The following is a 115,343-nucleotide window of genomic DNA, read 5'->3' on the forward strand; positions in this document are numbered from 1 at the left end:
CCGGGAAGAAATCCGCTGATCAAGGGTTGATCAGGATCACCTTCGATAAAGCTCACCAGCACTTGCGTGCCCTCACTCAAGGGCATGACACCCGCGCTTTCCAGCTCGCCGGATAACGGCAACCAACAGTGGCTGGGGGCTGCGCCTTCGCCCTGATAAAGCCAGTCAAACTGCACGGCAACTGATCTGCCGGGATCGGGGCGAGATTCACCGACGTCGACTACCCATCCCCTTTGCAGGCTGTGCATCCTGGGTTTCACAACGGGATGAGCCGCAATGAAAGGCACCTCCTGCGCAACGACGCGCAGCTGGTTGCGATACAAAAAATCTGGCTGTTGTCCTCCCTGATGCTCGACATGGGTCACTAGCCAGAGACGATTCCAGTCCGCATACGGATGACCAGACAACGGCATCAGTTGACCGCTGCACAGCGTTGCCAGGTTCGTCTTCCCTTCGGCAATCTGCCCGCAGCCATGAAGCTTGAACTGATGTACTCCCGGTCGTTCGCTCTCATCCTCGAAGACCCTCTCTTCGCCACGGCGAAACTGCCCCGGACCGTCGCCCAAGACCAGACAATGCCCGCGCGCACGGTGCTCGAAGTAGTAATGAAGCCGTTCCTGGGCGCATAGACGCTGGAAAAACTGCAGGTCCGACTCCCGGTACTGCGTGCAGAAATCACGGGGCGGGTAATCGCCGCTGAGGTCGAAACGACGATCCTTGCCGGCAATCCCATGCTCCTTGAGCACCTGAGCGAGAATGTCCGGCACCGAGCGATCGCTGAAAATTCGCTGAATGAAGCGCTGGGCCAGGCAAGCAAGCCTGGGGCCCAGACGCACACGACAAAGCCTGGGCTCATTGCCATGGCCGAGTTGAACGAGGCCAAGCAACTGCCCGTGAATACCCTCCCCTTGCGGCCCGAAGTGCAAAAAGGCCGAGCGGTACAGCAGGCTTGCAAGGTCCAGCGTCGGGTCATCGTTCAGCAGATCCACGTCGAACGCAAAAGGCTCGCTGATCGCTTCACTACCGGTAAAGGCCAAGACCTCAAAGGGGTCGGGAAGACCCGCTATATCCAGACGAAATGACGGCTCGTTGACTGAATCGAACATCGGCAATTCTCTACAGGAGGGGCGGCCGGGGATTCTCGCTGAGAGACATGGCCGAGTAGAGTGCCGAAGTACAACTTAGGAAATGACCTACGTGAAAAGAAGACCACATCGCTTGGATTGCTCGGTATGTGGGCTATTTCGCGTGACAAAAGAGAAGCCCCGCACCAGGTCATCTGAAATTTCCGCAACCTACGGAGAAATTTCAGACAACCTGATGGGCGCGGTGCCTTACCTCAAGAAGACAGGTAAGACGAACGGGTCAGGCCCAGACGCAAGGCATCGAGGAACTGGGTGCGCTCGCTGGCGCTGATGCGGGCACTGGCGCACTTGTCGCGGTAGTGGGTCATCAGCTCTTCCGGCGACAAGTGCACATAACGCAGCATGTCTTCGATGGTGTCGTGGGTTTCGATACCGGCGTGGTAAACGCTGCCGTCAGCATTCTGATAGATGTTCACCGAGTCGGTGTCACCGAACAGGTTGTGCATATCGCCAAGAATTTCCTGGTAGGCACCGACCAGGAAAATCCCCAACAGGTAGTCTTCACCCTCGTTCAGACCGTGCACCGGCAGGCTGGTCTCGATGCTCTGCTCGTCGACGTACTGCTTGATCTTGCCGTCGGAGTCGCAGGTCAGGTCTTGCAGCACCGCACGGCGCAACGGCTCTTCGTCGAGACGGTGCAGCGGCAGGATCGGCAGGACCTGGCCGATGGCCCAGGTGTCCGGCAGGCTCTGGAAGACCGAGAAGTTGCAGATGTACTTGTCGGCCAGCTTGTCGTTGAGTTCGTCGAGCACCTGACGGTGGGAACGCTGACGGGCCTTCAACGAGTTGTGCAGGCGGCGGCAAACGGCGAAGTAGCATTGCTCGGCCAGGGCTTTTTGCGCCAGGGTCAGCTTGCCATCGGCGTATTGGGTGGCGACGTCACTCATGTAGTGCGTGGCGCGCCAGTAGGTCTCGGTGACCATTTCGATGTCGGTCGGGCCGAGCAGGTCAACCAGCCACTGCACGGTTTCCGGCAGTTCTTCCTTGTTGTCGATCTTCGGCACGTCGTCGTTGTGTTTCTCGACGTCGGTCACCTGCACCACCAGCATCGCGTGGTGGGCGGTCAGGGAGCGGCCGCTTTCAGAGAAGATGTTCGGGTGCGGCAGGCTCTGCGCGTCGCAGAATTCCTTGAGCATCCCGACCACGACACCGGCGTAATCGTCCATGTCGTAGTTGATCGAACTGGCGTTACGCGAGTGAGTACCGTCGTAGTCCACGCCCAAACCGCCGCCGACGTCGATGTGATCGACCGGCAGGCCAAGGTTGCGCAGTTCGCCGTAGTAACGAATCGCTTCCTTGAAGCCGTGCTGGTAGTCCGCCAGGTTGGCGATCTGCGAACCCATGTGGAAGTGCAGCAGGCGAATGCCCTGGTCCAGGCCAGCGGCACGGAAACGCTCGACCACCGACAGCAGTTGCGCCGCCGACAGGCCGAACTTGGATTTTTCGCCACCGGTGTCTGCCCACTTGCTCGACGCCAGGGACGACAGACGCACACGCAGGCCGACCTGAGGCTTGACCTTGAGCGACGCCGCTTCTTCGATCACCAGACCGACTTCGGATTCTTTCTCGATCACGATGAACACGTTGTGGCCCAGCTTCTGGCCCATCAGCGCCAGACGGATGAACTCGCGGTCCTTGTAACCGTTGCAGACAATGGTGCCGCCCTTCGGCGCCAGTGCCAGTACCGCCAGCAGCTCAGGCTTGGAGCCAGCTTCCAGACCGATCGATACGTTCTGGGTGGCGATGATGTTTTCGATCACCGCTTCCTGCTGGTTAACCTTGATCGGGTACAGCGCGGTGTACTTGCTCTGGTATTCCAGGCGCTCGATGTTGGCATCGAACGCGCCGGTCAGCTGACGCACGCGGTCTTGCAGGATGTCTGGGAAACGCACCAGCAGCGGCAAGGACAAACCGCTTTTGCGCAGTTGGTCGACTTGCTCGAACAGATCGATAGGCGAACTGGTCGGGCCGTTCGGACGAACTTCGACGCGACCGGCGTCATTGATCGCGAAATACCCGGCCCCCCAATGGCGAATCCCGTAAACACTGCGGCTGTCCGCAACTGTCCATTGGCTGCCATCGTCTTTGCGTGTGCGTCTTACGGACATCGAAGTCCCCTATAAAGAAGTCATAGAGCGTCGCCTTGAGTTCAGGCCGGCGCAGTCTAAAGAATGAAAATGACGTTTCGTCAACGAGGGGGTAGACCTCGCTGACCGCAGTGAGTTTAGAAACCGGTCTTGAACAGGCTCTGTGAAAACCATGGAGACGACGCCAGACCAGAATGAAATCAGGACTGGATCAAGCCGCGGGTGGTTTTCACAGAGGCTGCTAGCCGCCGGACTTCTTCGCTTTGAAACCGTGTTTGATCAGCTCAGCCAAGAGTAGCTCGACATGATCGCCCTGGATTTCGATGATCCCGTCTTTCAACGCCCCACCGGTCCCGCAACGTTTCTTCAACGTGGTGGCCAGTTCCTTGAGCGCGTCTTCGGCCAACGGCACGCCGGTGATGGTCGTCACCGTCTTGCCGCCACGGCCCTTGCTTTCGCGACGCACGCGAGCGATGCCGTCGCCGGCCGGGATAACGGTTTGTTTGCAGATGCAGGCATCCACCGGTTTACTGCATTCCGGGCAATGACGACCTGCGTCGGTGGAAAATACCAGGCCACCAAGGGCGGCGAAGGATGCGGCTTTTTTGGCCACCGGCAATCCTCTTGGGAGGACAAAGACTGATCGCAACCTTGGGCAAGGTTATCGACCGCGAAGCCCCACTCAGGCAGGGGCAGCGCTACTGAGCCGGGCACTGCCGGTTCAGTTTGAAAAGGTCGCGCAGTGTAACGGCAAAAAGCCGACTTGCTAAGAGCCAATCGGCGCCAATTTACAGCTCTTTTGCGACGTCATCCCCTTGGGCGCGAAGATAGCGCTTCAGGGCTGCCAAAGAGTCCGGGCAGTACGGCTTTTGCTGGATTTCCAGCAGGACCTGATCAATCGGGATAAAGCGCGCTTCCAGCACCTCTTCCGGCTGCAGGATCAATGGGCCGTCCCACACCGCCGAAAACGCCGAACACCAGAGCCGGTTGCCGGTGTCCTCGAAGAAAAAGTGATCGTGGGCGGTCAGTTCCACACCGCTCACCCCCAGCTCTTCTTCCAGCTCACGGGCCGCCGATTCGGCGTAGGTCTCGGTGGCCAGCACCATGCCGCCGGCCGCCACGTCCCAATAACCGGGATAAATCGCTTTGCTCAGGGTGCGCCGGTGAACGCACAGCTCGCCGGCAGAATTGAACAGCATGATGTAGGTGCCGCGCCCGATCAGCCCACGCTCACGCAGGTCGGAGCGCACCAGGGCGCCGAGCAGGTTGTCCTGCTCGTCGACCCAGGCGATCTGTTCGGCATCGGAGGCCGCGCGGTGGGCGGCCTCTTTAGCGCTATCTACCATGACTCAGCCCTGATTGAGCAGTTGACGCAAGTCGATCACCGCGGCGTTGGCCCGGGAGATGTAATTGGCCATGACCAGCGAGTGGTTGGCCAGCACACCGAAGCCGCTGCCGTTGAGGATCATCGGGCTCCAGACCGGCTCTTGCGAAGCCTCCAGCTCACGGATGATCTGGCGCACGCTGACCGTAGCGTTTTTCTTCGCCAGCACATCGGCGAAGTCGACTTCGATGGCGCGCAGCAGATGGGACAATGCCCAGGCCTGACCACGGGCTTCGTAGAACACGTTATCGATCTGCATCCACGGGGTTTCAACAACTTCTTCGTCAACCTGCGGCACCTGGCCGAGCGCCGGGACTTCGGTTTTCAGCGCAGTGTTGAGCTTGACCCGGCCAACGCTGGCCGACAGCCGTTGCGACAGCGAGCCCAGACGAGTCCCTACATCACCCAGCCAGTTGTTCAGGTTGTCGGCGCGGGCGTAGAACAGCGCGCTCTTCTGGTCCGGCCCCGACAGACGTGCCTGATAGCGGCTCAGAGAGTTGATGCCCTCCTGATACTCGGACTCACTGGATGGCAGCACCCAGCTCTTGTTGTCGAAGTTGAAGCGCGGCTCGGCCTTGGCCAGGTCGGCGTCTTCGGCGGACTGCGACTGGGAACGGGCGAAGTCTTTACGCAGCGCACGGCTCAGGTCGCGGACCTGGACCAGCACGCCATATTCCCAGCTCGGCATGTTGTCCATCCACAGGCCCGGCGGGAAACGGTCGTTGGAAATATAGCCACCCGGTTTGGTCAGCAAGGTACCGGCGACAGTCTTGAGGGTTTCCACCGTGGTGTACCCGACCACCATCTGCTTGCCTTCTTTCTCGGCTGCCACCTGGGCATTTTGCTGAACCGGAAAGAGCGCGGGCTCCTGGCTCCAGTACCAGCCCAGCGCGATAGCCACCAACAGGTAAAGGCAAATCAGAGTGGCCAGCGCCCGACTGAACAACAGGCCACCAAAATAACTGCGGGTGGCCGATTTCGGTTCAGCGGCACGCTCAGGCGCGCTGCCCGTGCGGTTCTTCCAGTCCAGCATGGCGATATCCTTTCAATCACTTGAGTTCATCGGTTCGACTACAACCCTACGCCATCGTGCCTTATTTGCCGCGCATTAAATCCTGCGGGACACAGCGAGCCATACAATGACTGCAATCGAAGCCGTCACTATAAATGAAGCACAGCGTTGAGCCTATGCGACCAGTCGGTCGGGAACTGAATGATGTCGCTTTGCAGATTATTGACGCAGGACACTCATGCAATTGAAAAGAGGTGCTAGCATAGAGCCACCAGTCGATCTCAGCATGCACCCTAACTAGTAGTCAGGATATGACCGAGCCAGAAGACCCCAGCCGTGAGCGCCTCAAGCACCACTTTGCCCAGCGGGTAATTCATCAGGCACGTCAGATTCTTGAGATATGGCAACGCCTGCAACGCAACGAATGGTCCATCACCGACCTGTCGGAGCTGAGCGAGGCCAATCTGCGCCTACTGCGCTTTGCCGAACGTTTCGAACAACCGGAACACACCCTGCTGGCCCGTCATATCGGCCAGTCGCTGGAGGCCGTCGACGCCAATCGCGGACGCCTGAGCAGCGGATTGATCACTGACCTCAACCGCCTGATGCAGCGCTTGTCCCGTACCGGCCTGCGCCATGGCGATCAGCTCGAACACACCTTTCTGCCACCGCTGCGCAAGCCGATCTACGTGATGCTGCAGGATCACGACCGGGCCGAACGGCTGGCCAAGCAACTTGAATTCTTCGGGCTCAGCGCCCAATCCCTGGGCAGTGTCGCCGCGTTCCGCGCCTCGATGGTCGAGCGGTTGCCGGCGGCGATTGTCATGGACGTCGACTTCAGTGGCGCCGGCATCGGCCTGAAACTGGCGGCCGAAGCCCAGCAAGGCCTTGAGCAGCCCTTGCCGCTGTTGTTTTTCAGCCTGCACGAAACCGATACCCCGACCCGCCTCGCCGCCGTGCGCGCCGGTGGCCAGGAGTTTCTCACCGGCACCCTCGAAGCCTCGAGCCTGCTGGAAAAGATCGAAGTGCTGACCTGCGTCGCCCAGTACGAACCTTATAAAGTGCTGATCATCGACGACTCCCGCGCACAGGCCTTGCACACCGAACGCCTGCTCAACAGCGCCGGGATCGTCACACGGACCTTGATCGAACCGATCCAGGCCATGGCCGAACTGGCGGATTTCCAGCCTGACCTGATCATCCTCGACATGTACATGCCGGCCTGCACCGGTACGGAACTGGCCAAGGTGATCCGCCATAACGACCGCTATGTCAGCGTGCCGATCATTTATCTGTCGGCCGAAGACGATCTGGACAAGCAGCTCGACGCCATGAGTGAGGGCGGCGACGACTTCCTGACCAAACCGATCAAGCCGCGACACCTGATCACCACCGTGCGCAACCGCGCGGCGCGGGCGCGCAATCTGAAAGCGCGGATGGTGCGCGACAGCCTGACCGGTTTGTACAACCACACCCATATTCTGCAGCTGCTCGAAGACTGTTCATTCCGTGCCCGTCGCGAAAACAAGCCGCTGAGCTTTGCGATGCTCGACATCGACCACTTCAAACGGGTCAACGACAGCCATGGCCACCCCATGGGCGACCGGGTGATCAAGAGTCTGGCGCTGTTCCTAAAGCAACGGTTGCGCAAGACCGACTTCATCGGCCGTTACGGCGGTGAAGAGTTCGCCATCGTCATGCCGGACACCGATATTGAATCGGCCTACAAGGTGCTCGATGAAATCCGTCAGCGCTTTGCCGAAATTCACTACCCCGCGCAACCCCAGGACCTCTGGTGCACCTTCAGTGCCGGTGTCGTCGAACTGCACGAAGGCTCCGACAGCCTGATGATGGCCACACAGGCAGACGAGGCGCTGTACCGCGCCAAGGACGCCGGACGCAACCGCGTGCAAGCCGCGCGGGAGTCAAAGCAAAGTGCCACTTTTTCATCGGAATCGACCGATTCGGTCATAACGCTGTAACAGAAACGCAATAACTTCAGGCACTTACCATTCTGCCGTTGGTAGTCCGCAATGCGCCTGAAGCTGTTGACCAATCTCAATACCCTCCTTCTGGTCGCCGTGTGCGTGGCCCTCGGCGCGACCCTCTGGTGGTCGCAAAAAGCCCTGGAGCGCCCCTATCTGTTGATGGAGCGTTACCTGGGCCTGTCCCAGCAGTTTCAAAATGAAGTGGCGCGCAACGTCGAGGATTACCTGGCCAGCGGCGATGCCCTGCGCCTGAGCAGCGCCAGCCAGGCCATCGACAGCCTGCAAAAAGAGCTCGGCGAATTACCTCAGACCCTGGCCGACACCTTGCGCCCCAGCCTGTCGAACCTGGAAGAGTTCAGCAAGACGGACTTGCTGGCTGCCGGCAAACTCGCCGGCGATCCACAAGCCCTGCTGCTGCAAGCCGAGCGCGAGCTCGGTGCCAGCCTCGATCAGCTCAGCCAGTACGCCAACGGCAACGCGGCGTACCTGACGCCTTTGCTCGCAGCTTCCCAGCATCTGGGCAAGTTGTCTTTGGCCCGGGACAAACTGGTCAGCAGCGGGCGCAGCGAACTGGCCGCCGATGTCGAGCGCGAAGTCGCCAGCATCCGCGTTCAGGCTGAACAATTGAACAGCTTGCCGCTGCTGGGGGTGACTGCCAGCAGTGAATCGAACACCGATGACTTCTCCGCCATGATGGGCCTGGAGAACACCGAGAAAGCCGTCGCCGAAGACGCCGGTGTCAGCCTCAAGCGTGAACTCAATAGCCTGCTCACCCGCTACCCGGCTGAACTGGCACGCACGCGCGAACAGATCCAGAAACGCGCCGACCTCAGCGCCGCGACTCACTTGAAAATCACCGCCGTGCAGCAGGCCATCGCCGGGCTGGAACCGGTAGTGCGCGCCCAGCACGGGCAAATCCAGGGCGAAGTGCGGCTGATGCAGGGCGTGATGATCGGGCTGATTCTGCTGATCGCCTTGCTCATTGATACCTTGCAGCGACGCCTGGCCCGAACCCTGACCAATCTGGCACCAGCCCTTTCGATCTGGGCCGAGGGCGACTTCAGTCGCGACATTCAACTGGGTGCGACGAACCGCGAACTGCATGACATTCAAGCCTCGCTCAATCGCTTGCGTGCCTATCTGGTTGATCTGGTGGGGACCATTCGCCTCAATGCCGAGCAAGTCGCCGGCAGCAGCCGGACGCTGGCCGAATTGAGCAATGACCTGCACAGCGGCGCCGAGCATCAGGCCGGCGACACTGCGTTGATCCGCGACTCTCTCGGTGAACTCGAGGCGACGATTCAACAAGTCGCCGGTGATGCCAGCCAGGCCGCGGACGCCAGTCGTCATGCAGGGTTGGCGGTGGAACATGGTCAGAAGGTCATCGGCCTGAGCCTCACCGGGCTGCATGCGCTGGTGGGTGAAGTGCAAGGCAACGCGCAGATGATCGAACATCTGGCCGAAGAGTCGGCGACCATCGGCGGCGTGCTGACGGTAATTCGTTCGATTGCCGACCAGACCAACCTGCTGGCGCTGAATGCCGCCATCGAGGCGGCCCGCGCCGGGGAGATGGGCCGGGGATTTGCGGTGGTGGCCGAAGAGGTTCGTTCACTGGCGCAGCGCACCGCCGGTGCCACCGCCGAGATTCAGACACTGATCGCCGGCCTGCAAACCGCCGCGCGGCAATCGGTCGAAGGCATGCGCGCCCAGGTCGAACACGCCGAAGCCACGGCCAACCAGGCCCAGGCCGCCGACGGTGCATTGGATAAAATCGTCGGAGCGATCCAGACCATTTCCGACACCGCCGTGCGCATCGCCGATGTCACTGCCCAGCAGAGCGGCGCCGTCAGCGAAATCCGCGATCACAGTGAGCGGATTCATCAATTGGGTGGGGATAACTTGCTGAGGATTGGTGAAGGGCGCAGCCAAGGCGAACATTTACTGACATTGGGTGGGCAGTTGCATACAGCGGTGCAGGCATTTCGGGTTTAAGGGCTCGGGCCTGAACGCTACCAACGAGAAAGATTATCGACACCTGAGTTTTTGTATGAAAACTCCTGTTTATCTATACGGTGCTTTTAGTCATCGTTTTGATGCTAGAGTTTAGCGCTTCAATCAATCGAGCGTGCACAGGAGTGCCCCGTGATAGTTCCAACGTCGCCCCCTGGTGTATCAACGCCCGATACAGGAACTACTCAAAAAACTGCATACACAATCGTCGCCTCCTCCCTGCTAGTTGTATGCTTGGCTTACATCGGCTGGACATGGCTCATGTCTTCCGGCAACCCGGTGCTGACCGATGTAGTACTTAAACTACCCCTTGGCGAAAACGGCTTCATCTACGGCGTCAAAGATGATCGAGGCGGAGCAACAGTACCGTTCAGCTATCGATACTATGTCTATCGCGAACTGACATCCAACGAGCAAATAGCGTCTGAACTCAAGACCGCTGGTCCGTTTTTAGTCACCCGAGATCCAGCCATAAAGGTCGATATCCAAGGTTCAACTATCAATGTATCGACCAACCAGGAAGTCTATGAGTATCACAGCAGCACGCTGTTTCGACATACCAACAGTAACCACTACACCCCTGTAACAATCAACTTGTGTAAACACTCCAGCGATCAACCAACAAAGTAAGCCCGAAGCCTGACTGAAACACCTCCCTGCAGGAGCTGCCGAAGGCTGCGATCATGTGATGTTGATCCTGGCGGCGGATCGAGCGTTGAAGATCAAAGTCAAAATATCGCAGCCTTTGGCAGCGCCTACGGAAGATCGGCGTAGTCGCATACATTGCACACTCAGCTATCATGCCCGCACCTCCAATACGCGAGATTGTCATGCGCCGTTTGCTCTGCCTGCTGTTTTTAGTGCTCGCCCTCCCGGCCTCCGCCGCCGGGTTGCTGGACAGTCGCCCCAGTTCCACCCTGGGTTCGATCAACAACAGCGCCGACTTTCTGCCGGTGCGCGAAGCCTTTCAGTTGAGCCTGGTAGAAAGTACGCCGCAATCGATCAAGCTGCGTTTCGTCGCCACCGAGGGTTACTACCTCTACCGCCATCGCTTCCAGTTTCGCGCCGATCCGGCCGACGTTGGCCTCGGCGCGGCTCAACTGCCCAAGGGCGAACAAAAGCACGATGAATACTTCGGCGATGTCGAGGTTTACCACGGCATTCTCGATGTAGAGCTGCCACGCACCGATTCCCGCGCCTTTACGCTGGCCGTGACCTATCAAGGCTGTGCCGACAAAGGCCTGTGCTACCCGCCCGAGACCGAGCGCCTGAGTATTGATGGCAGCGGTGCCACGACCACAGCCTGGGGCTGGCGCGAACTGGCGCTGTTCTTCCTCGCAGGCCTCGGCCTGACTTTCACCCCCTGTGTGCTGCCGATGCTGCCGATCCTCTCCGGGGTAGTCCTGCGCGGGCAGATCGGCGGTTTACGTGGCTTCAACCTGTCGCTGGCTTATGTGCTGCCGATGGCCATCTGCTTCGCCCTGCTGGGTGCCTTGATGGGCATGTTCGGCGCACAGCTTAATCTTCAGGCGCGCTTGCAATCGGCCTGGGTGCTGGTGCCGTTCGCGCTGTTTTTCGCAGTGTTTGCCTTGGCGATGTTCGGGGTGTTCGAACTGAAACTGCCCTACGCCATCAGCAGCCGCCTGGACCGGATCGCCGGGCGCACCGAAGGTGGCTCACTGTGGGGCGCGGCGGTGCTGGGCGTGGTGTCGAGCCTGCTGGTTTCGCCCTGCGTCTCGGCTCCCCTGGCCGGTGCACTGCTATACATCAGCGCCAGCGGCGATGCCTTGGGCGGCGGATTGAAACTGTTCATGCTTGGCCTGGGCATGGGCGCGCCGCTATTGCTGGTAGCGACTGGCGGCGCGGCCTGGTTGCCGAAAAGCGGGCCGTGGCTGATCTACGTGAAAAACGCGATTGGTGTGCTCTTGCTGGGGCTCGCGATCGGTTTGCTCAGCCGAGTATTGCCGGGCCAGATCACCTTACTGTTGATCGGCTTGCTCGCCGGTGGCGTCGGTTTGTTCATGGGCGCGCTGGAGTTTGTCTATAAGCCGCCGAGAAAACGCCTGGGGCAATTGCTGGGGATGTTTCTGCTATTTTATGCACTGGCCTGTTGGTACGGCGCGTTCAGCGGTCAGTCCGATCCGTTCAACCCCATTGGCCAGCCGCGCATCGTCGCCAGCAACGAGCAGCAACCGCAAATCGCCAGCACCTGGCAAACCATCACCACTCCAGCCGAACTGGATCGCGCCCTCGCCGACGCCAAATCCTCCGGCACGCCGCTGCTGCTCGACTGGTACGCCGACTGGTGTATCAGTTGCAAAGTCATCGAACACCAAGTGCTCAACGATGCCAACGTCGTCGAACGTCTCAAAGGCTATCGACTAATCCGCTTCGACATCACCGCCAGTAACACCGAACAGCGCGCCCTGCTCGACCGCTACAAGCTGTTCGGCCCTCCGGCGCTGATGTTTTTCGGCAGGGACGGCGTCGAACGCACCGATGTGCGAGTGATCGGCGAGATAAACGCCACGGACTTCGCCGAACGTGTTGCGAAAGCAAATGACCGGATTTAATCACCCGGTCACATATTTCGCGCAAACATCGGCCATCGTGCTGCCTATTGCATAGAACTGGACAGTCACAAAGGCTTTGCGGCATAGTCGCCGGGTTCTGACAATTGCACACAGATAACAAAGGAGCAGCAGATGGCGACCCTATTGGTTTTGCACGGCCCTAACCTGAACCTGCTCGGTACCCGGGAACCGGGCGTCTACGGTGCAACCACCCTGGCACAAATCAACCAGGACCTGGAACAGCGGGCGCGCAATGCCGGCCACCATTTGCTTTACCTGCAAAGCAACGCCGAGTACGAATTGATTGACCGCATCCACGCTGCTCGCGGCGAAGGTGTGGACTTCATTCTGATCAATCCAGCAGCTTTTACGCATACAAGTGTCGCGTTACGTGACGCGCTGCTGGCGGTGAGCATCCCATTCATCGAAGTGCATTTGTCTAACGTGCATAAACGCGAACCTTTCCGCCATCACTCTTACTTCTCCGATGTAGCGGTGGGAGTGATCTGCGGCCTTGGCGCCAGCGGTTATCGACTGGCCCTGGAGGCCGCACTAGAGCAGCTTGAAAGACAGGCAACGGCTTGAACAACAAGCGTTAAACGCCCCTGACCGACCCTTGGGAGTTGATGATTCATGGATATCCGTAAAGTTAAGAAACTGATCGAATTGCTGGAAGAGTCCGGCATCGACGAGCTTGAGATCAAGGAAGGCGAAGAGTCCGTACGCATCAGCCGTCACAGCAAGACGCCGGCTCAGCAGTACTACGCACCGGCTCCGATGCATGCACCGGCTCCGGCACCAGTTGCTGCCGCCGCTCCGGTTGCTGCCGCTGCGCCTGCGGCTCCAGCTGCACCTACGCTGAACGGCTCCGTTGCCCGTTCGCCGATGGTCGGTACTTTCTATCGCAAATCTTCGCCGTCCTCGCCGTCCTTCGTTGAAGTTGGCCAGACCGTGAAGAAAGGCGACACCCTGTGCATCGTCGAAGCCATGAAGATGATGAACCACATCGAAGCTGAAGCCAGCGGTGTGATCGAATCCATCCTCGTCGAAGACGGCCAGCCGGTTGAGTACGACCAACCGCTGTTCACCATCGTTTGAATCGCGGAGAGCCTTTGATGACTGCGAAGTTGGAAAAAGTTCTGATCGCCAACCGCGGTGAGATCGCCCTGCGGATTCTGCGTGCCTGCAAGGAAATGGGCATCAAGACCGTCGCCGTTTACTCCAAGGCCGACAAAGAGCTGATGCACCTGGGCCTGGCAGACGAATCCGTCTGCATCGGTCCGGCCTCCGCCGCTCACTCCTACCTGCACATTCCGGCCATCATCGCCGCCGCTGAAGTGACCGGTGCAACCGCCATTCACCCAGGCTACGGTTTCCTTGCGGAAAACGCCGACTTTGCCGAACAGGTCGAGAACTCCGGTTTCGCGTTCATTGGCCCGAAAGCCGATACCATCCGCCTGATGGGCGACAAGGTATCGGCCAAGCACGCCATGATCGCCGCTGGCGTTCCAACCGTCCCGGGCTCCGACGGCCCACTGCCTGAAGACGAAGAAACCGCTCTGCGCATTGGTCGCGAAGTCGGTTATCCGGTGATCATCAAAGCCGCTGGCGGCGGTGGTGGTCGTGGCATGCGCGTGGTGCACAAAGAAGAAGACCTGATCTCCTCGGCGAAACTGACCCGCTCCGAAGCGGGCGCAGCGTTCGGCAACCCGATGGTCTATCTGGAAAAATTCCTGACCAACCCACGTCACGTGGAAGTTCAGGTGCTTTCCGACGGTCAGGGCCACGCCATCCATCTGGGCGACCGCGACTGCTCGCTGCAACGTCGTCACCAGAAGGTTCTCGAAGAAGCGCCGGCACCGGGCATCGACGAGAACGCGCGCGAGGAAGTCCTCGCCCGCTGCGTCAAGGCTTGCATCGACATCGGCTACCGTGGCGCCGGCACTTTCGAGTTCCTGTACGAGAATGGCCGCTTCTACTTCATCGAGATGAACACTCGTGTCCAGGTAGAGCACCCGGTATCGGAAATGGTCACCGGCATCGACATCGTCAAGGAGATGCTCAGCATCGCCGCCGGCAACAAGCTGTCGTTCACCCAGGATGACGTGGTCATCCGCGGTCACGCGCTGGAATGCCGGATCAACGCCGAAGACCCGAAAACGTTCATGCCGAGCCCGGGCACGGTCAAGCATTTCCACGCACCAGGCGGCAACGGCGTTCGCGTCGACTCGCACCTGTACAGTGGCTATGCCGTTCCGCCGAACTACGACTCGTTGATCGGCAAGCTGATCACCTACGGCGCAACCCGTGACGAAGCCATGGCGCGCATGCGTAATGCGCTGGACGAAATCGTTGTCGACGGGATCAAGACCAACATCCCGCTGCACCGTGATCTGACCCGTGACGAAGGCTTCTGCAAAGGGGGGGTGAACATTCACTACCTCGAGCACAAGCTGGCCGGCGACAAGCACTAAGCTTCAGCCGGAACATGACAAGGCCGCCTTCGGGCGGCTTTGTTGTTTCTGGGGATTGTTGATTGATCGATAAATACAAAATCCTGTGGTGAGGGGGCTTGCCCCCGTTGGGCTGCGAAGCAGTCCCTATCAATGCGCCACAGGTTTTCCTGACGAAACGCATTCAACAGATTTGCGGCTGCTGCGCAACCGAACGGGGGCAAGCCCCCTCGCCACAGTAATCCGCTCACTCCAGAGCATCGCAACCCGGTCGTCTTCTGCCGCGCGCTCGCGTAAACTTGCGCGCTTCTCGCAGCCCGCTAGGCTGCAATCTATATTTTTCAAAGGTGCCCGCCATGCCTTGGCTGCAAGTCCGTCTCGCCATCAGCCCAGAACAAGCCGAAACCTACGAAGACGCTTTCCTTGAAGTGGGCGCCGTGTCGGTGACCTTCATGGACGCCGAAGATCAGCCGATCTTCGAGCCGGAACTCAACACCACCCCGCTGTGGTCGCACACACACCTGCTGGCCTTGTTCGAAGGCGGCACTGACGCCGCCAGCGTGCTGGCACACCTGGAGTTGCTGACCGGTAGCCCGCTGCCCGAGCATCACAGCGAAGTGATCGAAGACCAGGACTGGGAACGCAGCTGGATGGATGGCTTCCAGCCGATGCGTTTCGGCCAGCGCCTGTGGATTGTCCCGAGCTGGCACGCCGCCCCTGAGCCTGACGCGGTGAACCTGCTGCTGGACCCAGGCCTGGCGTTCGGCACCGGCACTCACCCGACCACCGCGCTGTGCCTGGAATGGCTCGATGGCCAGGACCTGAAAGACTGCAACGTGCTGGATTTCGGCTGCGGCTCGGGGATTCTGGCGATTGCTGCCCTGTTGCTGGGCGCCAAACAAGCCGTCGGCACCGATATCGATGTGCAGGCCCTGGAGGCCTCCCGCGACAATGCCGGACGCAACAACATTGCCGACGAGCTGTTCCCGCTCTATCTGCCGGAAGATTTGCCGCAGGTTCAAGCCGACGTACTGGTCGCCAATATCCTCGCCGGCCCGCTGGTTTCCCTGGCGCCGCAACTGTCCAGCCTGGTCAAGCCCGGCGGTCGCCTGGCGCTGTCGGGCATCCTCGCCGAACAGGGCGAAGAAGTCGCCGCCGCCTACGCTCGCGACTTCGATCTGGACCCAATCGCCAATCGCGACGGCTGGGTACGCATCACTGGCCGTCGGCGCTAGAATGAGCGCCTGCATAAACCGGATTGCCGCATGACCGATAGCTTCGTCACCCAATGCCCGCATTGCCAAACCAGCTTCCGCGTCAGCCATGCTCAGTTGAGCGTGGCCCGCGGGGTGGTTCGTTGCGGCTCATGCTTGCAGGTATTCAACGCCGCCAAGCAGTTGCTTGAGCAACGGGCCGGCAAGGAAGCGGTAAAACCGGCTGCATCGGCGCCCGTAGAACCGCCCGTGCAGCGGGCCATCAGCCAAAAGCAATGGACCGCGGCCGAAATGGACCTGGACAGCCTGGACCTGGACGAAGAACTCGCCCGGCTCGAACAGCGGGAAATCCAGCCGACGACGGAGTTCGGTCGCCCTCGCGAAGACAGCCTCAGCGCTCGTCGCGACAGCACCGAACACGACGAAGCCCCTTGGCCCGACAGTCTCTTCAGTGAGTCGGCCGCCGATCGTGCGCAAGCCGCCGACACGCAGACGCCAGCACCAATGGTCGAACCGACGATCGAGCCAAGCAAACACTCGCGCACCGAGCCCTCGCTGTCCATGGAGCCCGTGCCGCTGGACGATGAGCCCGAGATACAGCAACTGCGCCTGCACGACCCGCTCGACGCCCCGATCCCTTTTGGCACCCTGTCGGCGAAAGCCGATGACGATGAGATCGACGATGACCTGCCCACCGTCGAGCCTCTGCGCAAGCGACGCGAACGCAGCGAACCGGCCATGCGCGCTGAAGCGCTACAGGACCTGACCGACGACCCGTTGCAACTGGATTGGCAAAAACGCCGCTCCCCCTGGGGTCGGCGCTTTTTCTGGCTGCTGCTGATCCTGCTCGGCGCTGCCGGCCTCGTCGGCCAATACGTCGCCTACCACTTCGACGAACTGGCGCGCCAGGACCAATATCGTCCGTGGTTCCAGCAACTGTGCCCGCACATCGGCTGCACAGTGCCGTCCAAGGTCGACATCGCGAAAGTCAAAAGCAGCAATCTGGTGGTCCGCAGCCACCCGGACTTCAATGGGGCGCTGGTGGTCGATGCCATCATTTATAACCGTGCGCCCTTCTCCCAGCCGTTCCCGCTGCTGGAGCTGCGTTTTGCCGACCTCAACGGCCACCTGATCGCCAGCCGCCGCTTCAAGCCCGGCGAGTACCTCAACGGCGATCTCGAAGGCCTGGCCGAAATGCCGCCGCAAACGCCGATCCACATCGCGCTGGACATTCTCGACCCAGGCCCCAAAGCGGTGAACTACAGCCTGAGCTTCCATTCGCCCGAGTGAAACACTCAAGCGTTGCAGGCTTGACGGCGGTTTCCTGACTTTGACCGTTCAAACCAAACCGCTGGCGATAACGAATTAGTTGTTCAGATTTTGTTCAATTCAGCCTTTATCCAGTCATCGAGAGCGGGTATCATGCCAACCCTTTTTCGAACTCTCATGATCCGGCCCCACAACAGGGAAGTCCTATGTCGGCGGTACGCATCGGTCCATATACATTGCACAACGGCTTGATCCTCGCCCCCATGGCGGGCGTCACCGACCAGCCCTTTCGTCAGCTGTGCAAACGATTGGGCGCAGGACTTGTAGTCTCGGAAATGGTCACCAGCGACATGAGCTTGTGGAACACCCGCAAATCGCGGATGCGCATGATCCACGAAGGCGATCCCGAGCCCCGCTCGGTACAGATCGCCGGCGGAGATGCGCAGATGCTGGCGGATGCGGCCCGGGCCAACGTCGAACTGGGTGCACAGATTATTGACATCAACATGGGCTGTCCGGCGAAGAAGGTCTGCAACAAGGCTGCCGGCTCCGCACTGTTGAAAGATGAAGCATTGGTGACCGAGATCCTGCAGGCCGTGGTGGCTGCGGTCGATGTGCCGGTCACCCTGAAGATCCGCACCGGCTGGGACCGGGCGAACAAGAACGGTCTGACGGTGGCGAAGATCGCCGAACAGGCAGGCATCACGGCGTTGGCCGTACATGGCCGCACGCGTGCCGACCTGTACACCGGGGAAGCCGAGTACGACACCATCGCCGCGATCAAGCAGGCGGTGTCGATTCCGGTCTTCGCCAATGGCGATATCGATTCGCCCGAGAAAGCCCGGTACGTGCTCGACGCGACCGGTGCCGATGGCCTGTTGGTGGGCCGGGCTGCCCAGGGGCAGCCATGGATTTTTCGTGAAATCGACCATTATCTGCGTACCGGTGAAAAACTCCCGGCACCGGAACTGATCGAGGTGGAATGTATTCTGCTTGAGCATCTGGCCGCGCTGCATGCCTTCTATGGCGACGTCATGGGCGTGCGCATAGCTCGCAAGCATGTGGGCTGGTATCTCGCAACCTTGCCGGGCGCCAGGGAGTTTCGCGCCCACTTCAATCGTTTGGAAGATACGGAAGCACAATGCGCCTACGTTCGAGGCTTCTTCGCCGAACGTTACAAGAGCCTGACAGGGGACGGAGAAGGGGTGGCCGCATGACGATGATGACCGAGACTTTAGTGAGTGGAACAACACCCGTGAGCGACAACGTGAATTTGAAACAGCACCTCAATACCCCGAGCGAAGAAGGTCAGACCCTTCGCGGGAGTGTCGAGAAGGCGCTGCACAATTATTTCGCCCACCTTGAGGGCGCTGCCGTCACGGATGTGTACAACCTGGTGCTCTCCGAAGTCGAGGCTCCCCTGCTCGAATGCGTGATGAACTACGTCAAGGGTAACCAGACCAAGGCCAGTGAGCTGCTCGGGCTGAACCGGGGCACCCTGCGCAAGAAACTCAAGCAGTACGATTTGCTGTAAGCATTCAATCAAACCAGAAAGGCGCCCGCGTAAAACCGGTCGCCTTTTTTGCTGACTCCTTTGCTTTTGATGGAAATTGAGATGACCGACCAGACTACCCGCCTGCCGATCCGCCGCGCCTTGATCAGCGTTTCCGACAAGACCGGGATCCTTGAATTCGCCAAAGAGCTCGAAGCCCTGGGCGTCGAGATCCTCTCCACCGGCGGGACGTTCAAGCTGCTGCGCGACAACGGCGTTGCCGCAGTAGAAGTCGCGGATTACACCGGTTTCGCAGAAATGATGGACGGTCGGGTGAAAACCCTGCACCCGAAAATCCACGGCGGGATCCTCGGTCGTCGCGGTATCGACGACGCCATCATGAGCGAGCACGGCATCAAGCCGATCGATCTGGTAGCGGTCAACCTGTACCCGTTCGAAGCCACCATCAACAAGCCAGGCTGCGACCTGCCGACCGCTATCGAGAACATCGACATCGGCGGCCCGACCATGGTCCGTTCGGCAGCAAAAAACCACAAAGACGTGGCCATCGTGGTGAATGCCAGCGATTACGCCAACGTTCTGGAAAGCCTCAAGGCCGGCGGCCTGACCTACGCTCAGCGTTTCGACCTGATGCTCAAGGCCTTCGAACACACCGCCGCCTACGACGGCATGATCGCCAACTACATGGGCACCGTGAACCAGGCGGCTGAAACCCTCAGCACCGAAGGCCGCAGCGAATTCCCGCGCACCTTCAACAGCCAGTTCATCAAGGCTCAGGAAATGCGCTACGGCGAGAACCCGCACCAGAGCGCGGCGTTCTACGTTGAAGCCAAGCCAGCCGAAGTCGGCATCGCCACCGCGACCCAACTGCAAGGCAAAGAGCTGTCGTACAACAACGTGGCCGACACCGACGCCGCGCTGGAATGCGTGAAGAGCTTCGTCAAACCGGCCTGCGTGATCGTCAAGCACGCCAACCCGTGCGGCGTGGCCGTGAGCCCGGACGCCGAAGGCGGCATCCGTCAAGCCTACGAACTGGCCTACGCCACCGACACCGAGTCGGCGTTCGGCGGCATCATCGCGTTCAACCGCGAGCTGGATGCTGAAACCGCCAAGGCCATCGTCGAGCGTCAGTTCGTCGAAGTGATCATCGCCCCATCCGTCAGCGCAGAAGCCCGCGCCATCGTGGCAGCCAAAGCCAACGTACGCCTGCTGGCCTGCGGCGAGTGGTCGGCTGACCGCGTTCCGGCCTGGGACTACAAACGCGTCAACGGCGGTTTGCTGGTACAGAGCCGCGACATCGGCATGATCGGCAGCGAAGACCTGAAAGTGGTGACCAAGCGCGCGCCAACCGAGCAGGAAATCAACGACCTGATCTTCGCCTGGAAGGTCGCCAAGTACGTCAAGTCCAACGCCATCGTCTACGCCAAGAACCGTCAGACCATCGGTGTCGGCGCCGGCCAGATGAGCCGCGTGAACTCCGCGCGTATCGCCGCGATCAAGGCTGAACATGCCGGCTTGCAAGTGCAGGGCGCGGTCATGGCGTCGGATGCGTTCTTCCCGTTCCGCGACGGCATCGACAACGCGGCCAAGGTCGGTATCACTGCGGTGATCCAGCCAGGTGGCTCGATGCGTGATAACGAAGTGATTGCCGCAGCTGATGAAGCCGGCATCGCCATGGTCTTCACCGGCATGCGCCACTTCCGTCACTAATAAGACAACGGCCGCACTGAACCCGGTATCTGCTGCGTTGGAGCCGACCTCGATGATGCTCATTGCCAAAAGGCAGCTCCGCTCATCAAGGTCGACTCCGCCTTGTATCTACCGGCTTCATTGCGACCTCCTACGGCGTGAAGCGCTTTAGGTTCCAAAACAGAATTAGCGTCATCCGAGGTTTTTGAAATGAATGTTTTGATCATTGGCAGCGGTGGCCGTGAACACGCCCTGGCCTGGAAAGTGGCTCAGGATCCGCGCGTGCAGAAAGTGTTCGTTGCCCCGGGCAACGCTGGCACCGCCATTGAAGCCAAGTGCGAGAACGTCGCCATCGACGTGCTCGCCCTCGAGCAGCTTGCAGATTTCGCGGAGAAAAACGTTTCCCTGACCATCGTCGGCCCGGAAGTGCCGCTGGTTGCAGGCGTTGTCGATCTGTTCCGCTCCCGTGGCCTGGATTGCTTCGGCCCGACCGCGGGTGCCGCGCAACTGGAAGGTTCGAAAGCCTTTACCAAGGATTTCCTGGCGCGTCACAAGATCCCGACCGCCGACTACCAGAACTTCACCGAGATCGAGCCGGCCCTGGCTTATCTGCGTGAAAAAGGCGCACCGATCGTGATCAAGGCCGACGGCCTGGCTGCCGGCAAAGGCGTGATCGTGGCCATGACATTGGCTGAAGCTGAAGACGCGGTGCGCGACATGCTCGCTGGCAACGCGTTTGGCGATGCCGGCTCCCGGGTGGTCATCGAAGAGTTCCTGGACGGCGAAGAAGCCAGCTTCATCGTCATGGTCGACGGCAAGAACGTGCTGCCGATGGCCACCAGCCAGGACCACAAACGCGTCGGCGACGGCGACACCGGTCCGAACACCGGCGGCATGGGCGCTTACTCCCCGGCTCCGGTCGTCACGGCCGAAGTCCATCAACGGGTCATGGACCTGGTGATCTGGCCAACCGTGCGCGGCATGGCCGAGGAAGGCAACGTCTACACCGGTTTCCTCTATGCCGGCTTGATGATCGACAAGGCTGGTAACCCAAAAGTTATCGAGTTCAACTGCCGTTTCGGCGATCCTGAGACCCAACCGGTGATGCTGCGTTTGCAGTCGAGCCTGGTGTTGCTGGTCGAAGCGGCCCTGGCGCAAGCGCTGGACAAGGTCGAAGCACAGTGGGATCCACGTCCGAGCGTCGGCGTCGTATTGGCCGCTGGCGGTTACCCGGGTGACTACGCCAAAGGCGTTGCCATCAACGGTCTGGATGCAGCCGCGGCACTGGAAGGCAAAGTCTTCCACGCCGGCACTGCACTCAAGGACGGTCAGGTGGTGACGGCCGGTGGTCGGGTACTGTGCGCAACCGCCATGGGCACCAGCGTCGACGCAGCCCAGCAGCAGGCTTACAAACTGGCGGCTAAAATCGACTGGGAAGGCTGCTTCTATCGTAAGGACATTGGCTACCGCGCCATTGCCCGCGAGCGTGGCGAAAATCAGGAATAAGCCATCCACTCGGCCAGGCAAGGGCTTGCAGCCCTTGCCGGACTATTCCGGCGCCGCGCATAGTTATATTCTGGCATCAACCTACGAAGGGATTTCGCCGTGCGCTGGCTCAGGATTGCCATAGGCTTCACCGTCACTCTGCTGACCTTGCTCTGCATGCTCCCGGCCCAGGCCACGCAAGGCAGTGGCTGGGCGGTATTGCTCGACGAACAGGGCGATCTACAGCTGAGCGACATCCGCTCCGGCCGCTACACCAATCAATTCAGCCCCGTCGAACTCGACCGCCTCACCGCAGCCGGGCCCGAGGGTGCGCTGTGGCTGCGTTTCAGGCTGGCACCCGGCAAACACGAACAGTTGCTGAGGGTGTTCGCCCCCGACCTGTCGCACCTCAATCTGTATGTGCTCGACGGCGACCAACTGATCGATCAATTGAATACCGGCACCGGGCAGCCTCAGGCTGAGCGCCCCCTGCCCAGCAACGACTTCATGTTGCCGCTGCCACAAAGCGACAAAACCCTCGACATCTATATGCGACTGGTCTCCGAACACCAGTTTCGGCCTTACATCACCCTGCAATCGGCGGTCATGAGCGCAGCCACTCAGAACCAGACGTTGATCTACGGTCTGCTCTTTGGCTGTCTCGGAATGCTGATCCTGCATAACCTGACCCGCTACACCTACACCCGCTCGCGTAGCAGCCTCTGGCTGGCAGCGTGCGAAGGGTTGCTGCTGCTCAGCCTGGTGCTGCTGCTGAACCTGGCCCGACCATGGTTACCGAACTGGTCCGTCGTACAAACACCCGGTGCCTATCTTGCCTTGCTGCTGACCGCACCTTGCGGCCTGATGTTCGCCTACCGCTTCTTCGCCCCGCTCGGCCCACACCCGCTGAACAAGCTGCTGCTGGGGGACATCCTGTTCATCGTGGCCTGCGGCCTGCTGCTGTTGTTCGTCAACACCCTGCCGCTGAACCTGATCACGTACGCACTGGTTGCCCTGGCCGGCCTGAGCATGTTGTTCGTCAGTGCCCATCACTGGCAAAAAGGTTATCGCCCGGCTCGCCTGTTCGTGGCGGCCATGGTGGTGTTCAACCTTGGCACGTTGATTATCCTGCCGGCGCTGCAGGGGCTGACCCTTGTCGCCCCGCAAGGCCTGATCATCACCCTGCTGGTGTTTATCTGTATCAGTGGCCTGTTGATGAGTGTGGCCCTGGGCGAGCGACAGCGTAGCATCACCGAAGACCGTTTCAGCGTCAGCCGCGACCTGGCTGCCAGCAATGCCGAAATAAACGCCAAAGCTGAATTCCTGGCGAAAATCAGCCACGAAATCCGCACCCCGATGAATGGTGTGCTGGGCATGACCGAACTGCTGCTGGGCACACCGCTGTCGGTCAAGCAGCGCGACTATGTGCAAACCATCCATAGCGCCGGCAACGAACTGCTGACGCTGATCAACGAAATTCTCGACATCTCCAAGCTCGAGTCCGGACAGATCGAGCTGGACGATGTGCAGTTCGACCTCAATGCCCTGATCGAAGACTGCCTGAGCATCTTCCGCGCCAAGGCCGAACAACAAAACATCGAGCTGATCAGTTTTATCCAGCCACAGGTACCGCGCGTCATCAGCGGTGATCCGACGCGCCTGCGCCAGACCCTGCTGAGCCTGCTGGAAAACGCCCTGAAGAAAACCGATGAAGGCGAGATTCTGATCGTTGTCGCCCTGGATGAACGCAGCGCCAAGCCGCGGCTGCGCATCGCCGTGCAGGACAGCGGCCAGCCGATGGAGGCTGAAGAGCGCGACGCACTGATGCACGCCGAGCTGCACAGCAAGCATTTCCTCTCGGCCACCAGCCTGGGGGGCAATCTGGGGCTGGTGATTGCCCGTCAGCTGATCCGTTTGATGCAGGGCGAATTCGGCATCAAGAGCGGCGCCAACCAGGGCAGCACATTGTGGCTGACCCTGCCACTGGACCCGGACCGTCTCGAGCATCCGACCTCGGACCTGGACAGCCCGTTGCAAGGCGCACGCGTACTGGTCGTGGACGACAACGACACCTGTCGCAAGGTGCTGGTGCAGCAGTGCAGCGCCTGGGGCCTGAACGTCAGTGCCGTGCCGTCCGGCAAGGAGGCCCTGGCACTGCTGCGCACCAAGGCCCACCTGCGCGATTATTTCGACGTGGTCCTGCTGGACCAGAACATGCCCGGCATGACCGGCATGCAACTGGCCGCCAAGATCAAGGAAGACCCGAGCCTGAACCACGACATTCTGCTGATCATGCTCACCGGCATCAGCAACGCGCCGAGCAAGATCATCGCGCGCAACTCCGGGATCAAGCGCATCCTCGCCAAGCCAGTGGCCGGCTACACCCTCAAGACCACCCTGGCGGAAGAACTGAACCAGCGCAACAACGGCCCGACTACCTCGCAGCACCTGCCCACCGGCCCTACCCTTCCGGTCAAGGTGCCCAGCGACTTCCGCATCCTGGTGGCCGAAGACAACAGCATCTCGACCAAGGTCATCCGCGGCATGCTGGGCAAGCTCAACCTGCAACCGGATACCGCCAGCAACGGCGAAGAAGCCTTGGTGGCAATGAAGGCCCAGCGTTACGACCTGGTGCTGATGGACTGCGAAATGCCAATCCTTGACGGCTTCTCTGCCACCCAGCAATTGCGTGCCTGGGAAGTCGGCAACCAGCGGATTCGCACCCCCGTGGTGGCGTTGACCGCGCACATCCTCGCCGAACACAAAGAGCGCGCGCGTCAGGCCGGCATGGATGGGCACATGGCCAAACCGGTCGAGCTGTCGCAGTTGCGCGATTTGATCGAGCATTGGGTTGCTCAGCGTGATCAGCAGAACCGCACAGTGTCGACCCTCTGAGAGCCCTCGGGCTGAAGCTCGATCAGATGTCCAGAGCGCTCAAGTATTTTAGGGACTGAGACACCACAGACTTCTTCACTTTCTCCCGAAACGTGCCGTAATGAAGCGTGTTGAACGTGATCGTGGTTATCTGTTCGGTGCTTTTTTGCTCAAGCGAATCATTGTTGCTGAACAGGAACCGAGAGATATCTCGCACTATCGAAAACTTGCGGTGATAGACCGCCATATCCACCTTGTGCGTGCCGTTCATCACACAAGGAATCATCTGAAAGTAAGCGATATCTCCCTTCAGGGTCGTGGATTCAAACATTTCGAGCGCCAGCGAATTGCGCTCCAACGCTGTCAGGGCGCGGCTGATGGATATTGAGAATCTATCACCGATGGACTCCCGGATACGTTGTATCGCCTTGCTGCCCATCGGAGCAGCTGGCGCGGGCGAAAACGTTTGAGGTGCGGGCACATCCCATCCCAGAAAACGAAGTTGCCCGCAGTAGTAGTCGAACCAGTCGCCCGATAATCCATCATTAATTGCATCGCGTGTGGCTCTTTGCGCAAAAGCCGTGCTCATGTAGACGTCTTCGCGGTGGGACGCCGGCAGATCGCTGGCGAACGACACGATACTGCCGCCAACCACCGCTGCCGGTGGTGCAATCAGATCCGTCATGACCGAACCTCCTCTGGCTGCGTGGTGCTGCAGGCATCGTCGTGCACGGTCAACATTGCAACATTGGTCTCAATCCGGTCCTTGACCTTCAGAGCAATTTGATCCCGTACAGGTGCATATACCGTTTCCGATAGATTCGCCCGGACGTAACGGCAGCTAATGATGCCTTGTACGTCTTCGCCCCAATAGAGGTGCGCCAAAGGGCTGGAACTCAGCAATTGACGGGTTTTGAGCTCGATACATACACTACTGAACGAAGTCGGTGTTGGCGCCACGATCACCAGCAAACGAATATCCATCGCAGGTACCGACACCTCGGTGGACTGCTCTTCGGACACTTTTTGCATATGGCTGCGCAACAAGTTGGCTGCCGGGTTGATGTCCGATTCGTTGACAATTTGTGACAGCACTTCTGCAGTCACATGCCCTTCATCTGCCCCTACTTTGGACATCGCTGCGGCCACCCACTGAACCGCCGATTCAACACTCTCTGGAGGGAGACTCAAGTCTTCGCGCGCTTTACCGCGCCACATCCAGATGCCATCCAAAACTTTCATGTAGGTGTCATACCAACTCACACCCGGCTCTAGTTCTGTTTTTTTATTGGCTGCCAACTGTGCATACAACACCGTATTGACCACATCATCATAAGCGGTCAAATCCTCTGATTCGGGCACTATCAAAACCGCAGCCCCGACAATCAATACTGAATAATCACATCTCATTTAAATACCTTCATACAGAGAAGGACAGTCGTTTTTTTCGACCGTCCTTCCAAGCATTCATCAAATGTCGTAATCGAGCTTATCAGCCGAGTACTTCACCAGTTTCGTTGCAATCAGCTCACGAGTAGCCGCAGCCAAAAGATCATTTTTTTCGAAAGCTGTCTCACCGCGATACAGACCTACGTCACGAACATCCGTATCGACGAACATTACTTTTACCGATGAATTCCGGCGTGTAAAACGTACTGCGCCAATGGCAAAAACAGTGGTCCCGTTCACATCGATACACGAGCCGGTCGTTACTCCACCCACACCTTGTGCCAGCAAGTTGCGCTCATAAAGCGTCAATGCGGTATCGCGTTTTTGCAGGGCGGCAATCGCATCACCCGCGGTTTTCAGCATCAGTGCAGTAGCCGGACCCGGTACGGCAAGGCCTGTGACTACCGAAGCAAGAATCTCCAGCACCATCTTGTCCATGCGGACACTGGTTCCCGACACGTTCAGATCGTTGTAGTACTTGCTGATGGTCATCCAACCCGTTTCACCCATGACTTTACAGAACTGCGCATACCATTCTTTGCCCTGGTGCTCCAGTGGAAACTGTTTGTTTGCCACAAGCGACGCATAGTGAAACGCATTCTGCGCGTCACTGCGGTTAATACCGGTGAGGTTACCGCTGAAACTAATGAGGCCTTCGCCTACAACCGATCCTTTCGACGGCGCTTCAATTTCGTCACCCGGCGCCAACAAACCACGAGATCTAATAAGCGGCGTCTCACCCAAATCATAACCCTGAAGATTTTCCAAGCAGGCAGCAATATAACTTTCACTAAACATATTATTCATAACTTCTTCCTTATTGACATTAAAGCAAACTCATCATGAACTTGCCGAAAGAAACAATAAACAAATTAACCCACCACGACAAACCCAAACATGTAACATCATCCACAACAGCAATCACACAACTAACCATTCAGACTCAGCCCAACAGCCTACACATGAATAAAAATAACTTTCAGACTTTATAAACTCGACCCCCACAGGCACTTGACCAACTGATAGACTCCGATTCACCCGTCTCTGGATGCGAGCCAAAACCATGCTCCATGTGTTATTCAGCGTTTACCTGAAGATGCTGGTGCTCTACAGCCCATTCTTCGTATTGTCCTGCTTCATCAGCCTGACCCGCGGTTATTCGCGCAAGGAACAACGTCGCCTGGCCTGGAAGGTGGCGATCGCCACACTGGTTTCCAGTGTCTTGCTGTACCTGTTCGGGAGGGTGATATTTGACGTGTTCGGCATTACCGTGGATGCATTTCGCATCGGCGCCGGCAGCGTGCTATTCATTTCGGCGCTGGGCATGGCTCAGGGCAAGTCGGTGGTGCAGACCGACAATGTGCAGCAGGACGTGACCATCGTCCCGCTGACCATCCCCCTGACCGTCGGCCCGGGCACCATCGGTGCACTGTTGGTAATGGGCGTGAGCCAGCCGCATTGGGACGACAAACTCACGGCCATTCTCAGTATTGCCCTCGCCAGCTTCACTGTTGGCGTGGTGCTGTATTTATCGAACCGAATCGAACGGATTCTGGGTGACCAGGGGTTGCAGATTGTCAGCCGGTTGATGGGATTGTTCGTGTGCGCTCTGGCGGCACAGATAATCTTCACCGGGGTGAAAGGTTATCTGGTGCCTTAATCGGCAAAGGAGCTCTAAAAAGCCGGTTCTGCAAGCGCCTCGATCTGATGATTCAACATCAGTTCCGTTAGCATTGCGCTGCCCGAAATGCCCTTTTGCCTCAGCAACTCGGTCACTATTTCCGAAACCGCACGCGATCGATAACCACTGAGCGCAAGGAACACGTCCCCCCGCAACGTCACATCCGATGAGTAAGCACCGCGAAAGATCAGACTGTGCCCGCTGTCCAGGCCGTTCATTACCAGGTGCTCATCGACCAGGCTGACCCATAACTGATCCATGATTGAAGCGTCCAGAATCAGCTTTCCCGGAATCAAGGGTGGGAGCTCAAGCGGGTAACGACAATCGACGATAACCGATTCAAGTTTCAACCACGCCGCTCGGGTCAGCCGGCTAGTCGTTGTCCCTTGACCCATTTTGAGCACCAGGATGCTGACATCATCGGCAATCAACGGGAGAAGGTCATCGGCCGTCTTCAGCCCCTCGACCACCAGTACTTCGGCATTTCGCTGAATATACTCAAGCGGCCCAACCGTAGTTTTTTGCGGATAGGTGTGCAACAAACCATCCCCGATTTGGTGCAGCATCACATTGGTTTGATGCCGGGTACCCACCAGCGTGTATTGCGCAGGAAAGGTGGCTTTCGGAATCCGGATCAATCGTCCGGTCCGGACCACATACCATTGAAGGTAGTCAGGATTTTTGACGGACAGAAAATCGGCGCATCGATGTTGGCTCGCCAGCGCTGCCAGGCGCTCACTCAATGGAGCGTCCAGTGCAGCGACCCAGAGGCTGTCCACGCCCGTAACCCGTACCGGTTCGTTGTGCTGTAAATCCATCTCCACGCCTTCGAGAGTCGTCGCCCTCAGACCCGCGCCCTCTGCCGTCACGTCGGTAAAGGTCCAGGGTGCCCACACCTGCATCGGGGCCGGCAATGCCTCAACTTGCAAAAGCCTGGTGCCTTGGGCAAATGCCGTACTCAAATGTTTCATATCAATAAAGCGCTGGCTGAAAACCTTCCCCGTTGAAAGATCGAACAACCAGGCGGCCTGATTATCTGGAGCAATACTCAGTAACCGTACTTCTTTTCCATGGCCAGGATCCGAGAGCAACAGCCGATCGTCCAGATACCAGGCACATAAGTCGGCATCCCCCGTAAAGTTGGTCAACCCAAGGAGGGCGAAACTCGACACCGGATAGCGCGTCGACACTTCCGGCAGTGCGGACCACCATAGGGCTCGATCCTTGAACCAGGTGTCGGTGAGGCCGCCCAATCGAAGCGTGCCATCAGGCATCACATTGAAGAACAGACCGGATTCGGTCAGAGCCAGGTAGCCCTGCTCAACGGCAACAACATTATTCAGGTCCAAGGGCGCAATTTCTGTGGAAGACCATTGCACGCGGCCATCCTCTATCGACCTTTGCTGCCGCACTAGGCGTCGGTCAGGCTGGTCGTAGGTCACAAATACTTCGCCCTCTGCACCGGCAGGAACAATCAGTCGAAGATCATTCAGAATCGAATCTTTCCATCCTCGCGCATGACGACGTCGGGTCGGCGCACGGATGATCAACCCGTCAACCTCTCGGACCCAGACCAGATCGTGCCACTTGTCTTCGAACTGCCAACAAATCGAAACCAGCGCACCGGGGCGCCAATTCACGGTATCGATGGACTCTGCCGGCAACACATAGTTGTCCAGCACCTGCTTCCAGTCCGTGAGCGTGTTGACCTGCAAAACGCCTAGCAATGCAGGATCCAGACCTCGGTTGATTGAGCCGAGCAGTACTGCCCCGTCATGGATCATGTAGGTCAGCTCATCGTGCTGACCGCTCTTATGAGTGAATCGCTGAACGATCTGAATGCCGCCCTTGGCCACCGCCTCACAACGGACAATCGCCTGATCATCGCCTATCAACAAACGGTATCGCTGAACCAGCGTTCCCGTCGTTGCATCTACCTGCCAGATATAAAAGCTCTCGGGATGATAGAAGTATGCCGAGCCCTCGATCACTGCCCCCAACACGACGGCATCGGACAGCAACACTTTCGGGTCGCGTACATACAGGAAACGATCCTCAGCCGAATCGTAGTACGCGGCCACTTTTCTGGGTTCATCCTGTTTTTCGTAGGGAACGATAAAATCATGAACGGGAAGATAAGGGATCGCCAGGCGATGCTCATGAGCCAGTGACTTGAAGTGATCCAGCAACGCTTGCTCTCCGAGCGCCGGATCGGCCGCTTCTTCGACCACCTCCAATTGCAGGGCAACAAGATCAACGCGCACGATCTTGTTACCCGCCAGTTTGAGCAACACATCGTGAACGCCGCTTCCTGTGAACTTCACAGCCAGAGCGCCCAACATCAGGCTACCCGCGGGTTCTATCCGGATATCTGTCTCCGCCAGCCAGGTAGCCAGCAACACCCAGTGCATGGCCGTGTGACCCGGCGCGTCGAGTTCAAGGCTCACCCCCTGATTGAGCAGCACGGAACATTGAGCGCCGGCACCGGCTATCCGATAGGAGACCAGGCCGTGCCATGCCTTGGGTAGCACAGGCACCACCAGCGAGCGCTCAACGTTATCGAGACGAACGTTGAAAACTGTTGGTTGGCAGACAGGGTTCAGTCGGTGGACGACGTACTCACCCGGAAACGAATAAAAGGAAAACAGGAACTGCCATTTCCCCTGTTCGTTCTTTTTCTCCAGCCGACGTGCCGTATCAAATCCATCAGCATGACGAAACGTGACAAACGGCAGCAACTTGTACTCATAGCCATACCAGGTTTTGGGTGTGCACGGCAAAACGATCGTCTGCCCAGGCTTTGGCGAGAAAAGCGCCGAGCCCGGCAACGCAAGTTCCAGGCGTATATCAATGGCGCGGTGGTAATCCTCATCGTAATCCGGGACCCCGAAATGATCCCGAAGCGGGAACAATTTAGGGCTGTCGAAATGGACCGTTGATCCGCGTAAATCCAGTTCGGTGAACACCAGCAACGGATGTGCAATCCATGCATTCGACGCCTTGTCCAAGTGAAAGCCGCCCTGAAGATGCGCCTTCTCCAGTCGTTCAAAAAAGAGGCCGACCCCTTTGGCCTCCTCGGCAATGGTGGCGAACCCTTCGGCTAGCGCAGCGACACCTACCGCCAACCCGCCCAGAATCACCCCGACACCGCCCAGCACCGCAGATACGGCACCTGCGCCGGCCAATCCCGCACCCAGCCCGGCCGCCCCCAACACGGCGCTCGCGGAGTCGAACGCCAATTGCGTCCCGAACTGCGCCTTTTCAATGTCATTGCCGGCATGGCTCAACTGGTAAATATCAAACCCGACATTCACCATTCCCAACACCGTGCCAACGCCTTCATTCGCCACATGCCCCAACGCCTTTTGTACCAATGGCGCACTGGTGCGAGCGATCAGCTTTTCATCCTCCAGGGCCTGTCGCACCAGTGTCACAACACCAATCACATCCACCACATTGCCATGGACCAATTGGGCGTAGTTGACGTAGGCATGCAGGCGAATGGCGGTGGTCAGTGACTTGTCGCTACCGCTGGCCGCGCCTTCGTGATGACGCAGCGAGTTCATCAAGGCCTGTACGGTGAAACCGGCATTGAGCGTATGAACGCTACCGGCGTCCACAGGATCAGGCGAGTTGGCCGGCGCACGCGGTTGAGCCGCCAAGGAGTGGAAGGTTTGCGAGAGGAAATTTTTAATCCTGAGGAGTCGATGATCATCGGTGGTGACACGCACAATGGTCTGCGCAGGATCGTTACTGACCAGACTGATTTTGTAAGCGCCTGTCGGGGTTATCTCCAATGTCTCAAACAACGCAATGGCACCCGACGATAGCCCGTGTTTCTCCTGTAGCTGCCATGTCGCCTGCGCGATTTGCCCGCCCCACCAGTGAGCGTCCAGTTCCAGCAACGAACTGCCCAATACCCCATTGTTGACCAACGACCGTCCTCTTGCGCTGGCCAGCCGCTGCCTTGCCCGGGGCGTCTGTTCAGGCAGACTGCCTGACTCGGAAAGACTGGACACCCGGACACCCGACGGCAGTATCCGTTCATTGAGTCGGCCAGCGTCGAGCTCAATCAAATCGAACGTCGGACGCGTTGGCTCTCCATAAGCTGCGTAAGGTTTGGCCATCTCTTGCCGAACGAAAAAATGTGTCAACGCGCTGCTGAGTGCTTCAGCGGTATCAAACTCGAAAACACTAAAATTCGGATCGTAGAAATGGTAAGTGCTGCGGCCTCCACTGAATGTTTTGGCTACCAGCATCGAGTGGTTGTCAGAGTTGAGCATCAAGGTGCTGTTGCCGGTTTCACCTTCGAGCGTCGCAATGACGCGTGCCAGATCGGAGCGCACCACCGCTCCACCCAAGTCATGGACGTCAACATCGCGCAGCTCCTCGATGATGCTCACAAACGCTTTCGAAGCGACGGTGTCAGGCTCAATGACCGCCAGGTAAAACCGCTCACGCAAGGTGTTGGCAGCTTCGTCACCCTTGCTGATCGCCGCCGCCATGGCCAATGCCAGTGGGTAGCAACGCCCCGCGATCCGGTCACCGGCCCCTTGAAGCAACAAATCCTGCGGCACCAGTTTGAAGCTGCCGTGATCGAAACTTTCCAGCACATCGGCCATGCGCTCGGCAATCCGGTCACGGAACTCGAGTTTTGCTACCTGCTGAATACGGGAGACCTGACGCCCCCATTGCAGCAAGGTCAGTGACCGCTCCAGCGCCTGCTTCTTCAGCTCAATGCTGGTCTCGGACAATGCTAAGGAAGGTATCGAAGCGCTGGCCAAACCGGCAACGAATGCAGGGTGATTTTCTTTGAACAGCTCCCGTTCAATCGCCCCATAACGGTGTGACACGCCCAACTCAGACACGTTGTTGGCGAGGTTTTCCAGCCGTGCGTTGACGTGTCCAAAGTTGCGTTGATCCATGGCCCGTGCGCCCAGTAACGAACCGATCAACAACCGCTGCAAGGGGTTAAGCTGTTCAACCTGCAAAGTGCCCCGGCCAATTCGATGAAGCAATTCATCAAGCGGCAGATCCAAGGTTGCCGGCTCCCCGACCAACGATGGCGGTAGCGTGATCTCCTGTGTGAGGATGGACTGGCGCTCGTCAAAACTCAGCTGCACTTGCTTGTCGAAAGTCACTTCACCAGAGACCCGTTGGCTCATCGCTCGCAAAAAGGGTTCACCAAGGTGCTGCGCCAAGGACTGCAACAATTCGGTCGACATCACATGTCGACCTTCGATTATTGGCCAGCCATGGTCGAAATGGATTGTCTGACTCTTTAGTAATTGATCCACCTTGCCGACGTAACGCGCCTTGAATTGCCCGGCCTCCCAACGTTGTTTTTCCTTGTGCAGCCACTCGACGGTGTCGTTTTCGTTTTCTTTCCAGGAATGGTCCAGCTCCTCCTCGGTAGCCCGATTCACCATGGCGGCGGCGACAATAGCCACATCCTCTCGCCACGCGCCCGCTGCACGAGGTGTGAAGTGGATTTTTGCGTAATCCGCGAGTGCATCGCGCATCGCAGCGGGCCCGGTCAGATAGATGGTCACTTCGCTCTGCGGGCGAATGCCGTCGCTGTAGTAAATCGCCGCGGCTTCCATCAAAAAAGTGAGGGCGAGTTCTTCTTCGGGCGGGAGCGCATCCATCGGACCAAATTTTTTCTCGACCACCTCCCGCGCAAAACCGCTCATGGCCTCGCTATCAATCAAGGCGACCTGGTTCTCCATAGCCAAGCGGATCGTGGCATCAACAATCTCATAGTTGAGTTTGAAACGATCGATGACAGCGCTCAACATTGCCGACCCGGCATGAGCCATGAGAAACGCATTACTAAGGCTGGCCTGCTCGGCCACCGCCCGCATTCCGTTCGGACGTACGAGAAGTTCGACGGGGGCGCGGAAAACGCTGTTCAAATCCGGGCGATTTTTCGCGAAACGTTCCAGTGCCGGACGATGCTCTGCAGGGATGACGTCGAAATAGTTTGTATATTTACCTCTTAACGCCTCTCGACCGGGCATCCATCCAGGATTTTGATCGAGCAACAACTGCAACACCCCCAGGCGCGCATCGTTGCTGAATTGATTGATTTCCACATCGCCCAACTTTTCCACAAGAGGTGGCAAGTTATCGACATCTGCGTAACACCCGCCTTCTGCCATCAAGGCTTCAATGCGCACCACATCGGAGGCGGCGGCAAAATTGCCTCGCAAACTTATTTCCCGCTCATAAATGGTCTGCAAGTGCAGCGGTGTTGCACTCTCCGCCAAGTCGCGAAGCTCTACTCCCGCCTCGACCAATGCCAACAGGCTCTGACTATTCTTTTCCCGCAAAATTTCCAGGGCTTTTTTATCCTGGCCATACCCACGAACCAGAAGATCAATTCGGGCGTCATCCGCTTTAACACCACGCTCTACCGCTGAGTTGATATGTGCGAACATTTGCTGCTTAAGAACGATGGCTCGCTCTTCATACTTGTCACCCAGCTCAAGAAACGTTCCCGTGCTATGTCCACCATTAATCATCGCATCGGCCTTCGCGGCCTCGACAATGATCCGGTTGGTTTCATAGGCCAATAACGCGTCGCTGTCATACCAGAGTTTCACGGCATAATCGTGCTCGGCCAACACCTTGCACCAAACATTAATGTAATCGCGCTGAATATTTCCAAGCCCCCCTCCAAGCCAAACGAAGTGTAGATTTTTCGGCACTTCGGTTGCTGCGGCAGACAGCTCTGCAATGCTGTTGGACAGGCGCGTGTGGAAGCCTTCGACCCTGTCGTGGATTTCGGTCAAACCCAGAGCAGCAGCGCCCTCCGGCGCAGCTTTCGGCTCCATCTCCACAGCACGTCGATGCCGGCTCTTGGACTCAACAAAAGCCCCCAGGGCTTCGCGCAGCAAACCCAGCGGTGGAAGCATTCTCGGAAAATCGAGCAGGCCGATACAAGAAAAGTAATATCGAAATACCGCGTCGTATTTTTCTGTACCGCTATATTCCTGTAACGCCTCTTCAAGATCAGACAGTTTAAATAAATCAATAAAATTGACGTAGCCGCTCACATGACGAGCCGTTTGCTCACCCATAAATATACTTCCCTGTAAAAATAAAAATTCCTCACCCGTCAAAATGGATGAGTGCACCCGACGCTCAATCAACACTAACTGAACAACACTTCAGCCCGAAAGCAAAAAACAAACAACTGATGACCAACCGAACACCCAGAAACATTAAATCCATCAAACACAACAAAAAACAGACAAGCCAAAAGGCAACCATCAACAAACGCGACAGTTTCTTTTGCACTAGAGAAAGACAAACTTACATCAAGACATCTAACCGCCTGCCGCTAAAACTTCCTGTTTATCAACGCCAGGCCATTTTGAAACGCGGCCTCCAGCGAGGCCGCCGACACTCATGATGTTGGCTTGTCGCCATACCAACGAGGCGTATACACCCACTTGCCCCCCTCGGCACGAGGGAACACGCAGGTGGTGGAGGAGCCGATCAGCACCATGGTGCGCATGTCGACCTGATCGGGGGTCAGTGCGCCGAGCGTCGTGACCCGGAGCGTCTGGCCAGGGCGACCGATGTCGCGGCCCAGCACCACCACCGTTTCCGGCGTTCGATGCCGGCCGACGATCTCCAGTGCCTGGCCCAGTTGCCAAGGCCGTGCGCGGGAGATCGGGTTGTAGAACGCCAGCGCCAGATCGGCCTCGGCCGCCAGGTCCAGACGCTTTTCGATGATCGCCCATGGCTTGAGGTTGTCCGACAGCGACATCACGCAGAAGTCATGTCCCAGCGGCGCACCGGCCTGCGCAGCAGTGGCCAGAGAAGCAGAAACGCCTGGAAGGATCTCCAGATCAACGCTGTGCCATGCAGGCTCACTCGACTCGTGCAACGCCTCAAGCACCGCCGCCGCCATGGCGAACACGCCCGGGTCCCCGGATGAAACCACCACCACCGACCGCCCTTGGGCCGCCAGCTCAAAGGCGTGGCGAGCGCGCTGCATTTCCTCGCGATTGTCAGTGCAATGCAGTACCTGATCGTCGCGAAATGGCCCGGCCATGCGTACGTAGGTTTCATAACCGAGCACGTCATTGGCGCGCGCCAGTTCGGCCTTGACCGCCGGCACCATCAATTCGGCAGCGCCAGGGCCCAGGCCGATCACAGCCAAACGACCGCGCGCACGACCGATCTGCGCAAGCTCCAGTGGCTGACTGGCCACCGCGATGGCGATTCCGCTATCCGCCGTCACGACGGTAGCGTGCGGTACGGTGTGGCGGGCCAACTCGCTGACGCCGCTGACGCCGCTGGCCGATGTAAACCGCAGTGGCACGCCCAGCTCAAGCGCTGCTTCGCGCAACGCAGGGTTGGCCATGTCCAGGTCGCTGGCCAACAGGCACGCCAGCGATTGCACGGCGATTTTCGCCTGATGCAAAGCCATTCGAACTGCGCTCGGCAGGTCCGCCACCTCGGCGCTCACCGCCACCAGCACGCTGCGCGGGTAGATCATCAATTCATTGGCCGCAGGCGTGCGCTCGGCACTGCCGACATGAATCGACAACCGAGCCTGGGGATCTTCCGGTAACTGTGCCTGATCAAGCCACGGCGCAGCCCCTTCAATGCGCACGCTTTGGCCCGCGAGCAAATCCGAGACGAAGCGCTTGCCCAGTTCCAGATCACCCAGGGCGTAACCGCTCGGTGGATTGAGCAGGCAAGTGCCGAAACGCAGCTCACCGCTGGTGGTGATCGCCGCCGCGACGTCTAGGCTGGCGGCAATCGCGCGCGCCATGACATTCACCCCGCCGAGGCCACCGAGCAGCGGCACCACCGCGCTGCCGTCCTCAGCCACGGCCAGCACCGGCGGCTCGGCGCCCTTCTCCAGCAACAATGGCGCGAGGGTGCGGATCACGATCCCTGCCGCGCACAGGGCGATGATCGGTGTGTCCTGTTGATAAAGCTCACGCAGGGTCGCGCCGAACTCGCGATAGCTGCGATCCGCGCCTTCGACCCGATCAGCCAACCCATGGATCAAAGCTCCCGAGTAAAGCTGTTGGATTTTGCGTGCGGTCGCAAGGCTGCCATTGCCGAGAATGACAATCGCCGGAGCAGAATGGGCCATCAGCCTTGCCACCTTTCACCAGGAACGATGATCAGCGAGAAATACGGCGAGGACATCGGCTCGACCTGATCCAGCGGCACGATTTTCTGGTTGGCCATGGTCGCGCGCTCCACATACAGCGCACGCTCTGCCAGACCGAGTTCTTCCAGCACCTGACGGACCTTGGGAAAGTTACGCCCCAGTTTCATGATCACTGCCGCATCGGCATCGGCCAGGCGACGCTTGAGGTCTTCGTGGGGCAGCACGCCGGACAACACCGACAGGCTCTGATTGCGATACACCAACGGCGCACCGAGTACCGAGGCACCGCCGAGCATCGAGCAGACACCCGGCACGACTTCGGCTTCGTAACGTTCGGCCAGTCGATCGTGCAGGTACATGTAGGAGCCGTAGAAGAACGGATCGCCTTCGCAAATCACCGCCACATCACGGCCGGCGTCCAGATGCGCGGCGAGTTGTTCGGCGGCCGTATCGTAGAAATCGCTGATCACTTGTTCATACGACAACGGCGCCGGCAGCGCTTCGGTGGTCACCGGATAAACCAGCGGCAGCAGGGTTTGTGGATCTTGCAGATGCGCTTCGATGATGCCGAACGCATTACCCTTCTTGCCCTTGGCGACGAAATACGCCACCACCGGCGATTCGCGCAGCAGGCGCAAGGCTTTGACGGTAATCAGTTCCGGATCACCGGGGCCGACGCCCAGGCCAATCAAACGTCCAGGTTGCTGCATCATTCGATCTCCGTGGCGAGGGCGTTGACAGCGGCGGCGGCCATGGCGCTACCGCCCAGCCGGCCTTGCATGATGACGAAAGGCACGCCTCGGCTGTCCGCCGCGAGCATCGCCTTGGATTCGGCGGCGCCGACGAAGCCCACCGGGAAGCCGAGGATCAGCGCCGGCTTCGGCGCGCCGGCATCGAGCATTTCCAACAGATAAAACAGTGCGGTCGGTGCGTTGCCGATCACCACCACGCTGCCTTCCAGATGCGGGCGCCACAGTTCCAGCGCGGCGGCGGAACGGGTATTGCCCAACTCGCGGGCAAGCTCCGGCACGCTGTCGTCGCGCAGGGTGCAGATCACCGGGTTGTTGGCCGGCAAACGCGCACGGGTCACGCCTTCGCTGACCATCCGCGCGTCGCACAGAATCGGCGCACCGGCCGCCAGCGCATCGCGCCCGGCCTTGCCGGCGCCTTCGGAAAATTGCAGACCATCGATGGCCTCGACCATGCCGCAGGCGTGGATCACCCGCACGGCGAGTTTCTCCAGATCGGCCGGAATACGCGCAAGGTTGGCCTCGGCGCGAATGATCGCGAAGGAGTTGCGATAGATCTCCTGACCGTCGCGGATGTAATCAAGCATCAAGGGAACTCCGTGAGCGGGCGTCGAGCAAGGCTGCGACCGCTTCAATAGTAAGGTTGTGTGCGTGCAGGGCGCCGAAACCCGGTTGCCCTGCATCGCGAAAATAGAGGTCGTAGTGACCGGGGGCGACAGCCAGCAGCGTGACCGGTGCTACATGGGCCGCGGCGCAGGAACGCTGGCAGCCGGATAAATGCACTGCTTGATCGTGACGTTGCAACAGCGCAGCCAACTGCATGGCGTCGCTCTTGGTATCGGCCAGGCCCTTGCCGCAGCCAGCGGAACCGGTGCAGGCGATCAACCGCGACACAGGCTGATCAGCGTCACATAGCAGGCCCAGTTGCTCCAGACGCCTAATCACTTCAGGCGCCCGCTCTTTTCGAACGTTGGGCAGCAACAGACTTTGCCATGGAGTGAAACGCAGACTCGCGTCGCCGAATTCGCACGCCAGTTGCGCCACGCCCCTGAGCATGACGGGATCGAGCCGCCCCAAAGGGGGGACGGCACCGATGTAGACGTGTTCGGTTCCAGCCTGTGAATGATCGCCGATGTGCAGGGCACCCGGAGTCAACAAGCGCTGCCAATCGGTAATCGACTTCAAGGGCACACGCTCGGCCAGGCGAGCGAGAAACTCTGCGAGTGGATACTCGGCCAGCAAATGACGCATTCGTGTTTGATCCGGACGCGCCAGGTCGAGAAACAACTCCAGCACCGCTACCACCAGTGCGTGCCCCTGCTCGCGTGACACCGCGCCTGCGGGCCTGTCCGTAGGGCAACCCGCCAGACCGAACGCCAGTAACAGCTCGCCGTTTCGCTCAGCAGCAGACAACCACAGATCATGCGGGTGTTCGAGCATCGCCAACGCCTCGCCGCCATCGAGTTGCACGGCAAACTTGGCGCTGAGTTCGTGGAAACGTTCGTGGCTTTGCAGCGTCGTGAGGATCTGCTCCGCCAGCGCATGCGTGTCGAAGAGCATGTGCCGGTCAACCCCGGCAGACGGGCTGAGCATCAGATTGCGCACATCGTCGCCCGCCGCGGTACGCGGCCCCAACCCTACGGCGAGCAGACTGTCGATCAAAGCCGTCTGCTGACTGCCAATTCCGCGAATCTGCAGGTTGGCCCGGTTGGTCGCCTCGATCACGCCCCCGGCAAACCGTTCGGCCGCGCTGGCCACCGCTTCAGCCTGGGCCGCGCTGATCGAGCCGCCGTTCAATTTGATCCGGCAGATACCGCCATCCAGCGCCGGGACGATACGCAGCAACCCCGGGCAAGCCGAGGGGCGTAAGGCGGAAGACATCGGGCGTTCGTTCAAAGGGGCGACCGGCTGTGTGGGAAAGGCGCTTCGCGGGCGAAGGCGCGGTATTATGCCTGCTTTGTCCGACGGCATGAAAAGCCTGCCCGTCGGAACACCCCGTTTGAGGCATTTTTTGAGGACTGCAGATGTCGCCCTGGCTGACAGTAGTAGGTATCGGTGAAGACGGCTTCAAGGGGCTGGGCAAGAACGCCCGTCGCGCCCTGCTGGGCGCTTCGCGGATATTCGGCGGCCAACGGCAACTGGATTTGTTGCCCGTGTGCATTCGCGGCGAGCGCCAGCTCTGGCCCAGTCCATTCTCCCTTGAACCCCTATTGGCGCTGCGGGGCGAGCCGGTTTGCGTGCTGGCCAGCGGCGACCCGATGTTCTTTGGCGTCGGTGCCAGCCTGGCGCGGCAACTGCCCGGCGCAGAAATGCTGATCCTGCCCGCCCCATCTTCCGTGTCACTGGCGGCCGCTCGCCTGGGCTGGCCGTTGCAGGATGTGGTGACGCTGTCGGTGGTCGCCCGTCCCGTCGCCGCGCTCAACGCTCATTTGTTCAGTGGTGTGCGTTTGCTGGTGCTGAGCAACGACGGCCAGAGTCCAGCGGCCATTGCGGCGCTGCTGCGTGAGCGCGGTTTCGGGCCGAGTCGCCTGACCGTGCTGGAACATCTGGGTGGCGAAGCCGAACGGCGCATCGAGGGCGCTGCCAACGACTGGAGCGACCCGGCGATCGCCGATCTGAACCTGATCGCCATCGAATGCATCGCTGAACCCAACACACCGCGCCTGTCGCGCCTGGCCGGCCTGCCAGACTCAGCCTTCCAGCACGACGGCCAACTGACCAAACGCGACGTGCGCGCCATCACCCTTGCGCGCCTCGCCCCGATCCCCGGCGAACTGCTGTGGGACGTCGGCGCCGGCAGCGGCTCGATCGGCATCGAATGGATGCGCGCTCACCCGAGTTGCCGGGCGCTGGCCATCGAAGCGGATGAGGGACGGCAGGCGTTGATTGAACACAACCGCGATGCCCTGGGCGTTCCCGGCCTGCAATTGATTCGCGGCAGTGCGCCGCAAGCCCTGAGCGGACTCGAACGCCCGGACGCGATTTTCATCGGCGGTGGCGTCACTCGTGAAGGCGTACTCGACACCTGCTGGGCGCAACTCAAACCCGGCGGCCGGTTGATCGCCAACGCTGTGACACTGCAAAGCGAAGTGACCTTGATGGCCTGGCGTGAACGGCATGGTGGTGAGCTGACCCGCATTCACGTCGCCCAGGCGCAACCGTTGGGCGAGTTCGATACCTGGCGTCAGGCGCTGCCGATTACCTTGCTGGACGTGACGAAACCCCTCGATGCGTGACGAAACCGCCGAACAACCCGCCCCGCTGCGCAGCGGCCTGACCACCGGCAGCTGCGCCACCGCCACCAGCCTCGCGGCCGCCCGCCTGCTGCTCGGCGGCGTGGAAGCGGACGCCGTCGAGATCATTCTGCCCAAAGGCAAACGGGTGCAAATGCGCCTGGAATTCTGTCGGCTGACGGACGACGGCGCCGAAGCCGGAACGATCAAGGACGCCGGCGACGACCCGGACGTGACCCACGGCGCCCTGCTGTTTTCCCTGGTGCGCTTGCACAGCGAATCGGGTATCCGCTTCAGCGCCGGCCGTGGCGTCGGCACCGTCACCCGGCCAGGGCTGGTGCTGAACGTCGGCGAACCGGCGATCAACCCAGTGCCGCGCAAGATGATCACTGATCACCTGACGTTGCTGGCCGAGGAACTGAATTACCAGGGCGGCTTCGAGGTCACGGTAAACGTCGAGGACGGCGAAGCCCTGGCGCTGAAGACCATGAACCCGCGGCTGGGCATTCTCGGCGGCTTGTCGATCCTCGGCACCAGCGGCATCGTCCGGCCATTCTCCTGCGCCGCCTACATTGCCTCGATCCACCAGGGCATCGACGTCGCCAAAACCAACGGTTACCTGCACATCGCCGCGTGCACTGGCAACGCCAGCGAAGACACCATGCGCCGGGTCTACGACTTGCCGGAAATCGCCCTGATCGAAATGGGCGACTTCGTCGGCGCGGTGCTCAAGCACTTGCGTAAAGTACCTGTGGAAAAACTCAGCCTGTGCGGCGGCTTCGGAAAGATCAGCAAACTGGCGGCCGGGCACATGGATTTGCACAGTCGGCATTCAAGCATCGACCTGCCGCAACTGGCCGAATGGGCCGCGGCGGTCGGTGCCAATGCGGCGTTGCAACAGGCGATCCGCGACGCCAATACCAGTCAGCAAGCCTTGGCCATGGCCAGCGCCGCCGGGATCGCCCTTGGCGACGCAGTGTGCCAGCACGCCCTCGACTTTGCCCGCAGCGTGGTGCCGGCGCAGGTTCAGGTCGAAGTGTTCGCCATCGATCGCCAGGGCGGGATTGTCGGCCATGCGGGAGTTTTTCAATGAAGCGCGTGTTGTTGCTCGGCGGTGTCACTGAGGCATTGGCCATCGCCCGAACCCTGGGGCCGGAGCACATCTACAGCCTGGCTGGCGTCGGTCGTGTGCCGACGGATCTGAACTGTCAGGTCCGCGTTGGCGGCTATGGCGGCGCCGAAGGTCTGGCGCAGTTCATCCGCGATGAAGGTATTGACCTGCTGCTGGACGCGACCCACCCCTACGCGGCCCGCATCAGCCACAACGCCGCCACCGCCGCGAAGTTGAGCGGCATTGCCTGCTGGGCCTTGCGCCGTCCGGCCTGGCAGCCACAAGTCGCAGATGACTGGCGCGAAGTCAGCGACTGGGGCGAGCTGATCGAAGCGCTGAAACCCTTTCGCCGACCGCTGTTCACCCTCGGTCGCGAGCCATTGCAGCACCTGCACGAAATCCCGCCGGAGCAATTCTGGACGTTGCGTGCACTGGACGTTTATCCGGGCAACGCGCGCTGCGAAGTGATCGGCGCCCGTGGGCCGTTTCTGATCGAGGATGAACGCGCGTTGTTCGAGCGGCGGCAGATCGATGTGCTGATCAGCAAGAACAGTGGCAGCACCGCCACCGAGCCGAAGCTGGAAGTGGCGCGGGAACGTGGAGTGCCGGTGCTGGTGTTGAAGCGGCCGGTGTTGCCGGGGGTTGAGCGGGAGTTTGGGGCGGTGACTGAGGTTTTAACGGCCCTCACACAAAACTGGTAGCAGCTGGCGAAGCCTGCGTTCGGCTGCGCAGCAGTCGTAAAATCAAACACCACGGTCTGCCAGGTTGACTGCGGCGCATGGGATCACGACCGCTACGCAGCCGAACGCAGCCTTCGGCAGCTGCTACAGAAAATGCGCAATCCCCTACATATCCATCGGACCTAACGCACAACATCATCCAAATCGACTGACTTGTGGGCTCACAACCCAACCCCCATATTTCAAGCCCCACCCATGTAACGGGAAATGGCGGATGACTGAAAAATTCACTCGCTTCGATATCACTGAGTTTCTCCTGACGTCTGCCGATATGTGGCACTACATCAAGGCCTGCGAAGAGGAAGACCCAGGCGATGGAAGCTTCAATCGTGTAGCGCTCAGAGATGTCAAACACACAATCCGGGCAAGAATCCAAAGTGACCCTCAATTCGCTCAGGCATTAAGAGTCGAAGTCGCTACACTCTTTCAAAACGGCGAGGCTGAGCTTGCACGCCGGCTGCTCGATATGCTGACTGACTCGCTGCGACACCACACCGCACGCGGTCTTTTTACTTATCGCCCCTGATCAGGCTAAATAGCCGCGCCTGATCGCCCACTCAAACGGATCTGTCCCATGTCCCGACAACGGCTCGCATTTGCCTGGATCGCCTGCTTTGCAGTGCTGTTCAACATGCTCGCCATGCCGATGTCCGGAGCGATGGCGCAAACGGCGAAATCGCCGACCGAACAGTTGCTGTGGGGTAGCTTCTGCTCTTCCAGCGGCACGAAGCTGGTGGCGATTTCCCTGGGCGACATCGAGCAGAAAGCGCCGCAGAATGACGATCATTCCAACATGCAGCATTGCTGGTGTTGCTCGGGCTCCGCGCCGTTGGTGGCGTTGCCGGGGCATACGCCGCAGTTGTATTACGCGCGATTCGAGGCCAATCGAAGCGTGCCGCCTGCCACGCTTGACACACCGACACCGCGCCAGCAATGGCCCAGCCTCAACCCCCGCGCGTCCCCTCTGGTGTGATTCCTTCTCGCAATTGACCTGCGTTTTGAATCGTTCTGGAGAACTGCCATGTTGAACAAACTCATCGTCCTGGCTGTGTTGCTGCTGCCTGCCTGTTTTGCCAATGCCCACGAATACAAGGTTGGCGAACTTGAGATCGCCCATCCGTGGTCGCAGGAGTTGCCGCCCAACGCGCCCACCGTCGCGGCATATTTCGTGATTCACAACAGCGGCAAAACCGCTGATCGGCTGCTCAGCGTCGGCTCGCCGATATCCGGCAAGGCCGAGTTGCACGAACATGTGATGCAAAACGATCTGATGAAAATGCAGCAAGTGCCCGACGTCGAAATCCCGGCTGGCGGCGAAGTCACCTTCGCGCCGATGGCGTACCACGTGATGCTGCTGGAGCTCAGAGACCGCAGCCTGTTGAGCGACGGCAAACGCTTCCCGCTGACCCTGCACTTTGAGAAGTCCGGTGATGTAACGGTCGAGGTCTCGGTGCAGAAAAAGGCGCCGGACAGCATGCAAGCGCACATGCACGCCCAGTAATCGCCCCCGTTGAAAACGCCTATGCGCCCGCATAGCGCCAGGTCATCCGCGCGCCGCCGTCAGCCAATGAGCCTGACCCGCGGCAGCTGGATCAGCCTGTTCGCCATGCTGATGATCTTTATCGGCCCGCTGATTTCTCAGTCGATGCCGATGGATTCGCGCGCGGCTGCTTCGAGCATGGCGATAGGCATGTCCATGAACATGTCGATGGACATGGGCTCGGACATGTCGGCGATGGAGCACGCCGACCACGACGCACAACCGGTTGCCGAACACTGCCGGCCGACAGCCGAGCATCACGCGCTGTGGGAAAAATGCGGCTATTGCAGCCTGCTGTTCAATTGCCCGGCACTCACCGGTGGCGCTTCATTCACCGCGTTCGACACCCCGCCCGCCACCACCTTCACCACACCCGCCACCCGCCTGGGCCACGCCCGGCAAACCTTCTTCCCCGGCGCCCGCACCCGCGCCCCGCCCATCGTCGCGTAAACACCCACCTCTGATCTCACACGGTTTAGAAGACAGCCGCAGGCTGCCGGCCGTGTCGTTTACGACTGTTCGATGGAAATTGTCATGTCCAGGTTTTCTGCTGACACACGTTTGGGCGCTGCCCAGGCTTTTTTTGCCCTGAACCAATCTCGCGTTCGTTTCAGACAGGCCACCGCCGCCCTTTGCGGCTTGTTGCTGACGCCAATGGTGCTGGCCGACGAACACGCCGGCCACACCGAAGAACTGAGCCCGACGGTAATCACCGCCATCGCGCCGAGCTCGCCGCTGACCGTCGTCACCAACCCCAAGGACCCGCGCCAACCGGTGCCGGCCAGCGACGGTGGTGATTATCTGAAGACCATCCCCGGCTTCGCCCTAGTGCGCAACGGCGGCACCAACGGCGACCCGGTGCTGCGCGGCATGTTCGGTTCGCGCCTGAATATCCTCACCAACGGCAGCATGATGCTCGGCGCCTGCCCCGGCCGGATGGACGCGCCGACCTCGTACATCTCACCGGAAACCTACGACAAACTCACCGTGATCAAAGGCCCGCAAACCGTGCTCTGGGGCCCCGGCGCATCAGCCGGCACCATCCTGTTCGACCGGGAGCCGGAAAGCTTCGGCGAACTCGGCACCCGGGTGAATGCCAGCGTATTGGCCGGCTCCAACGGTCGCTTCGACAAAGTGCTGGACGCCGCCGCTGGCGGGCCGCTGGGTTACGTGCGCGTGATCGGCAACACCGCGCATTCCGATGACTACAAGGACGGCAACAACGACACCGTGCCCTCGCGCTACGACAAATGGAACGGTGATGTAGCGCTGGGCTGGACGCCGAACGCCGACACCCTGCTGGAATTGACTGCCGGCAAGGGCGACGGCGAAGCCCGTTACGCCGGGCGCGGCATGGACGGTTCACAGTTCTTGCGCGAAAGCCTGGGCCTGCGCTTCGAGCAGTCGAACATCGGTGAGGTGCTGGATAAGGTCGAGGCGCAGGTCTACTACAACTACGCCGACCATGTGATGGACAACTACACCCTGCGCACGCCGTCCGGCACCGGGATGATGGCCGGCCCGATGGCTTCCAACGTCGACCGCCGAACCCTCGGCGCGCGGATCAAAGCCACCTGGCGCTGGGCCGATGTGCAATTGATCAGTGGCCTGGATGCGCAGACCAACGAGCACCGCCAACGCAGCGCCATGGGCGTCGACACCTACAAGGATGTGCCCCGCAACAAGGACGCCGACTTCCACAACTACGGCGTGTTCAGCGAACTGACTTGGTACGCCGCCGACCGTGATCGACTGATCACCGGCGCACGACTGGACCGTGCTTCGGCCAAGGATTATCGGCAGACCATCGGCTCCGGGATGATGGCCCGCCCCAACCCGACCGCCGATGACACCCGCGCCGATACCCTGCCCAGCGGTTTCGTGCGTTACGAGCATGATCTGGCCGACAGCCCGACCACGCTGTATGCGGGCCTCGGTCATGCCCAGCGTTTCCCGGATTACTGGGAGCTGTTTTCACCCAAGTCCGGCCCTGCCGGTTCGGTGAATGCGTTCGACGCGATCAAGCCGGAGAAAACCACCCAGCTCGACTTCGGCCTGCAATACAAGACCGCCGACCTCGAAGCCTGGGCCTCGGGTTATGTCGGGCAGGTGCGTGACTACATCCTGTTCAACTACACGCCGGGGATGATGGGCATGACCTCGCAAGCCGAGAACATCGACGCGCGAATCATGGGCGGCGAACTCGGCGCGGCCTACAAGCTGACGGCCAACTGGAAAGCCGATGCGACGCTGGCCTACGCCTGGGGCAAGAACAGCAGCGACGGCACTGCCTTGCCGCAAATGCCACCGCTGGACGCCCGTTTCGGCCTGACCTACAGCGAAGACAACTGGAGCGCCGGCGCCTTGTGGCGGGTGGTCGCGGCGCAAAACCGCATCGACCAGAACAAGGGCAACGTGGTCGGCAAAGACTTCGACAAAAGCTCGGGGTTCGGCGTGTTCTCGCTCAACGGCGCGTACCGGATCAACAAGAACTGGAAGGTCAGCAGCGGCGTCGACAACTTGTTCGGCAAGGCCTACGCCGAACACCTGAACCTGGCCGGCAACGCCGGTTTCGGCTTCCCGGCCAATGATCCGCAGGCCATCAACGAACCAGGGCGCACGCTCTGGACCAAGGTCGACATGAGCTTCTAAGAGCATCGCGGGCGAGCCTCGCTCCTACAGGGTTTGTGTCGGATGTGGTTATTGCGAACAACCTGAACCTGTAGGAGCGAGGCTTGCCCGCGAACGACTGCGCAGCAGTCACCAGACAATGACAAAAGATCCAAGCCTAGCGGAGCACTCGAAGTGAAACAGCCCAAACCGAATTTCTACAACCTGGCCTGGCGTTGGCATTTCTACGCCGGCCTGTTCGTCGCGCCGTTCATGGTGATGCTGGCCCTGACCGGCATCGTCTACCTGTTCAAACCGCAACTCGATCCATTGATGTACGGCAGCCTGATGAACATCCCGGCCGGTCATCACACCGTGGCCGCCGACGACCTGCTCAAACGGGTGAAAGAGGCGTATCCACAAGCCCGGATCAAACAATACCTGCCGCCGGTCAACGCTGAACGCAGCGCGCAATTTGTGGTGATCAATGAAGGTCATGAACTGAACGTGTTCATCGATCCGTACCACGGCGACATCCTCGGCGAGCAGGATGCGAAGAACAATCTGCAGGCGCTCGCACGCTCGATTCACGGCGAGTTGATGATCGGCACCGTCGGTGATCGGCTGGTGGAGCTGGCCGCCGGTTGGGGTGTGGTGTTGGTGGTCTCCGGGGTATTTTTGTGGTGGCCGCGTGGCCAGCGCGCCGGCATTCTCTGGCCGCGCTTGAACAGTCGCGGCCGCGTGCTGTGGCGTGATCTGCACGCAGTGACTGGCTTCTGGGGCGCGGCGTTTTTGCTGGTGATGCTGCTCAGCGGCATGACCTGGACCGGCTTCTGGGGCAAGCAATACGCCGACCTCTGGAACCGCTTTCCGGTCGCCATGTGGAATGACGTGCCCAAGTCCGACGTCGAGGCCCGCAGCCTCAACAGCGCCACGCGCCAGACCGTGCCGTGGGCCATGGAAAACACGCCGATGCCAATGTCTGGCGACCATGCCGAACACATGGCTCACGCCAGCACGCAAGCCGGCCCGGCGGCGCCGACCATCAGCCTGCAAGACGTACAAAACATCGCTGTGCAGCGCAAGGTCGAGCCCGGCTACAGCATCACCTTCCCGACCACCGCCACCGGTGTGTTCACCATCGCGGTGTTCGCCGACGATCCGCGCAACGACGCTACCCTGCACGTCGACCAGTACACCGGCGACGTCCTCGCCGACGTGCGCTGGCAGCATTACAGCAACGTCGCCCGCGCCACGGAAGTCGGCGTGATGCTGCACGAAGGCAAGATGTTCGGCCCGTTCAATCAGATCATCGTGCTGCTGATCTGCCTGATGATTTTGCTCAGCGCCGTCAGCGGCGTGGTGATCTGGTGGAAGCGTCGGCCACAGGGCAAGTTCGGTGTGCCACCGTTGCGTCACGACCTGCCGAAATGGAAAACCGCAATGGTCATCATGTTCGCCCTGGCGGTGATGTTTCCGTTGGTGGGGGCTTCGCTGGTTGTCGTGTGGCTATTGGATTGGGGGCTGCTGTCACGCCTGGGCCGGCAAATTGAATCCACCTCACCTTCATCATGAAACAGGCGAGATACGCGTACGCGTAAAGCCAATACAATGCGGGCCAGCATTGAATCCTTGGCGTGGCGAGGGGGCTTGCCCCCGTTCGGCTGCGCAGCAGTCGTAAAACCCGACAACGCAGTAAACCCGGAGAAACTGCGGTGTCAGGTTTGGGGTCGCTGCGCAACCCAACGGGGGCAAGCCCCCTCGCCACAGTTCTGTGTGCTGGCTTGAACGATCATCAGGAATGAAATGACCTCGCTGAACCTCACCAACCTCGCCTGGACACCCCTGGGCCACGGCCACTGCCATCACCAGTTCCAGCTGCGTGACGCCTCCTTGCACGTGGCTGCCGGTGAGTTCGTCGGGTTGATCGGCCCTAACGGCAGCGGCAAGACCAGCCTGCTGCGGTGCGCCTATCGCTTCAGCAAACCCGAGAGTGGCGAGGTCAAGCTCGACCATCACAACGTCTGGAAGCAATCCTCCCGCTGGTGCGCGCAACGCATCGCGGTGGTGTTGCAGGAGTTTCCCGACGCCTTCGGTCTGACCGTCGATGAAGTGGTCGCCATGGGCCGCACGCCGCACAAAGGTCTGTTCGATGGCGATACTCTCGAAGACCGGAAGCTCGCAACCCAAGCCCTCGAATCGGTCGGCCTCAAGGGCTTCGAAGACCACGCCTTCGCCACCCTGTCCGGCGGTGAAAAGCAGCGCGTGATCCTCGCCCGCGCCCTGGCCCAGCAACCGCAATTGCTGATCCTCGATGAGCCGACCAACCACCTCGACCCGCGCTATCAACTGGAACTGCTGCAACTGGTCAAACGCCTGCAGATCGGCACGCTGGCGAGCATCCACGACCTCAATCTGGCGGCGGCCTTCTGCGATCGGCTGTACGTGATCCATCACGGTCGCATCGTCGCCAGTGGCACCCCCAAAGAAGTCCTGACCACACACCTTTTGCACAACGTGTTCGGCGTCGACGCTCTGATCGATGACCATCCCTTGCACGGCTACCCACGAATCACCTGGATAACCCAACCATGACATTGCGTTCCCTGCTTTGCGTCGCGTTGTTGCTGGGCAGTGCCCATGCCTTCGCCGAGGCCACGAAATACCCGCTGACTGTCCAGAGCTGCAACCGCGCAGTGACCTTCAAGCAAGCGCCGAAACACGCGGTCAGCCACGACATCAACATGACCCAGATGATGCTCGCCCTCGGTCTCAAACCCAGGATGGCCGGCTACAGCGGCGTGACCGGATGGAAATCGGTGACGCCCCAAATGCAGACCATCCTCGACGGTTTACCGGAACTGGCGGCCAAGTACCCGTCGGTGGAAACCCTGCTCAACGCCAACGTCGATTTCTTCTTCGCCGGTTGGGATTACGGCATGCGCGTCGGTGGTGACCTCACGCCGCAAACCCTGCAACCGCTGGGCATCAATGTCTACGAACTCACCGAGTCCTGCGCGTTCGTGATGAAGCGCCCACCCGCGAGCCTGGAAGACACCTACAACGACCTGCGCAACCTCGGCAAAATCTTCGACGTGCAAGACCGCGCCAACGCTGTGATCGCCCAGATGCAGGCGCAAGTCGCCGAGGTGCGCCAGGATCTGCCAGCGGACAAGCCTCGGGTATTTCTCTACGACAGCGGTGAAGACCGGGCCATGACCTCCGGACGCCTGGGCATGCCGCAGGCGCTGATTGACGCGGCCGGCGGGCGCAACATTCTCGACGACGTCGAGGCGAGCTGGACCCGGGTCAACTGGGAGAACGTGGTCGAGCGCAATCCGCAGGTGATCGTGATCGTCGACTACGGCGAAGTCACCGCTGAACAGAAGGAGCAGTTTTTACTGAACAACCAGGCCCTGCAATCGGTGGACGCGATCAAAAACCAGCGCTTCATCGTCATTCCGTACGTGCAAGCCACGCCGGGGATCGACAACGTGCTGGCGGTCGAAACCCTGGCCAAGGGTTTCCACGGCGAATGATCGACCGTCGCTATGCCTTGTTGCTGATCGGCCTCGGCGTGCTGTTGCTGATGTCGTGTGTGGTGTCGCTGGGTTTTGGCCCGGCGCGGGTGCCGGTGGACGTGGTGTGGCGGATTCTGCTGCACAAGGCGTTCGGTGTTGGCGAGCAGAGCTGGACGGCCGGGCAGGAACACATCGTCTGGCTGATCCGCGTGCCGCGCATGTTGCTCGGCGCGCTGGTGGGCGCCGGCCTGGCGTTGATCGGCGCGGTGCTGCAAGCGGTGACGCGCAATCCATTGGCCGATCCGCACTTGTTGGGCGTGACCTCCGGCGCGACCCTCGGCGCGGTGATTGTGGTGCTGCATGTCGGTGAGATCGTCGGCCTGCTGACCTTGCCCATCGCGGCGTTCATCGGCGCGCTGCTGAGCATGCTGGTCGTGCTGATGATCGCCAACCGTCATGGGCGGCTGGACAGTGATCGGCTGCTGCTGTGCGGTGTCGCGGTGTCGTTCGTGATGATGGCGATTGCCAACCTGCTGCTGTTTCTCGGTGACCATCGCGCCAGTTCGGCGGTGATGTTCTGGATGCTCGGTGGCCTCGGGCTGGCGCGTTGGGAATTGCTCGCCGTGCCCGCCGCGAGTGTGTTGCTCGGGTTGGTGTTGTTGCTGGGCATGGCCCGGCCGTTGAATGCGTTGATGGCCGGTGAACAGACCGCCGTGACCCTGGGCCTCAATGCCCGCACCGTGCGGCTGCGGGTGTTTTTGATTGCCTCATTGATGACCGGGGTGTTGGTGTCCATCAGCGGCTCGATTGGTTTTGTCGGGTTGATGGTGCCGCACATTGCACGACGGTTGGTGGGTGCCGAGCATCGTCGGTTGTTGCCGGTGTGCGTGTTGTTGGGCAGCCTGTTCCTGGTCTGGGTCGACGTGGCCGCACGAACCTTGATCGCCCCGGAAGACTTGCCCATCGGCGTCGCCACCGCCGCGATTGGCGGGCTGTTCTTCATCGGCCTGATGCGCCGGCGCTGACTCACCGCTCCCACAGGGTGATCATTCCCACGCTCCGCGTGGGAATGCCGCCAGGGACGCTCCGCGTTCCGCTTTTGAATGTTTAACGGATGTATCAGAACGCAGACCTTTCCCACGCATCTTTCAGGTTGTCCGTCGGAAGCGGGCTCTCTAGTCTTTGGCTGTCGCTGACAACTCAGCGATCGGGTGTGAGAAGCCCGGCAACTTATGGTCATCCAGTGTCTGTACACGCATAATCGCCGCCAGCTTATTAGCTGCCTGCAAATGCGTTATGGCGGCTGTGTGCGGGCGGACTTCGGTCCGGCCGGGTGTCCATAACCGGTCTTCTCACCTCGCACATAGCTGCCACCTCTTCCCGTGTGAGAAGCGGCAAGTGGAGGCTCCAACGCTGGAGAAATTTTTCAATGGACAAATTAATTCCTGACCCACCCTTCAACACCACCAACGCCGAAGCCTCGCGCAACGAAGAATTACTCAAGGATCGCGAAGCCATCAAACGCGCCCTCGACTATTACCTCGATCCCCCGGCGCCCTACACCGAAAAACCCCGCCGCCCCAGCACCATGTTCATCGTCGCCCCGAATATGGATACCGAAAGCCTGCTGGCCCACGCCTACGAATCGTTAGCCACGGCAAGTGTCCTGGCCAGCGACTTCGCCAACGACCTGACCGGCCCGCAGCGCTACACGGCGCTGGCGATTCAACAGAGCATCATGCTGGCGGAACTGGCGGTTAACCGGGCGCTGGATAACGTCGACCCGACATAGCCCCCCCACTCTTTGGGAACGAGCCTTTGTGGCGAGGGGGCTTGTCGGAACGCCGCATCGCCCCGTTCGGCTGCGAAGCAGTCGTAAAACCATTGCACGCGGTGCACCCGATACACCGCAGTTGCAGGTTTTGGGGCCGCTTCGCGACCCAACGGGGGCAAGCCCCCTCGCCACAGGTTTTGTATTCACAGCGCCTTTACCTTAACTGACCGGCATTGGGGCAATTCTTCGCCCCAATGTGGCGCATCTTCTCGCACCAACGCGCCAGCCCCGTCCCTTCATGGTGCGTCACCCAAACCCCGCAACCGCTCTAATACGACATTTCCTTGCCCGTCCCCGACCGGGCACAGCCCTTGCAAAACAGCCTTCAGTCGTCCGCATCTGCCAACCATAAAAAACTTTAACGTTCATGGAGATCGCACAATGAAGCGTCGCAGTTTGATCAAGGCTTTCACACTCACGGCAAGCATTGCCGCGATGGGCATGACCTGGACTGTCCAGGCCGCCGAGACCATCAAGGTCGGTATTCTGCATTCGTTGTCCGGGACCATGGCGATCTCCGAAACCTCGCTCAAAGACATGGCGTTGATGACCATCGACGAAATCAACGCCAAGGGTGGCGTGAACGGCAAGATGCTGGAACCAGTGGTCGTGGACCCGGCATCGAACTGGCCGCTGTTCGCCGAAAAGGGCCGGCAGTTGCTGACCCAGGACAAAGTGGCGGTGGTGTTCGGTTGCTGGACCTCGGTGTCGCGCAAATCGGTGCTGCCGGTGTTCGAAGAGCTCAACGGCCTGCTGTTCTACCCGGTGCAATACGAAGGCGAAGAGATGTCGCCGAACGTGTTCTACACCGGCGCCGCGCCCAACCAACAGGCGATTCCGGCAGTGGAATACCTGATGAGCGAAGAAGGCGGCAGCGCCAAGCGCTACTTCCTGCTCGGCACCGACTACGTTTACCCGCGCACCACCAACAAGATCCTGCGCTCGTTCCTGCACTCCAAAGGTGTGGCGGACAAAGACATCGAAGAGGTCTACACCCCATTCGGCCACAGCGATTACCAGACCATCGTGGCCAGCATCAAAAAATTCTCTGCCGGTGGCAAGACGGCGGTCATCTCCACCGTCAACGGCGACTCCAACGTGCCGTTCTATAAAGAGCTGGCCAACCAGGGCCTGAAAGCCACCGACGTACCGGTCGTGGCGTTCTCCGTGGGTGAAGAAGAACTGCGCGGCATCGACACCAAACCGCTGGTGGGCAACCTCGCGGCGTGGAACTACTTTGAGTCGGTGGAAAACCCGCAGAACAAGAAGTTCGTCGCCGACTGGAAAGCCTACGCCAAGAAACACAACCTGCCGGGCGCCGACAAAGCGGTGACCAACGACCCGATGGAAGCCACTTACGTCGGCATCCACATGTGGGCGCAAGCCGCCGAGAAGGCCAAGTCCACCGACGTCGACAAAGTCCGCGAAGCCCTGGCCGGCCAGACCTTTGCTGCACCGTCCGGCTACACCCTGACCATGGACAAGACCAACCATCACCTGCACAAGCCAGTGATGATCGGCGAGATACAGGCCGACGGTCAGTTCAACGTGGTGTGGCAGACCGAAGGGCCAATCCGCGCCCAACCGTGGAGCCCGTTCATTCCGGGTAACGACAAGAAGCCGGAGTATGCGGTGAAGAGCAACTGAGCCACTGGGGCCTGAGCATGGAGCTCAGGCCCGACACAATTCCTGTGTGAGCGGGCTTTGTGGTGAGGGGGCTTGCCCCCGTTGGGCTGCGAAGCGGCCCCAAAAAAAGGGACTACTGCGTAGTCCAGCGGGAGCAAGCTCCCTCGCCACACAGTTTGCTCCCACACTTAGTCCGCGCAAGGACACTGACATGCCCACTGCCTTTTACCGCTTGATCCTTGCCATCGCACTGTTACTGCCGATGGTCACCCACGCCGGCGACGCCGAAGACTTCGTCGCGGCCAATCCCGTGCAGCAAGCCAAGCTTCTGGAAACCTGGGCCGCGCAGCCCGATCCGGCCCGTATCGAACTGATCAACGCCCTGCAACAAGGCGAGCTGACCATCGATGGCCAACCGAAAACCCTGCGCCTGAACAATCGCCTGCGGGGTCTGATCGACACCGCTTTGGCCAGCCACCAATTGCTCGCCGCCGACGCCAAAACCCGTCTGGCCGCCGCGCAGCAATTGCAGAAAAGCGCCAAACCGGCGCAGTTGAAATTCCTCGACCAGCAACTGGCTAACGAACAAGACGAAACCGTTCACGCCGCCCTGAGCCTGGCGTTGGCCAATCTGCAACTGGTCGACAGTGACCCGACCGTGCGCCTCGCCGCCGTGCGTTTGCTTGGCGAAACCGGCGACCCGCTGGCCCGAACCCGCCTCGAAGGTTTGCTCGAACCCGGCGTTGAAGCCGACGCCAGTGTGCGCACCGCCGCCGAAACCAGCCTGGCCCAGGTCAAACGCAAACTGCTGATCGGCGAAATGCTCGGCCAGGCTTTCAGTGGCATGTCCCTCGGTTCGATTCTGCTGTTGGCGGCCCTCGGATTGGCGATCACCTTCGGCCTGCTCGGGGTGATCAACATGGCCCACGGCGAGATGTTGATGCTCGGCGCGTACTCGACGTACGTGGTGCAGCTGATGTTCCAGCGCTTCGCCCCACAAGCCATCGAGTTCTATCCGCTGATTGCGCTGCCGGTGGCGTTTTTCGTTACCGCCGCCATCGGCATGGCGCTGGAGCGCACGGTGATTCGCCACCTCTACGGCCGCCCGCTGGAAACCCTGCTCGCCACGTGGGGCATCAGCCTGATGCTGATCCAGTTGGTGCGGCTGGTGTTCGGCGCGCAGAACGTCGAAGTGGCCAACCCGGCGTGGTTGTCGGGCGGGATTCAGGTGCTGCCCAACCTGGTGCTGCCATACAACCGCATCGTGATCATCGCGTTTGCCTTGTTTGTGGTGGTGCTGACCTGGCTGCTGTTGAACAAGACGCGCCTTGGCTTGAACGTGCGCGCCGTCACCCAAAACCGCAACATGGCCGCCTGCTGCGGCGTACCCACCGGGCGCGTGGACATGCTCGCCTTCGGCTTAGGCTCGGGCATCGCCGGGCTCGGTGGCGTGGCGCTCAGCCAGATCGGCAACGTCGGCCCGGACCTCGGCCAGAGCTACATCATCGACTCATTCCTGGTGGTGGTGCTCGGCGGTGTCGGTCAATTGGCCGGTAGCGTGTTGGCCGCATTCGGCCTGGGCATCGCCAACAAGATTCTCGAACCGCAGATCGGTGCGGTACTCGGCAAAATCCTGATCCTCGCGCTGATCATTCTGTTCATCCAGAAACGTCCGCAAGGCCTCTTCGCACTGAAAGGACGGGTGATCGACTGATGAACCAGCCTCTGCTCGTTACCGCGACAAAAAAAGCCGGCCCCAAAGTCACCATCACTGTTGGCGCGGTGATTCTCGTTTTGCTACTGGCGCTGCCATTGCTGTCGTTGTTGTCGCCGGACAGTGCGTTTCATGTCTCGGCCTACACGCTGACACTGGTGGGCAAGATTCTTTGCTACGCCATCGTCGCCCTCGCCCTCGATCTGGTCTGGGGCTACGCCGGCCTCCTGTCCCTCGGTCACGGTCTGTTCTTCGCCCTCGGCGGTTATGCGATGGGCATGTACCTGATGCGCCAAGCCTCGGGTGACGGCTTGCCGGCGTTCATGACGTTCCTGTCGTGGACCGAATTGCCGTGGTACTGGACCGGCACCAGCAGCTTCCTCTGGGCCATGTGCCTGGTGGTGTTGGCGCCGGGATTGCTGGCGCTGGTGTTCGGTTTCTTCGCCTTCCGCTCGCGGATCAAGGGCGTGTATTTCTCGATCATGACCCAGGCCCTGACCTTCGCCGGGATGCTGCTGTTTTTCCGCAACGAAACCGGGTTTGGCGGCAACAACGGCTTCACCAACTTCCGCAGCATTCTCGGGTTTGGCATCACGGAACCGGGGACTCGCGCGGTGTTGTTTTTCGCCACGGTACTGTTGCTGGTGGCGAGTCTGTTCATCGGCTGGCGGCTGGCGCAAAGCAAGTTCGGCCGGGTGTTGACCGCGTTGCGCGATGCCGAGAACCGCCTGATGTTTTGCGGCTACGACCCGCGCGGCTTCAAGCTGTTTGTCTGGGTGTTGAGTGCGGTGTTGTGTGGCCTGGCGGGGGCGTTGTATGTGCCGCAAGTCGGGATCATCAACCCGAGCGAAATGTCGCCGACCAACTCGATCGAAGCGGCGGTCTGGGTTGCCTTGGGGGGGCGCGGCACGCTGATCGGTCCGCTGCTGGGTGCCGGTGTGGTCAACGGGATGAAGAGCTGGTTCACCGTGGCGTTTCCGGAATACTGGCTGTTCTTCCTCGGCGCGCTGTTCATCGTCGTGACGTTGTATCTGCCTAAGGGTGTGATCGGTCTGCTGAAGAAAAGGGGTGAATCATGAGAATCACAGCGACTGCGGAATTCATGCTCGAACCGGCCTTTTTTCCACCGCAGCCCAACAAGGACGCTGGCAGCAGCCGCGATGCCATCGGCCTCGGCCAACGCGTCGGCCCCGGCCTGAATACGCGCCACGGCACCATCCTGACCCTGGAAGACATCAGCGTCAGCTTCGATGGTTTCAAGGCACTCAACAATCTGAACCTGTACATCGGCGTTGGCGAATTGCGCTGCATCATCGGCCCCAACGGCGCGGGCAAGACCACGCTGATGGACGTGATCACCGGCAAGACCCGCCCCAGTCACGGCAAGGCCTGGTTCGGTGAAACCCTGGACCTGACGCAGATGAGCGAAGTGCAAATCGCCCAGGCCGGTATCGGTCGCAAGTTCCAGAAGCCAACCGTGTTCGAAGCCCTGAGCGTGTTCGAAAACCTGGAGCTGGCGCAGAAAACCGACAAGTCGGTGTGGGCCAGCTTGCGGGCTCGCCTGAGCGGCGAACAAAGGGATCGCATCAGCGAGGTGCTGGAAACCATTCGCCTGACCAGTTCGGTCAATCGCCCGGCAGGATTGTTGTCCCATGGGCAGAAGCAGTTTCTGGAAATCGGCATGCTGCTGATGCAAGACCCGCAACTGCTGCTACTCGACGAGCCGGTGGCGGGCATGACCGACGCCGAAACCGAATTCACCGCCGAGCTGTTCAAGCGCCTGGCCGGCAAGCATTCGCTGATGGTGGTGGAACACGACATGGGCTTCGTCGGCTCGATCGCCGACCACGTCACCGTGTTGCACCAGGGCAGCGTGCTGGCCGAAGGGTCGCTGGAGCAGGTGCAGGACAATGAGCGGGTGATCGAGGTCTACCTCGGCCGCTGATGAGCAATTGATCGATTCCGCGCTCTGCGTGGGAACGATCACAGGGGGAATTTGAAGATGCTGCAAGTCGACAAGCTGCACCAGTACTACGGCGGTAGCCACATCCTGCGGGGCCTGACGTTTGAGGTGAAGGTCGGCGAAGTCACCTGCCTGCTCGGGCGCAACGGCGTGGGCAAGACCACCTTGCTCAAATGCTTGATGGGTTTGCTGCCGGCCAAGGAGGGCGCGGTGAACTGGGAAGGTAAACCGATCACCACGTTCAAGCCGCACCAACGGGTGCATGCCGGTATCGCTTACGTGCCTCAGGGCCGGGAAATCTTCGGCCGATTGACCGTGGAAGAAAACCTGTTGATGGGCCTGTCGCGCTTTCCGGGTTCCGAAGCCAAAGAGGTCCCGGCGTTCATCTACGAGCTGTTCCCGGTGCTGCTGCAAATGAAGCAACGGCGTGGCGGTGACTTGTCCGGCGGTCAGCAGCAACAGTTGGCAATCGGCAGGGCATTGGCCAGTCGTCCACGGCTGCTGATTCTCGATGAGCCCACCGAAGGCATCCAGCCGTCGGTGATCAAGGAAATCGGCGCAGTGATCAAAAAGCTCGCAGCCCGTGGCGACATGGCGATTTTGCTGGTGGAGCAGTTCTACGATTTCGCCGCCGAGCTGGCCGATCAGTACCTGGTGATGTCCCGGGGCGAGATCGTGCAGCAAGGTCGCGGCGAAAATATGGAAGCCGAAGGTGTGCGTGGGCTGGTTACGATCTAACCTGCAGCCTTCTGACGATAAATTAGACGATATGAATTTACCTCTCCCCACTGCGCTGTTTACCCCGAGCTGGCATGCCGAGCTGGAGCTGGGCTACGCCCGTTTCGGCGCCAGCACCCGCCCGGTGCAGCGCCGTCATCAAGGCCCGCTGCGGGTGCAGAAACACCTGTATGCCGAAGGCCCCGAGGTGTGTCAGCACATCATCGTCCACCCGCCGGGGGGGATTGCCGGCGGTGATCGGCTGGATATATCGGCCAGCGTCGGCACGCACGCCTGGGCGCAAATCACCAGCCCCGGCGCCGCCAAGTGGTATCGCGCGGCCGGGCCGGCTTATCAGAAACTCGACTTGCGCGTTGCCGCCGGTGCTACGTTGGAGTGGCTGCCGCAAGAAACGATTATCTTCAGCGCCGCTCAGGCTGAACTCAGCACGAGCATTGATCTTGAGGGCGATGCCCGGTTGTTCTACTGGGACGTGGTAGCGCTGGGGCGTCCGGCCAGTGGCGAGCGCTTCGACCTCGGTCACTTCCAGACCCACCTGGATATCCGCCGCGACGGCCAGTTGCTCTGGCACGAACGCCAGCGCATTGCCGGGGATGACGGTTTGCTGGACTCGCCGATCGGGCTGGATGGGCAACCGGTGTTTGCGACGTTGCTGGTGACCGGAGAGATTGATAGTGAATTGCTGGAGAAGTGCCGCTCGCTGCCCAATGAGGTGCGCGGGGATCTGACGCAGCTGCCGGGGCTGCTGGTCGCCCGGTGCCTGGCCAGCGAGGCGCTGTTGGCACGGGGCTGGCTGATTGATTTATGGCGATTGCTCCGGCCTGCGTTGCTCGGCCGTGAAGCCGTTCCGCCCAGAATATGGGCCACCTGAATACGCTCCTACAGAAGACTTTTTAACTGCCGATTATGGATTTCTACGATGGACCTGACCCCACGCGAAAAAGACAAGCTGCTGATCTTCACCGCCGGCCTCGTGGCCGAGCGGCGTTTGGCTCGCGGCGTGAAACTCAATTACCCGGAGGCCATGGCCTACATTTCTGCGGCGCTGCTCGAAGGCGCGCGTGACGGCCAGACCGTGGCCGAGCTGATGCACTACGGCACCACCCTGCTCAGCCGCGAGCAAGTGATGGAAGGCATCCCGGAAATGATCCCGGAGATCCAGGTCGAAGCGACGTTTCCCGACGGCACCAAACTGGTCACCGTTCACCAACCGATCGCCTGAGGCTGCGCCATGACTTACCACATCCGCGATGCGCTGCACGCCGATCTGCCGGCGATCCGCGACATCTACAACGACGCCGTGCTCAACACCACGGCGATCTGGAACGAACAGGCCGTGGACCTGGGCAACCGCCAGGCCTGGTTCAGCGCGCGGCAGGCCCAGGGCTATCCGATTCTGGTGATCGTCGACGGCGACGACAACGTACTCGGCTACGCTTCATTCGGTGACTGGCGACCCTTCGACGGGTTCCGTCACACGGTCGAGCACTCGGTGTACGTGCGCAACGACCAGCGCGGCAACGGCCTCGGCCCGCAACTGATGGCAGCGCTGATCGAGCGCGCCAAAGGCTGCAACAAACACGTGATGGTCGCCGCCATAGAAAGCGGTAATGGCGCCTCGATCCGGCTGCACGATCGGGCCGGTTTTGTCGTTACCGGCCAAATGCCGCAGGTGGGTACCAAGTTCGGCCGCTGGCTGGACCTGACCTTCATGCAACTGATCCTCGATCCGGGCGCAATGCCCCCCGGTCCCCACAAGGAGTGATGCCCCATGAACGCCGCCCAACTGCGACGCGTCAATGTTGAAAGCTTTGCGCACTATCGTCAGGGTTTGATTGATCTGCTGCTCGACGCCGTCGGCTATGGCGCCAGCGTCGGGTTCATGGCGGATCTGGACGCCACCCAGGCCCGAGCTCATTTCGATGAAGTCCAGGACAACCTGAACAAAGGTAATGTGCTGCTGTGGGTGGTGGTCAAGGACGAACAGGTGCAGGCCAGCGTGCAACTGAACCTGTGCCAGAAAGCCAATGGGCTCAATCGCGCCGAAGTGCAGAAACTGCTGGTGCGTGAACACGCCCGTCGTCGCGGCCTGGGCCAACAGTTGATGCATGCCCTTGAGCTTGCGGCCCGCCAGCACAAGCGCGGCATGCTCTACCTCGACACCGAGGCCGGCTCCCCCGCCGAAGACTTCTACAAGGCCCTGGGTTACACCCGTGCCGGCGAAATCCCGGACTACGCCTGCGACCCGAACGGGCGCTACAAACCGACCGCCCTCTACTACAAGATTCTCCAAGGAGCCCAGTGATGATTCCCGGTGAGTACCAGATCCAGCCCGGCGACATCGAGCTTAACGTGGGCCGACGCACTGTCAGCCTGAAGGTGGCCAACAGCGGCGACCGGCCGATCCAGGTCGGCTCGCATTATCACTTCTTCGAAACCAACGACGCGCTGACCTTCGACCGCGCCGCCAGCCGTGGCATGCGCCTGAACATCCCCGCCGGCACCGCGGTGCGCTTCGAACCGGGGCAGAGCCGCGAGGTCGAGCTGGTGGACCTGGCCGGGCATCGCCGGGTGTTCGGGTTTGCCGGCAGGATCATGGGCGACCTGTAAGTAATGCGTTGTCCGCACCGGCCCCTTCGCGGGCAAGCCTCGCTCCTACAATTAATCGCATCCCCCTGTAGGAGCGAGGCTTGCCCGCGAATCTGTGAGCGAAGCGAACAGTCTCAAACCCAATTGAATCCCAAGGCAAGCGCATGAAAATCTCAAGACAAGCCTACGCCGACATGTTCGGCCCCACCGTCGGTGACAAGGTCCGCCTGGCCGACACCGAACTGTGGATCGAAGTGGAACAGGACTTCACCACCTACGGCGAAGAAGTGAAATTCGGCGGCGGCAAAGTCATTCGCGACGGCCAGGGCCAAAGCCAACTGCTGGCACGCGATGTCGTCGACACCCTGATCACCAACGCGCTGATCATCGACCACTGGGGCATCGTCAAGGCCGACGTCGGCCTCAAGGATGGGCGCATCGCCGCCATCGGCAAGGCCGGCAACCCGGACATCCAGCCCAACGTCACCATCGCGGTCGGCGCCAGCACTGAAGTGATCGCCGGTGAAGGCATGATCCTCACTGCCGGCGGCATTGACACCCATATCCACTTCATCTGCCCGCAGCAGATCGAAGAAGCGCTGATGAGCGGCGTCACCACCATGATCGGCGGCGGCACGGGACCGGCCACCGGCACCAACGCCACCACCTGCACGTCAGGGCCGTGGCACCTGGCGCGCATGCTCCAGGCCGCCGATGCGTTTCCGATGAACATCGGCCTCACCGGCAAGGGCAACGCCAGCCTGCCGGAACCGCTGATCGAACAGGTCAAGGCCGGCGCCATCGGCCTGAAGTTGCACGAAGACTGGGGCACCACGCCCGCGAGCATCGACAACTGCCTGAGCGTCGCTGATCAGTACGACGTGCAAGTGGCGATTCACACCGACACTCTCAACGAGTCCGGCTTCGTCGAAACCACCCTCGCCGCCTTCAAGGGCCGCACCATCCACACCTATCACACCGAGGGTGCCGGTGGCGGTCACGCACCGGACATCATCAAGGCCTGCGGTTTCGCCAATGTGCTGCCGAGTTCCACCAACCCGACCCGGCCGTTCACCCGCAACACCATCGACGAACACCTCGATATGCTGATGGTCTGCCACCACCTGGACCCGAGCATTGCCGAAGACGTGGCCTTCGCTGAAAGCCGCATCCGCCGCGAAACCATCGCCGCCGAAGACATCCTCCACGACCTCGGCGCGTTCTCGATGATCAGCTCCGACAGCCAGGCCATGGGCCGCGTCGGCGAAGTCATCACCCGCACCTGGCAGACCGCCGACAAGATGAAAAAACAGCGCGGACCACTGCCGGGCGATGGCCAAGGCAACGACAATTTCCGCGCCAAACGCTACATCGCCAAGTACACGATCAACCCGGCAATCACCCATGGCATCAGCCATGAAGTGGGCTCGATCGAAGTCGGCAAATGGGCCGACCTGGTGCTCTGGCGCCCAGCGTTTTTCGGCGTCAAACCGACGCTCATCCTCAAGGGTGGCGCCATCGCCGCCAGCCTCATGGGCGACGCCAATGCCTCGATTCCGACGCCGCAACCGGTGCATTACCGACCGATGTTCGCCAGTTATGGCGGCTCGCTGCACGCCACCAGCCTGACCTTTATCAGCCAGGCTGCACAGGAGGCGGGTCTGCCTGAGGCGCTGGGTTTGAAGAAAAAAATCGCAGTGGTCAAAGGGTGCCGCGAGGTGCAGAAAACCGATCTGATCCACAACGACTATCTGCCGGACATTGATGTCGATCCGCAGACCTATCAGGTCAAGGCTGACGGCGTACTGCTGTGGTGCGAACCGGCGGATGTGTTGCCGATGGCCCAGCGGTATTTTCTGTTTTGATTTCCAGTCAGGCATAAAAAACCCGGCACGAAGGGCGTCAATCTTCGTGCCGGGATGGCTGTACTGTCAGGTCAATCAGTTGCTCGGTTTAACCGTAAGGGGAATTTCCGCATTTTGCAGTTTCGCCCGATCCATCGCCTGTTGGGTCAGGGTCTTCAGCAGCGTTTTCATCTCGGTGTCGATCAAGTTCAACTCGCCAGCATAGGCCTCATTGGTCATGACTTGCCCCGGGCTGATCGCGCTGTCCGGTTTGCCCAGCTCTGCGGCGAGTACCCTCAGCTCCTCTTTCAGGCCGGCCTTTGCCTCAAGCGAAAGATCCTGTTCGGTCGCGCGCTTATCAAGCGCCATGAAAAACTCCGTCGTTGCATCGATTCGACGCCTGAACACCTTGAACGCGCGACGATTCGAGCCCTGGACGTAAGACGCCCAGAATGGCTGTTCAACGATGGAATCACGCAGCAAATCGCCGGCCTCCAGATCCAGTACCCGCCGATAGGCATCTTCGATCATCTCAGGCGTGACGTCCGTGTACGTGCGGAACTGCAGATCACGGGATTGCCAGGGCAGATCCAGTCGCTCGGCCAGGTCCGTCATGTAGCCCAGATGTACCTGGACCTCATCGATGCTCCCCGAAGCATCGCCATTGGCATCGATCACCATGTATCGTTCACCGCCCGCCAGTCGTTTGGCGACCACTTGGTGGGCAATCCGGCTCAACTCATCCAGACGGGATTTGCCTCTGGCAAGCTGCACCAGTTCAGCCTCCACCAGGCTTGGACTCCCCAGCGCATAAGCTTCGTGGATCAGCACCTCCACACCCATTGAATTGAACAACTGGGCCCCGGCATCCACACAGTTGGTAGCCTCGTCCCTGCCCATGACAAAAAGGTTGCGCCGCAACTCACTGTCCTTGGACATCGCTTCCAGCATTCGCCAGACCTTGCTCGTCATGTCCACTCTGAATGCGTTGTCGTTCTGGAAATGGCTGGACTCGGTGAGCTTCCTGATCTTATTGAAAAAATGCACCGAGCCGAACTCATCCTCCACGCTGTTCCATATCTCCTGTTTGGCGACCCAATCTCGTCGCGTCAGGCCTGCCTCCCAATCAAGGCTGTCGCGCACACCACGAGGCGGATACGGACGATCGGGGTCCAGGCCGACGGACCTGATGTTGTCTCTGAGCGTGTTCAGAGTATCGGCCGACATCCACTGCCGTTCCCGACTCACTACCGTCCGAGCCAACAGTTCCGCCTCGACAGAGCCGGGCGTAGCCCGAGGGATGAACGTGAGTTCATTGCGTTGCAGATTCAAGTAAAAATGCCGGAATCGGGTTTGAGAAAACAATCCGTCCGGCCAGGTATCAATGCCGGTCTCGCCCAACATCACCGTATGCAGCAGGCGCATGCCGCCGATATCCGGCACTCGACCCAGCGGGTTCCCCTGCAAATCGAGACTTTGAAGTCGGGTAAGCCATCTCAAGTACGTAGCCCCCTGCAGATCCAGCACAATCCGGTTATCGGCGAGGTACAACTCGGTCAGCCCAATCATTCGCCCCACGGCGCTGGGAAAATGCGTGAGCCGGTTGCCGGTAAGGTTGAGCGAACGCAGTTTGGGGAAATGATCAAGAAAGGCGACGTGAGCGTCGGTCATTTCAGTGCCCAGCAAGTTCAGACAAGTCACGTGCTGAAAATCGGCTTCCAGAGGGGGCATAGTTCCGAAGTGCCGCCCCAAGGGCATATTCCTGAGGTCAAGCACCGTCCCCGGTAGATTCCCGGAAGCGTCCACATCCCTGGGCCCGGTTTGCTGCCAGCACTGACGAATGGCCTTGTACAACTTGTTTCTGGACTGCCATTCGGCAACGCCGGCAGGGCTGAATCTGTACGCTTCCGTCGGCGAATTCAGCCAGCGCTGGAAGTTGGTATTGAGGCGGTTGAATTCCGCTTCCAGCGCGCTGGCCCGCAGTTCCGGGTCAGCCTCGTTGCCGGCACCGTCCAGATAAGCCTGGGCTTGCTCCTCCGTCCAGCCCGGCCGCACGCTCCTGACGCGTTCCTGCAACGTCAGGCGTCCGGTGAGCCGTCGAATGCCTTGAGGAAGAGGCATTCCACCGAGCAGCTTCATCGTCTCGGGATCATAGGCCGGCTTGCGCAGGGGGCTGTCCGCCAGCATCGGGCGCAGCTGGTCACGCGCCAATGGTGCATTTTGAACGGTGTGCTTGAGTGTCGCGCCTTGATTGATTTCAAAACCCAGTGCTTTGCGTTCAGCGTCAGGCAGGGCATGCAATACCGAAGAAAACAGGTCATCCGCGCCGTGCAGATGGTTGTCCTCGGCATCCCGCACTTCATAACCGTTCTCCGTGCTGACCAGGACTTTGCGCACATCCGCTTCTTCTGGGCCAATGCTGTCGCGCAGACGGCCAGTGAAAGAATGCTCGCGAATTTCGATGCGCACCTCCGGCGGCCAGTTCGGCAAGCTTTCCAGGCTATGCAGTGCCAGTTTTTCCGTATCCAGCGCCTGCAGTGAATCAAGGAACAGCCCTTCATAGGCACGCGACAGACGCACCTCCAGCGAGGCGGCGCGCGCCTGCTGCCTGAGGTGCAAGCCAATACGCTTTTGCTCGGCCAGCACTCGCAAGTCAGCCGGATCAGCGGCGCTCAGTAGCTCCTCTGCCATGTTGGCGGGCAATTGCGTGAAGGTGTCCTGAAGCGTCCTGGCGTCGGCAATGTTTGACTGGGCGTTCTCAGGCAGTTTCCCCGTTTCCGCCCACACCTTGAACCGGTTGAGGGTGTCGACCAGCAACGCGGGCGGCGCTTCGTTTTCGACATGCAGCCGACGCAACACATCTTCTTCGATACCACTGGCGATACGGATGCGTTCAAGCATTGCATCATCGAACGCTTCTGACTTCGTCCCCAGCCCACGCATGAGCTCGGCCGAAGTCCACTCGACAGGGCGGTCGAGTTCGGTGTGCCAGGTACCGGCGCCATCGTGGTCAAGCTTTGGCTGGTAAGCTGTTGGCCGGTCCGGATGCTGCATCCTTGGCTCGCCGGTCAGTGGATCGTCCTGCACCGCGAAGTATTTGCTGTCGCGCGGCAGCAACTCCTTATCACCGTGCACGTGAAGGCCTCGCTCGTTGGGCGTCGAGTCGGAACTCAAACTGACTTGATGCTCGTACGGGCTCAAGTCCGGGTTCCAGAGGCGGGTCTTGCCGTCAGCGAGTACGACCGGCTTCAACTGGTCGATAAAAGGCGAAGGCTTGACCGCTGCCGCCGCGCCCGTCGGCAACACATGCCCTGCCCCCATGATTGCCAGCTGGGCAGCATTGATCAGGACACCGCACAGAAGCGCCGACGCTTCTTCCTTGTCTCCCTTGCTCCAGTCTTCGATGCCCTCCATGGTTTCGAGCAGCATTTGCCCGACCATGATGCCCAGCATGGCCTCTCCCAAACCCGGTACCAGCATCGCGCCGAAGTTGAATACGTTCCAGCCGATGCTCGCGTAACTGTTTAGTCGCGCCCAACGGGCATTGGCATCTTCATCGTCAGTGGGAACGGCGATATCTCGCGCATCGGCGATGGCCTTGTCGAGCCTCCATTGACAGAGCTGAGGCCAGAGCGCGCCTTCAATCACGTTGGTGATCGGCTCTGCATCGGGGTTTTCCACTGCAGTTTCCCGCCACCATGGCCCCATGCTCAACGGTTCCCGCTGCTGCCAGGTAAAGGTGCTGAAGCGCTCTCTGACGCGTGCGAAAAACCTGCCCTTGTCTTTTTGCGGTACGAACCGACTGAAGAACTGCTGGTAGTCCGACGAGCGCAATTGGCTCGTCAGCTCCTTCATGAAATCGGTGAAGGACGGGTATTCCTTCAAAGGATGTTCAGGGTCTTCAGGTACGTAGGCGATCAAGGCGCCATCGAGCCGGCTTTGCGTAAAAATATCGTTTCTACTCTGTATCTCGTCGACCACACCGCTTGGCCCGTTGGCAAAAAAGGCTTTGAGTAGTTTGAATTGATCAAACTCCTGCCCGGGCAGAATAGCCAGTTTGCGCGACCACTCCATCATTGTTCGTTGGTGTGTCGGAACCAGGCTATTGTAGATTCGCTTTACTCGTGTTGAATCAGCCACTGCACTGAACAACACGATACCCGACAGTTTCACCCCCAAAAGAGACAGTCGATGAGACTGTAACGGGCGCTTGCCCATCGTGATGTTTGTCTGGTTGTCTCGCAGTTGCTGCAACTTGCCGTACGCATAAGAAGTGATATCGCCCTTCAAATATGCAATCAGCGCCGACTCATTGAACGCAGCTTTTTCGGTCCCGATGAAGTGTTGCTCAAGTGAGGCCTTTGCACCTCCCGCCGCAGGGGCCAGCAACTCTGTGATGTGTCGCTGATATTGCGCACCGAGATCCAGATCCCTGCAAAGACTCGCAAAACTTTCGATGGTCAATGAATGGCGCTTGAGGGCTCCTTCGGCGTCGGTAATGAAAATGCCGGAGCCATCACGAAAGGTGCCAGCACGGGTTTCAGACTCCTCGAAGTTATGGAGTGCGGCCTCCAGCAGAGTTGACTGCCTGAGCCGACTGGCATTGGTGTCGATGCCAAAACCCAGAAGGGCCGGAATATAAAGCCGTACCGATGTCGCATGAACGTCCAGATCCAGGTTCAGCTTTTCTTTCAGGGCCTGAACAAGCAAGGGTTCGGCGAACTTATTGATGTCCTTTTGTAAATTGCCCAGTGTGACATCCAGACCGTCCTGCAATCGCCAGCGCTCACTCATGAGCTCCTTGAGATACTGACGGTCGATAGCGCTGGCCTTGACGTACCACTCGGGAAAGTCGGGTGGCTGAATTGCATTTGATACAAGTTTTGATACCAATGGCTTATTTATTAACGCCGGCACTTTGGTTGCAAGATAATTCAGATGAATATTTTCATCGACAGCGGGCACTGGAGACGTGCCCGAAACAGATCCTTCTGATACTTCATTCATTACGCATGTATCCCTATGCGATCAACAGAACGCCTAGCTTATTCAATGACGACAAAAATAAAAGCTCAAATAGTTGTTGGAAAACAGCGATAAAACAAACAACACCACTCAACTTGAGAATCTAAAAAACAATTAAATACCACCCGCAAAACTCGCAAGCCTGATCCGCCTTGTCAGCGGTAGTTTTTACCCGTCGGCAAAGGGGCTAAGATGCCAAGAGTTTCCAGTCAGGTGTGCCGGCCATGCGCTTATCCGAATTCATCAGGCAACACGTGGACCGTATCGTCGATGAATGGGAACAGTTCGCCAGAACGATCGCCCCGGCGGCCGAGTACATGGATCAAGCAGCCTTGCGCGACCACGCCAAGGCGATTCTGCTGGCGGCAGCGCGGGACATGACCACCGCGCAAACCGCCAGCGAACAGCTCGCCAAGGCCAAGGGCGAAGGCCCGGAGAAAACCCCAAGCCTGGATGAAGCGGGTGCCAGCCATGGCGAACTGCGGCATACCGTGGGCTTCGACCTGGTGCAGATGACCAGTGAGTTCCGCCATTTGCGTGCCTGTGTGATTCGGTTGTGGGTCGACAGCCTGGACGCCCCGGACATCGCCTATTTCCAGGACATGATCCGTTTCAACGAGGCCATCGACGAAGCCCTGGCCGAATCCACCGAGGCTTATGCCGAGCAGGTCAATCGCTCCCGGGACATCTTTTTGGCGATCCTCGGCCATGACCTGCGCGCGCCGCTGCAAGCGGTGAGCATGTCCACGGAGATGCTGCTGCGCAAAGCCGCTCTCGAAGGCGACGCGCTGACGTGTGCAATCCATATCCAGCGTGGCGCTCGGCACATGGCGGTGATGGTCAGCGATTTGCTGGAACTGGTGCGCAGTCGCCTGGGCAAGCGCCTGCCGATCGAACCGGCGCCCATGGACCTGGCCGAGGCGGCGCGCGAAGCGATTGCCCAAGCCTGCGCTGCTCATCCGCAATGCGATCCGACACTGAGCGTCGAAGGTGATACCCGGGGTGTATGGGATGGCCGAAGGCTCGCTCAAATGCTGCAGAACCTGATCGGCAATGCCTTGCAGCACGGTTCGAACCACAGCGTGATCAAACTGACCCTCAGGGGTGAAACGGACAGCGTTCGCCTCACCGTGCACAACGACGGTGCGCCGATTCCACCCGAGGCAATCGGCACCATCTTCGATCCGTTGGTACGCAGTGCCGACGAAGAACTCGGAGCTCCTAGCACCAGCCTTGGTCTGGGATTGTTCATCGTCAAGGAAGTGGTTGATGCCCATCAAGGGACGATCGAGGTCAGTTCCAACGAGGCTGAGGGCACACTGTTTAGCGTGGTGTTGCCCAGGAAGGTGTGACGCCTTGGGACCGCTGTGGCGAGGGGGCTTGCCCCCGTTCGGCTGCGCAGCAGTCGTAAAATCGACGCATGCGGTCAGTCTGAAAAACCGCGATGACCGGATTTGGGGTCGCTACGCAACCCAACGGGGGCAAGCCCCCTCGCCACAGGTTTAGTGTTTACAACTATTCGATCACCAAGCGCCCCAACCGCTGCTTGAGCATGCGGTTCTCGGCCCGCAGCTGCTGGACCTCGTCAAGCAGGTCCAGCGCCAGGGCGACGCCTTCCCATTCCAGTTCCAAGTCGCGCCGCAGCTTGGCGGCGCGCTTGGCCAATACCAGTTCGTAGTCGGTGAAACGCCAATCCTTGGGCTCTGTCCCCTGTGGTTCGAGGATGCCGTGTTCGACGATCTCGATCACATGCACGTCCGACAACTCGGTCGCCTCACAGAATTCTGCCAGGTCCAATAGAACGATCACGGGGTCGCTCATGATTGGGCTCCTCCTTAATTTGGAATCAAAAATTCTCTCGCGGATCGAAAGCAGCTTTTTTCGCCAACTCCTCCCACAACGCCTTGACGTCATGGTCGAGTTTTTTCGGCATCACCGCCTTGAGCTGCACGAACAGGTAACCACGGTGCCCGGCCTTGTGCATCAGGCCGTGGCCCTTGGCGCGCATACGCTGGCCATTCTGGCTGCCGGCCGGCACCTTGAGGTTGATCTTGCCGGTCAGGGTCGGCACCGCGACTTCGGTCCCCAGCGCCAGTTCCCACGGCGCCAGTGGCAAGGTGATGATCAGGTTTTCGCCTTCGACATCGAATTTGGGGTGCGGCGCAAAACGAATGGTCAGGTACAAGTCGCCATTGGCCCCGCCACCGATGCCCGGAGCACCCTGGCCCTTGAGGCGGATGCGCTCGCCGTCGGTCACGCCGGCGGGGATCTTCACGTTCAGGCTTTTGCTGGTGTTGCTGACATGCTGGCCGGCAGCGTTGTACTGCGGCACCTGGAAGCTGACCTTCTTCGATTCGGTCGAGAGGGTTTCTTCCAGAAAAACCGGTAATTCCATTTCCACGTCTTGCCCTCGACGACCGGCGCTATGGCCCGACCGTCCACCACCACCGAAACCCGAACCACGGTTGCCGAAGATCGAACTGAAGAAGTCCGAGAAATCGCCCGTGTCCTGACCACCGCCACCGAAACCACCACGACTCTGCCAACCCGGCGGGCCCTGGAACGGCTGGCCGTGGTGACCGTATTTGCGCAAGTCGTCGTATTCGGCGCGCTTGTCGGCGCTTTTCAGCGCTTCATAGGCTTCCGACGCATCCTTGAACTTGGCCTCGGCGTCCTTTTCCTTGCTGACATCGGGGTGGTATTTGCGCGCCAGCTTCCGATAGGCGGCCTTGATCGCCTTATCGTCCGCGGTCGGCTCCACGCCGAGAATCTTGTAATAGTCTTTGAAGTCCATCGAGGGAATCACCATCCATTATCGAAATCGCGCCACTCGGTACAGCATGCTCTGGTTTACAGCGTCTTGATTGATCAATCTCAACTTTGTGACCGGGTAGCGCATCAGTAGTTTATCGGCAGCCGGGCGCAGTTCTTGCTGTCGCCCAAGGATTGCCAAACCTATGCAGGGAAGTTTGGGGGCGATGGCCCATCTTTCAAGCGCAGATCAATGCGATTTAACAGATAGTCGGCCTTCGAATCTGCGCCGCACTGACATACACTGCGCGGCCGTTTTTTAACCGGAACTTGAAAGACATGAAAAACGCATCTCCAGCCCGTGCCTGCGGTATCGACTTCGGCACGTCCAACTCCACCGTCGGCTGGCTGCGCCCCGGCATGGAAACGCTGATCGCGCTGGAGGACGACAAGATAACCCTGCCCTCGGTGGTCTTCTTCAATATGGAAGAACGCCGCCCGGTGTACGGCCGGCTGGCACTGCACGAGTACCTGGAAGGTTACGAAGGCCGGTTGATGCGCTCGCTCAAGAGCCTGCTGGGCTCCAAGCTGATCAAGCACGACACCAGCGTCCTCGGCACGGCGATGCCGTTCAAGGACCTGCTCGGGCTGTTCATCGGCCAGTTGAAAAAGCGTGCCGAAACCGCCGCCGGTCGGGAGTTCGAGGAAGTGGTGCTGGGCCGTCCGGTGTTTTTCGTCGATGACGATGAACTGGCCGACCAGGAAGCCGAGAACACCCTGGTGGACGTAGCCCGCGCCATTGGTTTCAAGGACGTCTCGTTCCAGTACGAGCCGATTGCAGCGGCGTTCGACTATGAATCCACCATCGAAAAGGAAGAGCTGGTACTGATTGTCGACATCGGCGGTGGTACGTCGGACTTCTCGCTGGTGCGCCTGTCCCCTGAGCGACGCGGACATGACAACCGTCATGACGACATCCTCGCCACCGGCGGCGTGCACATCGGCGGGACCGATTTCGACAAGCAGCTGAGCCTGCAAGGCCTGATGCCGCTGTTCGGCTACGGCAGCCGGATGAAGAGCGGCGCCTACATGCCCACCAGCCATCACATGAACCTGGCGACCTGGCACACCATCAACTCGGTGTACTCGCAGAAATCGACCCTGGCCCTGGGCAGCATGCGCTACGACATCGAAGACACCGGCGGCATCGATCGCCTGTTCAAGCTGATCGACCAGCGCGCCGGGCACTGGCTGGCGATGGAAGTGGAAGAAACCAAGATCCAGCTGACCCACGCTGACAGCCGTCATGTGCCGCTGGACCGCATCGAGCCCGGTTTGAGTGTGGAACTGACTCGTGCGCTGTTCGAATCAGCCATCGACAACTTGCTGGAGCGGGTGCGCAACAGCGTGACCCAGTTGCTGAACGACGCCAATGTGCGGGTCGATCAGGTGGATACGGTGTTCTTCACCGGCGGTTCTAGCGGGATTCCGGCGCTGCGTAACAGCGTCTCGGCGATGTTGCCGAAGGCGCAGCATGTTGAGGGGAATATCTTCGGCAGCATCGGTAGCGGGTTGGCGATCGAGGCGGCCAAGCGTTACGGCTCGATGGATTGACCTGAAACCCTGTGTCGAGGGAGCCTGCTCCCGTTGGACTGCGCAGCAGTCCCTTCTTTTGGAGATAAGGGAGGCCGCTTCGCGACCCAACGGGGGCAAGCCCCCTCGCCACAGTAGATCAACGCAGGATCAAACCATCCCCACCTGCTTCAACTCACTCTTCAGGTACGCGTAATAAATCGGCCCTGCCACCACCCCCGGCAGGCCGAACGCGGCTTCGAACACCAGCATCGCCAGCAGCAACTCCCACGACTTGGCACTGATCTGCCCGCCGACGATGCGCGCGTTGAGGAAGTATTCGAGCTTGTGGATAAAGATCAGATAACCCAGCGCCGCCACCGCCACCCAGATCGACAGCGACAGGCCGACGATGGTGATCAAGGTGTTCGACATCAGGTTGCCGATCACCGGCAACAAGCCGAGCAGGAAAGTCAGCACGATCAGGGTTTTGGTCAGCGGCAGCTTGATCCCGAACATCGGCAGGACCACCGCGAGGAAAATCCCGGTGAAGAAGGTGTTGAGCAGGGAAATCTTGATCTGCGCGAAGACGATGTTGCGAAATGCCTGGACCAACAGGTGCAAACGGTCGAACAGCGCCGCGGCCAAGGGCTTGCGCTTGGTCAGGTCCGGCACGCGCTGCAAGGCGATGATCGCGCCCAGCACCATGCCGATCAGCAGCGTCACGAACATGTGCGCCGCGTCCTTGCCCACCAGTTGCAAGTCGCTCAAGTGCTTGCTCATCCACTCGCCGATGGCCACCCGGAATTCGGCGGCACTGGCCGGTAAATAAGCATCGATGAACGGCGGCAACTGCCCGCGTGCACGGTCGACCACGCCCATGAATTTGTCGAGGGAAGCACCGGGGTTTTCCGCCTCGTGCAGCAGGAAACTGATCGCACCGGCAAAGATCAGCGCCAGCACACTGACCACCAATGTTCCCAGCAATGCCACCGCCAACCAGCGCGCACGGCGGCCTTCGATCAGCCGTTGCAATTGCGGCGTGAGCATGTTGACCAGTTCGAATACCAACAACCCGGCCAGCAGGCTGGGCAGCAATCGCAGAGGGATCACCAGTAGCAAACCGCCAAAGATGATGACCCAACTGATGAGCAACAAGACCTGACGCTGAGAAAACGCTGACATACAGCCTCAAAACGAACGACGTGAAAGGATTGGCAGTCTGCCAGCGTTCCGGCGCCGAAGCGAGCGGATGACCCACAAGCGGCGTCACCCCGAAAAGATCGCAGCCTGTGGCAGCGCCTACAGGGAACGCGATCTCATGCGGGAGCTGCCGCAGGCTGCAATCTTTTGATGTTTATTTTTTCTTCAGGCACTCGCTCATGAACGCTTTGCGCGCATCGCCCTTGAGGGCCTTGGTGGCGGCATCGGCGTTGCAGGTTTTCATTTTTTCTTGCTGAGGAGTCAGGGGTTTGGCGGCATCGGCGGCCGGGGCGGCTTTGAGGCAGCTGCTCATGAAGGCTTTGCGCTCGTCGCCTTTAAGGTTCTTGGCGGTAGCGTCGGCATTGCAAGTGGTCATCTTGTTCTGTTGGGCAGTGGCGGCGAAACCCTGGGAGCAGAGCAGCAGACCGATCATCAACAACGGGGCACGCAACATCTTCATGGAGTTTTCTCCTTGTTACCGCACCGATGGGTACGGCCTCGCTCTGGAGTGTAGACAAAGCCTGTTACACGTTCACCTGCTATCAAGGTGGCTGCGTCGATACTGTTCCGGCGTGCACCCGGCCTGGCGTTGAAACATCGCGATAAACGCCGAGCCGGTGCTGTAACCCATGTCGAAGGCGATTTCCTGAATGCTGCGGTGGCTGTCCAGCGCTTCGATCGCCGCCAGAAACCGCAACCGTTGCCGCCATTCACCGAAACTCATGCCCAACTCGCGAACAAACTGCCGGGCCAGCGTGCGTTCGCTGACGTGAACCTGCCCGGCCCAATACGCCAATGGCCGGTTATCCCCAGGCTCGGCCTGCAAGGCTTCCAGAATGCCAAGTAACCCGGGGCTGCTGGCGTAGGGCAAATAGCACTCATGCATGGGCGCCTGTTGCAGTTGGTCCACCAGCACTTGAGCCAGACGCTGGTCCGCGTCGTGCTCGGGAATTTTCACATCGCGGGCGGCGAAGTCTTTCAGGATCGCCTTGAGGATGTCGCTGATCGCCAGGGTGCAGGCCTGTTGCTGCAGATTGCGGCACAGCGTCGGCGCGAGGCAGACCGCGCGATAGTTGATCGGCTGATGGCTATAGAAACTGTGTTCGGTCCCGGGCGGCACCCACACCGCGTACTGCGGCGGCGACATGAAACGGCTGCCATCGACTTCCATGTGCAACACGCCATGGGCGGCGTACTCCAGCGTGCCCCACGGATGCCGGTGAGGCGCAGCGTATTCGTGAGCGCTGAAGTCGGCATAGCGGAAATACACCGCCGACGGCAGTTCGCTGAAATCCAGCAGGTCGATGTGTTTACTGTTCATGCTGTCCGGAATCAGGGGCAGGTTGTCTGGATCGCAGTATAGGCTTGCATCCAGACAGACGGATAATTGCCCCTCATTAACGTTCTGGCTTTTTTCCGATGCAATACGCTTATCCCCTGCTGGCCATTTTCATTTGGGCCGGCAACACCGTGATCAACAAACTCGCGGTGGGTGCAATCTTCCCCGCCGAAATCGGCTTCTACCGCTGGCTGCTGGCCGGGATTCTGTTCACGCCTTTCATGCTTAAGCCGGTGATCGCCCATTGGCCAGTAATACGCCCAAACCTGGGGAGGATCTTCATCCTCGGCGTACTCGGCATGGCGGTTTATCAGAGCCTGGCCTATTTCGCTGCAACACTGACGTCGGCCACCAACATGGGGATCATTCTGTCGCTGATGCCGTTGATGTCGCTGGCCATGGCGATGGTCAGCCTCGGCCAACGCCTGACCGCCGGAGCCCTGGCCGGCGCGGTACTGTCGTTTGCCGGTGTTCTGGTGGTGGTGTCGTCCGGCAGCCTTGGCGCGTTGCTGGAGCACGGGGTGAACCTGGGCGACGCGATGATGCTGATCGCCACGCTGGCGTATGCGGTTTACAGCACCTTGCTGAAAAAATGGCAGCTGCGCTTGCCGCCGCTGGTGTTGCTGTATTTACAGGTGCTGGTGGCGGTGGCGGTGCTGTTTCCGCTGTTCCTCGCCTCACCGAAAATCGGCCCGACCCTGCATAACATTCCGCTGGTGCTTTACGCCTGTCTGCTGGCCTCGATGCTTGCGCCGCTGGCGTGGATGCAGGCCGTGGTGCGCCTGGGCCCGAGCCGGACCACGCTATTTTTCAATCTGCTGCCGTTGATTACGGCGCTGATTGCGGCGGTGGTGCTGCATGAGCAGTTGGCGCTGTATCACCTGGTGGGTGGGGTGTTGACGTTGGGTGGGGTGATTTTGTCGGAGCGCTGGACTACCGTGCTGGGCCGCAAGAACAGCGTTGCCTGACCGGACGCCTTCGCGGGCAAGCCACGCTCCCACAGGTTTCGTGTCGGACGCTGGCAATGGGCACGACGCCAAACCTGTGGGAGCGTGGCTTGCCCGCGAAGAACGATAACGCGGTCTAAACCCCTGCTGCCTTCAGCCGCGCGGCATGCTCGACAAACAACCGCACCGGCTCCGCCCCTTTGCCCACCAGCCCCAGGGATTGGTTGACGATATCGAAGTGATCCATCGGGTATTGATCGCCAATCACCGTCCCGAGATGCGAGCTGTAGCGCCCGACCATCCCGTCGCAATGCCCCGCTTCACGCACGAAGGTTCTGGCAAACAACCGGCAACTGCGGTTAGTGCCGTCGAACAGGTTGCACCCGCGATCGGTCTTGCCCGGCTGCAAAGTCCCGGACCAGGAGTAATAGCGCACGCCATTGACCACTTCCGGACCATGCCCACCCCAGGTGTCAGGCAGCCCCTGTGGATAACGCTGATTGAACAGCGCCACGCCGGCCGTGGTCAGCGACTGGTGCGAAGCCGGGATGTCCACCGGCAGCCTCGGCCCGCGATACCCGGTTTCCAGCAGGCACATCAACGCGCTGATCAACCACAAAAAAAAGGTGAGCAATCGGCCCCTGGCGCTGTCTGCCGGGTAGTGATCGTGCAGGTAGTCCGCCAGCTCCGAACCGTGATTGGGCCCGGCCACCGAAGTCACTGAAGCCACCTGGTCCGGGCGTTTTGCCGCAGCATACCGAGCGGTCAGCGAGCCCTGGCTGTGGCCGATCAGGTTAACCTTCTCGGCCCCGGTATCACGCAGGATTTCCTCGATTCGTGCCAGCAATTGCTCACCACGCACCTCGGTTGAGTTGAGCGGCGAGACCTGCACCGCGATCACGGTTGCACCGTCCCGGCGCAACGCCGAAATGATCCCGAACCAATACGGATAGAGCAGCAGACGAATAAACCCGAGCATCCCCGGGACCAGCACCAACGGGTAACGCGTGGCGGAGCCTTGCGACATGGATGAACATCCTTGTGGTCGGTGAGATGAAGCAAGGCTGGATGCAAGGCCTCAGCCAAGCATCGCCATCCAAGATGACAACTCGACGACCAGTCTATGACATCCCCTACTTCAACCCCACCACGCCCGCCACAATCAGCCCGACCGACACCAGCTTCAGCGCAGTCAGGCTTTCGCCCAATAACGCAAAGCCGAGGAACACCGTGCCCAGTGAACCGATGGCGGTCCAGATCGGGTAGGCAATGCTCACCGGCAATTCGCGCATGGCCAGGGTCAGGAAATAAATCCCTCCGATTGCCGCCACCACGGTGATCACCGAAGGCCAGAGCCGGGTGAAGCCTTCGGCGTACTTCATGCCCATGGCGAAGGTGACCTCGAACCCGGCAGCAATCATCAGGAACAGCCAGGCCATCTAGAACTCCCTGGCCAGCGCCAACAAGCGCTGTTCGGCCTCGGCCACGGAAACCTGGAAGGTGCGCTCGGCGGACTCTTCGCCCTCGGCGGCGACAACCGTGACGTCAGTGATGCCGATGAACCCCAGTGCCGTGCGCAGCAACGGGTCGGCATGGTTCATCGCTTCAAGCTCACCGCCGGGGCCGAAGCCAAACCCGCCGCGACTGGTGACGATCAACGCCTTCTTGCCCCGCACCAGCGGTTCGTACTGCGCGATGCCGTTGTCCAGGCTGTGATTGAACGTCAGTCCGAGCCGCACAATCTGGTCGATCCAGGCCTTGAGGCCGCTGGGCACGCTGAAGTTGTACATCGGCGTGGAAATCACCAGCAGATCATGGCCGAGCAACTCACCCACCAACTCATCGCTGAGTGCCAGGTCGGCCTGCATCGACAACGGTCGCGCTTGAGGCTCCGGATGAAAAGCAGCCGCTACGAAGGCTTCGTTGACGGCCGGGATCAACGCCCGGCCGACTTCACGGCGGGTCAATTGCGACTGCGGGTTACGGACCTGCCAGGCTGAAAGAAACACCTCGGCCAACCGCCGCGAATGAGAACGTTCACCACGGGGGCTGGCGTGAATGGCAAGAATTGTGCTCATCTGAATCTCCTTAAGGGCTAAACTGAAACGGCTTGTGGCTGCAGCTTGAAGCGCACAGCCGCCTGCCTTCAAATGAGCAAAAATCAGTCTGGATGAATCTATTTCATCCATGGAGTTTTAAATGTTTGCCTCGTTGCCATTGACCGCCCTGCGGGCCTTCGAATCCGCCTCGCGCCTGCTGAGTTTCAAGGCTGCCGCCGAAGAGCTGTCCGTGACGCCGACGGCCGTTTCCCATCAGATCCGCTCCCTGGAGAACTGGCTCGGCGTGCCGCTGTTCGAACGACTGCCACGCCAGGTGCGCCTGACCGAGTGCGGCGAACGGCTGTTCCGTAGCCTGCATGGCGCCCTGCTGGAAGTGGCGCAAAGCGTCGATACCTTGCGCCCGCAACGCAGCGGCACGAGCCTGACGATCTCCACCACCGCCGCTTTCGCCGCCCTTTGGCTGGTGCCACGGCTGGGACGGTTTTATGCCCGGCATCCGCACATCAGCGTGCGGCTGGACACTCACTGCGAAGTCATCGATTTGCATCAGGACGCCAGCGTCGATCTGGTGCTGCGCTACAGCCAAGACGACTACCCGAACCTGTATGGGTTGTGCCTGTTCGACGAATCCTTCGGGGTTTATGGCTCGCCTGAACAAGTGGCCCTGGCGACCCGTCGGGTACCCACCCTGATCAGCGTGCAGTGGCATAACTCCAAACTGTATGCCCACGGCTGGGAAGCCTGGTGCGCGCAATCCGGCGAAACCTGGCTGACCGGACAGCCAGCGGTGCGTGAATACGACGAAGAACATTACGCCCTGCAAGCCGCCATCGCCGGGCAAGGTTTGGTGCTGGCGAGCAATATTCTGGTGTCGGAGAGTGTGGCCAGCGGTTTGCTGGTGCCTTATCGGGGTGAGATTCAGGTTGATGGGGCTGGATACAGCGCGCTGTGCGTACCGGGACGCGAGCGGCATCCGCCGGTGCGGGCGTTTTTCGCGTGGTTGCAGGAGGAGGCCCGGCTGTCTGGTCTGTTGCCAAGATCGCAGTCTGCGGCAGTTCCTACAGGGGAACGCATTCCAATGTAGGAGCATCGAAGACATCCTGGCCTGGGACATAGAGCTTGCAGATGACTCGCCGATATTCTGAAAGATCTCTAGCGATTCTTGAACCGCCTTCGCGGGCAAGCCACGCTCCCACGGGTTTTGCGTCGTGCCCATTGTCGGCATGCGACACGAACCCCGTGGGAGCGTGGCTTGCCCGCGATGGCGTTTTTACAGACACCGGAAATTACTTGGTTGGCTTGACCGTCACCGGAGCCTTGCCCGCCTTCATCTGCTCCAGCAACGGCGCACATTGATTCGGCTCGCCAGCGCTCGGCGCGATCAGCGCCAGCAACCCCGCCGCCGGCGCGGCAATCACACCCAACGCCACCATCCCGGCCCCGCGCAGCATCAGCGGCACCGCTTTCACCCCCGCATCCGGCTTGATGAACTTGCCCCGCACATACAGTGGCGAACGCAACGAAATCAAGCGCCAGCCCTTGGATTCCGGGCTGATGGTCAGGTCCAGTTGCTCGGTCGCCATGTTCGCCGTGCCATCGATGTAGACAATCGCGTTCTCGGTATCGAAGACGAACAACTGCGTGGTCGCCAGACCGCTCTTGATGTCGAAATTGGCCGCCGCGCAGTTGATCTTCACTTCCTTGTCGCCAAAGATTTTCCCGACCACATAGTTGCCGACATTGAGCCCGGCCAGCTCCATCAACTCGCGACTGATGGCGCCATCATTGATCAGCATCTTCAAATTGCCGTCGGCGGTGCCCAGCAGCTTGGCCACCGAGTTGCCACGACCGACAAGGTCGGCATCGCCATTGAGCTCACCGAAACTGGTTTTCATACGTTCAATGGAGGGGAACAACTGTTTGAGCTTGAACTTGCGCGCGGTCAATTTGGCCCGGCCTTCCAATGGCTCGGCGCGCCCGTTCAGACGAATCTGCGCCTCCAGATTACCGCCAGCCACGCCGAAACGCAGGGGCTCTAGACTGAGCACACCATCCGTCAGCACCAAATGGGTGTAGAGGTCGTTGAACGGCAGTTTTTCGCTGTGGACGATGCGCTTGCCAGTGAACTCAACGTCAGCGTCCATATCGCGCCAGCGCTCGGTCTTGAATTCCTCGACCGGCAGTATCTTGTCCGCCGGCTGCTTGCTTTCACCGCCGCGGGCCTTTTGCCTCGCATTGGAGTCGGCGCCGATCAGTGGGGCCAGGTCGGCAAACAACAGTTGATTGGACTCCACCGCCCCGCTGAGCTTGGGCCGCGGTTGGCTCGCGACATAAGCCAGGTTGCCATGGATGTCGCTCTCGCCGATCTTGCCGTTGAAGTCCTCATAGCGGTACACCGCCCCGCCCGACTCATGCAACTTGGCGGTCAAATGCCCATCAGTGGCATACGGCGGGGTATCCGGCAGGGTCACGCCGATCAGCGGATAGAGATTGCCCAGGCTGGCACCGGCCAGTTTCAGGCGCAGATCCAGGGCGCCGAGGTTCAATGGGTCGGTGAGCGTGCCGGCCAGTTCGACGCTGGTGTCGGCAATCTTCATTTGCGCATGAAGCGGGAACGGCTTGGCGGCATCCTGTAGGGCCAGCAAACCACCGATTTTGCCTTGGCCGGCCAGATTCTGGCCGTGGTATTGGCCTTTGACCTTCAACGCGAACGCGTAATCCTGCGGCGAACCGCCCTTCTCAAGCGCGGTTTTCGCCGCTTTGTCGCCGACGATGTCACTGAACGGAATCGGTTTGCCCAGCGGATCGATAAGCAAGTCGAGGCGGGTTTTCAGACTCTGGTCGTCGAGCGTGACATGGCCCTTGTCGAAGCCGATGGCACCGATGTCCAGCACCCAGTTAGAAGGCTCGGCATTCGGATCCTTGGGGTCGAACTTGAATGTCCAGTTGGCGCGGCCGTCGGCCAGGCGCTGCAGGTCGGCATTGGGCTCGGTCAGGTCGATGCGCGGGATCGTCACCCGCTGTGTCAGCAAGGCCAGCGGTGAAATACGCAGCTCGACGCGTTTGAGAGTGGCCATCTGCGGTTGCTTCGACCAGTCCGGGTTGCCCAGGCTCAGGTCCTCGGCCACCACATGCGGCCACGGCACCCAGGCCCGCCAGCCGCCTTCGTCGGGCTCGCGCTGCCAGACCACCGCGAGGTTGCCGTTGATGGCGAACGGACGATGCAGTTCTTCAGAGACTTTGGCGTTAAGGGGCGGCTTGATCCGGTTCCAATCGAAGAACGCGATGATCAGCACCAGGACGGCCAGCAGCACAACGAGGCTGGCGGAGGTCCAGGCAAGCATTTTACGAGTGCGCGTCATTGCACAGAGCTCCTGAATACGACTGAGCGCCCTGACAGCGACGCACTGATGAAACGTTAGGCCAGAACCGGCCTGCCATGAAATGTACGACTGGAAAACGGCCCGCAGGTTTAACCCGAAGGCCGATCGAACGCAAATAGCCGTCTCGCCCCTCTCTTTTTAGCGTTACCGACCCCGCACTTTTGCGAGGCGAAAATGAGTCGAAAATACCCACCTCAGTGCAAAAACGTTCGCCGGAAACGCCCGTTCTAGAGCCGCTCGGCCAAACAATCAATTCCGTTGATTATTACCATTGCGTTTATGAACTTTTATATCGACTTATCGAGAGTAGCATTGCCCTCGTACCCACTTTATCGCCCTCCCAAGGAGCAACCCATCATGAAACGCGAATTACTGCTTAGCCTGACCCTCTCAATGTTAGCCAGCACCGCTTTTGCTCTGCCGGCTGCCGATCAGGCCACTCCACAAGTCAAAGACAGCCACTCGGTGTTCAGCCAGACCGTTGCCGATGGTGCCAACGGTAACGAGCGCCTGAAAGAAAAAGGCCTGATCACCCAGGATGGTTCGGATCGCACTCCACAGGGCCAAACCCTGGCCGCTGACGGTGCTGACCGCACTCCACAAGGCCAAACTCTGGCTGCTGACGGTACCGACCGTACCCCACAAGGCCAAACCCTGGCGGCTGACGGTACCGACCGTACCCCACAAGGCCAAACCCTGGCGGCTGACGGTACTGACCGCACTCCACAAGGCCAAACCCTGGCGGCTGACGGTGCCGATCGCACTCCACAAGGCCAAACCCTGGCGGCTGACGGTGCCGATCGCACTCCACAAGGCCAAACCCTTGCTGAAGGTGGTGGTGACCGTGTGATCGAACGCAACAGCGCTGTGAGCTAAGCCCATGGCGGCCTGGAAAAAAAGCCCAATCCCCGGATTGGGCTTTTGACTTTATAGAAGCTGCATTTCCCCCGCGTGATCCCCCGACAGTCCGTTCGACGCCAGCGAAGCCGATTTGCTAGAGTGCGCCGCTGTCCCTGTCCAGAAAACACCCTTGCGATGCTGCCCCGCGCCGAACAGAAACAACAGACCCGCAACGCCCTGATGGACGCTGCCCGCCACCTGATGGAAAGCGGCCGAGGATTCGGCAGCTTGAGCCTGCGCGAAGTGACGCGAACCGCCGGGATCGTGCCCACTGGTTTCTACCGGCACTTCGCCGACATGGACGAATTGGGCCTGGCGCTGGTGTGCGAAGTCGGCCAGACCTTCCGCGAAACCATCCGCCTGGTGCGCCATAACGAATTCGTCATGGGCGGTATCATCGATGCCTCGGTGCGGATCTTTCTCGACGTGGTCACGGCCAATCGCTCGCAGTTCCTGTTTCTTGCCCGAGAGCAGTACGGCGGCTCGCTGCCGGTGCGCCAGGCCATCGGCCGCCTGCGCGAGGACATCAGCTCGGACCTGGCGGCCGATTTGTCGCTGATGCCCAAACTGCAGCATCTGGACATCGCCGGCCTGAGCGTCATGGCCGATCTGATCGTCAAAAGCGTGTTCGCGACCCTGCCGGACATCATCGATCCGCCGGCCGAAGCATTGCCCGAGCACCTGACACCACAGGCGAAAATCACCCAGCAGTTGCGGTTTATCTTTATCGGGCTGAAGCATTGGCAAGGACTCGGCAGTACCGAGTAACCCGTTAGAAAAAAATCGCAGCCTTCGGCAGAAGGCTGCGATCTTTTTGTGCGCTGCAAATTGGTGCGTAAACACCCGCCACGCACCAACTTCAATCAAAGTCCTGCAACATTGTGAGTCCCCCCCGTCGCTCTGACAGGCATTTCCTACCTCTCACCCGATTGGCAAGCCCCTTGCTCTAGCCTGAACATTGTTCATTGCTGGAAGCCTTCCGATGCTGGTGATTCATCGCAGAATCGACCCTCAACCCGTCTGGGCCGCCGAGTTGCACCTGACCTTCGAAGCCAGGAGCAAAAGTCGCTTGCGCTGTTTCAGTGCCGAGGGTGAAGACGTCGGCTTGTTTCTGGAGCGCGGCCAGCCACCGCTGCATGACGGCGAGTGCCTGCAAGCCGAAGACGGGCGCGTCGTTCGCGTCTGTGCTCGCCCCGAACAACTGCTGCACGTCACCTGCGCCAATGCGTTCGAACTGACCCGCGCCGCCTATCACCTGGGCAATCGCCACGTGGCCCTGCAAGTCGGCGACGGCTGGTTGCGCCTGCTCGATGATTACGTGCTCAAGGCCATGCTCGAACAGCTTGGCGCCAAGGCCGAGAACATCGAAGCGCCGTTCCAGCCGGAACACGGTGCCTACGGTGGTGGCCATCACCACTCGCGCCACGGTGACGAGGACTTCAACTACCCGCCGAAACTGCACCAGTTCGGCGTGCGCTTATGAACCCCGCCTGGGCGCTGCTGCGCCTGGCCAGCCCGCAGCTGCCAATTGGCGGCTACAGCTATTCCCAGGGCCTGGAAATGGCGGTGGATAACGGCCGGGTCAATGATCCCGACAGCGCGCGACGCTGGATCAGCGATCAATTGCTGCTGAACCTGGCGCGTTTCGAAGCACCGCTACTGCTCGCCCATTGCACCGCCGCAGCCGAAGAAAACTGGGCCGAGTTGCTGCAACGCTGCGAAGAGCATCGCGCCAGCCGCGAAACACGTGAGCTGCATCAGGAGAGCCGGCAGATGGGCTATTCGCTGCAGCAGCTGCTCAACGGCTTGCCGGAGCTGGATGAGCCTGCTCGCGCCTTTCTCGAGCAACGCCCTGAACCGCACTTGGCTCTCGGCTGGGCGCTGGCGGCTCGCGCCTGGAACATCAACCCGCAAGATGCGCTGGCCGCCTGGCTCTGGAGCTGGCTGGAAAACCAACTGGCGGTGTTGATGAAAACCCTGCCGTTGGGCCAGCAAGCCGCACAACGCCTGACCAGCGAACTGCTGCCGTTGCTGCAACAGGCGCAGCAAGACGCCAGCCGAATCAATCTCGAACACGTTGGCAGCGCCGCTTTCGGTCTGTCCCTGGCGTGCATGGCCCATGAGCGCCAGTACAGCCGTCTGTTCCGTTCCTAGGGCCTTTTAGTTTGGAGAATCACATGAACACACAACCCCTGCGCGTCGGCATCGGCGGCCCGGTCGGCTCCGGCAAAACCGCCTTGACCCTGGCCCTGTGCCTGGCCCTGCGCGAGCGCTACAACCTGGCCGTCGTGACCAACGATATCTATACCCGCGAAGACGCTGACTTTCTGGTGCGCAACGAAGCCTTGGCACCGGAGCGGATCATCGGCGTGGAAACCGGCGGCTGCCCGCATACGGCGATCCGCGAAGACGCCTCGATCAACCTCGAAGCCGTGGACCAACTGAACCGGCGCTTTCCGGGGCTGGATCTGATCCTGGTGGAGTCCGGCGGCGACAACCTCTCGGCGACCTTCAGCCCGGAACTGTCCGACCTGACCATTTACGTGATCGATGTCTCCGCCGGCGACAAGCTGCCGCGCAAGGGTGGCCCCGGCATCTGCAAATCCGACCTGCTGGTGATCAACAAGATCGACCTGGCGCCGCTGGTAGGCGCATCGCTGGAGATGATGGACAGCGACACCCAACGCATGCGCAACGGCAAGCCGTTTGTCTTCAGCAACCAGAAAACCGGCCAAGGCCTTGAAGCAATCATCGCCTTCATCGAACGCCAAGGCCTGCTGACTGCGGCCTGATCACACTTATCAACAAGGAAAGCTATCCATGACACTGAAACGCATTCTGGGCGCCATGGCCCTGCTGCTGACCCCAGCCATTGCCTTCGCCCACCCGGGCCATGGCGACAACGGCTTGATCGCCGGCATCAGCCACCCGATCGGCGGCCTCGATCACTTGCTGGCGATGGTTGCCGTGGGATTGTGGGCGGCGCAGCAGAAAGGCGCTGCGCGCTGGGCCCTGCCGTGCACATTCGTGGGCACCATGTTGATCGGCGGCTTGCTGGGTTTTGAAGGGCTGAACCTGCCGGCGCTGGAGAGCGGGATTGCGGCATCGGTATTGGCACTGGGCCTGGCGGTGGCGTTGGCGGTGCGACCGCCCTTGAGCCTGGCGGTGGCGGCGACTGCGTTGTTCGCGCTGTTTCATGGCGTGGCACATGGCCTGGAACTGCCGGACATATCCAGTCCTTGGGTGTATGCCGCAGGGTTTGTGGCAGCGACAGCGGCTTTGCATACCGCGGGTTATGCGCTGGTTCGCGTCTTGCCTCAGGCCGCGGCACCGCTGGTTCGGCTGGCGGGTGCGGCGTCGGCGGCAACCGGAGTCTGGTTGCTCGCGGGTTGATTCTCTAGCGTCTGAACTGGCCCCTTCGCGATCCGACTTGCCCGCGAAGGCGGCCTGACAGACACCGCATCTCTAAGGCCTGCTAACATGTCGCGCAATTAACCCTGCCGTGACGACGCCAGCCAATGCCGCATGTTTCCCGCTCTGCCTCCCAGCCTGAATTGACCGCCCTGTTCGCCTCAGTGCATCAGCACTTCCAGGACGTGATCGTGCCGCTCTGGCAGGGCCCCGGCTGGAACGCCGACATGGCGTTGCCTTATGAGGCGCTGGATGCCGAGCATAAACCGCTGCCCCCTCAGCGCTACCGGGCCATGGCCTGCGCGCGGCAGCTGTATTTGTTCTCCAGCCTGATCGGCCAGGTGCCCAAGGCTGAAGAGCGCGCGGCGGCGCTGTTTCGTTCCTTGCAACGGCATTTCCACGATGCCGAGCATGGCGGCTGGTTCTACAGCATCGACCCGCAAGGTACGCCGCTGGACCAGCGCAAAGACCTCTACACCCACGCCTTCATCCTGTTCGCTTGCGCCCATTATTGGAACAAGGTTCGCGAACCGCTGGTGGAGTCGGTACTCAATGCCGCGCTGGAAGTGGTGGCGCAGCGTTTCGCCACGGGCGACGGCCTGTACGAAGCCAGCCTGGACCGTGATTGGTCCTCGCTCGACTCCGGTCCATTACAGAACCCGCTGATGCATTTGGCCGAAGCCTTCCTCGCCACCCTGTCGGTGCGCGAAGACGCGGCTGTGCAGAACGCGCTCATCGAGTTATGCACAGCCATGCAAAAGCGTTTCATCGACCCGCGACATGCGGTGTTGATGGAGAAGCCGCTGGGAGCTGTGGATAACTGGTTCGAGCCGGGCCATCAGTTCGAATGGTATTTCCTGCTGCAATCCTCGCCATTGCTGCGCGGCTCGACACTGCATGCCTCGCTGGAGCGCGCGTTTGCGTTCACCGAGCAACGGGGTGTCGATCAGCAGACCGGTGCCGTGCGAGCGATGCTGGAACTGGATGATCACCCTCGCGACGCAACCCAACGCATCTGGGCTCAAGCCGAATACCTGCGCGCCCTGACCTTACGCCCGGACAGCGAAGCATCGGTGCAACGCCAATTGCAGGCGTTGCAGCAGCGCTTTCTGCACGCGGGCGGTTGGTATGAGTGTCGCGATGAGCAGGGCGAAGTAAGCCGCAAGGACATGCCTTCGACCACGCCTTATCACTTGGCAACCTGCTATCGCGGGCTGGCCGAGTATCTCGGCTGAGTTTTTGTGGCGAGGGGGCTTGCCCCCCGTTCGGGGGCGAAGCAGCCGCCTGCGATGCAACTGACAAAACACTAGGGCTGCTGCGCAGCCCAACGGGGGCAAGCCCCCTCGCCACAATTACGCCTTGCCGCCATTACGCTCAATGGCAAACCCGCTCCAGGTCTGGCTCACCGGCATCAGCTCAAGGCTGTTGATGTTGATGTGGGCCGGTGCGTTGAGCACCCAGAAAATGGTCTCGGCGATGTCTTGCGGCTGGATCGGGTCGGCACCGGCGTAAGTGGCGTTGTAACGCTCCTGGTCACCGGCAAAACGCACCAGCGAGAACTCGCTCTCGCACAGGCCCGGCTCGATGTTGCTGACCCGCACGCCCGTACCTTGCAGGTCGCAGCGCAGGTTCAGGGAGAACTGTTTGACGAACGCCTTGCTCGCGCCATACACGTGGCTGCCCGGGTACGGGTAGTTGCCGGCGATGGAGCCGAGGTTGACGATGCTGGCGCCACGACCATGAGCGATCAAACGTGGCAGCAACAGGCGGGTGCTGTACATCAGGCCTTTGATGTTGGTGTCGACCATGGTGTCCCAATCATCGAGATTGCACTTGGGCGCCGGGTCCACACCCAGGGCCAGGCCGGCGTTGTTGATCAGCCCGCGCAGCTTGGCGAAGGATGGCGGCAGGTTGGCAATCGCCTCCTCCATGGCCTTGCGGTCCCGTACGTCGAGCACCAGGCCATGGACCTCGGTCTGTTTCGACAACTCGGCGCACAGGGCATTGAGGCGCTCTTCACGACGACCTGTCAGCACCAGTTTCCAGCCGGCCTCGGCAAAACGACGGGCACAGGCTTCACCAAAACCGGAGGTCGCGCCGGTAATAAACAGGGTGTTGGACATCGTGTTCTCCTTGCGTCGGCTGACAGTCAGCCCTTGGAATAGAAAATCAACCGGCAGCATGCCCGGCCTTTTCCACAGCGGCAACCATGGCAAAAACCGTACAAAAAATGATCAATGCTGGCAACACCCCATGCCCCGTGGCTTGCAGCCATGTACGCGCACCTTATCCACAGGCCGGTCCACAGTTTCCGGGGGCAAGTGGAAAAGCTGCAAGCCGCTATCCACAAGGCTTTGCGGGTAGATTTGAAAGTTTTTTTCTTGACCCTGAGGCATCCGCTGTGTAGTCCAGGACAATTTGCACGACCGAGCGGTCATAGCGACGATGGCGCCAAGCCAGCAACCACGGCCCTCAGCCGAGTCTTTCCAGAGTTTAACCACAGACTTATCCACAGGCTTGTCCACCTCGGCTCATACCGTGTTCGCTCATAACAAAAAGGTTGACAATGCCCACTTCAGGCTCGCCAAAAGCACCTGATCAAAAAACAATCATCTCTCTGCAAGCCACGTATTCAAAGGCTTACAGCCAGCTACTCCCACGTTATTCACAGCCAGCTCCACAGCAAACGGGGACAAGTCAAAACCGTGACAAAACAGCAATTTGCAGCGGCTTTATGTCGCGCTTTGAGAGGTCATGAATATTGTTTTCCACAATTTCCCTTTACCTCAAACCACAGCCTCGTGTAGGGATTGTGCGGGCATAAAAAAACGCCCTGAGTTCGTCAGGGCGTTTTCCAGGCTCTTCGGTTTAGTGCCCGCCGAGATAGGCGTTACGCACCTCCTCGTTCACCAGCAGCTCCTTGCCGGTGCCGCTGAGGCGGATCTGCCCGTTGACCATCACGTACGCCCGGTCCGACAGCTTGAGGGCGTGGTTGGCGTTCTGCTCCACCAGAAAGATGGTCATGCCCGTCTTGGCCAGTTCCCGCAGGGTCGCGAAGATCTGTTTCACCACAATCGGCGCCAGCCCCAGGCTCGGCTCATCGAGCAGCAACAGCTTGGGTCGGCTCATCAACGCCCGGGCGATGGCGAGCATTTGCTGCTCGCCACCAGACATGGTCATGGCCCGCTGGTTACGCCGTTCCTTGAGCCGCGGAAACAGCTCGAACATGCGCTCCATGTCCTCGGCGGCGTACTTGTCACCGATCGGAATGGTGCCCATCAGCAGGTTTTCCTCGACGGTCATGTCGGGGAACACCCGGCGGCCTTCCGGCGACTGAGCGATACCGTTGGAGGCGATGTAGTGGGACGACTTGTGAGTGATATCCACACCCTGATAGACGATTTGCCCGTCAGCCGCCCGTGGCTGACCGAAAATCGACATCAGCAGGGTCGATTTGCCGGCACCGTTGGAGCCGATCAGGCTGACGGTCTCCCCTTCATTGATGTGCAACGAGACTTTCTTCAGGGCCTGGATCGGTCCGTAGAACACGTCGATCTCTTTCAGTTCGAGGATCGGTTGACTCATACCAGTTCCTCTTCGTCGGCGCCCAGGTAGGCGGCAATCACTTTCGGATCGTGTCGGATCGCATCAGGCCCGCCCTCGGCGATGACAACGCCGTGGTCCAGCACCACGATGTGGTCGGAAATGCTCATGACCATGCCCATGTCGTGTTCGATCAGCACCACGGTCAGATCATGCTCGTCACGCAGCAGCCGGATCATCGCGCTCAGCGCTTCGGTTTCCTGAGGGTTGAGGCCGGCGGCCGGTTCGTCGAGGCAGATGATCTGCGGCCGGGTACACATGGCCCGGGCGATCTCCAGACGGCGTTGCTGACCATAGGACAGTTCACCGGCCAGGCGGTTGGCGCAGTCCACCAGGTCCACCACTTCCAGCCAGTAGAAGGCGTGGTCCAGTGCATCGCTTTCGGCCTTGCGATAACCCTTGGTGTTGAGGATGCCGGCCAGCATGCCGCGGTTGACCCACATGTGCTGGGCCACCAGCAGGTTTTCCAGTACCGACATCTCCTTGAACAGGCGAATGTTCTGGAAAGTCCGCGCCAGACCGGCACGGTTGATCAGGTGCGTGCCACCGAACATCTTGTAGTGGAGCCGGCTGATGAAGCTTTTCGGCGAAACGAAATCGGTTGCCTTGAACGGCTCCCCGAGCATTTTGATGACGTTGGTTTTCACCCCACGGGTGTTGAGCTCGATATGCCCGCCGGACGCTTTGTAGAACCCGGTCAAGCAGTTGAACACAGTGGTCTTGCCCGCGCCGTTGGGGCCGATCAACGCGAAGATCGAGTTGCGCTTGACCTTCAGGCTGACGTCACTCAACGCCTTGATGCCACCGAAGTGCATCATCAGGTTCTCGACCGAGAGTACGACTTCACTCATGGCGCTACTCCTTTACGCGGGGTCACACCGGTACGGCTGATCCGGATCAGGCCGCGCGGTCGCCAAATCATCATCAACACCATCAGGATGCCGAACAGCAGCACGCGATATTCAGCGAAGCCGCGCAGCAGTTCCGGAGCGACGGTCAACACGAATGCTGCCATCACCACGCCGATGGTCGAACCCATGCCGCCAAGTACCACGATGGCGAGGATCAATGCCGATTCGAAGAAGGTGAATGAGGTCGGGTTCACAAAGCCCTGATAGGTCGCGAAAAACACGCCGGCCAGGCCCGCCGTCGATGCGCCGATGGTGAACGCCGACAGTTTGACCAGTACGTGATTCAGACCCATGGAGCGACAGGCGATTTCGTCTTCACGCAAGGCTTCCCATGCGCGACCGACCGGCATGCGGGTCAAGCGATGCTTGATGTACAGCACGGCCAGCACTACCAGGAACAACACCGCATAAATGAAGTAGTACTTCACGTCCGGGTTGTAGGCGATGCCGAAGAACTCATGAAAAGGTACCCCACCGTCCTTCGCTCGCTTACCGAATTCGAGACCGAAGAAAGTTGGCAACGGCGCCGCCATGCCATTCGGGCCACCGGTCAGGGACAACCAGTTGTTGAGGATCAACCGGATGATTTCACCGAAGCCCAGGGTCACGATTGCCAGATAGTCGCCGTGCAGACGCAGCACCGGGAAACCCAGGATGCACCCCGCCAGCCCGGCAGTGATCGCCGCCAAAGGCAGCACCGTCCAGAAGCCCAGCCCCAGGTATTGGTAACCAAGCGCCAGACCGTAGGCACCGATGGCATAGAACGCCACATAACCCAGGTCGAGCAGGCCGGCCAGGCCGACCACGATGTTCAGGCCCAGGCCCAGCAGCACGTAGATCAACCCAAGGATGACCACGCCCAACAGGTAAGAGTTGGAGAAGAACGGGAATACCACGGCGACAACGATCACCAGCGGGACGACCCAGCGCAACCGGGATTTGTAATCAGGCGCCAGAACATGAACCCCGGAACCAGTGCTCTCAAAGCCTTCGAGAATTCTCAGGCCTTTGGAGGTTTGCAAGAATAGGCTCAGGGCAAAGCGGCCAGCCATAACGATGGCGACTATCCACGCCACACGCGTCGGCTGCAGGTTGAAGCCGTAGCCGTCGAGGACCACACCAACAATCGGGCCGAACACAATCAGGGCGATGAGGCCGGCAAGAATCGCGTCAACCAGGCTTTTTTTGACATCAATGGTTTTAGTGGTTGAAGACATCGCTTACACCTTCGACACAAGAGGACGGCCAAGCAGGCCTTGAGGCCGAAAGACCAGAACAAGAACGAGCAGCGAGAAGCTGAAAACGTCTTTGTAATCCGAGTTGACCAGCCCCGAGAACAGCGACTCGGAGATCCCGAGAATGATCCCTCCCAGCATGGCGCCGGGCAGTGAGCCGATCCCGCCGAGCACCGCCGCGGTGAACGCCTTGATCCCGATGACGAAGCCTGCGTAGAAGTCGAACGTGCCGTAGTTCATGGTGATCAGCACGCCGGCCAGGGCCGCCATCGCCGCACCGATGATGAACACGTAGGAAATCACCCGATCGGTATTGATCCCCAGGATCGAAGCCATCTTGCGGTCTTGCTGGGTGGCGCGGCACATGCGGCCGAGCTTGGTGTACTTGATGACGTAGGTCAGCAGGCCCATCCCGACGAATGCGGCAACCAGAATGAAGATTTTGGTGTAGGTGAGTTGAACGAAGCCGTTCCCGACTTCAACTCGCCATGCACCGGTCAGCAGTGTTGGTACACCCTGTTGACGGGCGCCCTGACTGATCTGTGCATAATTTTGCAGGATCAGGGAAATACCGATGGCGCTGATCAGCGGTGCCAGTCGGGTGGAGTTGCGCAGCGGTTTGTAAGCGACACGCTCAATGACCCAGCCATACACCGCGGTGACGATGATGGTGAAAACCAGGGTGCCGAGCATCAGCAGCGGGAAGGATTCAATACCGAAGTAAGCCAGCAGAGCCAGACTGATCGCCGCGAGGTACGCAGAGATCATATAAACCTCGCCATGGGCGAAGTTGATCATGCCGATGATGCCATAGACCATTGTGTAGCCGATGGCGATCAGGCCATAGACCGACCCGAGGGTCAGGCCGTTGACCAGTTGCTGCAGGAAAATACCATCCATAACGCAATCTCACGCACTTGAGAGACTGCACAGAAGCCGGGCGCGACGGACCGGGGTTCAGCCGCCGGCGCAACTCGGTTGTGTGCAGCTCTACGAGAAAAGACAGGTACTGCACGGACATGTTTCAGGACTGCCCGGCGCGCAAGGCGCCGGGCAGATCAACCGCTCATATCACTTCTGTTTTTCCAGCTGGTGGTATTTGCCGTCCTTGTCCCACTTGTAAACCACGTAGTCGGAGACTTTCAGGTCGCCCTTGCTGTCCCAGGTCTTCTCGCCCATGACGGTCTTGACCGGGTTGGCTTTCAGCCATTTGGCAGCGTCTTCGCCCTTGTTGGATTTGGCGCCATTGAACGCCGCGGCCAGGGTCTGGACCGAAGCGTAGGCGTACAGGGTGTAGCCTTCAGGTTCGGTGCCGGCCTTGCGGAAGGCGTCTACCACGGTCTTGCTGTCTGGCAGCAGACGTGGGTCGGCGCCGAAGGTCATCAGTACGCCATCAACGTTCTGTGGGCCACCGGCGGTGGTCACCAGTTCGTCAGTCACGATGCCGTCATCGGACATGAACTTGACGTCTTTGAGGCCCTGTTCACGCAGTTGCCGAACCAGTGGACCGGCTTCCGGGTGCAAGCCGCCGAAGTAGACCACGTCGGCACCGGCCGCACGGATCTTGGTGACGACGGCACTGAAGTCTTTCTCGCCGCGAGTCAGGCCTTCATACAGCACTGGCGTTACGCCGCGCTTGATCAGTTGAGCCTTGGTGGCATCTGCCAAGCCTTGGCCATAGGTGTCCTTGTCGTGCAGCACGGCGACTTTCTTGCCCTTGAGCACGTCGACGATATAGTCGCCAGCCACGATACCTTGCTGGTCGTCACGCCCGCACATGCGGAACATGGCACTCAGGCCGCGCTCGGTCACCTTGGGGTTGGTGGAACCTGGGGTGATCGTGATGATGCCGGCTTCGTCGTAGATCTCGGAGGCAGGGATGGTCGACGAGGAGCAGAAGTGACCTACCACACCAACGACTTTCTTTTCAGTCAGGTCTTTGGCGACCGTCACAGCCTGCTTCGGCTCGCAGGCGTCATCGCCTTTGACCAGTACGATTTTTTCCCCGTTGACACCGCCGGCGGCGTTGACCGCATCGGCGGCTGCCTGCGCACCCTTCATGTACTGCTCGCCAAATGCCGCGTTGGCGCCTGTCATCGGACCCGCCACACCGATTTTCACATCAGCCTGTGCAAACGCAGAAACACCCAACGCAGCTGCCACTGCGAGGGCCAGAAAGCCTTTCTTGTAAAACGTCTGGGACATGAGGTGGTGCTCCAAGGTTTTTTTTAGTTGGCACTGCGACTTCACTGAATGCTCAGAGCAAGGGCCGTGCCATCAGTTTTTTATTCTGAAAAAAGTCGCTGCTTTCTTGTTATTTCGACTGTTTCGATCCCATTTTCATTGGGCGTGCAACCGTCTAAACCGCGGGAGGTGAAACCATCCATTTCAAAAGGCGCAACCCGCCTCCGCCATCATTGCAACCGCAGCGCCAAACGATGTGCAACCTACCTGTAACAGCCCGCGTCACCGAACTGCACACTGCCGGTGCACAACTGCTACAACCCGCACCATTACAGGCTAGCCGCTTCGCTGAAAAGCGCCGCTTCCAGCAACATATTTCAACAATCAGATCACGATCCGCAGGCACTGGCCCGCGTGATACAGCGAAAAACCGGCCTCATACAGGCAGCTTCGCAACCCCACACCCGCCAATGGCTGCATGGGTGCGAAGGGAATCGGCAGGGCTTGAGGATTTCCGTTACACAAGTAGTCGGCGAAGGCTTTGCCGACCACTGTGCCGGTGGTCACGCCTCGACCGTTGTAACCAGTAACGGCCACCAGACCCGGTGCCGGCTCGAACAGGCGCATCAAATGATCGGGGGTGAAGGCGATGCAACCGGTCCAGGTGCATTCCCATTCCACCGGTTTCAGGTAGGGGAAGTAATGCTGCTGAACCCGATCGGCCCAGGCTTTGAGGAACCAGGTCGGTTTCTGGTTGCCATTGCCGAGGCTGCCGAGCAACAACCGCCCTTCGGCATCGCGACGGATGCTGCTGAGCACTTGCCGGGTGTCCCAGGAGCCCTGACCACCGGGCAGAATTTGCTGCGCGGCGTCTTCGGTCAGCGGCACCGATGCCACTTGATAGTAATAACCGGGGAAGAAGTTGCGGCGCAGTTCCGTCCAGTCGCCTTCGGTATAAGCATTGGAGGCGATCACCACCTGTTCGGCCAGCACCGAACCCTGGGCGGTCTGCACCGACCAGCGCTGACCCTGACGTTCGAGTCGGGTCACCGGGGAATGATCGAACAACTGACCGCCCAGGCCGATGGCCGCGTTGGCCAGCCCCGTGGTGTAGCCCATCGGGTTGATCGTGCCGGCACGCCGGTCGAGCAGCGCGGCGGCGATCTTTTTGGTGCCCGTGGCTTGTTCGCAGGCAGCTCTGGTCAACAACTCCACCGGTGCCCCGCGACGTTTCCATTGTTCTTCACGACTGCGCAGGTCCGCCTCGCCACGCGCGTTGTGCGCCATGTGCAACGTGCCTTCGCGGCGCAACTGACAATCGATGTTGTATTTGTCGACGAGGCTGAACACCAGCGACGGCGCCGCTCCGAGCATACGGTTGAGCTGACTGCCGACCGCCTGGCCAAAACCGGCTTCGATTTCGTCCGGAGGAATCCACATCCCGGCGTTGACCAGCCCGACGTTACGCCCCGAACCGCCATGGCCAGCACGATGCGCTTCCAGCACACAGACACTTTTGCCTTGCTCCAGCAGATGCACCGCCGCCGACAGCCCGGTGAAACCGGCACCGATGACGCAGACATCCACCGTCACCTCACCCTTGAGCGCCGCATTGTCGGGCCTTTGCGGCGTCAGTTTTTCCCACAGACACTCTTCGCGTAACGGCATTGCCAGACTCCGAAAATGAAACCTAACCAACACACCATCGATCGTTCCCACACAGAGCGTGGGAACGATCGATCAACAGCTTGTCGCTTGCTGCTTAATCGAACGTAATCCCCTGAGCCAACGGCAACTCCAGCGAATAGTTCACGGTGTTGGTCTGGCGGCGCATGTACCCGCGCCATGCATCGGAGCCCGACTCACGACCGCCGCCCGTTTCCTTCTCGCCGCCGAACGCGCCGCCGATTTCCGCGCCGCTCGGGCCGATGTTGACGTTGGCGATGCCGCAATCGCTGCCCACCGCCGACATGAACCGCTCGGCTTCACGCACGTCGGTGGTGAAGATGCACGACGACAGGCCTTGTGGCACGGCGTTGTTCAGGCGCAACGCCTCTTCAAAATCGGTGTAACCGATCACGTACAGAATTGGCGCGAAGGTTTCGTCGCGCACCACATCGCTCTGTTCCGGCATTTCGACAATGGCTGGCGAAACGTAGTAAGCGTTGGGGAATTTGTCTTCCAGCTGACGCTGGCCGCCAAACACCCGGCCGCCTTCGCTCAAGGCTTGCTCCAGCGCGTCCTGCATGTTGTCGAAGCTGTGCTTGTCGATCAGCGGCCCGATCAGGTTGCCTTCCAGTGGATGGCCGATGCGCACCTTGGAGTAAGCGGCTTTCAGGCGGGTGACGATTTCTTCCTTCACCGATTCGTGGGCAATCAGGCGACGCAAGGTGGTGCAACGCTGACCGGCAGTGCCGACGGCGCTGAACAGAATCGCCCGCACAGCCATGTCCAGATCGGCGCTTGGGCCAAGGATCATCGCGTTGTTACCGCCCAGTTCCAGAATGCTGCGGGCGAAGCGTGCGGCGATTTTCGGTGCCACTTCGCGGCCCATGCGGGTGCTGCCGGTGGCGCTGACCAGCGCGACACGCGGGTCATCGACCAAGGCTTCACCGGCATCGCGACCACCGATGATCACCTGGCTCAGGTGCGGTGGGGCGTCGCTGAAGTTCTTCAGGACACGGTCGAACAGTGCCTGACAGGCCAGCGCGGTCAGCGGGGTTTTCTCAGACGGTTTCCAGATCACCGGGTTGCCGCACACCAGCGCCAGCGTCGCGTTCCAGGCCCAGACGGCGACCGGGAAGTTAAACGCGCTGATCACGCCGACGATGCCCAGCGGGTGCCAGGTTTCGCGCATGTGGTGGCCAGGGCGCTCGGAGGCGATGGTCAAACCGTACAACTGACGGGACAGACCGACCGCGAAGTCGCAGATGTCGATCATTTCCTGAACTTCACCCAGGCCTTCCTGAGTGATCTTGCCGGCTTCCCAGGAAACCAGCTCACCGAGATCGGCCTTGTACTCGCGCAGGATGTCGCCCAATTGACGAACCAGTTCGCCACGGCGCGGCGCCGGCACCTTGCGCCACAATTCGAACGCATGATCTGCGCGACTGATGTGCTGCTCGACTTCAGCGGCGCCTTCCCAGTTCACGGCGGCAATCCGACTACCGTCGATGGGCGAATGCACCGGCACTTTGCCGTTCTGGTACAGGGCCGGGTTCACACCAAGACGATCAAGCAATGCGGCAACCATGGGTCACTCCTCGAGCAGAAACAGAAATCGTGCAGCCGGATTAATTCGACTGATCTGACCTGTAGTTTTAGCGCTCCCGAGGTTCTCCAACAAACGACGATTAAGCGAGATATCATTCCGTTTATTCATGCTGCGAATCTGCCGGTAACACGCGTGCCACGTAGAGAGACAAGAACAAGGAGAACCGATGCTGAATAAACGCTACTTGCCGTCGATCACTGCGCTGCAGTGTTTCGAGGCCGTGACCCGGCATTTGAGCTTCACCCGCGCCGCCGAAGAGCTGAACCTGACCCAGAGCGCCGTGAGCAAACAGGTCGCGCAACTCGAAGAGTTGTTGCAGCACCTGTTGTTCCGCCGGGTGCGCCGACGCCTGCAAATGACCCCCGCTGGCGATTTGTATTTGGTGGAGGTGCGAAAAATCCTCACCCAAGTCGAAATGTCGACCCATTACCTGCGTTCCTACGGCGGAGACACCGAAGTCTTGCGCGTCTCCACGCCTCCGACCTTCGGCGCGCGCTGGCTGGTGCCACGCTTGAAAGGCTGGCGCCTGCGTCATCCGTCAATCCATCTGGACCTGTGCAGCGAACAGGAAGCAGACGATCTGCTGCAAGGTCGCAGCGACCTGGCGTTCTACTTCGGCCAGGGCTCACGGCCCGGCACCGAATGCCTGAAGCTGTTCGGCGAAGAGCTTGTTCCTGTGTGCGCCCCGGGCAGTCTGCCGGACACGCCGTTCACCGATCCGACCCAACTCACCGACCTGGTCCTGCTGCAAAACGCTTCCCGGCCCCAGGCCTGGCACGATTGGTTCGACAGCCAGGGCTACCACACCGAACACAGCTACCACGGCCCGCGTTTCGAAACGTTCTACATGTGCATCCGCGCCGCCCAAGTCGGCTGTGGTGTGGCGCTGCTACCGAAGTTTCTGGTGGAAGAGGAATTGGCCGACGGCAAACTGGTCATTCCCTGGCAGCATGCAATGCCGAGCACTGACGCCTATTACCTGGCGTATCCGGAGCATTCGGCGGAAGTGCCCAAGGTGCGGGATTTTGTGAAGTGGATGCTGGAGCAGATGGACAATCCGAATACACCGCAAAGTTGAAATATCATGCAAAACTCTGTGGCGAGGGGGCTTGCCCCCGTTGGGTCGCGTAGCGACCCCAAAACCTGCAATCGCGGTCCCTCAGACAGATCATGCATGCGGAATTTACGACTGCTGCGCAGCCGAACGGGGGCAAGCCCCCTCGCCACAGAGATCTCTAGCGTCTAAAAAATTGCTGGCAATCCTCACCGCTGATATGCGCCACTAGCCCCATTCATTGAAACAGTTGCAACGTCGCTGCCACGGGCTGCGACCCGCCTGGAGACCCGTTATGAGCGAGAGTGTGTTTGCCGATCGCATCGTGCAGAACCTGCTCGACACCGACTTCTACAAACTGACGATGATGCAGGCGGTGCTGCACAACTACCCTAACGTGGAAGTCGAATGGGAGTTTCGTTGCCGTAACAGCGAGGATCTGCGCCCGTACCTGGCGGAGATCCGTTTCCAGATCGAGCGCCTGGCCGAGTTGAGCCTGAGTGCCGATCAGTTGAGCTTCCTGGAGCGCATCAGTTTCCTGAAACCGGATTTCCTGCGCTTTCTCGGTCTGTTCCGTTTCAATCTGCGCTATATCCACACCGGCATTGAAAACGGCGAGTTGTTCATCCGCCTGCGCGGGCCGTGGCTGCACGTGATTCTGTTCGAAGTGCCGTTGCTGGCCATGGTCAGCGAAGTGCGCAACCGCTATCGCTACCGGGAAATCGTCCTGGAACAGGCCCGTGAGCAGCTCTATCGCAAGTTCGACTGGCTGACCGCCAACGCCAGCAGCGATGAATTGTCCGAGTTGCAGGTAGCCGATTTCGGCACTCGCCGGCGCTTCTCGTACCGTGTGCAGGAAGAAGTGGTGAACGTGCTCAAGCACGACTTCCCCGGTCGCTTCGTCGGCACCAGCAACGTGCACCTGTCCCGCGAGCTGGATATGAAGCCGCTGGGCACCATGGCCCACGAATGGATCATGGCCCACCAGCAACTCGGCCCACGGCTGATCGACAGCCAGATCGCCGCCCTCGACTGCTGGGTCCGCGAGTACCGTGGCCTGCTGGGGATCGCCCTGACCGACTGCATCACTTCCGATGCGTTTCTCGGCGATTTCGACCTGTTCTTTGCCAAGCTCTTCGACGGCTTGCGTCACGACTCCGGTGACCCGGTGCTCTGGGCGGAAAAGGCCATCGCCCACTACCACAAGCTGGGCATCGACCCGATGAGCAAGACCCTGGTGTTTTCCGACAGCCTGACGCTGCCCAAGTCTCTGGAGATTTTTCGGGCGTTACGTGGTCGGATCAATGTCAGTTTCGGCATCGGCACTAACCTGACCTGTGACATTCCGGGTGTCGAACCGATGAGCATCGTGCTTAAAATGACCGCATGCAACGGCCAACCGGTGGCCAAGATTTCTGATGAGCCTGGCAAGACTCACTGCAAAGACCCGAATTTCGTCGCCTATTTGCGACACGTTTTCCAAGTACCTGCCACCCTTTCCAGTACATCAAGCAAGGAGTGAATTCATGCAAGCCGTACAGCGTGAGATTGCTGAACAGCTCAAGGTCCAACCGCCGTTCGTGGATCAACTCGCCCTTGAGGCTGAAGTCGCCCGGCGAATCACCTTCATTCAGGATTGCCTGGTCAATTCCGGGCTCAAGACCCTGGTGCTCGGTATCAGCGGCGGCGTCGATTCCCTGACCGCCGGCCTGCTGGCCCAACGCGCCATCCGTGAACTGCGTGAACGTACCGGCGATAACCGCTACAAGTTCATCGCCGTGCGCCTGCCGTACCAGACGCAGTTCGATGAACACGACGCCCAGGCCTCGGTGGACTTCATCGCCCCTGACGAACGCCACACGGTGAACATCGGCCCGGCAGTCAAATCCCTGGCCAGTGAAGTGGCAGCCTTCGAAGGCAAGGAGGCAGTCTCGGTGGATTTCGTATTGGGCAATACCAAGGCGCGGATGCGCATGGTCGCGCAATACACCATCGCCGGTGCGGCTCATGGCCTGGTGATCGGCACCGATCACGCGGCAGAAGCCGTGATGGGTTTCTTCACCAAGTTCGGTGACGGCGCCTGCGACCTCGCACCGCTGAGCGGCCTGGTGAAAAATCAGGTCCGGGCGATTGCCCGCAGCTTCGGCGCGCCGGAGTCGCTGGTGGAGAAAATCCCGACCGCCGACCTCGAAGACCTGTCGCCGGGCAAACCGGACGAAGCGTCCCACGGCGTGACCTACGCCGAGATCGACGCCTTCCTGCACGGCGAACCGGTGCGCGAGGAAGCGTTCAAGATCATTTGTGATACGTATAAGAAGACTCATCACAAGCGTGTGATGCCGTTCGCGCCTTGATTCTGTCCCCTGTAGAAATGAGCACAAAAAAAGCGTCCCGGGTGGACGCTTTTTTTATGCGTTTGAATCGATTACTTCAGTGTAACCGTGCCTTTCATCATCGAGATGTGGCCCGGGAACGAGCAGAAGAAGCCGTATTTTTCGGCTGCATTGAGCTTCGACACATCGATGGTCAGAGAGTCCTTTTCGCCAGCGCCGATGACTTTGGTGTGAGCGATGACACGGGTATCACCTTCTTTCAGGTAATTCTTGTCGATGCCAGCCGACAGGCCGTCGGTGGCGATCGGCTGCATGTCAGCCTCTTTGCTGATCACCAGGTTATGGCCCATGACGTTTTTCGGCAGGCTGCCGGAGTGGGTCAGTTCAACGGTGAAGGTCTTGCAGCTTTTGTCGATTTCAATGGCCTTGGTGTTGAAGGACATCTGATCGGTAGAGTCGATGGTCGTTTTGCACTCGGCAGCCATCAATTGGCTGCTGGCCAGTGTCAGCAGGGATACCGCAACAAGTTTGGCAAACATGGTGAATCTCCAAGGCAGGGTTAACAAAAGTGCGAATGGACAGAAGACTGCCTGAAATCTTCGCAAGTTCCTATGACCTGAATCAAAAATTGTATACAACTTTCGGGCTATGACCCCCATCGAAACAATCTACCAGCCAGACGTCTGGGACGGCCCTATCATCAGGGCCATCATTACTCACCTGGAGCGCCTGTCATGTCTTTCAGCAGCTTGTTGAGCAGTTTGTTGGCCGCCTACGCCTGTGGCGCCAGTGGCACTTACGAAACACCTGAACGCGCGGTTTAACCCTTGGAACGATACGAGCCTGCCTTTACTCTGTGGTCCTGATTGACCATGGAGCAAGGCATGTCTTTAACGTCCGTTTGTGTATTTTGCGGTGCCAGCACCGGCACCAATCCGGCTTATCGTGAGGCGGCTGTCGCCCTGGGGCGAGCATTGGCCGAGCGCAAGCTGACCCTGGTCTATGGCGGGGGCGCCGTCGGGCTGATGGGAATTGTGGCAGATGCCGCACTGGCGGCCGGCGGCGAAGTGATCGGGATCATTCCGCAGAGCCTCAAGGACAAGGAGATCGGCCACAGTGGCCTGACCCGCCTGGAAGTGGTCGACGGCATGCATGCGCGCAAGGCGCGAATGGCCGAGCTCAGCGATGCCTTCATTGCCCTGCCCGGCGGTCTGGGCACGCTGGAAGAGCTGTTCGAAGTCTGGACCTGGGGCCAGCTCGGTTATCACGGCAAACCGCTGGGTTTGCTGGAAGTGAACGGTTTCTACAGCAAGTTGACGTCTTTTCTCGATCATATCGTCGGCGAAGGCTTCGTTCGCGGGCAGCACCGTGACATGCTGCAAATGAGCGAATCACCGCAAACCCTGCTCGATGCACTGGACGCCTGGCAACCCTCGGTACCGCCAAAATGGACCGAGCAAAAACCCAGCTAACGGCTCGGTGCCGATACAGGGCAGAATATGCGCCGCTCAACCTCACCTTCGACCCCAGAGGATCGCCCATGGCTAAACCTAATTATTCCTTCGCCAAACGTCAGAGAGACTTGGCCAAGGAGCAGAAGAAAGAGGAAAAGCTTCAGCGCAAGAAAGCTACAGCTGAAGAAGAAGCAGCAGCACTGAACCCGGATGCAGAAGGTGAAGTGGCGGCAGAAGATGATGTTGAAGCACCGAAAGATCAGGCGCCCGACGCCTGAGACCCTCAGGGCCCGATGATCTGATCAGGCCCACCGGATCTGTGTCCAGGGTCAGCAACGATGTTGCTGGCCCTCACAGGCCAATTTGAAACCCTCCTCCAAAAAACACATTCCCGCATGGGGTCTGCGCTATTCCAATGGCATCACTGTCACCCGAACTTCGGGATCATGGCTGCCACCGCCCAGAATCACCCCGCGCAACGGCGACACATCGGAAAAGTCCCGGCCCCAGGCCAGGGTGATGTGCTCCAGCGCCGGTTGCACATTGTTGGTCGGGTCAAAATCCACCCAACCCAGCACCGGGCAAAACACCGACACCCACGCATGCGACGCATCGGCACCGATCAGCCGCGGCTGGCCCGGTGGGGGCTGTGTCAGCAGATAGCCGCTGATATACCGCGCCGCCAACCCACGGGAGCGCAGGCACGCGAGCATCAAATGCGCGAAGTCCTGGCAAACCCCACGACGCCTCTCCAGCACTTCCACCAACGGCGTCGCCACTTGGGTCGCCTCGGCGTCGAAGGTGAACTCGCTGAAGATCTTCTCCATCAACGCTTGAACACCCAGCAGCAATGGCCGGCCAGCAGGAAAGCAACTTTCGGAGAACTCGACGAAACTGCGTTTCAAATGCACGTAGGGCGATTCGAAGCGGTAACGGCAGGCTTCCAGCAACGCAGGCGAGAGTGGCTGACCGCTGTAGGTCAGCGCGTTGCAGGTCGCTTCCCAGGCCGGCGATTGATTGAAGTCCAGCGACGGCCGTTCCAGCACTTCGACGGTGAGCCGAGCGTTGACCAGCAATTCATCGTGGGGGCGCTCGAACGCCAACCGGGTCAGCGGATTGCCGAACACATCCAGCTCATCCCGGCGTGAAGTCGGCTGGGGACTGATCTGCAACTGCTGTTCGGTGCAGCGCTGCCAGGCACAGGCGCGCGGCCACAGATGCGCCAGTTGCTGGGCCAGGGACACCGGGCTGTCGTAGTGATAATGGGTGTCGTGGAAAATCTGGTAATGGGCACTCATCAGACGGACACCGTGCGCTGGCTGACATCATCGACATGGGCGAAATGGCGCAAGGCCAGGCGATCCGACACCTGTCCGCTGGCATCGGCGATCTCTTGCAGCAGATCCGCCAACCCCTCTACGGCGGCATGAACACTGGCCTCGCCGAACAGCGAGTTCTCCAGACAGCCCAGATCGAAGTGCGCCAACCGCTCCACCAACTGCAGCAGACCTGTTTCGCGCGGCGCGCCGAAGTCGTCATTCAAGCGCTTCAACGTACGGGTCACCAGTTTCAACTGGAACAGCACCGCGTGCGGGTTTTGTTCATCGAGCAGCAACAGGTCGAGCACCGGGATCAATTGCGCCACCGCCAGGTACCGCGAGCGGTAGGTGATGCTGCTGTTACCCAGTTCCAGCAGCCATTCCAGCCCGGCCTGATCGAAAGCCCCGGCACCGCGCAAAAACGCCGCCAGACTGCCGCTGAGAAATTGCAGCCGTTCGATCCGCCGACCGATCATCAGGAAACGCCAGCCTTCGTCCCGTGTCATGTCGTCGAGGGCAAAGCCGGACAGCGCCGCCAGCGACATTACCAACCGGTTGAGGAAGTCCAGCAACTCGCCGAAATCCGGCTCTTCGGTTTCCAGCTCCATGGCCTCGCGCTGCAACTCCACCAGCGCTTGCCAGTTCTCTCGCGAGAGCTTGCCGCGTACTTGCGACGCCGCCCACTGCAAACGCTGTAGATTGGAACGCAGGCTGAACGGCCAATCATCGCCGAGCAGCGCCGCCAGCAATCGTTCCGGCAACTCACCCTCCTCCGGCAACAGATTCAGGCGTTCACCGAGATCGACCGCCGCCTCCAGGGCTTGCGGGTCATCGCCATCGACATAGCGCGCGAGCATGACCCGCAGCAGCCGCGCGCTGTCATCGCAGCGCTCGCAATAACGGCCGAACCAGAACAGGTTCTCGACCACCCGCGATGGCAGATACGGATCACGACGTACCAGATCGTGAACGCCAATGTTGCGCTGGGCTTTCCATTGTTCGCCGCTGGGTGGGCGATCGCCCAACACCCAGGTGTCTTTGCTCGCGCCACCGCGTTGCATCGACACCGCTTCGGCATCGGCCTCGGCGGCAACCCGGGTCAAGCCACCGGGCAGCACTCGATAACCCTCCCGACTGGCCACCGCATACACGCGCATGCCGATGGCTCGCGGTTGCAACTGTCCGCCTTCGGCCTGCCAGATCGGCGCCTGGGACAGTTGCGCCAATTCTTGCGCAACATAGGCATAAGGCCGTGCCTGCATGCGCTCAGCCAGAGCCTGGCGCTGTTTTTCACTCAAATCACGCCCAAACACCGGTGCAAAGCTCTGCGACGGAAACGCCGGCTTGATCAACAGTTCCGGCAGTTTTTCCAGGGCCTGGGCCAGCACCGGCGCTTCGCCGCACCACCAAGTTGCGATGGACGGCAGGATCAACTCTTCACCGAACAGGAATTGATTGATTTTCGGCAGGAAGCCCAGCAAACCCGGCGACTCCAGCACACCGCTGCCGAGGGCGTTGGCCACCAGCACCCGGCCCTGACGCACCGCTTCGAGCAGCCCCGGCACGCCAAGGGCCGAGTCGGTGCGCAGCTCCAGCGGGTCGCAGAAATCATCGTCGAGCCGACGCATGATCGCGTGAACCCGGCGCAACCCGCTCAAGGTTTTCAGATAGACCGTGGCATCGCGCACGGTCAGATCACCGCCTTCCACCAGTGGATAACCGAGCTGACGAGCCAGGTACAAGTGCTCGAAATAGCTTTCGTTGAAACGCCCCGGTGTCAGCAGGACCACCAGCGGCGCTTCATCGTCGCTCGGCGCCTGCCGGGCGAGTGTTTCCTGAAGTGTGCGGAAGAACCCGGCCAGGTGCCGCACCTTCAAGTCGCGATACAACTCGGGGAAGGCCCGGGACACGATGGTGCGGTTTTCCAGGGCGTAACCGGCACCGGAGGGTGCTTGAGTCCGGTCGGCGGTCACCCACCAGCGACCGTCAGGCGTGCGCGCCAAATCCACGGCATACAGATGCAGAAAGGCCCCGTCGGGCGGTGCGATGCCCTGGCAAGGCCAGAGGAAGTTGTTATGACCGAACACCAGTTCAGCCGGCAGCAGGCCTTCGGCGATCAAGCGTTGAGGACCGTACAGGTCCGCCAGCACAGCATTGAGCAAACGCGCCCGTTGAGCGATCCCGGCCGAAAGCTGCTGCCACTCATCGGCTGCAATCACATGAGGCAACAAATCCAGCTCCCATGGCCGATCAGCGCCCTTGGGGTCGGCGTAGACGTTGTAGGTCACGCCGTTTTCCTGAATCTGTCGGGTCAGCAGCGCCTGACGCTGCACCAGTTGCGCTGGCGTGCTGCGTTGCAATTGATCGAACAGCCGCCGCCAGTGCGGGCGCACGGCGCCGCTGTTGTCGAGCAGTTCGTGATAGGTGCCCGCAGTCAACGGGTAGCGGTCAAGCAGGTCAGGCATGGAAAGCTCGGCAGACAGCAAAGAACGGTCAGACTAACGCAGGCTCATGACGCCCGGATAGACGAAAAATCCGAGCGTCGCGTACGGTTTAAAAGCGTCGCAAATCGAGTGTCATCGGCAGCTCGTCGTTGATTTCCAGTTTCGGTACAGGAAGTTTCCCAGGCGTGTGTCCGATGCGGAAGAAACGCGCCATCCGCCGGCTCTCGGCTTCATTGGCGTTCACCGGCAGGCTGTCGTAGTTGCGCCCGCCCGGATGGGCGACGTGGTACTGACAACCACCCAGCGAACGCCCCATCCAGGTGTCGAGCAAGTCGAACACCAGCGGTGCGTGGACCGGGATAGTCGGTTGCAGACAGTTGTACGGTTGCCAGGCACGGAAACGTACACCGGCGACGAACTCGCCGACCCGACCGGTAGGTTGCAACGGCACCGGGATGCCATTGCAGGTCAGCAGATAACGTTGCGGCGGCAACCCCGTCAGCTTGACCTGCAAACGTTCCAGGGACGAATCCACATAACGCACCGTACCGCCCGCGCTGCCCTCTTCGCCCAACACATGCCAGGGCTCCAGCGCCTGACGCAATTCCAGTTCGATACCGCTGACGGCGTAGTCGCCGACCTTGGGAAAACGGAACTCCAGATGCGCCGCGAACCACTCTGCCTGCACCGGATAACCGGCGGCATTCAGGTCGACGATTACATCGGCGAAATCCTGCTCGATAAAGTGCGGCAGCAAGAACCGGTCGTGCAGTTCGGTGCCCCAGCGCGCCAGTTTCGGCGGTGCATAAGGCTCGCGCCAGAACCGCGCCACCAGCGCCCGCAACAACAACTGCTGAGCCAGGCTCATGCGCGCATGGGGCGGCATTTCAAAGGCTCGCAGTTCCAGCAAGCCAAGGCGTCCGGTGGCGCCGTCCGGTGAATAGAGTTTGTCGATGCAGAACTCGGCGCGGTGGGTGTTGCCGGTCACGTCGATCAGCAAATTGCGCAACAAGCGATCCACCAGCCATGGTGGGCATTCTTCGCCCGGCTCCGGCATCTGGGCGAAGGCGATTTCCAGTTCATACAGCGAATCGTTGCGCGCTTCGTCCACCCGCGGTGCCTGGGATGTCGGGCCGATGAACAGCCCGGAAAACAGGTAGGACAAGGACGGGTGGTTATGCCAGTAGCTGATCAGGCTGCGCAGCAGGTCGGGACGGCGCAGAAACGGTGAGTCAGCCGGGGTCGCCCCCCCCAGGACGAAATGGTTACCGCCGCCGGTGCCGGTGTGCCGGCCATCGATCATGAATTTCTCGGTGGTCAGCCGGGTCTGGCGCGCCTCTTCGTAAAGAAACTCGGTACGTTCCACCAACTCGTCCCAGGTAGCGGACGGCTGGACGTTGACCTCGATCACGCCCGGATCCGGGGTAATGCGAAAGTTGCTCAGACGCGGATCGCTCGGCGGTTCATAGCCTTCCAGCAATACCGGGCAATGCAGTTCCTCGGCGGTGGCTTCGATGGCGGCGACCAGTTCCAGGTAGTCCTCGACCCGCTCCAGTGGCGGCATGAACAGGTACAACCGACCTTCACGTGCTTCGGCGCAGAACGCGGTGCGGGTCAGCCAGTCGGCGGACTGGTCGATCTCGGGCACACGTTCGTCGGCCGTTTTCGGTTGAGCGTGATTCTGTAGCTGGTCGGTGTCCGGTAGCGCCGGGAAATCCTGATTCGGGTCCGTGGGATGAATGAATGGGTACTCCGCGGCTTTCACCCAAGGCTGCGAACCGAGCGGCAAACGATACCCCAGTGGCGAATCCCCCGGCACCAACCGGCAGTGTTCCTCGCGCAGGTACCAGCGACCGCTCTGCCATTGATCGCCCTTGGCGGTGCGCGCCAGCGGCAGGACCTGACCGATGACCTTGTCCAGGCCTTGGCTGAAGACTTTGCGCAGGCGCGCACGCTCCAGAGGTTCTTCCAGGCGTGAGTCTTCGGCGCTGACGTTCTGCGGCAACGCGCCTTCGCGCCAGAGGTAATAGAAATTGTCTTCGTAGGCAGGGAACACAAAGCGCGTCGGAATTTTCAAGCGCTCAGCGACACTCGCCAGGAAACGCCCGGCCAATTCGCCATCGGCGCCGTAGTCTTCCTGCTCGTCGGCGATCAGCGCGCTGTTGTGCCAGATCGGCACGCCATCGCGGCGCCAATAGCAGTTCAGCGACCAGCGCGGCAGTTGCTCGCCGGGGTACCACTTGCCTTGACCGAAATGTACCAGGCCCTTGGGCGCGTAATGCTTGCGCATGCGCTGGAACAGTTCGGCTGACAGCCGACGCTTGTCTGGCCCGAGCGCGGCGGTGTTCCACTCGGCGCCGTCCGGGTCATCGATGGAAACGAACGTCGGCTCGCCGCCCATGGTCAGGCGCACGTCACCTTCAAGCAAATCAGCATCGATCTGCCGGCCCAATGCCTGAATCGCCAGCCATTGGTCTTCGGTGTAGGGTTTGGTAACCCTTGGCGCTTCCCAAATCCGCTCGACCGACATTTCGTGGGTGAATTCGCACTCGCACGGTTCCACCAAACCACTGATCGGTGCCGCAGAGGATGGGTCGGGGCTGCACGCCAACGGAATGTGTCCTTCACCAGCAAACAACCCTGAGGTTGCGTCCAGGCCGATCCAGCCGGCACCGGGCAAATAGACTTCGCACCAGGCGTGCAGGTCAGTGAAATCCACTTCGGTGCCCGAGGGACCGTCGAGGCTTTTGACGTCGGCGGTCAGCTGGATCAGGTAACCGGAGACGAATCGCGCCGCCAGGCCGAGGTTGCGCAGCAATTGCACCAGCAACCACGCCGAGTCGCGGCAGGAGCCGGAGGCCTGTTCGAGGGTGTATTCCGGAGTCTGTACGCCCGGCTCCATACGAATCAGGTAACCGATGTCTTCACTCAGGCGCTGGTTGATCGCGACGAGGAAATCCACGCTGGGCAGCGGCGTGCGGTCGATGCCGTCCAGATAGGCCTTGAATGTCGGCGTCAGCGGCAAGGTTTCCAGGTACGGCGCCAGTTCTTTGCGCTCATCCGCTGCATAGGCGAAAGGGATCTTCTCGGCGTAGGGCTCGAGGAAGAAGTCGAAGGGATTGAAGACTGCCATCTCGGCCAGCAGGTCGACTTCGATCCTCAGTTCATCGGTTTTCTCCGGGAACACCAACCGCGCCAGGTAATTGCCCTGAGGGTCTTGCTGCCAGTTGATGAAATGCTGCTCGGGCGAGACTTTCAGCGCATAGGACAGTATCCGCGTGCGACTGTGGGCAGCCGGGCGCAAGCGAACGATCTGCGGACCGAGCTCGACGGCGCGGTCGTAGCGGTAATGCGTGACGTGATGCAATGCGACATGAATCGACACGGCGGCCTCCTGCGAGCCAGGGCATAGACACAAAGCGCGCAAGACTTATGCCAGAGCGGCGGTCATTGCGCTTTATCAACAGACCCGGTGCAGTACAGCACCAAAACGGCGCCGTGGCCGCGGTTATGGTGCGAGAGTTGCACATATTTGTGGCGCACGTGTGAAGGGCGGGGCCCGAATCTACCCAACTAACGGGCTTTGTGCTTTGCAATAACAGCTTGGCGCAAGTGACGTACTTCAAGCAGCTTCTGGCGCATCTCGCGGTGACGCTTGCTGTTGAGCAGCAATAGCGCCAGCAATGGGAACAACAACGTCACAGCATAAGTCAGGGGATGCACCTCATATGCAATGGTGGGCAATACCCCAAGAAAACAAAGGGCCAGAAGCACAACCAGAGGCCGCACCCAATGCGGACGACCGCGCGCGACCATGAAATGGCAGTGCACGACAATGAGGGTCAGCGCGATCCCCCCGAAAAACGAGTACTTGGTGTTGTCAGCCAACGGAAGGCTTCGAAAATAGCTTTCGAAAAACAAAGGCACCGCAAAGACCAGGGTAAAAATTGACGCGAATATTGCCCCCATGAAGACCGGGAAATACTTCGATAGAAAATTGCGAATGCTGGGCAGCTCATTCATTGCTCAGCCTCCTCGTACAGACCTACGGCAATGGTGCGGACATTCCCCGAAATTGCACTGCCGGTAAAACCGATAGCGGCGCCCAAGGCGTCTTTTATCTGAGTGACCGTTGCATTCTTGACCTCGGTGGGTGTGAAACGCTTGGGCAATTCGCCCGACAACTGCTTCAACTTGATCATCTTCGACGTCAAGCGCGGGTCGTTGATGCTCAATAGTTCTTTGGTCAGTTTGGCACGTTCCTGTCGATTCAGCCCCCTGAGCACTTCCCTGACACTTTTCCCGGTCGTGGCCTTATTCAGCCTGACCAGTTTGAGCGTTGTCAGCGTGGATGCGCCTACCCCGACCAAGGACGCAGCATCCAGCGCAATCATGGTGTACTGGTACCACTCTTCGCTGTCGAGCTCATCGTTACGGGCGGGGTTGACGATCTCATTGCGGGTCCGATAGCCGCTGGCAAAACACTGCACTGAGCTGGCAGCCGCAGCGGTATAACCGAGCGCAGCGACCACCGTACTTGCCCCCGCCGAAAACGGAATAGCCACGGAACCACTGAGCACTACGATCCAGCCGATCACTGCACCCGCGCACGATAAGCTGGTGTTGACTGCCTCACCAACCAGGCGCGATTCGCGCGGATTGTCCTGCACCTGCTGGGCGAATTGCGCAGGCGCAATGTACTTCTGCGCCTCGCGCAAAATGATCCGCTTGGGCTTGATGCTGCAAATCGGCTTGAACTCGCGCAGGGTCACTACGTTGAACTCAGCGTCAATGTACACCACGCCCGCGCCGACGATTCCGGGGTCGGCGTCAATGGCGGCGAACAGGCGTGGCAGGTTGATCTGGCTTTCGATGCGTTGGCGGGCCATGAACTGGGAGGGGCTGTAATCCATGCCGATGCCCGGTAAGGGGTTGCTCATGTGAATCGTCCTTGAGAATCGGGGGTGAGATCTTTATTGCCCGTGCCGCCGTCATCGCGGGCGAGCCCGGCTCCCACAGGATTGGGCGTTATACAGGGAAATCGGTTGTCCGGGCAGCCGTTGAAGTGCGCGCCACCTTAGCAAACAGGCCGCACACTCGCTAGAAAACAAAACGCCAGCACTAAGGCTGGCGTTTTGCGATATGGCGCGGAGATTAACGCGGCACGACCGGCTTGCGCGCAGGCTTCGGCCCCTTGCCTTTGGCCGCGTCCTTACGCTCCTTGGCAGCCTGCTGGTTGCGGGCGAATGCCGCCGCCTTGGCCTGTTCACGCTTGTCCCACGGGTTACCGCCATCGCTGGCACGCGGTGGCAGGCCGGTGTGCTGGGTCAGGATCTTGGTGGTCGTTTCCTTGGCCACTTTGTGGCTGCCAGCCGGCGTCGAGTTCTTGCGACGGGCGCTCTGGTAGCTGTCGGTCGCTGGCTGATGCAACGGGATCAACTGGTTCTTGCCCGGCCCGATCAGGTCGGCGCGGCCCATGCGGGTCAGCGCTTCACGCAGCATCGGCCAGCCTTTCGGGTCGTGATAACGCAAGAACGCTTTGTGCAGGCGACGCTGCTCTTCGCTCTTGACGATGGTCACGCCGTCGCTCTTGTAAGTGACCTTGCGCAGCGGGTTCTTGCCCGAGTGGTACATCGCGGTGGCGGTGGCCATCGGCGACGGGTAGAACGCCTGCACCTGGTCGGCACGGAAACCGTTGCCCTTGAGCCACAGGGCCAGGTTCATCATGTCTTCGTCGGTGGTGCCCGGGTGAGCGGCGATGAAGTACGGAATCAGGTACTGCTCTTTCCCGGCTTCCTTGGTGTACTTCTCGAACATGCGCTTGAACTTGTCATAGCTGCCGATGCCCGGTTTCATCATCTGGTTGAGCGGACCTTCCTCGGTGTGTTCCGGGGCGATCTTCAGGTAACCACCGACGTGGTGGGTCACCAGCTCCTTGACGTACTCCGGCGACTCGACCGCAAGGTCGTAGCGCAGGCCGGAGGCGATCAGGATCTTCTTCACACCCGGCAAGGCCCGGGCGCTGCGATAGAGCTGGATCAGCGACGAGTGATCGGTGTTGAGGTTCGGGCAAATGCCTGGGAACACGCATGAAGGCTTGCGGCACGCGGATTCGATTTCCGGGGTCTTGCAGGCGATGCGGTACATGTTCGCGGTCGGGCCGCCGAGGTCGGAAATAACGCCGGTGAAACCCGGAACCTTGTCGCGGATCTCTTCGATTTCACGAATGATCGACTCTTCGGAACGGTTCTGGATGATCCGGCCTTCGTGCTCGGTGATCGAGCAGAAGGTGCAGCCACCGAAGCAGCCACGCATGATGTTCACCGAGAAACGGATCATCTCGTAGGCAGGAATCTTTTCCTTCCCGTACGCCGGGTGCGGAACGCGCGCGTAGGGCATGCCGAACACATAGTCCATTTCTTCGGTGGTCATCGGAATCGGCGGCGGGTTGAACCAGACGTCGACCTCACCATGCTTTTGCACCAGTGCGCGGGCATTACCCGGGTTGGTTTCCAGGTGCAGCACGCGGTTGGCGTGGGCGTAAAGCACGGCGTCACCACGGACCTTTTCAACCGACGGCAAACGAATCACGGTCTTGTCGCGGGTCATTTTCGGGCTGGCCAGGATCTGCACGACTTTGGCTTCGCTCGGGTCTTCAACCGGACCTTTTTCCTGCTCGATGGCGCAGGCCGCAGTGTCTTGCGTGTTCACGTACGGGTTGATGATCTTGTCGATCTTGCCCGGACGGTCGATACGCGTGGAGTCGACTTCGTACCAGCCTTGCGGCGTATCACGACGAATGAACGCGGTGCCGCGCACATCGGTGATGTCTTCGATCTTGTGACCATAGGACAGGCGCTGGGCGACTTCGACGATCGCACGCTCGGCGTTGCCGTAGAGCAGGATGTCGGCGCAGGCGTCGATCAGGATCGAGTTACGCACCCGATCCTGCCAGTAATCGTAGTGGGCGATGCGGCGCAGGGAGGCTTCGATACCGCCGAGCACAATCGGCACGTGCTTGTAGGCTTCCTTGCAGCGCTGGCTGTAAACCAGGCTCGCGCGGTCCGGACGTTTGCCCGCCAGGCCACCGGGGGTGTAGGCGTCGTCGGAACGGATTTTCTTGTCGGCGGTGTAGCGGTTGATCATCGAGTCCATGTTGCCGGCCGCGACACCGAAAAACAGGTTCGGCTCGCCAAGTTTCATGAAGTCGTCTTTGGACTGCCAGTTCGGCTGCGCAATGATCCCGACGCGGAAGCCCTGGGCCTCCAGCAGCCGGCCGATGATCGCCATGCCGAACGACGGATGGTCGACGTAGGCATCACCGGTGACGATGATGATGTCGCAGGAATCCCAGCCGAGCTGATCCATCTCCTCCCTGCTCATCGGCAGGAATGGCGCTGGCCCGAAACATTCGGCCCAGTACTTGGGATAGTCAAATAACGGCTTGGCTGCTTGCATGTCGATAACCGGTGTTGGCTTTCATTGAATTTCGCGGGCGCGGAATATAGCACAAATTTTGACCAATTCCGACGGCTATGGTCGGAAATCGGTGGAGCTGTTTTCGCAAAAATCCCGGGGCTACATATAACCCTTGTGGCGAGGGGGCTTGCCCCCGTTGGGCTGCGAAGCGGCCCCCATAGTTTATCTGTGATACCGCAAATTCAGGATCTACGACTGCTTCGCAGCCGAACGGGGCGGTGCGGTGTTCCGACAGGCCCCCTCGCCACAGTTATTCGTCATCGTCGAAGTTGTAGCTACCCGGCGCCAGGTTTTCAAATCGGGTGTATTTGCCGATGAAGGCCAGGCGGATAAAGCCGATCGGGCCGTTCCGCTGCTTGCCGATGATAATTTCGGCAATGCCTTTGTGTTCGGTTTCCGGGTGATACACCTCGTCCCGGTAAACGAACATGATCACGTCGGCGTCCTGCTCGATCGCTCCCGATTCCCGCAAGTCGGAGTTCACCGGGCGCTTGTTCGGGCGTTGTTCCAGGGAACGGTTGAGCTGGGACAGTGCCACCACCGGGCAGTTGAATTCCTTGGCCAGGGCTTTCAGGGACCGGGAGATCTCGGAAATCTCGTTGGTCCGGTTGTCACCACTGGAGCCCGGGATCTGCATCAGTTGCAGGTAGTCGATCATGATCAGACCGATCTCACCGTGCTCACGCACCAGACGACGGGTCCGGGCGCGCATTTCCGAGGGGCTGATACCCGCCGTGTCGTCGATGAACAACTTGCGATCGTTGAGCAGGTTGACCGCCGACGTCAGGCGCGGCCAGTCGTCGTCTTCCAGGCGACCGGCCCGGACCTTGGTCTGATCGATACGACCGAGGGACGACAGCATACGCATGATCAGCGATTCGCCTGGCATCTCGAGGGAGTAAACCAGGACTGCCTTCTCGCTGCGCAGCACGGCGTTTTCCACCAGGTTCATCGCAAAGGTGGTTTTACCCATGGACGGACGACCGGCGACGATGATCAGGTCGGCCGGTTGCAGGCCACTGGTCTTCTCGTCGAGGTCGGTGTAACCGGTGGACAGGCCGGTGATCGAGTTGTCGGTGTTGAACAAGGTGTCGATGCGGTCGATGGCCTTGGTCAGCAGGTCGTTGACACTGACCGGGCCGCCGGTTTTCGGGCGAGCCTCGGCAATCTGGAAGATCTGCCGTTCAGCCTCGTCGAGAATCTCGGCGGCGGTGCGGCCTTCAGGGTTGAAAGCGCTGTCGGCGATTTCGGTACTGATGCCGATCAACTGGCGCAGGGTTGCCCGCTCGCGAACGATCTGGGCATAGGCCTTGATGTTGGCGACGGACGGCGTGTTTTTTGCCAGTTCGCCAAGGTAACCGAGACCGCCGACCTGGGACGTCTGACCTTCCTTGTCCAATTGCTCGGCCAGGGTCACGACGTCGATTGGCTGGTTCTGGTCCGCCAGTTTGGCGATGGCCCGGAAGATCAGACGGTGGTCATGCCGATAGAAATCGCCGTCGGAGACTTGATCGAGCACGCGTTCCCAGGCGTTGTTGTCCAGCATCAGCCCACCGAGCACGGCCTGTTCGGCCTCGATGGAATGCGGCGGCACCTTCAGGGCAGCGGTTTGCAGATCGTATTGCTCGGGAGCGGAGATATCGTTCATGGCCACTTGGTTTATTCAGGAAAAGCAGGGATTGTGAAAATCAGGAACTGCAGAAAGACAAAGGGCACGACCTGTAAACAGGATCGTGCCCGATGTTACCGGCAAGCACCCGAGGGTGCCAGCCGACAAGTGCTGCTTAAGCTGCTACCACGACAACGCGTACGGTGGCTTCAACTTCGGCGTGCAGGTGCACGGCTACGTCGAATTCGCCTACGTTGCGGATGGTGCCGTTCGGCAGACGAACTTCGCTTTTTGCAACTTCAACGCCGGAGGCGGTCAGTGCATCAGCGATGTCGTGGGTGCCGATCGAACCGAACAGCTTGCCTTCGTCACCAGCGGTGGCAGTGATAGTCACTTCCAGCTCAGCCAGTTGGGCGGCACGGCTTTCAGCCGATGCTTTACGGTCTGCTGCGGCTTTTTCCAGCTCAGCGCGACGCTCTTCGAACGCAGCCAGGTTGGCTGGGGTCGCAGCGGTAGCTTTGCCGTAAGGCAGCAGGTAGTTACGGCCGTAACCAGCCTTAACGTTCACTTTGTCACCCAGGTTGCCCAGGTTGGTGACTTTTTCCAGAAGGATCAGTTGCATGTGAAAATCCTCTTAACTTTTAACCTTCACCGTTCGCGCTATCGGCATCTTTCGGTGCCGAACGACCGCGAAAATCAATCAGGCTGTCGACGATGGCCAGGACCACCAGCAACGGATAGATCAGTTGCATGAACAGCAACAGCGTGACGTACAACCCCACCAGCCAGAACTTGGCCAGTCGCTTTTGCGCCACCAGCCCGTGAATCAGGGCCAGCCCGGCGAACACCAGCGGTACGCTGCACAACGGCGTCAACATGGCCATCTGCGGACCAAGATTTGGCCCCAGAAGCATTAACGCCAGCAGCAACATCGCCGGTCCCAGCGGGATTCGGATGGCGCGAAACTCGCGACCAAAACCACCCGGGTTGTACAACAACGCCTGCCAGTAGCGCCCGACAATCAGGCTCAGCACACTGACGATTTGCAACAAGGCCGCAATCAGGCCGGTCAG

The 115,343-nt window shown here is 60.0% G+C and carries 96 protein-coding genes (2 of these 96 cut by a window edge); 55 read left to right on the forward strand and 41 right to left on the reverse strand.

All coding sequences use genetic code 11. The annotated features are described in order from the left end of the window. The 5 genes from JUI81_RS04935 to JUI81_RS04955 form a co-directional block, all read right to left on the reverse strand. Positions 1 to 1,106: the 5' portion of a contractile injection system protein, VgrG/Pvc8 family gene (locus tag JUI81_RS04935; protein WP_028940124.1), read on the reverse strand. It extends 217 nt beyond the left edge of the window; only the first 1,106 of its 1,323 coding nucleotides appear in the window; its start codon is at positions 1,104 to 1,106; its stop codon lies off the left edge, out of view. Between the two features lie 233 nt (positions 1,107 to 1,339). Then, positions 1,340 to 3,253: an arginine decarboxylase gene (gene speA, locus JUI81_RS04940; RefSeq protein ID WP_018928415.1), complete on the reverse strand. Its 1,914-nt coding sequence runs from the start codon at positions 3,251 to 3,253 to the stop codon at positions 1,340 to 1,342. 220 nt (positions 3,254 to 3,473) lie between these two features. After that, entirely contained in the window at positions 3,474 to 3,845 is a 372-nt protein-coding gene (locus JUI81_RS04945; protein WP_007914613.1) for a translation initiation factor Sui1, read from the reverse strand. Positions 3,846 to 4,020: 175 nt separating this feature from the next. After that, the gene (locus tag JUI81_RS04950) at positions 4,021 to 4,578 is read right to left on the reverse strand and encodes an NUDIX hydrolase (protein WP_019582277.1); all 558 of its coding nucleotides are present in this window, start codon (positions 4,576 to 4,578) and stop codon (positions 4,021 to 4,023) included. A gap of 3 nt (positions 4,579 to 4,581) precedes the next feature. Then, a complete protein-coding gene (locus tag JUI81_RS04955; protein ID WP_019582276.1) occupies positions 4,582 to 5,649 on the reverse strand; it encodes a DUF2333 family protein in 1,068 nt (355 codons plus the stop codon). A gap of 290 nt (positions 5,650 to 5,939) precedes the next feature. On the opposite strand from JUI81_RS04955, the gene gcbA reads away from it, so the two are divergent. The 14 genes from gcbA (at position 5,940) to JUI81_RS05025 (ending at position 24,717) form a co-directional block, all read left to right on the forward strand. Beyond that, positions 5,940 to 7,610, forward strand: coding sequence for a diguanylate cyclase GcbA (gene gcbA, locus JUI81_RS04960; RefSeq protein ID WP_019582275.1), 1,671 nt, complete (start codon positions 5,940 to 5,942; stop codon positions 7,608 to 7,610). A gap of 954 nt (positions 7,611 to 8,564) precedes the next feature. After that, positions 8,565 to 9,608 (forward strand): methyl-accepting chemotaxis protein, encoded by a 1,044-nt coding sequence (locus JUI81_RS32145; protein ID WP_370741084.1) that lies wholly within the window; start codon positions 8,565 to 8,567, stop codon positions 9,606 to 9,608. Between the two features lie 279 nt (positions 9,609 to 9,887). Further along, positions 9,888 to 10,256 carry a hypothetical protein gene (locus JUI81_RS04970; protein WP_230175426.1) on the forward strand — a complete coding sequence of 123 codons (369 nt, stop codon included), beginning with the start codon at positions 9,888 to 9,890 and terminating at the stop codon, positions 10,254 to 10,256. Between the two features lie 200 nt (positions 10,257 to 10,456). Then, positions 10,457 to 12,199 carry a protein-disulfide reductase DsbD gene (locus JUI81_RS04975; RefSeq protein WP_019582272.1) on the forward strand — a complete coding sequence of 581 codons (1,743 nt, stop codon included), beginning with the start codon at positions 10,457 to 10,459 and terminating at the stop codon, positions 12,197 to 12,199. 132 nt (positions 12,200 to 12,331) lie between these two features. After that, on the forward strand, positions 12,332 to 12,784 hold the full coding sequence (gene aroQ / locus JUI81_RS04980; protein WP_007937215.1) for a type II 3-dehydroquinate dehydratase: 453 nt from the start codon (positions 12,332 to 12,334) through the stop codon (positions 12,782 to 12,784). Between the two features lie 48 nt (positions 12,785 to 12,832). Further along, the gene (accB, locus tag JUI81_RS04985) at positions 12,833 to 13,297 is read left to right on the forward strand and encodes an acetyl-CoA carboxylase biotin carboxyl carrier protein (protein ID WP_019582271.1); all 465 of its coding nucleotides are present in this window, start codon (positions 12,833 to 12,835) and stop codon (positions 13,295 to 13,297) included. A 17-nt stretch (positions 13,298 to 13,314) separates the two neighbouring features. Beyond that, positions 13,315 to 14,673, forward strand: a complete 1,359-nt coding sequence (accC, locus tag JUI81_RS04990) for an acetyl-CoA carboxylase biotin carboxylase subunit (protein WP_007937211.1) — start codon at positions 13,315 to 13,317, stop codon at positions 14,671 to 14,673. A gap of 335 nt (positions 14,674 to 15,008) precedes the next feature. Further along, a complete protein-coding gene (prmA, locus tag JUI81_RS04995) occupies positions 15,009 to 15,887 on the forward strand; it encodes a 50S ribosomal protein L11 methyltransferase (RefSeq protein ID WP_019582270.1) in 879 nt (292 codons plus the stop codon). A gap of 30 nt (positions 15,888 to 15,917) precedes the next feature. Next, the gene (locus JUI81_RS05000) at positions 15,918 to 17,156 is read left to right on the forward strand and encodes a DUF3426 domain-containing protein (protein WP_204123882.1); all 1,239 of its coding nucleotides are present in this window, start codon (positions 15,918 to 15,920) and stop codon (positions 17,154 to 17,156) included. A 185-nt stretch (positions 17,157 to 17,341) separates the two neighbouring features. Then, positions 17,342 to 18,352 (forward strand): tRNA dihydrouridine synthase DusB, encoded by a 1,011-nt coding sequence (gene dusB, locus JUI81_RS05005; RefSeq protein ID WP_018928425.1) that lies wholly within the window; start codon positions 17,342 to 17,344, stop codon positions 18,350 to 18,352. Then, entirely contained in the window at positions 18,349 to 18,669 is a 321-nt protein-coding gene (gene fis / locus JUI81_RS05010) for a DNA-binding transcriptional regulator Fis (RefSeq protein ID WP_007907419.1), read from the forward strand. The genes dusB and fis overlap by 4 nt, the downstream gene beginning before the upstream one ends. An 81-nt stretch (positions 18,670 to 18,750) precedes the next feature. Beyond that, complete coding sequence (gene purH / locus JUI81_RS05015; RefSeq protein ID WP_028940128.1) at positions 18,751 to 20,358, forward strand: bifunctional phosphoribosylaminoimidazolecarboxamide formyltransferase/IMP cyclohydrolase; 1,608 nt, start codon at positions 18,751 to 18,753, stop codon at positions 20,356 to 20,358. Positions 20,359 to 20,547: 189 nt separating this feature from the next. Beyond that, positions 20,548 to 21,843: a phosphoribosylamine--glycine ligase gene (gene purD / locus JUI81_RS05020; RefSeq protein WP_019582268.1), complete on the forward strand. Its 1,296-nt coding sequence runs from the start codon at positions 20,548 to 20,550 to the stop codon at positions 21,841 to 21,843. Between the two features lie 99 nt (positions 21,844 to 21,942). Next, a complete protein-coding gene (locus JUI81_RS05025) occupies positions 21,943 to 24,717 on the forward strand; it encodes a hybrid sensor histidine kinase/response regulator (RefSeq protein ID WP_204123883.1) in 2,775 nt (924 codons plus the stop codon). Positions 24,718 to 24,739: 22 nt separating this feature from the next. Here the strand turns inward: JUI81_RS05025 and JUI81_RS05030 are convergent, their stop codons facing one another. The 3 genes from JUI81_RS05030 to JUI81_RS05040 are packed head-to-tail and all read right to left on the reverse strand — an operon-like array spanning position 24,740 to position 26,952. Beyond that, entirely contained in the window at positions 24,740 to 25,381 is a 642-nt protein-coding gene (locus tag JUI81_RS05030) for a hypothetical protein (protein WP_204123884.1), read from the reverse strand. After that, positions 25,378 to 26,106 carry a hypothetical protein gene (locus JUI81_RS05035; RefSeq protein ID WP_204123885.1) on the reverse strand — a complete coding sequence of 243 codons (729 nt, stop codon included), beginning with the start codon at positions 26,104 to 26,106 and terminating at the stop codon, positions 25,378 to 25,380. Before JUI81_RS05035 ends, JUI81_RS05030 begins: the two co-directional genes overlap by 4 nt. 60 nt (positions 26,107 to 26,166) lie before the next feature. Further along, the gene (locus tag JUI81_RS05040) at positions 26,167 to 26,952 is read right to left on the reverse strand and encodes a hypothetical protein (RefSeq protein ID WP_204123886.1); all 786 of its coding nucleotides are present in this window, start codon (positions 26,950 to 26,952) and stop codon (positions 26,167 to 26,169) included. A gap of 256 nt (positions 26,953 to 27,208) precedes the next feature. Here JUI81_RS05040 and JUI81_RS05045 point away from each other — a divergent pair, with 256 nt between their 5' ends. After that, positions 27,209 to 27,805: a MarC family protein gene (locus tag JUI81_RS05045; RefSeq protein ID WP_019582263.1), complete on the forward strand. Its 597-nt coding sequence runs from the start codon at positions 27,209 to 27,211 to the stop codon at positions 27,803 to 27,805. Positions 27,806 to 27,819: 14 nt separating this feature from the next. Here the strand turns inward: JUI81_RS05045 and JUI81_RS05050 are convergent, their stop codons facing one another. The 5 genes from JUI81_RS05050 to cobG form a co-directional block, all read right to left on the reverse strand. Continuing rightward, entirely contained in the window at positions 27,820 to 34,743 is a 6,924-nt protein-coding gene (locus tag JUI81_RS05050; RefSeq protein WP_204124002.1) for a TcdA/TcdB pore-forming domain-containing protein, read from the reverse strand. Between the two features lie 494 nt (positions 34,744 to 35,237). After that, positions 35,238 to 36,947 (reverse strand): precorrin-3B C(17)-methyltransferase, encoded by a 1,710-nt coding sequence (cobJ, locus tag JUI81_RS05055; RefSeq protein WP_204123887.1) that lies wholly within the window; start codon positions 36,945 to 36,947, stop codon positions 35,238 to 35,240. Then, positions 36,947 to 37,678: a precorrin-2 C(20)-methyltransferase gene (locus JUI81_RS05060; protein ID WP_018928431.1), complete on the reverse strand. Its 732-nt coding sequence runs from the start codon at positions 37,676 to 37,678 to the stop codon at positions 36,947 to 36,949. The genes cobJ and JUI81_RS05060 overlap by 1 nt, the downstream gene beginning before the upstream one ends. After that, positions 37,678 to 38,304, reverse strand: coding sequence for a precorrin-8X methylmutase (locus tag JUI81_RS05065; RefSeq protein ID WP_007937188.1), 627 nt, complete (start codon positions 38,302 to 38,304; stop codon positions 37,678 to 37,680). Before JUI81_RS05065 ends, JUI81_RS05060 begins: the two co-directional genes overlap by 1 nt. Further along, positions 38,297 to 39,598: a precorrin-3B synthase gene (gene cobG, locus JUI81_RS05070; protein ID WP_281255775.1), complete on the reverse strand. Its 1,302-nt coding sequence runs from the start codon at positions 39,596 to 39,598 to the stop codon at positions 38,297 to 38,299. The genes JUI81_RS05065 and cobG overlap by 8 nt, the downstream gene beginning before the upstream one ends. Before the next feature lie 143 nt (positions 39,599 to 39,741). On the opposite strand from cobG, the gene JUI81_RS05075 reads away from it, so the two are divergent. The 24 genes from JUI81_RS05075 to ureC all read left to right on the forward strand — a co-directional run bounded on the left by JUI81_RS05075 (position 39,742) and on the right by ureC (position 62,801). Continuing rightward, complete coding sequence (locus tag JUI81_RS05075; protein ID WP_028940134.1) at positions 39,742 to 40,953, forward strand: bifunctional cobalt-precorrin-7 (C(5))-methyltransferase/cobalt-precorrin-6B (C(15))-methyltransferase; 1,212 nt, start codon at positions 39,742 to 39,744, stop codon at positions 40,951 to 40,953. Next, positions 40,946 to 42,043 carry a cobalt-precorrin-5B (C(1))-methyltransferase gene (locus tag JUI81_RS05080; RefSeq protein WP_204123888.1) on the forward strand — a complete coding sequence of 366 codons (1,098 nt, stop codon included), beginning with the start codon at positions 40,946 to 40,948 and terminating at the stop codon, positions 42,041 to 42,043. Before JUI81_RS05075 ends, JUI81_RS05080 begins: the two co-directional genes overlap by 8 nt. Then, entirely contained in the window at positions 42,040 to 42,762 is a 723-nt protein-coding gene (locus tag JUI81_RS05085; RefSeq protein WP_204123889.1) for a cobalt-precorrin-6A reductase, read from the forward strand. Before JUI81_RS05080 ends, JUI81_RS05085 begins: the two co-directional genes overlap by 4 nt. A 253-nt stretch (positions 42,763 to 43,015) precedes the next feature. Continuing rightward, entirely contained in the window at positions 43,016 to 43,327 is a 312-nt protein-coding gene (locus JUI81_RS05090) for a hypothetical protein (protein WP_018928436.1), read from the forward strand. A gap of 48 nt (positions 43,328 to 43,375) precedes the next feature. Next, on the forward strand, positions 43,376 to 43,774 hold the full coding sequence (locus JUI81_RS05095; protein WP_028940138.1) for a DUF2946 domain-containing protein: 399 nt from the start codon (positions 43,376 to 43,378) through the stop codon (positions 43,772 to 43,774). Between the two features lie 48 nt (positions 43,775 to 43,822). After that, the gene (locus JUI81_RS05100) at positions 43,823 to 44,302 is read left to right on the forward strand and encodes a copper chaperone PCu(A)C (protein WP_096481272.1); all 480 of its coding nucleotides are present in this window, start codon (positions 43,823 to 43,825) and stop codon (positions 44,300 to 44,302) included. Between the two features lie 21 nt (positions 44,303 to 44,323). Further along, positions 44,324 to 44,791, forward strand: coding sequence for a DUF2946 domain-containing protein (locus JUI81_RS05105; RefSeq protein ID WP_028940140.1), 468 nt, complete (start codon positions 44,324 to 44,326; stop codon positions 44,789 to 44,791). Positions 44,792 to 44,875: 84 nt separating this feature from the next. Continuing rightward, on the forward strand, positions 44,876 to 46,993 hold the full coding sequence (locus JUI81_RS05110) for a TonB-dependent copper receptor (protein WP_204123890.1): 2,118 nt from the start codon (positions 44,876 to 44,878) through the stop codon (positions 46,991 to 46,993). Between the two features lie 153 nt (positions 46,994 to 47,146). After that, positions 47,147 to 48,526: a PepSY domain-containing protein gene (locus JUI81_RS05115; protein WP_204123891.1), complete on the forward strand. Its 1,380-nt coding sequence runs from the start codon at positions 47,147 to 47,149 to the stop codon at positions 48,524 to 48,526. 231 nt (positions 48,527 to 48,757) lie between these two features. After that, complete coding sequence (locus JUI81_RS05120) at positions 48,758 to 49,546, forward strand: ABC transporter ATP-binding protein (RefSeq protein WP_019582251.1); 789 nt, start codon at positions 48,758 to 48,760, stop codon at positions 49,544 to 49,546. Continuing rightward, positions 49,543 to 50,490 carry an ABC transporter substrate-binding protein gene (locus JUI81_RS05125; RefSeq protein ID WP_204123892.1) on the forward strand — a complete coding sequence of 316 codons (948 nt, stop codon included), beginning with the start codon at positions 49,543 to 49,545 and terminating at the stop codon, positions 50,488 to 50,490. Before JUI81_RS05120 ends, JUI81_RS05125 begins: the two co-directional genes overlap by 4 nt. After that, entirely contained in the window at positions 50,487 to 51,497 is a 1,011-nt protein-coding gene (locus tag JUI81_RS05130) for an iron ABC transporter permease (protein ID WP_204123893.1), read from the forward strand. Before JUI81_RS05125 ends, JUI81_RS05130 begins: the two co-directional genes overlap by 4 nt. Positions 51,498 to 51,901: 404 nt before the next feature. Further along, positions 51,902 to 52,264, forward strand: coding sequence for a DUF6124 family protein (locus JUI81_RS05135; RefSeq protein WP_019582248.1), 363 nt, complete (start codon positions 51,902 to 51,904; stop codon positions 52,262 to 52,264). A 423-nt stretch (positions 52,265 to 52,687) separates the two neighbouring features. Further along, positions 52,688 to 53,953, forward strand: coding sequence for an urea ABC transporter substrate-binding protein (urtA, locus tag JUI81_RS05140; RefSeq protein ID WP_019582247.1), 1,266 nt, complete (start codon positions 52,688 to 52,690; stop codon positions 53,951 to 53,953). Between the two features lie 190 nt (positions 53,954 to 54,143). Further along, entirely contained in the window at positions 54,144 to 55,646 is a 1,503-nt protein-coding gene (gene urtB, locus JUI81_RS05145) for an urea ABC transporter permease subunit UrtB (RefSeq protein ID WP_204123894.1), read from the forward strand. Then, positions 55,646 to 56,725: an urea ABC transporter permease subunit UrtC gene (urtC, locus tag JUI81_RS05150; RefSeq protein ID WP_019582245.1), complete on the forward strand. Its 1,080-nt coding sequence runs from the start codon at positions 55,646 to 55,648 to the stop codon at positions 56,723 to 56,725. Before urtB ends, urtC begins: the two co-directional genes overlap by 1 nt. After that, a complete protein-coding gene (gene urtD, locus JUI81_RS05155) occupies positions 56,722 to 57,591 on the forward strand; it encodes an urea ABC transporter ATP-binding protein UrtD (RefSeq protein ID WP_028940146.1) in 870 nt (289 codons plus the stop codon). Before urtC ends, urtD begins: the two co-directional genes overlap by 4 nt. A 57-nt stretch (positions 57,592 to 57,648) precedes the next feature. After that, positions 57,649 to 58,347, forward strand: coding sequence for an urea ABC transporter ATP-binding subunit UrtE (gene urtE / locus JUI81_RS05160; protein WP_019582243.1), 699 nt, complete (start codon positions 57,649 to 57,651; stop codon positions 58,345 to 58,347). A 31-nt stretch (positions 58,348 to 58,378) separates the two neighbouring features. Then, positions 58,379 to 59,218, forward strand: a complete 840-nt coding sequence (locus tag JUI81_RS05165) for an urease accessory protein UreD (RefSeq protein ID WP_028940147.1) — start codon at positions 58,379 to 58,381, stop codon at positions 59,216 to 59,218. A gap of 48 nt (positions 59,219 to 59,266) precedes the next feature. Further along, complete coding sequence (ureA, locus tag JUI81_RS05170; protein ID WP_007937143.1) at positions 59,267 to 59,569, forward strand: urease subunit gamma; 303 nt, start codon at positions 59,267 to 59,269, stop codon at positions 59,567 to 59,569. Between the two features lie 9 nt (positions 59,570 to 59,578). Continuing rightward, positions 59,579 to 60,112, forward strand: coding sequence for a GNAT family N-acetyltransferase (locus JUI81_RS05175; protein WP_019650649.1), 534 nt, complete (start codon positions 59,579 to 59,581; stop codon positions 60,110 to 60,112). A gap of 6 nt (positions 60,113 to 60,118) precedes the next feature. Next, positions 60,119 to 60,652 (forward strand): GNAT family N-acetyltransferase, encoded by a 534-nt coding sequence (locus JUI81_RS05180; protein WP_018928452.1) that lies wholly within the window; start codon positions 60,119 to 60,121, stop codon positions 60,650 to 60,652. Then, entirely contained in the window at positions 60,652 to 60,957 is a 306-nt protein-coding gene (locus JUI81_RS05185) for an urease subunit beta (protein WP_008146494.1), read from the forward strand. Before JUI81_RS05180 ends, JUI81_RS05185 begins: the two co-directional genes overlap by 1 nt. 143 nt (positions 60,958 to 61,100) lie before the next feature. Further along, positions 61,101 to 62,801: an urease subunit alpha gene (ureC, locus tag JUI81_RS05190; RefSeq protein WP_019582239.1), complete on the forward strand. Its 1,701-nt coding sequence runs from the start codon at positions 61,101 to 61,103 to the stop codon at positions 62,799 to 62,801. A 75-nt stretch (positions 62,802 to 62,876) separates the two neighbouring features. Here the strand turns inward: ureC and JUI81_RS05195 are convergent, their stop codons facing one another. After that, positions 62,877 to 67,787 carry a dermonecrotic toxin domain-containing protein gene (locus JUI81_RS05195; RefSeq protein WP_239077662.1) on the reverse strand — a complete coding sequence of 1,637 codons (4,911 nt, stop codon included), beginning with the start codon at positions 67,785 to 67,787 and terminating at the stop codon, positions 62,877 to 62,879. 242 nt (positions 67,788 to 68,029) lie between these two features. Here JUI81_RS05195 and JUI81_RS05200 point away from each other — a divergent pair, with 242 nt between their 5' ends. Further along, the gene (locus tag JUI81_RS05200; protein ID WP_019582237.1) at positions 68,030 to 69,157 is read left to right on the forward strand and encodes a sensor histidine kinase KdpD; all 1,128 of its coding nucleotides are present in this window, start codon (positions 68,030 to 68,032) and stop codon (positions 69,155 to 69,157) included. A gap of 163 nt (positions 69,158 to 69,320) precedes the next feature. Here the strand turns inward: JUI81_RS05200 and JUI81_RS05205 are convergent, their stop codons facing one another. Next, positions 69,321 to 69,626, reverse strand: coding sequence for a chaperone modulator CbpM (locus JUI81_RS05205; protein WP_018928457.1), 306 nt, complete (start codon positions 69,624 to 69,626; stop codon positions 69,321 to 69,323). A gap of 25 nt (positions 69,627 to 69,651) precedes the next feature. Then, complete coding sequence (locus JUI81_RS05210; RefSeq protein WP_018928458.1) at positions 69,652 to 70,599, reverse strand: DnaJ C-terminal domain-containing protein; 948 nt, start codon at positions 70,597 to 70,599, stop codon at positions 69,652 to 69,654. Between the two features lie 296 nt (positions 70,600 to 70,895). Between JUI81_RS05210 and JUI81_RS05215 the strand changes: the two genes are divergently transcribed. Next, positions 70,896 to 72,170 carry an Hsp70 family protein gene (locus JUI81_RS05215; RefSeq protein WP_028940149.1) on the forward strand — a complete coding sequence of 425 codons (1,275 nt, stop codon included), beginning with the start codon at positions 70,896 to 70,898 and terminating at the stop codon, positions 72,168 to 72,170. Between the two features lie 129 nt (positions 72,171 to 72,299). Here the strand turns inward: JUI81_RS05215 and JUI81_RS05220 are convergent, their stop codons facing one another. The 3 genes from JUI81_RS05220 to JUI81_RS05230 all read right to left on the reverse strand — a co-directional run bounded on the left by JUI81_RS05220 (position 72,300) and on the right by JUI81_RS05230 (position 74,652). Then, positions 72,300 to 73,313: an AI-2E family transporter gene (locus JUI81_RS05220; RefSeq protein ID WP_018928460.1), complete on the reverse strand. Its 1,014-nt coding sequence runs from the start codon at positions 73,311 to 73,313 to the stop codon at positions 72,300 to 72,302. A 172-nt stretch (positions 73,314 to 73,485) separates the two neighbouring features. Beyond that, positions 73,486 to 73,791, reverse strand: a complete 306-nt coding sequence (locus tag JUI81_RS05225; RefSeq protein ID WP_204123895.1) for a PsiF family protein — start codon at positions 73,789 to 73,791, stop codon at positions 73,486 to 73,488. A gap of 72 nt (positions 73,792 to 73,863) precedes the next feature. Beyond that, a complete protein-coding gene (locus JUI81_RS05230) occupies positions 73,864 to 74,652 on the reverse strand; it encodes a helix-turn-helix transcriptional regulator (protein WP_028940150.1) in 789 nt (262 codons plus the stop codon). Positions 74,653 to 74,750: 98 nt separating this feature from the next. Between JUI81_RS05230 and JUI81_RS05235 the strand changes: the two genes are divergently transcribed. Next, on the forward strand, positions 74,751 to 75,638 hold the full coding sequence (locus JUI81_RS05235; RefSeq protein ID WP_028940151.1) for a DMT family transporter: 888 nt from the start codon (positions 74,751 to 74,753) through the stop codon (positions 75,636 to 75,638). Positions 75,639 to 75,753: 115 nt separating this feature from the next. On the opposite strand, the gene JUI81_RS05240 is transcribed toward JUI81_RS05235, so the two are convergent. From JUI81_RS05240 to JUI81_RS05250, 3 genes are all read right to left on the reverse strand, one after another. Beyond that, positions 75,754 to 76,644 (reverse strand): triacylglycerol lipase, encoded by an 891-nt coding sequence (locus tag JUI81_RS05240; RefSeq protein ID WP_018928464.1) that lies wholly within the window; start codon positions 76,642 to 76,644, stop codon positions 75,754 to 75,756. A 106-nt stretch (positions 76,645 to 76,750) separates the two neighbouring features. Continuing rightward, on the reverse strand, positions 76,751 to 77,056 hold the full coding sequence (locus JUI81_RS05245) for a multidrug efflux SMR transporter (protein WP_019650662.1): 306 nt from the start codon (positions 77,054 to 77,056) through the stop codon (positions 76,751 to 76,753). Continuing rightward, positions 77,057 to 77,695: an FMN-dependent NADH-azoreductase gene (locus JUI81_RS05250; protein WP_019582231.1), complete on the reverse strand. Its 639-nt coding sequence runs from the start codon at positions 77,693 to 77,695 to the stop codon at positions 77,057 to 77,059. Positions 77,696 to 77,816: 121 nt separating this feature from the next. On the opposite strand from JUI81_RS05250, the gene JUI81_RS05255 reads away from it, so the two are divergent. Next, the gene (locus JUI81_RS05255) at positions 77,817 to 78,761 is read left to right on the forward strand and encodes a LysR substrate-binding domain-containing protein (protein ID WP_204123896.1); all 945 of its coding nucleotides are present in this window, start codon (positions 77,817 to 77,819) and stop codon (positions 78,759 to 78,761) included. A 202-nt stretch (positions 78,762 to 78,963) separates the two neighbouring features. On the opposite strand, the gene JUI81_RS05260 is transcribed toward JUI81_RS05255, so the two are convergent. Further along, a complete protein-coding gene (locus JUI81_RS05260; protein ID WP_204123897.1) occupies positions 78,964 to 81,039 on the reverse strand; it encodes an AsmA family protein in 2,076 nt (691 codons plus the stop codon). Positions 81,040 to 81,417: 378 nt separating this feature from the next. Between JUI81_RS05260 and JUI81_RS05265 the strand changes: the two genes are divergently transcribed. The 7 genes from JUI81_RS05265 to JUI81_RS05295 all read left to right on the forward strand — a co-directional run bounded on the left by JUI81_RS05265 (position 81,418) and on the right by JUI81_RS05295 (position 86,606). Beyond that, entirely contained in the window at positions 81,418 to 81,936 is a 519-nt protein-coding gene (locus JUI81_RS05265; RefSeq protein ID WP_019582228.1) for a hypothetical protein, read from the forward strand. A gap of 159 nt (positions 81,937 to 82,095) precedes the next feature. Then, complete coding sequence (locus JUI81_RS05270; protein WP_018928469.1) at positions 82,096 to 82,728, forward strand: TetR family transcriptional regulator; 633 nt, start codon at positions 82,096 to 82,098, stop codon at positions 82,726 to 82,728. Positions 82,729 to 82,942: 214 nt separating this feature from the next. Next, positions 82,943 to 83,443 carry an urease accessory protein UreE gene (gene ureE, locus JUI81_RS05275; protein ID WP_018928470.1) on the forward strand — a complete coding sequence of 167 codons (501 nt, stop codon included), beginning with the start codon at positions 82,943 to 82,945 and terminating at the stop codon, positions 83,441 to 83,443. Further along, positions 83,440 to 84,114, forward strand: a complete 675-nt coding sequence (locus JUI81_RS05280) for an urease accessory protein UreF (RefSeq protein ID WP_018928471.1) — start codon at positions 83,440 to 83,442, stop codon at positions 84,112 to 84,114. Before ureE ends, JUI81_RS05280 begins: the two co-directional genes overlap by 4 nt. A gap of 23 nt (positions 84,115 to 84,137) precedes the next feature. Next, positions 84,138 to 84,752: an urease accessory protein UreG gene (gene ureG, locus JUI81_RS05285; RefSeq protein ID WP_007939066.1), complete on the forward strand. Its 615-nt coding sequence runs from the start codon at positions 84,138 to 84,140 to the stop codon at positions 84,750 to 84,752. Between the two features lie 28 nt (positions 84,753 to 84,780). Further along, entirely contained in the window at positions 84,781 to 85,353 is a 573-nt protein-coding gene (locus tag JUI81_RS05290; protein ID WP_204123898.1) for a HupE/UreJ family protein, read from the forward strand. Between the two features lie 125 nt (positions 85,354 to 85,478). Then, positions 85,479 to 86,606: an AGE family epimerase/isomerase gene (locus tag JUI81_RS05295; protein ID WP_204123899.1), complete on the forward strand. Its 1,128-nt coding sequence runs from the start codon at positions 85,479 to 85,481 to the stop codon at positions 86,604 to 86,606. Between the two features lie 117 nt (positions 86,607 to 86,723). On the opposite strand, the gene JUI81_RS05300 is transcribed toward JUI81_RS05295, so the two are convergent. The 8 genes from JUI81_RS05300 to JUI81_RS05335 form a co-directional block, all read right to left on the reverse strand. After that, the gene (locus tag JUI81_RS05300) at positions 86,724 to 87,494 is read right to left on the reverse strand and encodes an SDR family oxidoreductase (protein WP_086944072.1); all 771 of its coding nucleotides are present in this window, start codon (positions 87,492 to 87,494) and stop codon (positions 86,724 to 86,726) included. A gap of 745 nt (positions 87,495 to 88,239) precedes the next feature. Then, entirely contained in the window at positions 88,240 to 88,956 is a 717-nt protein-coding gene (locus JUI81_RS05305; RefSeq protein WP_019582222.1) for an ABC transporter ATP-binding protein, read from the reverse strand. After that, complete coding sequence (locus JUI81_RS05310) at positions 88,953 to 89,825, reverse strand: ABC transporter ATP-binding protein (RefSeq protein ID WP_018928477.1); 873 nt, start codon at positions 89,823 to 89,825, stop codon at positions 88,953 to 88,955. Before JUI81_RS05310 ends, JUI81_RS05305 begins: the two co-directional genes overlap by 4 nt. Further along, positions 89,822 to 91,102 carry a high-affinity branched-chain amino acid ABC transporter permease LivM gene (livM, locus tag JUI81_RS05315; protein ID WP_019582221.1) on the reverse strand — a complete coding sequence of 427 codons (1,281 nt, stop codon included), beginning with the start codon at positions 91,100 to 91,102 and terminating at the stop codon, positions 89,822 to 89,824. Before livM ends, JUI81_RS05310 begins: the two co-directional genes overlap by 4 nt. A 3-nt stretch (positions 91,103 to 91,105) precedes the next feature. Further along, positions 91,106 to 92,020, reverse strand: coding sequence for a branched-chain amino acid ABC transporter permease (locus JUI81_RS05320; RefSeq protein WP_019582220.1), 915 nt, complete (start codon positions 92,018 to 92,020; stop codon positions 91,106 to 91,108). A gap of 171 nt (positions 92,021 to 92,191) precedes the next feature. Continuing rightward, complete coding sequence (locus JUI81_RS05325) at positions 92,192 to 93,325, reverse strand: branched-chain amino acid ABC transporter substrate-binding protein (RefSeq protein ID WP_018928479.1); 1,134 nt, start codon at positions 93,323 to 93,325, stop codon at positions 92,192 to 92,194. A gap of 363 nt (positions 93,326 to 93,688) precedes the next feature. Next, on the reverse strand, positions 93,689 to 94,972 hold the full coding sequence (locus JUI81_RS05330) for an FAD-binding oxidoreductase (protein ID WP_204123900.1): 1,284 nt from the start codon (positions 94,970 to 94,972) through the stop codon (positions 93,689 to 93,691). A 94-nt stretch (positions 94,973 to 95,066) separates the two neighbouring features. Beyond that, on the reverse strand, positions 95,067 to 96,557 hold the full coding sequence (locus JUI81_RS05335; RefSeq protein ID WP_019582218.1) for an aldehyde dehydrogenase family protein: 1,491 nt from the start codon (positions 96,555 to 96,557) through the stop codon (positions 95,067 to 95,069). 187 nt (positions 96,558 to 96,744) lie between these two features. Between JUI81_RS05335 and JUI81_RS05340 the strand changes: the two genes are divergently transcribed. The 3 genes from JUI81_RS05340 (at position 96,745) to nadE (ending at position 99,986) form a co-directional block, all read left to right on the forward strand. Then, complete coding sequence (locus JUI81_RS05340) at positions 96,745 to 97,656, forward strand: LysR family transcriptional regulator (protein ID WP_007939046.1); 912 nt, start codon at positions 96,745 to 96,747, stop codon at positions 97,654 to 97,656. 271 nt (positions 97,657 to 97,927) lie between these two features. Then, positions 97,928 to 99,154: a nicotinate phosphoribosyltransferase gene (pncB, locus tag JUI81_RS05345; protein ID WP_019582217.1), complete on the forward strand. Its 1,227-nt coding sequence runs from the start codon at positions 97,928 to 97,930 to the stop codon at positions 99,152 to 99,154. Positions 99,155 to 99,158: 4 nt separating this feature from the next. Further along, positions 99,159 to 99,986, forward strand: coding sequence for an ammonia-dependent NAD(+) synthetase (gene nadE, locus JUI81_RS05350; protein WP_204123901.1), 828 nt, complete (start codon positions 99,159 to 99,161; stop codon positions 99,984 to 99,986). 71 nt (positions 99,987 to 100,057) lie between these two features. Here the strand turns inward: nadE and azu are convergent, their stop codons facing one another. Then, on the reverse strand, positions 100,058 to 100,504 hold the full coding sequence (gene azu / locus JUI81_RS05355) for an azurin (RefSeq protein WP_064616027.1): 447 nt from the start codon (positions 100,502 to 100,504) through the stop codon (positions 100,058 to 100,060). A gap of 345 nt (positions 100,505 to 100,849) precedes the next feature. On the opposite strand from azu, the gene JUI81_RS05360 reads away from it, so the two are divergent. Further along, positions 100,850 to 101,437 carry a TIGR00730 family Rossman fold protein gene (locus JUI81_RS05360; protein ID WP_018928486.1) on the forward strand — a complete coding sequence of 196 codons (588 nt, stop codon included), beginning with the start codon at positions 100,850 to 100,852 and terminating at the stop codon, positions 101,435 to 101,437. Positions 101,438 to 101,505: 68 nt separating this feature from the next. Next, complete coding sequence (locus JUI81_RS05365; protein WP_018928487.1) at positions 101,506 to 101,697, forward strand: hypothetical protein; 192 nt, start codon at positions 101,506 to 101,508, stop codon at positions 101,695 to 101,697. Between the two features lie 129 nt (positions 101,698 to 101,826). Here JUI81_RS05365 and JUI81_RS05370 read toward each other — a convergent pair whose 3' ends face one another. The 9 genes from JUI81_RS05370 to JUI81_RS05410 form a co-directional block, all read right to left on the reverse strand. Further along, positions 101,827 to 102,717 carry a transglutaminase family protein gene (locus JUI81_RS05370; protein WP_019582213.1) on the reverse strand — a complete coding sequence of 297 codons (891 nt, stop codon included), beginning with the start codon at positions 102,715 to 102,717 and terminating at the stop codon, positions 101,827 to 101,829. Next, positions 102,717 to 105,203 (reverse strand): circularly permuted type 2 ATP-grasp protein, encoded by a 2,487-nt coding sequence (locus tag JUI81_RS05375; protein WP_204123902.1) that lies wholly within the window; start codon positions 105,201 to 105,203, stop codon positions 102,717 to 102,719. Before JUI81_RS05375 ends, JUI81_RS05370 begins: the two co-directional genes overlap by 1 nt. Positions 105,204 to 105,291: 88 nt before the next feature. Further along, positions 105,292 to 108,567: a DUF2126 domain-containing protein gene (locus tag JUI81_RS05380; RefSeq protein WP_204123903.1), complete on the reverse strand. Its 3,276-nt coding sequence runs from the start codon at positions 108,565 to 108,567 to the stop codon at positions 105,292 to 105,294. Between the two features lie 188 nt (positions 108,568 to 108,755). Then, a complete protein-coding gene (locus tag JUI81_RS05385) occupies positions 108,756 to 109,205 on the reverse strand; it encodes a hypothetical protein (protein WP_019582210.1) in 450 nt (149 codons plus the stop codon). After that, positions 109,202 to 110,122: a hypothetical protein gene (locus JUI81_RS05390; protein ID WP_019582209.1), complete on the reverse strand. Its 921-nt coding sequence runs from the start codon at positions 110,120 to 110,122 to the stop codon at positions 109,202 to 109,204. The genes JUI81_RS05385 and JUI81_RS05390 overlap by 4 nt, the downstream gene beginning before the upstream one ends. 214 nt (positions 110,123 to 110,336) lie before the next feature. After that, a complete protein-coding gene (locus JUI81_RS05395) occupies positions 110,337 to 112,640 on the reverse strand; it encodes a YgiQ family radical SAM protein (protein ID WP_204123904.1) in 2,304 nt (767 codons plus the stop codon). A gap of 271 nt (positions 112,641 to 112,911) precedes the next feature. Next, positions 112,912 to 114,309, reverse strand: coding sequence for a replicative DNA helicase (gene dnaB / locus JUI81_RS05400; RefSeq protein WP_019650685.1), 1,398 nt, complete (start codon positions 114,307 to 114,309; stop codon positions 112,912 to 112,914). Positions 114,310 to 114,445: 136 nt separating this feature from the next. Further along, positions 114,446 to 114,892 carry a 50S ribosomal protein L9 gene (gene rplI / locus JUI81_RS05405; RefSeq protein ID WP_007939577.1) on the reverse strand — a complete coding sequence of 149 codons (447 nt, stop codon included), beginning with the start codon at positions 114,890 to 114,892 and terminating at the stop codon, positions 114,446 to 114,448. A 19-nt stretch (positions 114,893 to 114,911) separates the two neighbouring features. Next, a protein-coding gene (locus JUI81_RS05410; protein WP_019582207.1) for a hypothetical protein crosses the window boundary here: on the reverse strand, positions 114,912 to 115,343 show its 3' end. It continues 462 nt past the right edge of the window; 432 of the gene's 894 nt are visible here — the last part of the coding sequence; the start codon falls outside the window, past its right edge; it ends in the stop codon at positions 114,912 to 114,914.

Origin of the sequence: Pseudomonas sp. 008 (genome assembly GCF_016861935.1) — a bacterium.
Classification (GTDB): domain Bacteria; phylum Pseudomonadota; class Gammaproteobacteria; order Pseudomonadales; family Pseudomonadaceae; genus Aquipseudomonas.

Bases quoted from the DNA above. Each gene is read 5' to 3' on its own strand.
- speA (WP_018928415.1), bottom strand. From the start codon at position 3,253: ATGTCCGTAAGACGCACACGCAAAGACGATGGCAGCCAATGGACAGTT.
- JUI81_RS04950 (WP_019582277.1), bottom strand. From the start codon at position 4,578: ATGGTAGATAGCGCTAAAGAGGCCGCCCACCGCGCGGCCTCCGATGCC.
- JUI81_RS04955 (WP_019582276.1), bottom strand. From the start codon at position 5,649: ATGCTGGACTGGAAGAACCGCACGGGCAGCGCGCCTGAGCGTGCCGCT.
- gcbA (WP_019582275.1), top strand. From the start codon at position 5,940: ATGACCGAGCCAGAAGACCCCAGCCGTGAGCGCCTCAAGCACCACTTT.
- JUI81_RS32145 (WP_370741084.1), top strand. From the start codon at position 8,565: ATGATCGGGCTGATTCTGCTGATCGCCTTGCTCATTGATACCTTGCAG.
- JUI81_RS04970 (WP_230175426.1), top strand. From the start codon at position 9,888: ATGTCTTCCGGCAACCCGGTGCTGACCGATGTAGTACTTAAACTACCC.
- JUI81_RS04975 (WP_019582272.1), top strand. From the start codon at position 10,457: ATGCGCCGTTTGCTCTGCCTGCTGTTTTTAGTGCTCGCCCTCCCGGCC.
- aroQ (WP_007937215.1), top strand. From the start codon at position 12,332: ATGGCGACCCTATTGGTTTTGCACGGCCCTAACCTGAACCTGCTCGGT.
- accB (WP_019582271.1), top strand. From the start codon at position 12,833: ATGGATATCCGTAAAGTTAAGAAACTGATCGAATTGCTGGAAGAGTCC.
- accC (WP_007937211.1), top strand. From the start codon at position 13,315: ATGACTGCGAAGTTGGAAAAAGTTCTGATCGCCAACCGCGGTGAGATC.
- prmA (WP_019582270.1), top strand. From the start codon at position 15,009: ATGCCTTGGCTGCAAGTCCGTCTCGCCATCAGCCCAGAACAAGCCGAA.
- JUI81_RS05000 (WP_204123882.1), top strand. From the start codon at position 15,918: ATGACCGATAGCTTCGTCACCCAATGCCCGCATTGCCAAACCAGCTTC.
- dusB (WP_018928425.1), top strand. From the start codon at position 17,342: ATGTCGGCGGTACGCATCGGTCCATATACATTGCACAACGGCTTGATC.
- fis (WP_007907419.1), top strand. From the start codon at position 18,349: ATGACGATGATGACCGAGACTTTAGTGAGTGGAACAACACCCGTGAGC.
- purH (WP_028940128.1), top strand. From the start codon at position 18,751: ATGACCGACCAGACTACCCGCCTGCCGATCCGCCGCGCCTTGATCAGC.
- purD (WP_019582268.1), top strand. From the start codon at position 20,548: ATGAATGTTTTGATCATTGGCAGCGGTGGCCGTGAACACGCCCTGGCC.
- JUI81_RS05030 (WP_204123884.1), bottom strand. From the start codon at position 25,381: ATGACGGATCTGATTGCACCACCGGCAGCGGTGGTTGGCGGCAGTATC.
- JUI81_RS05035 (WP_204123885.1), bottom strand. From the start codon at position 26,106: ATGAGATGTGATTATTCAGTATTGATTGTCGGGGCTGCGGTTTTGATA.
- JUI81_RS05040 (WP_204123886.1), bottom strand. From the start codon at position 26,952: ATGAATAATATGTTTAGTGAAAGTTATATTGCTGCCTGCTTGGAAAAT.
- JUI81_RS05045 (WP_019582263.1), top strand. From the start codon at position 27,209: ATGCTCCATGTGTTATTCAGCGTTTACCTGAAGATGCTGGTGCTCTAC.
- JUI81_RS05050 (WP_204124002.1), bottom strand. From the start codon at position 34,743: ATGCTTCCACCGCTGGGTTTGCTGCGCGAAGCCCTGGGGGCTTTTGTT.
- cobJ (WP_204123887.1), bottom strand. From the start codon at position 36,947: ATGGCCCATTCTGCTCCGGCGATTGTCATTCTCGGCAATGGCAGCCTT.
- JUI81_RS05060 (WP_018928431.1), bottom strand. From the start codon at position 37,678: ATGCAGCAACCTGGACGTTTGATTGGCCTGGGCGTCGGCCCCGGTGAT.
- JUI81_RS05065 (WP_007937188.1), bottom strand. From the start codon at position 38,304: ATGCTTGATTACATCCGCGACGGTCAGGAGATCTATCGCAACTCCTTC.
- cobG (WP_281255775.1), bottom strand. From the start codon at position 39,598: ATGTCTTCCGCCTTACGCCCCTCGGCTTGCCCGGGGTTGCTGCGTATC.
- JUI81_RS05075 (WP_028940134.1), top strand. From the start codon at position 39,742: ATGTCGCCCTGGCTGACAGTAGTAGGTATCGGTGAAGACGGCTTCAAG.
- JUI81_RS05080 (WP_204123888.1), top strand. From the start codon at position 40,946: ATGCGTGACGAAACCGCCGAACAACCCGCCCCGCTGCGCAGCGGCCTG.
- JUI81_RS05085 (WP_204123889.1), top strand. From the start codon at position 42,040: ATGAAGCGCGTGTTGTTGCTCGGCGGTGTCACTGAGGCATTGGCCATC.
- JUI81_RS05090 (WP_018928436.1), top strand. From the start codon at position 43,016: ATGACTGAAAAATTCACTCGCTTCGATATCACTGAGTTTCTCCTGACG.
- JUI81_RS05095 (WP_028940138.1), top strand. From the start codon at position 43,376: ATGTCCCGACAACGGCTCGCATTTGCCTGGATCGCCTGCTTTGCAGTG.
- JUI81_RS05100 (WP_096481272.1), top strand. From the start codon at position 43,823: ATGTTGAACAAACTCATCGTCCTGGCTGTGTTGCTGCTGCCTGCCTGT.
- JUI81_RS05105 (WP_028940140.1), top strand. From the start codon at position 44,324: ATGCGCCCGCATAGCGCCAGGTCATCCGCGCGCCGCCGTCAGCCAATG.
- JUI81_RS05110 (WP_204123890.1), top strand. From the start codon at position 44,876: ATGTCCAGGTTTTCTGCTGACACACGTTTGGGCGCTGCCCAGGCTTTT.
- JUI81_RS05120 (WP_019582251.1), top strand. From the start codon at position 48,758: ATGACCTCGCTGAACCTCACCAACCTCGCCTGGACACCCCTGGGCCAC.
- JUI81_RS05125 (WP_204123892.1), top strand. From the start codon at position 49,543: ATGACATTGCGTTCCCTGCTTTGCGTCGCGTTGTTGCTGGGCAGTGCC.
- JUI81_RS05130 (WP_204123893.1), top strand. From the start codon at position 50,487: ATGATCGACCGTCGCTATGCCTTGTTGCTGATCGGCCTCGGCGTGCTG.
- JUI81_RS05135 (WP_019582248.1), top strand. From the start codon at position 51,902: ATGGACAAATTAATTCCTGACCCACCCTTCAACACCACCAACGCCGAA.
- urtA (WP_019582247.1), top strand. From the start codon at position 52,688: ATGAAGCGTCGCAGTTTGATCAAGGCTTTCACACTCACGGCAAGCATT.
- urtB (WP_204123894.1), top strand. From the start codon at position 54,144: ATGCCCACTGCCTTTTACCGCTTGATCCTTGCCATCGCACTGTTACTG.
- urtC (WP_019582245.1), top strand. From the start codon at position 55,646: ATGAACCAGCCTCTGCTCGTTACCGCGACAAAAAAAGCCGGCCCCAAA.
- urtD (WP_028940146.1), top strand. From the start codon at position 56,722: ATGAGAATCACAGCGACTGCGGAATTCATGCTCGAACCGGCCTTTTTT.
- urtE (WP_019582243.1), top strand. From the start codon at position 57,649: ATGCTGCAAGTCGACAAGCTGCACCAGTACTACGGCGGTAGCCACATC.
- JUI81_RS05165 (WP_028940147.1), top strand. From the start codon at position 58,379: ATGAATTTACCTCTCCCCACTGCGCTGTTTACCCCGAGCTGGCATGCC.
- ureA (WP_007937143.1), top strand. From the start codon at position 59,267: ATGGACCTGACCCCACGCGAAAAAGACAAGCTGCTGATCTTCACCGCC.
- JUI81_RS05175 (WP_019650649.1), top strand. From the start codon at position 59,579: ATGACTTACCACATCCGCGATGCGCTGCACGCCGATCTGCCGGCGATC.
- JUI81_RS05180 (WP_018928452.1), top strand. From the start codon at position 60,119: ATGAACGCCGCCCAACTGCGACGCGTCAATGTTGAAAGCTTTGCGCAC.
- JUI81_RS05185 (WP_008146494.1), top strand. From the start codon at position 60,652: ATGATTCCCGGTGAGTACCAGATCCAGCCCGGCGACATCGAGCTTAAC.
- ureC (WP_019582239.1), top strand. From the start codon at position 61,101: ATGAAAATCTCAAGACAAGCCTACGCCGACATGTTCGGCCCCACCGTC.
- JUI81_RS05195 (WP_239077662.1), bottom strand. From the start codon at position 67,787: ATGAATGAAGTATCAGAAGGATCTGTTTCGGGCACGTCTCCAGTGCCC.
- JUI81_RS05200 (WP_019582237.1), top strand. From the start codon at position 68,030: ATGCGCTTATCCGAATTCATCAGGCAACACGTGGACCGTATCGTCGAT.
- JUI81_RS05205 (WP_018928457.1), bottom strand. From the start codon at position 69,626: ATGAGCGACCCCGTGATCGTTCTATTGGACCTGGCAGAATTCTGTGAG.
- JUI81_RS05210 (WP_018928458.1), bottom strand. From the start codon at position 70,599: ATGGACTTCAAAGACTATTACAAGATTCTCGGCGTGGAGCCGACCGCG.
- JUI81_RS05215 (WP_028940149.1), top strand. From the start codon at position 70,896: ATGAAAAACGCATCTCCAGCCCGTGCCTGCGGTATCGACTTCGGCACG.
- JUI81_RS05220 (WP_018928460.1), bottom strand. From the start codon at position 73,313: ATGTCAGCGTTTTCTCAGCGTCAGGTCTTGTTGCTCATCAGTTGGGTC.
- JUI81_RS05225 (WP_204123895.1), bottom strand. From the start codon at position 73,791: ATGAAGATGTTGCGTGCCCCGTTGTTGATGATCGGTCTGCTGCTCTGC.
- JUI81_RS05230 (WP_028940150.1), bottom strand. From the start codon at position 74,652: ATGAACAGTAAACACATCGACCTGCTGGATTTCAGCGAACTGCCGTCG.
- JUI81_RS05235 (WP_028940151.1), top strand. From the start codon at position 74,751: ATGCAATACGCTTATCCCCTGCTGGCCATTTTCATTTGGGCCGGCAAC.
- JUI81_RS05240 (WP_018928464.1), bottom strand. From the start codon at position 76,644: ATGTCGCAAGGCTCCGCCACGCGTTACCCGTTGGTGCTGGTCCCGGGG.
- JUI81_RS05245 (WP_019650662.1), bottom strand. From the start codon at position 77,056: ATGGCCTGGCTGTTCCTGATGATTGCTGCCGGGTTCGAGGTCACCTTC.
- JUI81_RS05250 (WP_019582231.1), bottom strand. From the start codon at position 77,695: ATGAGCACAATTCTTGCCATTCACGCCAGCCCCCGTGGTGAACGTTCT.
- JUI81_RS05255 (WP_204123896.1), top strand. From the start codon at position 77,817: ATGTTTGCCTCGTTGCCATTGACCGCCCTGCGGGCCTTCGAATCCGCC.
- JUI81_RS05260 (WP_204123897.1), bottom strand. From the start codon at position 81,039: ATGACGCGCACTCGTAAAATGCTTGCCTGGACCTCCGCCAGCCTCGTT.
- JUI81_RS05265 (WP_019582228.1), top strand. From the start codon at position 81,418: ATGAAACGCGAATTACTGCTTAGCCTGACCCTCTCAATGTTAGCCAGC.
- JUI81_RS05270 (WP_018928469.1), top strand. From the start codon at position 82,096: ATGCTGCCCCGCGCCGAACAGAAACAACAGACCCGCAACGCCCTGATG.
- ureE (WP_018928470.1), top strand. From the start codon at position 82,943: ATGCTGGTGATTCATCGCAGAATCGACCCTCAACCCGTCTGGGCCGCC.
- JUI81_RS05280 (WP_018928471.1), top strand. From the start codon at position 83,440: ATGAACCCCGCCTGGGCGCTGCTGCGCCTGGCCAGCCCGCAGCTGCCA.
- ureG (WP_007939066.1), top strand. From the start codon at position 84,138: ATGAACACACAACCCCTGCGCGTCGGCATCGGCGGCCCGGTCGGCTCC.
- JUI81_RS05290 (WP_204123898.1), top strand. From the start codon at position 84,781: ATGACACTGAAACGCATTCTGGGCGCCATGGCCCTGCTGCTGACCCCA.
- JUI81_RS05295 (WP_204123899.1), top strand. From the start codon at position 85,479: ATGCCGCATGTTTCCCGCTCTGCCTCCCAGCCTGAATTGACCGCCCTG.
- JUI81_RS05300 (WP_086944072.1), bottom strand. From the start codon at position 87,494: ATGTCCAACACCCTGTTTATTACCGGCGCGACCTCCGGTTTTGGTGAA.
- JUI81_RS05305 (WP_019582222.1), bottom strand. From the start codon at position 88,956: ATGAGTCAACCGATCCTCGAACTGAAAGAGATCGACGTGTTCTACGGA.
- JUI81_RS05310 (WP_018928477.1), bottom strand. From the start codon at position 89,825: ATGAGTGAAGTCGTACTCTCGGTCGAGAACCTGATGATGCACTTCGGT.
- livM (WP_019582221.1), bottom strand. From the start codon at position 91,102: ATGTCTTCAACCACTAAAACCATTGATGTCAAAAAAAGCCTGGTTGAC.
- JUI81_RS05320 (WP_019582220.1), bottom strand. From the start codon at position 92,020: ATGGATGGTATTTTCCTGCAGCAACTGGTCAACGGCCTGACCCTCGGG.
- JUI81_RS05325 (WP_018928479.1), bottom strand. From the start codon at position 93,325: ATGTCCCAGACGTTTTACAAGAAAGGCTTTCTGGCCCTCGCAGTGGCA.
- JUI81_RS05330 (WP_204123900.1), bottom strand. From the start codon at position 94,972: ATGCCGTTACGCGAAGAGTGTCTGTGGGAAAAACTGACGCCGCAAAGG.
- JUI81_RS05335 (WP_019582218.1), bottom strand. From the start codon at position 96,557: ATGGTTGCCGCATTGCTTGATCGTCTTGGTGTGAACCCGGCCCTGTAC.
- JUI81_RS05340 (WP_007939046.1), top strand. From the start codon at position 96,745: ATGCTGAATAAACGCTACTTGCCGTCGATCACTGCGCTGCAGTGTTTC.
- pncB (WP_019582217.1), top strand. From the start codon at position 97,928: ATGAGCGAGAGTGTGTTTGCCGATCGCATCGTGCAGAACCTGCTCGAC.
- nadE (WP_204123901.1), top strand. From the start codon at position 99,159: ATGCAAGCCGTACAGCGTGAGATTGCTGAACAGCTCAAGGTCCAACCG.
- azu (WP_064616027.1), bottom strand. From the start codon at position 100,504: ATGTTTGCCAAACTTGTTGCGGTATCCCTGCTGACACTGGCCAGCAGC.
- JUI81_RS05360 (WP_018928486.1), top strand. From the start codon at position 100,850: ATGTCTTTAACGTCCGTTTGTGTATTTTGCGGTGCCAGCACCGGCACC.
- JUI81_RS05365 (WP_018928487.1), top strand. From the start codon at position 101,506: ATGGCTAAACCTAATTATTCCTTCGCCAAACGTCAGAGAGACTTGGCC.
- JUI81_RS05370 (WP_019582213.1), bottom strand. From the start codon at position 102,717: ATGAGTGCCCATTACCAGATTTTCCACGACACCCATTATCACTACGAC.
- JUI81_RS05375 (WP_204123902.1), bottom strand. From the start codon at position 105,203: ATGCCTGACCTGCTTGACCGCTACCCGTTGACTGCGGGCACCTATCAC.
- JUI81_RS05385 (WP_019582210.1), bottom strand. From the start codon at position 109,205: ATGAATGAGCTGCCCAGCATTCGCAATTTTCTATCGAAGTATTTCCCG.
- JUI81_RS05390 (WP_019582209.1), bottom strand. From the start codon at position 110,122: ATGAGCAACCCCTTACCGGGCATCGGCATGGATTACAGCCCCTCCCAG.
- JUI81_RS05395 (WP_204123904.1), bottom strand. From the start codon at position 112,640: ATGCAAGCAGCCAAGCCGTTATTTGACTATCCCAAGTACTGGGCCGAA.
- dnaB (WP_019650685.1), bottom strand. From the start codon at position 114,309: ATGAACGATATCTCCGCTCCCGAGCAATACGATCTGCAAACCGCTGCC.
- rplI (WP_007939577.1), bottom strand. From the start codon at position 114,892: ATGCAACTGATCCTTCTGGAAAAAGTCACCAACCTGGGCAACCTGGGT.